We start from the raw sequence: 115,343 nt of genomic DNA, 5'->3' as shown, positions 1-115,343 counted from the left end.
TACAATTCCATCGATTGAAAAAAATTTAAGTTGGCAGAATATTTATTTTATGGTTTACTAGCTACGAATGTATAGAGAAACGGGGAAGTTACATGAAACAAAGATCAAAGTGGAGTACCGTTCTTATAATTTTGGCTATTTTTCTTGTTTCAATAAATTTACGGCCTGCTGTCACTTCAGTTGGACCAATTTTATCTACTATTAGGGAATCGTTACACGTATCAAGCACGCAGATGAGCTTATTAACGTCAATTCCTGTATTTTGTATGGGATTATTTGCACCTTTAGCTGTACCTATACAAAAAAAGTACGGGTATCGGCTGTCTATAACACTTTTGACTGCTTTAATAGGACTTGCTACTGTTACACGTATTTTCTTTTCAAGCTATAGTGCGCTTATTATTACAAGCTTTTTAGCTGGTTTTGCGATTTCTATTATTAGTCCGATTATTAATGCTTATATAAAACAAAGATTTCCGACAAGAATGGAACCGGTCATTGGGGTCTATTCATTTGCAACGGGATTTGGTGCGGCAATCAGCGCGGGATTTACAGGTATTTTTTACAAAAGCTTTAATGGTAATTGGGCTTTATCGCTTGGTATATGGGGATTGTTAGCAATTGTCGCAATGATTTGCTGGTTTGGATTTGTAAAGGATGCGCCAATGCGGAAGTCTAGTACAGAACAGACAGATTTAGCAAGAAATCCATGGAAAAATAAATTAGCTTGGACGATTTTAATCTATTTTGGGCTCCAGACTTCTTTGTTTTTTAGTTTAACAACTTGGTTAACTTCCATGGCGTTAGAACAGGGGATGGTATTATTAACAGCAGGGTCTGTTTTAACACTAATGACAGTAGTCCAATTAGTCGGTAATATTTTAATCCCATCTTTAATTAATCGTTACCCGGATCGAATAATTTGGTTGCACAGTTTAATTGTTATTGGAATTATCGGCTCAGCAATTTTCTTTATCGACTCAGTATGGGCAATATGGGCAAGCGCGATTATTTTAGGATTTGTTTTAAGCGGATTATTCCCGATAGGACTTATGTTACCGCTGGATGAAGCAAAAAATAATCGAGAAGCAAATGAGTGGAGTTCAATGGTATTATCCGGTGGATTCATGATGAGTGCGTTTGCGCCACTGATTATCGGCTTTGTATATGATTGGACAACTTCGCATTATTTCACGAGGTGGATTATCGTTATTTTGTTTATTCTTATGTCAATATCGGTTTTTATAATGCAAAAACAGAAGAATTCAGTATAATGGTAGAAGTGTCTGAATAAATCAGTCGCTTCTTTTTTTATAAATAGATAACTAGTTTACATAATATAATTATTTGTTAGGAGAATGTATGCAAAAGCTATTATTACTAGTGGTGTTGTTTTTAGCAGGTTGTGCAGATAAAGCCGAGGAAAGTAAGTGGGTGGGAGAAGCGCTGCCTAATGAGCCGATAGAAGAAATAGAAACCCTGGAAAGCAAAGTCCCAATATATACGCCAACTTCTAATGCGATAGGGTACGTAATTAAGCAAGAAAAACGCGATAAATGGCTATTGGTAAATGCAGAGCAGGTAGCCAGTCATCCTTATTCGCTTGTACATAATGATCTTTTAACTTTAGGCGAAACGTATGCCATTGATGTAGAACATAATATCGCAATTATCCACATTAGAAATAGCTATGATTATTTAGTAGAGCCTATTTCTACTTTCGAAACGAAGCGAAACGAAAAAGAAGTCATTGCAGAAAAACAACATATTGATACGTTATTAAATGAGGCTATCAATCAGAAAATCCACTGGCAGGAGCGCCTACAAAAAAATAACGAGCTGCTCGAAGATTCACTACAGCAGCCAATCGAAAATTTCACAAGCTACTATAATAAAAACATTTTCACCTATAATGAAGACAATTTGAAAGCAGCAGCCGTCAATTTAATTGAACATCTTAATCAATTTGTGAACGATCGAGATGAAGCTACATTGACTGATTTCATTCAGCCAAGTGTTTTGTTACAGGAAGTACAATATTTAGCAAAATTAATTAATGAATTTGAAATAAAGGAAGCTCGTAAAGATGGCTTTTACTACTTCGTAAATGGAATTGATGATAAGAAAAATGATATTAGATTAACATTTATTAAAGTGGGACAGCAATTTAAATTAATAGGTGCGAATTTTTTAACCGAAGAATTTTTGGGTGATGAAAAAATTCCACATATGCAAATTGATGAGGAAACAGCTTACTCATCATTACCTGGCCTACAAATGTTTTTAAACAAAAATCTTGCCGCTATAAGATTATCTGTAGACAAGATTACATGGACTTTAAAGCAGGAAAATAAAAAAGTATCTGTATCAAATGGCACTGCAAACTTCAGCTGCGAAACAGTAGATGTCGTAGATAACAATTTAATTTTAAAAAGCTGTAAAAACACAAAAAATGAAAATTATATTATTGCGTCGTTCAAAAAATAGGGATTACTACGGTAGTTCCTTTTTTATTTCACTACATATTATCCGACACTAATTAATCGAAAATTTAATTGATAAGGTCTATAAGAAATAACAGACGAAAAAGAAATTTTCAACAAAAAGTTCCCTATTTCATATAAAATAGTATTTATTATATAGTAGGGTAGAAGAAAAAAGTAATACTTTATAATTTTATTATGTAAACTAAAAATTCATATTTTGTTTAATATGACACTATATATTGAAAATAACTAATTTAAATCAGGAGGCGCTATGTTACAGGAAGCAATTAAACATTTAAATACGTATTTCGGTTATAATTCTTTTCGAACAGGACAGTCACAAATCATTGAAAATGTACTACAGAAGCAAGATACATTAGTTATTATGCCTACTGGTGGGGGGAAATCGGTCTGTTATCAAATACCTGCCCTATGTTTAGAAGGTACAACAGTCGTAATCTCACCTTTGATTTCACTAATGAAAGATCAAGTTGATATGCTTGTTTCCAGCGGAATAAAAGCAGCTTATATAAATAGTTCACTTAGCTATGATGAAGTGCAGGATGTGATGTATGCAGTACGCAACGGGGACATCAAACTTCTATATATTGCTCCTGAGCGGTTGGAAAACGAGCGTTTCTGTTCGGAGCTTGCACAAATAAAAGTGCCACTTTTAGCAATCGATGAAGCGCATTGTATTTCCCAATGGGGGCATGATTTCCGTCCAAGTTATCGGTCTATCCAACAGCTGCTGCACTTATGGAATGTAAAACCAACCGTTATTGCTTTGACTGCCACAGCAACGGAGGAAGTAAGTGCTGATATTCAAAAGCTATTATCGATTGAAAAGAGCAATACTTTCGTTACAGGCTTTGCACGAGAGAATTTAGCGTTTTCAGTCCTTCTTGGTGAAAATAAAGAAGCTTATATTAAAAAATATGTAAAGGCAAATGAAGCAGAGGCCGGCATTATTTATGCTGCTACCCGGAAAGCTGTTGAATCGGTATATGAGATGCTGTATAAAGCTGGGTTTGCAGTAGCTAAATATCATGGGGGAATGTTTGAAGAAGACCGCACTTATGAGCAAAATCGATTTTTAAATGATGAAGTTCAAATAATGGTTGCCACAAACGCATTTGGCATGGGTATTAATAAAACGAACGTTCGCTACGTCCTTCATTATAATATGCCAAGAAATATGGAAAGCTATTATCAGGAGGCGGGACGAGCGGGTCGTGATGGACTAGATAGTGAATGTATTTTACTTTACAGTTCATCGGATGAACAAACACAACGCTTTTTAATTGATCAGGCTCAAGATCGTTCGCGCATTCCTTTTGAACTTGAAAAGCTCCATGCAATGATTGATTACTGTCATACAGAGCGCTGTTTACAAAGTTATATTATCGATTACTTTGGGGACGAGGCAGAACAGGATTGTGGAAGATGTGCTAACTGTACAGATGATCGCCCTCAACAAAATGTGACGACAGATGCTCAAAAAGTTTTATCGTGCATAGTCCGTATGGGGCAAAAATTCGGAAAGCAAATGACTGCATCCGTATTAGCTGGTTCTAGAAGCAAAAAAGTATTGGAATTTAATTTTCATAAATTACCTACTTACGGTATATTACGTGGGATGAATGCAAAGGAAATTTCGAGTTTTATTGAATTTCTTATTTCAGAGAAACTAATAATTGTTCATAATGGTCAGTTTCCGACGATTTCGATATCGGACTTAGGAAAAGAAGTGTTGTTGGGCAAAGAGCAAGTATTTAGAAAAGAAGCGCGTATTGTTCAAGCAACGGTAGAGGCGAATGATCCTTTATTTGAAACTTTAAGGAAAGTTCGAAAAGAGATCGCTGACCGTGAAAAGGTACCACCATTTGTTGTGTTTTCGGATAAAACTTTAAAGGATATGTGTGTTCGACGCCCTAAAAACAGTACTCAGTTTTTAGAGGTAAGTGGGGTAGGGGAAAGTAAACTCGAAAAGTATGGCAAAAGTTTCATTGATGCAATTGTTTCACATTCTTAATAATAGTTTATTATACTTTATTAAACAAAATCACTTAATTTTAAATTACTATTTATTATATTAATTGTAACTAAAATACAATATACCCTTTAAATTGTAATGAAAATGCTATTTTAATTTAAAGAAAAGAATGCTATGATCTCGCTTAGCATTCTTTTTTTGTTATTTTGAAGTTTAAATCATTAAACTTTTAGTTAAGATATTGTAAAAAATCAGTATTCATAGTTTAATTAGAATATTCAGTCGAATATTTAGGTAAGAAGTGTGGGTGAAAAAGTGAATATATTAGGAGAGCGTATAAAAAAATTAAGAAAAGAGAAAAAATTAACACAAACAGAAGTCGTGGGAGAGCGTTTAACAAAAGGAATGCTTAGTTTAATTGAAAATGGTAAGGCACAGCCATCAATGGAGAGTCTTTGCTTTATCGCAAAGCAGCTTAATGTAGACGTAAGCTATTTACTCGATGATGGGACAATGACTACTCTTCGAAATTTATATACGGACATTGAAGAAGATGTAGAGCGAAGAAAGCTAATCCGTGATCCAGATGAACTGCAATCCTTAACAATTAAAATGATTGAAAAAATCGAACCATTTTTAACGGAAATTCAAGGAACAAACTACGAACAAATTAGATTAAGAGAAGTCTATTTCTTAATGAATCGTACTATCAATAAAGCTAAATCACTGGATGAGTACTGGAAGTTCATTGATCAATACGAGGAGATACATGCATACAGTCGTATGTTGCGTTGTTATTTCTATCTTTGTTTATCCTCAATCGAACAGCGTAATTATAGTGAAGCTTTAAGTATTTTAAAACAAGGTGAAGAAAAGATTGCACCATATGAGCTCATGATTGATCCGATGGTAAGAATCGACCTCTACTATAATTTAACTATTTCATATTCGGCGGTCGATAATGTCCGAATGTCCGAACATTATTTGCAAAAAGCTTTGGAAATGGCTAAAAAACTTCAAATATTTTATCGTATGGACCGCTTTTATCATTTGTTATTTATTCAATCGATTGCCGGTGAAGATTATGACAGAAGTAGGGAATACATAGAAAAGTTGAGACTTTTATCAGAATTTGCGGAAGACCCTACAATATCCATCCTCTATTTATATAGTAAATTACACTACTTAAATAATGTTGAGAAAAATTACAGGCAAATTACCCCTGAAATTCAGCAATACAAAGTGAAACTTCATAATTATTTATTCCTATTTAAAAATCCAATATTCATCGGGGAAGAAATGTATGCAGAGTTTAAGTTGAAAAACTATACAAATGTTATTCAAATAGGCGAGTCTTTAAATATACCGAGCTATCTTCACCATCCAATCGATTTGGCTAAATATTATCGGTTCTTTGCGGTACGTGCTTTAGCTTATTATTATGAAAATGACGAAGTGGCTGCTAAACGTGATATTATATTTGCCAAAAATGGGGTGGAGGATTTCCCTTCAACTATCTATAAAAAATTCATTTATGAAGCCTTTAATGAAATTTTCATGTAATAAGTGATCCGGGGTAAAATGCTTAAATAAAAAGCCGTTCAAATTTACGATGCGTAATGTTTGAACGGCTGTATATGTCTTTATTTTTATAAAGTAGGGTTAGTTAATTTTTATCCCAGTGGTTATTTAAAAACTCGTCACGCCCTGATTTTGCACGGTCTTCCTTATAATGTGCTTCTTCTTTTTTATAATAATCCTGGTGATGTTCTTCTGCTGGCCAGAATGCAGTGGCTTGTCTGATTTCAGTCACGATAGGCTTTTTAAATCGGCCACTTTCAGCTAATTTCTGCTTTGACAGCAAAGCTGCTTCGTGTTGAGCGCTATTATGTGTAAAAATTATAGTTTTGTACGACTCACCGCGATCATGGAACTGGCCTCCCGCATCAGTCGGGTCTATTTGCATCCAGTAAATTTCCAACAGTTTCTCATAGCTGAATATTTCCGGGTTAAATAGGATCTCCACTGCTTCAACATGTCCGGAATTACCCTTTTTTACATCTTCATATGTTGGATTTTCTACATGGCCGCCTGTATAGCCACTTGTCACTTTTTCGATGCCATCCCAACTGTCGAATGGTTTAACCATACACCAAAAACATCCACCTGCAAATGTTGCCTTTTCCATTATGTAACACTCCTTTTGCTGACGACTATTTTATATATCGTGCAGAATATAGAACTAATATCATAAGTAGTTAATTGTTGTATTCTATCATGTATATGTATGTCATTCAATGATTACAATTGATATTAATCAGTAAGCTTTCGGCTATAAATGGTATAATCATGATAATTTGAAACTAAATATAATTATAAATCGTCTAAACTTCACGTAATTAGAAAGGAAGTTGTATTAATGGAAGATCAGGCGCGTCAAACCCGTTATAAAAAGAAAAAAATCCGAAAGGGCAGGGTCATATTTTTAATTCTCTTTTTAGTCATTATTGGCTCTGTTGGTTATAGTTATGTTCAATTTCAAAGTGGCCGTGATTTAGCATCGGACAACAAAATTCCAGTCGAGGGCTTTGAACCAGATGATAACCACCCGACTATTGAAAATTACCTAGTATTAGGGGTTGATACACGCGGGGAAGAAAAATCACGTACCGATACAATGATGTTACTTTCCTGGAACCGTGATACTAATGATATGAAGCTCGTTTCCTTCATGCGTGATATTTATGCAGACATTCCAGGCTATCAATCATATAAACTGAATACTGCCTATTACTTAGATGGCGTTTCATTATTGCAAAAAACATTAAATAATATGTTCGATATCCCAATTCATCATTATGCGATGATTGATTTTAGAAGCTTTGAAACATTAATTGATATTTTGGCGCCGAATGGAATCGAAATGGATGTTGAAAAGGACATGGGCGGTTTAATCTATGTGGAACTGAAAAAAGGTGTCCACAATCTAAACGGAAAAGAATTACTTGGCTATGCCCGTTTCCGCGCTGATGCAGAAGGTGATTTTGGACGAGTTGCACGACAGCAAAAAGTAATTGAAGCATTAAAAGATGAATTATTATCACCGAAAAATGTAGCAAACATGCCTAAATTCGTTGGTGCCATGCAAGGCTATATTACAACTGATTTAACTAGTAAGGATCAATTAGCTACCGTTTTAAAAGCGGTTGCAGGCGGTAAGGTAAATATTGAGAAATTAACGATTCCTGCTGAAGGAACATACAAATTTGCTAAGTATCGTCACGCAGGTGAAGTAATCGAAATCGATAAAGAAAAAAATAAACAAATATTGCATGATTTTTTAAATTTAAGCGAGTAAGCATTAGATGTAATTTTCTAATTCATGCTAAAATGGACATATAGGAAATTTTGTCGATATATTGGGGTGGTCTTTTGGAGAAAAAAGTAGAAGATAAAAGTAATAATCAATTACCGCAAGAAAAATCTAATTTTTTCTCATCGATCTTTATTCGTTTTCTAGGCGGAAAAAATTTATTGTTCTTATTAGTGGTTATCTTATTAATCGGTTGTACAGTATTCATCTACGATAAAATTGCGTTTGTTTTTGAACCATTGCATGTACTATTCGAAGTGATCATTTTACCGGGTGTGTTAGGGGTAATTTTATTCTACCTATTACGTCCTCCGTTAAAACTGTTAGTGAGATGGAAAGTACCTCGCGGGTTGGCCATCTTGATTTTGTACATTGTAGCAATTGCATTAATCACTTTGCTTGTTGTTCTTGTATTCCCGTTTTTGCGGGACCAGTTTACAAACTTAGTACAAGAATTCCCTGTCGTGCTTATGTCACTTGCCAATGATTTATTAGCCTTTTTAAATAACTCCCAGTTCAATGAGTATTTTGAGAAAATCAATTTTGATTACAATCAAATATTAACTGATTTTACCGGCAGTTTTATTGAAACAGTGAAAGATACATTGACAAGTGTTGCGTCAGGCGTAGCGTCAGGAATTACGGGACTTGTATCTACAATAACAGGAATCGTTTTATCACTCGTCATCGTTCCTTTTATTACGTTTTATCTATTATATGAAGGGGAAAAAATGCCTCGTTTTATTTTACGTCTTTTTCCACCTCGTATGCGCCTACGTATGGGGGAAGTCCTACATGATATGGACAAACAAATCAGCTCCTATATTCAAGGGCAAATTTTAGTGTCATTTTGTATTGGCGTCATGATGACAATCGGGTTTTTAATCATTAAGATGCCTTATGCATTACTATTAGGTTTCTTAGCCATGATAACAAGTGTAGTCCCTTACTTAGGTCCAGCAATTGCCGCAACACCAGCAGCGATTATTGCCATTGTAAATTCACCATGGTTGTTATTGAAGTTAATTATCGTCTGGACAATAGTACAATTAATCGAAGGGAAGTTTATATCTCCTCAAATTATGGGTAAATCATTAAGTATTCATCCGATTACGATTATTTTTGTATTATTAACATCCGGTTCTCTATTTGGTGTAGCTGGTGTCGTGTTAGGTCTTCCTGGCTATGCGCTAATTAAAGTCCTTATTACACATACGTATCGAATATTTAAAGAGCGCTATAATCGCTTTCAAACAGACGAAACGAATTTGTATGAAGATTTAAAATAAAGAACTTGGGGGTGGCCTGAAATATTCAGGGCACTTCCTTTTCAAATCATTCGGTTGATTTCTTATTTTATGGGGGAATTCACATGTTAAGTAAATGGTTAACAACAGTAGAAGAAAACGGCGTAAGAGTAGAAACCGTTATTGAAAAAACAGAGCTTGTAGAAGGTGACGTACTAAATGGTTCTGTTTACATTACGCCTCTTACAGAAGATGAAGAAGATAAAATTGACTACATTTCATTAAAGGTATTATGTGAGCAGGCGAATGGGGAATTAACTGTTATTGGTAAACATTCCTTTGAAGTGGTCGGCAGTATACGATCAAAAGATGCGGAAATTATGCCTTTTGAAATCATGCCGGATGAGCGTTGGGTATGTGGAGTAGATGAGCGACTTATTTTCCAGACGACTGTAATATTTTTAGATGGAACAGAAGTCGAAGAAGTTGGTTATATTTCTTATGATACTGAGTAAGTATATAGAGGCCGGTACAAAACCCACCTCAAAATAAAACAGCCGTTCAAATTTTACGATAAGTAAAGTTTGAACGGCTTTATATTTGTGTCTACTTCGTAGCCGTTGTTCTTCGTTACGGCGGACGCTTTCCTGGGGGCACGGCTCGAGCCTGTAGTCTCTCCCACGTGCTTGTCCCCTGGGAGTCGCCGCCTTCACTACGAACAACTAAGTTTCCTTCTATATCATTTAAATCTCTACATAATTTTTGTCCCAGCTATACTCGAATCGTTTTTAACTTTTCAACTGCTTTTTCAAGTAATTCGACTGGTTGTACTAATGCTAAACGCATGTAGCCTTCACCTGCTGAACCAAAAACCGTGCCTGGAACCATAACGACACCCGTTTGCTCAATTGCTTTAAAGGCAAAGTCAATGCAATTAATATCGTAAGGATATTTTGCCCAAACGAACATTCCGCCATTACTAGGCGCAACATCCCAGCCAATTGATGTCAAACCTTCCATCAATGTTTTATGGCGCTCTGAAAAGGTCTTTCTTAATTTGTCTGTAATTTCCTCAGAGTTGTCTAACGCTAATGCTGCTACTTGTTGAATCGGTTCAAAAATACCAAAATCTAAATTGGATTTTAACTGTTTCATTATTCCAACTAATTGAGCATTCCCTACAATGTAGGCTACACGTGTACCAGCCAGGCTAAAGCTTTTTGATAGTGAATTGATTTCCAGCCCAACTTCTTTTGCTCCCGGTGTTGCAAGGAAGCTAATCGGGGCATCACCTTTAAAGTAAAACTCTGAATAGGCCGCATCATGTAATACAATAATATTATATTGCTTCGCGAAATCGACCACTTCTTTAAAATATTCCAGAGATGGCATTGCAGGTACTGGATTACCTGGTAAATTCAATATAAGTAATTTTGCTTTTTGCAGTACTTCTTCAGGAACAGCTTTTAAATCGGGTAAGTAATCGTACTCCTTTGTTAAAGGCATGTAGTAGGGCGTTGCACCCGCTAAATGGATTCCGGCATCATAGGCAACATATGCTGGATTTGTTGTTAATACGACGTCTCCTGGATCACAAAAAGCAACAGGCAAGTGTACTAATCCTTCTTGAGAGCCGATTGTTTGGACTACTTCAGTTTCTGCATTTAATTCAACACCGTTTACTCGTTTATAGTAGTTACATACTGCTTCATTAAATGTTTGAATACCCGTTAATGTATAACCATATGAAGAAGAAAGTGCCGAAAGTTCAGACATCTTTTGTCGTAAATTTTCAGCTGGAGGGATATCTGGACTGCCTAAGCTCAGATCAATTAATTCCATCCCATTTTGCTGTTGGCTTTTTGCATGTTTTTTTAAATCCCCAAAAATTGCCGGTGCAAACAAAGACATTTTTTTTGACGGTTGGATATTCAATATGTAACACTCCTTAAAACTTTCAAATGTAAGCACCATTTTATCATATCCTTCACGTATAATGGGGAGGAAATCAGAAAATAGAGTTATCTTCAAACACAAAAGCATTAAATTGAAATAGAGTAGCGATTTTTTACTGTAGAGATAGTAGAAAGGGAGAGAATGATGAACATTTATTCTTTAAGCGGGCCTAGTGGTACTGGTAAAAGTACCAGTGCTTTACAGTTTGCTCACGAACAAAATATTCAGGCTATTATTGATGATGGGCTATTTATTGTAAATGGAGAAAAGGTAGCCGGAACGTCAGCAAAGTTTGAGAAAAATACATTAAAGGCTGTGCGCCGCGCAATTTTTGATGATGATGTACATAAAGAGGAGATTTTAAAAGCTATTCAAGACTATGAAGTAAAATCTATCTTAATAATTGGCACATCGGATAAAATGACTAAAAAAATAGCTACACGTTTAGAGCTTGGCGAAATTAATCATTATTATTATGTACAGGACATTCGAACAGAAAAGGAAATCCGTATCGCTAAATACGTAAGGGAAGTACAAGGAAAGCATGTTATGCCAGTACCTTACAGACAAGTGGAGCAGAATTTCTTTAAACGTCTAGTTCAGCGAGGGAAAGAGATTTTCTCTTCTACTCAAGTGAAGCTAGGGGAAACGACGATTGTTCAGCCTGATTTTCATCAAAATAGTGTGTATATAGCACGTTCCGTTTATTTAGATGTTTTGGAGCATGTTCTCGAGCAACAGAGTCAAATCACAAAATTTGAAGTACTAAGTCTACAAATTGAAGGGATTCCGCAGATAAATATTAATATTTATTTAAAATCACCTGTCCAATATCATGTTCCGACCTATCTATACGAAGTTCAAAAGGATATTGCTGGTGTATTCTCCCATCAATTCGGCATAGAACCCGAGAAAATTAATTTACAGTTAAGAGGAATTAAATAACCGTTAAAAAGGGCTGACATGAATGCGTCAGCTCTTTTTTTTAAAATATTGACATATAAATCTTAAAAATTAATTGTATTTTCTGATAAATAAATATATTCTAAATATTAAGAAGTATTGGTTGGACCAAATGACTGTTGGTATAACCAAAAATTATAAAGGGGATGCACTATGAACTATATTGAACACTTACAAAATTTATTATCACCTGAACAAGTAACAACAAATGATGTTTTACGTGAACAACATGGACGAGATGAATCTTACCATGAACCTCACTTACCGGATGTAGTCGTATTTCCAAAATCAGCGGAAGAAGTTAGTGCAATTTTAGCCTTCGCAAATGAGCAACTTATACCGGTTGTACCATTTGGTTTAGGTACGAGTCTTGAAGGACATGTCATTCCAACAAAAGGTGGGATCTCACTTGATTTGTCACTTATGAATGCGGTGCTGGAAGTACGGTCAGAAGATTTTCTTGTAAAGGTCCAACCGGGTGTTACTCGCAGTCAATTAAATAAGGAACTGAAAAAATACGGCATGTTCTTTTCTGTAGATCCAGGGGCGGATGCAACATTAGGTGGTATGGCTGCGACAAATGCGAGCGGAACAACTTCAGTACGCTATGGCATTATGCGTGATCAAGTCCGTGATTTAGAAGTCGTTTTAGCTAACGGCGATATTATCCATACAGGCGGGTTAGCTGCCAAGTCATCATCAGGCTATCATCTAAACGGACTTATGATTGGTTCAGAAGGTACACTTGGTGTCATTACAGAGTTAACATTACGTGTTTACGGTATTCCGGAAAAAATAGTGGCAGGACGTGCGACATTTAATACTGTCCAAGAAGCGGTCAATTCCGTTGTTGCATTAAAGCAGGCAGGTATTCCGATGGCACGCATTGAGCTCGTTGATAAAACGAGTATTGAACAGGTGAATCATGCATCAGGTGCTAGCTTTTTAGAAATGCCTACGCTATTTTTAGAATTCCACGGAAATGAATCTGGTTTACAATCTGACGTTGTCTTTGCAACAGAGCTACTCAATGATAATGGCTGTACAGGTCTGTCTTTTGAACAGGATGAACGGGCGCGTAATCAGCTATGGGAGCTACGTCATAATTTGGCGTATACATACATCCATTCAGCGCCAGGAAAACGCTTAATGTCTACCGATGTAGTAGTTCCGATCAATTCATTGCCGGAAGCAATCGAAAATTCGCGCCAAAAAATTGAGAGCATGAATATTAACGCTGGAATTGTCGGACATGTCGGTGACGGGAACTACCATATTTTGCTTATGGTTGATATGAATGACCCTCAGGATATTTTAAAGGCAAAAGAGCTTAATGAGCATGTAGTGGAATTCGCCTTATCACTGGGTGGTACTTGTACAGGTGAACATGGTGTCGGTAGTGGGAAAGCAAAATACCAGCGACTTGAACATGGGCTGGCATACGACTGGATGAAACAGATTAAACAAGTGTTTGATCCAAACAACATTATGAATCCAGGGAAAATATTCATTGATTAGGGGAATTGAAAGATGAAAAAATTCGTTTGCGTAGTGGGGCTTGTATTGAGTTTTGCACTTTTATCGGCTTGCACAAGTTCAAATGAAAGAGAGCAGTATGTATTATACGCAGGACATTCACTGGCAGCAGATCATCCATTCGAGTTGGCGATGCAAGAATTGAAGCAGCGGATTGAAGAGCGTACAGACGGTAGAGTCATTATTGAAACGTTCCCTTTAAGTCAGCTCGGGGCAGAGCGTGAGCTGATTGAAGGAGCTATGCTCGGTTCAGTAGACATGGTTGTCTCAACATCAGGACCGATTATGAATTTCGTTTCAGATTTTGCTGTACTTGACCTGCCGTTTTTATTTAACGACAGAGAATCAGCCGTGAACATTTTGGAAGGTGAAATCGGACAAGAGTTGTTTGATCAATTACGCGACATTGGGATTGTCGGGTTATCTTGGGGAGAAAATGGATTCAGGCATGTCACAAACAGTTTGAAGCCAGTTGAAACACCTGATGATTTAAAAGGGTTATCGATGCGTGTACAGGAAAATAAAGTATTTATCTCTGCCTTTAAGGAGCTTGGTGTGACACCTTCCCCGATGGCTTGGACAGAAGCTTTGACCGCGCTGCAGTCCGGTGTAGTGGATGGGCAGGAAAACCCAATTTTAGTGATTGATAGCTACAAATTATATGATGCCAATCAAAAGCATATGACGCTTACTGGACATGCCTATTCGTCGGCAGTGTTTATGATGAGTGAACATGCCTATAACCGTTTACCGGAAGATCTACGCCAAATTGTAATGGAAGAAGGTCAGAAAATCGGAGCATATGAGCGGCAACTCGTAATTGATATGGAACAAAAGGCACTTGCCAGACTTCAAGAACAAGGAATGGAAGTTGTAGATACAATTGAAGTGGATGCTTTCCGCGAGAAAATTATGTCTGTATATGACAGTGCTAAAAACCAACAGCTATTACAGCGTATATTAAATGAGCAGTAGGATAGGAGAAAGACAATGGTGAAATTAGTAGAAGGGGTAAATAAAGTAGTACATGGTATTTTAATTGCCTTGATGGTTGTACTTGTTATTTCGGTATTTTGTCAAATTACGTTCCGCTTTTTTGACTATTCTATTGCCTGGACAGAAGAACTATCACGGTATTCTATGATTTGGATGACATTTTTAGGTGCGGCCTATGCAGTAGCAGCCCGTGCGCATATTGGCATGGAATTATTAGTTGACCGTATGGAAGGCCTTATCAAGAAAGTTTTTATCGTACTAAGCGCAGCAGTATGTCTTGTGTTTTTTGTTCTCATGGTCGTTAAGGGCTTGGAACTGTCAATGCGTGTGATGGATCAGCCTTCAGCTGTATTGCAAATACCGATGGGAATCGTCTATTCAGTCATTCCTATTAGTGGGCTAATTCTAGTGATGAATTTGTTCTATATCACGACAAAACAACTGAAAGGAGAGCTATCTTAATGGCAGATATTATTCTTTTCATTGTATTGCTCGTATTAATTTTCATCAATGTTCCAATTGCCATTGCGCTAGCGATGGCAGCAACAACGTTTTTCGTTATTCAAAGTGAAATGCCCATTGTAGCAATTTTCCAACGTATGTTTAACTCGATAGACTCCTTTCCATTACTGGCAGTTCCTTTTTTCCTGCTTGCTGGAAAGTTAATGGAGTCTGGCGGGATTTCCCGTAGATTAATTCATTTAGCAGAAGTAATGCTCGGCCGTGTACGCGGTGGATTGGCATTAGTATCAATTATTTCATGTGCCTTTTTCGCAGCATTATCTGGCTCAGCTGCGGCGACAACAGCGGCGGTTGGTGCTATTATGATTCCGGCTATGGTGAAAAAAGGCTATGATAAAAACTTCTCGACTGCCATTCAGGCTGCAGGAGGTACAATCGGAGTGATTATCCCTCCAAGTGTCCCACTTGTATTATTCGGTGTCACAGCAAGTGTTTCGATTAGTGATCTTTTTTTAGCAGGTATTATTCCCGGTATATTTGTAACGTTTGCCTTACTTTTACTTGTTTATATCGTTTCAATATTTCAAGGGTATGGTGGCGGAGAGAAATATAATTTCAAAGAATTTTTCTTAGCTTTAAAGGATTCTTTTTTAGCTCTAATGATGCCTGTTATTATTTTAGGCGGTATTTACAGTGGGTTTTTTACCGCTACAGAAGCGGCTTTAGTTGCGGTAGTATACGGATTAATCGTTGGTGTATTTATTTACCGTGAAATTACTTTAAAAGATTTGTATCACATATTTTCATCAGCAACTGTCATGAGTGCCTCCATACTATTTATCATTGCTGGCGCATCAGTATTCGCCTATTACTTAACGCGCGAACGCATTCCGATGCAAATTACAGAAGCTTTATTAAGTGTGACGGACAACTGGATTTTTGCATTGCTTATCATTAATTTCATCTTACTGATTGTCGGAACATTTATGGAAACAGCGGCCGCTATTTTAATTTTAACACCAATATTAGCGCCTGTTGCGACTGCACTTGGAATTGACCTTGTTCATTTTGGAATTATAATGATCGTAAATTTAGCAATTGGATACATAACACCACCAGTTGGGTTAAACTTATTCGTAGCCAATAAAATAGCTGGAACGAAACTTGAAGGTGTAATGCGTGCGATTATACCATTTCTACTTGTCATGATCATTTGTGTATTACTCATCTCATTCGTTCCAGCAATTAGTTTATTTTTAGTGAAATAGTGAAGGTGTGAATCCGGTGACTTCAACAAACAAACAAAAGGTTTATGAAATCATATTCCAAAAAATACAACAGGAAATTGCTGACGGTCATTTAAAGGTTGGGGATAAATTGCCTCCTGAACGGGACCTCGCCACGCTCTATAGCGTAAGTCGCACCTCGATACGAGAGGCACTACGGTTATTAGAAGTCAGTGATGTAGTGGAAATCCGACAAGGTGATGGGACATTTATTAAAAATATTTCCCTTCATCAAGTACAAGACCAATTATCAAATGTACTATTAAAAACAGATAAAGTCGTTTTATACGAGATGCTTGAATTAAGGCTGATTCTGGAATCTCAATGTGCGGCACTTGCTGCATTACGTGCTGACGGACATGATCTTGAAAAAATTGCCCAATCAGTTGAAGCGATGAAGACAGCAGATGATCATGAAGAAGCTGGGATACAGGCAGACTTGGATTTCCATATGGCAATTGCAAAATCGACACATAATAGCGTACTTGAACAGCTAATTGCGTCATTGGAACCGCATATGCAAAATACGATTGAAGCAACGCGCAAACATCGATTATCATCAAAAGCAAATATTACGCGTACATTTGATGAGCATAAAGCAATCTATTTGGCCATTAGCCGAGGTGAAAGCGAAAAAGCGAAAACACTTATGGAAGACCATATTCGGACAATTCGTGAAGAAATCTCAGAATTATCATTTTAAAAATTTCATGACTAAATAATGAAGAACGCCGCAAATTTTAAAATCTAATTTGCGGCGTTTTACTATTTTATTTACGTTGTTGTCTAGTAAAAGCAGGTTGACGTTTTTCAACAAAGGCGCGTACACCTTCAGGGAAATCAACTTGAGAAACGAACGGTGAAGACCCTTCCCATAGAGCTGGTGATGAATCGATACACTCTTTCACAGAACGCTTTACAGCAAGAAGTGAATCGGGTGACATTCCGGCCACTAATTTTCCCATGCGAATGGCAAAGCGATTCAAATCCTTTTCGGCCACTAAATAATTCAACATGCCAGCTTTATATGCCTCGTCTGCTTTATACATACGGCCAGTAAATACGAAATCCTTCGTTGCAGAAGGTCCGACTAAATCAACTAAACGCTTAGCAAATTTATTGTTTAATGTAATACCAAGCTTTCCAACGGGAATCCCCATCTTCGCTTTATCCGAACCAATGCGGATGTCACATGCAAGTGCAAGCTCTAACCCAGCACCCATTGCCGGTCCATTAATAACACCGATAACAGGCAGTGGCAAATTTTCAATTGTAGAAATTGTTTTTTCCATATGTACAAAAGCTTCTTCCGCTTTTTCCAAGGAAATTGAATTGAATTCTTTAATATCAGAACCCGCAGTAAAATTCTCTCCAGAACCGCGTAATAGCAACACTTTATTTTTCGGATTTTCCAAAGTCTTTAGTGCAATGTTTGCTAATTGATCCCACATATTAGCAGTTAACGCATTTTTGAGCTGTGGTCGGTGAATTGTAATAATGGCAATTCCAGCTGTCTCCTGATAAATAATTTTTGCTTCTTCTGCTTCAAGCCTTGTCGTACGCACTTGCATAAATATCCCCCTTAAATCTTTTATACCAATTATTATAGACGATTATTAAATCATTAACATTTAATTAAGAATTTTCAAGAAAAACAATGATATGTTAAGCAAATCTATACTCTTATCATGTTAAATCTATTTAATAGAATGGTACAATATGGGTGAAGGGAGCGATGTTTATGTATGACACATATGTGAAAGCTTTCGAAACCTATTTAATGTCACTCAACAAATCGTTTTATACGAAAAAACAATATACGTTGGATGCGAAGCAGTTTGCTGAAATGACTCAGCATACCGAACACATAAATGAAGCATTGAAACTTTATTCAAAGGAAATTCAGGAAACCTATCAAAAGGTGAATACAATAAACCGGAAATTCGCGGCAATTCGTCAATTTTTAACTTTTTTACAATTAAGAGGTGTTATAACTGCGTATAATGAAGAATCGATTCAACCTTTAGCAAAGCTAGATACAGAGCTTGACGTTTTAAAAGAAAAGCAGTTTAAACGGGCACTATCCTATTGGCCCTATCAATATGACATCGCACAAAACGCTGAACATGAATGGCTGGCATTAAGAAATGCGGCAATTGTTTTCACGGTAGCTGAGCTTGGCATCAAACCAGCAGAATTAGTCCGTATGGAATGGAAGCATATTCATAAACAATCGAAAGAGGTCATTGTCCTTGCTTCCAAAAGTTTCAGGTCATTGCCTATTTCTTCAAGACTGCTGGAATTACTGGATGACTATAAAAAATTGACCGAACAATTTATGCCCCTCACTGAATATTCACCATATGTCTGGCTTGGAGTAGGAAACAAGATGGGGGAGCCATTGACAGTAAAAACGATTGAAAGAATTTTTAAATCGATGTCTCAGCAAATGGACTATAAAGTAACAGCGACAAATTTAAGATATTACGCCATCCAAAAGGAATTAGACCATCAACACGATACAGAATCGTTATTTGGACAATTTGGTTATGCGAGAAAAGGGGTTTTAGTCGAACGTGAGCAACGTTTCCCCAAAAAGAATTGAAACTTATGCTACAATAGCAAATAGAGAAAAAGAGAGAAAATGATAATAGGGGGAAAGGCGTTGGCTATTTCGATGATGGAAGCTTATACAATTGAACTATTAAAAGCACATCCATACACATATGAACAAGTGAGACAGTATCTTGAAAATAATCAAGTACACATTTTAACTAACGATTACAATATGGACTTGGAACCAATCGTGACGTTGTTAAAAGAAGACTCAAATGTTCTGGAACAGGCATTTGAAGGGAATTATCAAGTGAAGTTTATGACGATTAATGGATTGAAAAATTTGCTGCGTATGCGTTTTGAAATTACAGAGGATCAGTATGAGCTGTTAGAAGCAGGGAATGGCTTGGCGCAAATAAATGTTTCAGCAGAGACGGAACAGAAAATCCGTGAAATGTTATCATCAAACTGGAAAGTAGAGCGTATCGGTGAAACGATTACGCTGTTCGTATAAATAAATGGAATGGTTTACTATTATCTTATTTATCGGGGCGTTCCTGCTTTTTATCAAACTATTTAAAGGCGTACTGAAACTAGCTTTGTTTTTAATTATAGCCTTTTTCTTGTATCGTTTTTTTATGATGTAGCAATAAAAAGATGGGATAGAGTAGCGTCTTTATGACTGTTACTTTATCCCATCTTTTAATTTACCGCTGTCGTTTTCTTTGTAGTTTTCCGTAGATGCTCGTTGTAAAGTTGAACAGCTGATTGATGATTAGAGCTGCCATTGTGAATAACCCCAGCATAGCTAGTATTAATGCTATCCATTCAAATAATGTGAAGCCTACTATATCAGACAGTTGGATAGGCTCTCCTAACATTTCAATGACTAAGTTCATGCCATATATACCGGAAATCATACTGAAAATTGTTAAAATAAAAATTAACTTGTTTAATCTATCAGCTGATCGATCTTCCTGAATACGATAAAGTTCCTCCAGCGTTTCCTTTGTTTCATGGTACAGCCCGTCTATACGAAACACTTTCCGGAAATAATTCGATATTTCCTTTCCTTCCGTACGTACCGATACTTCGGTAAAATAATACCGGGAAGCAAACTTTGTTATTTGTTCTATTAGTTCCTCCACAATATCTTTATCCTTCGAAAATTTCAATTCACTATGCTCAAATATTAACTTCAATAGCATGAGCTTATAAAAATAATGAATAAGCAAAGTATAATAGGAAATCGAATGGAAACTGCCGAGATATTTCTTCATACTTTCATTATCGACATTTGTTAATTGGATGTGGCCTTGAAGTGTTGTGATTGTATAAAATCTTGGTGCCCAGCGTTGGTAAGTATGCTCATCAATAAAACGCTTTATATATTCCTCATTCGTACTAGATATATACGGATCTCCATTACTATCACGCCCATTCAGCTGACCGGCACGGTATAGTAGAAATTCATCGATTTTTGTATCTTCGTCAAATTGAAAAAATGCGCTTACATACATACGTTCATCTTCAAAAAATGGTATTTTGCTAATATTTTTATGAATTGCCGAATAATCAACAAAAAACTTTTCTAAAAAAGGGGCAATCTTCTTAAATATCAATTCCTCCGTGTTTTCAAACGTAAAATCTTCATAATGAATCGTAGCGCCCATTTCTTCATCAATTTTCGGCTGTAGTACGCGAAAATAGTGTCCAAATGATATCGCTGCATTAATATCTATTTCCTCTTCCAATTCTATTCTTAAAGCTGCAATTCCAATGCCGAATGGACAGAGGTTAATGTCAGCACTCAACAAAGTAAAAGGAATTTCATCAAATTGTGTGACCATCACGCCTTGCTCCTGAATCTTTTTCGAGTAGCGGTTAAAGTGGAGATGAGAAACGTCATCATTTAATAACTTTTCTTCTACGAACGGGTAATAAAATTGCTTTAATAATTGGTGAGAAATTTCGACATCTGTTCCATAAAGATCATTTTCATAATCCATTTTAAAATGATAAAAATGATGTTGCTTCAATAATTGCTCAAATTTTTCAAAATGATATTGACGATAGTTAAATGGATAATAAAAGACGTAATGGGTTTTTTGCGTATTCATCGTTTCACCTCCTAGACTTTATATTCCCAATATCTAAAAAATACTAACCAAAAACCTAGTTTTCAAAAACGCTCTCAGACGATTTGAGATGGACAACTATCCACAACGATATATTTCACTTCGTCTGAGAGCGAAATTACAAACTAGGAACATTTGTTCTGTTTTTGGGCGTAAATCCGGCAAAATAGATGTATTTATCCAATAATGTTCCCAAATACATATTTGGGAACATTATTTGTGCTATAATTATAGCGAAGAGAGGATGAATACGGGAAATGGCAATACCTAAATTTTTGCGAGATTTTTTAATTTACTTAACGACCATTACGGGCAAGTCCCCAAGAACCCGTAAAGAATATGAATATGAACTAGTTTTATTTATGCGCTTTTTAAAAGCAATTGAACACGATATACAATTGGATTTAATACATACGATCGATATTTCAGATGTAACGATAGAAATGATGAAGGAAGTTTCTTTGGAAGATTTATATTTATTTATGGAGTATTGTGAAGTTCAGCGTGGAAATTCTTCTGCAGCCCGCGCTCGTAAAGTTGCGACATTAAAAACCTTTTTCAAATATTTAAAAGGAAAGCGCCGGCTTATTGATGAAAATCCTGCCGAACAACTAGAAACACCTAAAATAGGTAAAAGATCGCCGGTTTATTTAAATTATAATGAAGCAAAGGATTTTATCGGGGCGGTTCATGCGCAGTCGTATAGTGCACGCGATGAATGTATGATGGTATTTTTCTTGAATCTGGGGTTACGGGTTTCAGAGTTATGTTCTCTAAATTTAGATTCGATTCATGACCGTAAGCTAACCGTGATTGGTAAAGGGAACAAAGAGCGCCATGTATACTTAAATGATGCCTGCATGAAAGCGCTCGAAAAATATTTACTCGAACGCAATACATATAAAGGTGATGGGAAAGAGCCGTTATTCGTTTCACAAAAGGGAACTCGGTTTGCCAGACAATCCATTGCCCGGATCGTTAAAGCCATTAATGCAAACAGCGATTCACCAAAAGACCGCTTAACACCACATAAGCTACGGCATACTTCTGCCACAATGATGTATAAAGCAGGTGCAGATATACGAAGCCTTCAGCACATATTGGGACACTCCAGTGTTGCAACAACTCAAATTTATACCCATATAGAAGATGAGCAAATACAAGAAGTACTAAAAAACAATCCTTTCAATAATTTATAAATAATTATATTATGTAAACTAAACTACAAAATCATTTTTGTAGTTTTTTATTTGCTTAAATTCAGAAAATTCGTTGACATTCACAACAGAACTGTTATATAGTTAATTCATAAAATAATAGCTGTTATAGTACAAAGGAGGATAAATTATGATTTATTATGAACAAGGTTATTCCGTATATGTAGAAAAGTGTGAACAGTTTGGGCTTGAGCCAGTAAATTTCCGTTATTTTGTAAATCAGCTTTCACCACAGCAATTACTTGCGTATAACAATTACGCAATTCAACAGGAGATGAGATAATATCATACAACCAGCATTGAACCAACTTTACCTTCCATTTGTAAAGCATTCACTCATCACCACAGATGAGAAAATCAACATACAACAATTTCATAGCTCCCAATAAATCAGTCTATACATATATAGATTGGTTTATTTTTTGTATTATTATTTCAATATAAATATATTTATCTATTAAATGAAATAGATTTTCATTACTATAGTATCAACAAAAATCTTTTAATGAGATTGTTTTTAGACTATGTAATTATGATAAAATTGTGAATTATGCGTAATTAACTATTTTTAAAATGTCTACGTTTACATAAAAAGTTAGCTAAATATAGTATTTAGATTTATAATTTTATCAATAGAAAATATAGTTATTCTAACGAACAGAATGGAGAGGTTTCTATGCATGGAGCATCGGACTCTAAAGCACTAACTTCGATTGATTTTACATATGAACAACTTGTTGATTTAAAAGCTGCATTGGATAAGACAGCAATTGTAGCTGTAACGGATCAGCGGGGTATTATACAGAAGGTTAACGATCAGTTTTGCGAGATTTCCAAATATTCTCGAGAGGAATTAATTGGAGAAGATCATCGTATTTTAAATTCAGGTTTCCATGCAAAATCTTTTTTCAAAGAAATGTGGCGAACAATAGGAAATGGTGATACTTGGCAAGGCGAGGTATGTAATCGTGCAAAAGATGGATCATTATATTGGGTAAAAACTACGATTGTTCCTTTTTTGGGGGAGAACGGAAAACCTGAACGATATATTTCCATTCGTACAGACATTACCGCACAAAAAAATATTAAAAAGATTGCCCATATTGCCTATCATGATGATTTAACAGGATTACCTAATCGTCGCAGTCTATCTAAACGAATCGAACATGAAATTTCAACTAGTCTGCGTCATAATAAAGAATTTGCTGTATGTTTTTTTGATGTTAATCGTTTTAAAAACATAAATGATAGTTTAGGACACAAAATCGGGGATATGTTTTTAAAAGAATTAGCAAGACGTTTAACAGAAATCGATATCCAGTCCAATTCATTTTATCGAATGAACGGCGATGAGTTTGTATATATATTAGAAGACGTTACATTAGTGCATGAAATGGCAGCTAAAATATTGGATGTATTTAAAGACAGTTTCGTCTTAGAGGATTACGAATTTTATGCAAGCGTAAGTTTAGGCATCAGTATTTATCCTGAACATGGGGAAAGTGCTGCAAAATTACTCAAAACTGCAGACATTGCGATGTATGCGGCAAAAGCTAAAAAGGGAAACAGTTATATCGTCTATAAAAAAGAAATGCCCAATACGAATGATCAGTTTTTAGTATTGGAAACAAAATTGCATAAAGCATTGAGAGAAAATAAATTTGCTCTGCAGTATGATCCCATCTACCATTTACATAAAAATAATATTATCGGAGCCGAAGTGATGGTCCAATGGATTGATGAAGAAATTGGCGTGATGAATCAGGAAGAAATCTTACCTTTTGCTTCACAATGCGGATTAATCACACAAATCGATCATTGGGTATTGCGAAATGCAATTATGCAACTTGCTGAATTTAAGCCGTTTGTAGATGACAACTTTAAAATTGCCATCAATCTGTCAATTGAGACAATAAAAGAATCGAATTTCATTAATGATTTAACAACGATGCTGGAACAGTTAAGTCTTGCACCGCATCATTTAGAAATTGAAATATCTGAGCTCGGAATGCTCGATAAAGATATCCATCTCATTGATAAAATTAACAAACTGCATGATAAAGGGATTACCATTTCAATAGATGATTTCGGTACAGGTTATTCGTCTTTAAACTATTTAAGAGAAATTCCCATTAATACATTAAAAATCGATCACTCATTCACTCACGAATTAAATTTAGTACCGGCAAATGCGAAAATGGTAGCTGCCATTATTTCATTAGCAAATGCCCTGGAATTAGAAGTGGTAGCTAATAATATTGAAAATGGGGAAGATTTGGCGATTTTAAAGGAGCTCAACTGTCAATATGGGCAAGGTCTTTATTTTAATCAGCCTTTAACCCTCAAGGACTTTTCAAAACAAATTCAAAATGTATAGCAATAATACGGGGTTGGGACAAAAAGAAAACTATCTATTTTTTCAAAGAAAAAATAGATAGTTTTCTGCTTCTGTGAGAATTGATTTCCGTTACGGGGACGCTTTCCGGGGGCACGGCCTGAGCCTGTAGTCTCAGGCGTCGGTGCTCCTGCGGTTACTCGTCGCAAAATAAATTTTGCTGTTCCCCCAGGAGTCGCCCCTTCACTCCAATCAATTCATATAATATCAATTTCTTATTAAAAGTATTTCCCTATTACATAGAAATTTCTACTTACGTCGAAGCCTCTAATTATATATTTCACACCAAATACGTTATTCTAATAGTCAATTAAATAGTTTTCAATCCGCAAAAATTCCTCTTCATCGATACAATCCATATATTTGTACAATAAATCAATATCAACTTTAATATCATCTTTATGCGTTAAATAAAACTGCTCGGTTAAATGACAAATAATTAAAGGGACCGCTTTTTGATGGTTAAAACGGTGTAAATACGTTGATAAGAATTCGACATTAACTGCGATATCTGTATTAAGTCCGAGAGCGTCAAAATCAACATATTGTATATGGGCAGTTAAAAACTGCTCATTTAAATGTACATTATATTGGCAAATATATGACCAATCCAGCTCATTTTTATATTTGTTTAACCAATGGAGTTCGGCAATAGCCATAAATAATTGCTTTTGCTGTGGATTATAGGCCATTAACTTCTTATCCATTTCCGCGTTTGTTAAACGTTTATCCCCGTAGGAATTATACTGCTGGCTCACTAGCGAAGGAATACCTTTTACTAGATGTTCACTGCCAGACCACTTATACGGTCCACGGTCATATTCGAAATACTGTAAATCCATATCTGGAATCTCATCAGCCTCCGGAAGATAAACGACATCATAGGAGCTGTAAAAAGCATTACTTTCAATAAAATCATCTAATTGATCGACAAAATCAGGATGAATGCGCTTTTTATTTTCCATTAAAGTTGTAATTAAATATCGTTTAAATGACATCGTAAGCCTTGCAAGTACTGGTTTATTATATTGAAGTGCTTCCAAATCCACTTCCGGTAAATAATCAATTACAAATTGCTCGGATAACAACGCATTACTATAGCAAACATACGAAAACGGTAAGTATTGCAAGTAAGCTGTCAGTTTTGAAGGATGCTTTTGCACCGCTAATCGGCACCATTCTAAATAGGATTCCACAAACGTCCGGTTATAAGGCAGCTCTTCATAAAGTGTTTCATCATGCGATTCGATTTTTTTAATTACTGCAATATCGTTAAAATCCGCGACTGAAAAATCAGACGGAAAATTAATAGACTCGAAAGCATCTTTAACATGTAAGAGCTTTTTAGGCTTTGTGGATACAAAGCTGTAAGTTCCGATTGCTCCGCGCTCTTCCAATAATAAATAGGCAAGTTCCTGGCGCTCTTCACGAGTTAAATTACTGTCTTTCGGGAATTTCACCGCTGCAAAATATTGTGCTTTTGCTAAATCATAAAAAAACTTATAGTCGCCTTCTTTTGTATATAGTTCTTCGGATTGATTTTGCTGCCAGTAGAGGAGGGCCCCATTAATTGGATTTCGGTTTGAAAACGTAATATTAGCAATAGAAAATATATTTTGTGCCAATGCATCATCATATAGTACTTTCATAAATTCTATTTTCTTAATTTTAATCATTATAAGACACCTCCGTTCCTACATTATATACTTGAAACATAAAAAAATTGAAAGAAAAAGTGTTATAAAGAGGTTTAATTATTATTGGAGGTGGTATATTACTAGTAAGTAAAGTTGCGATCATTAAGAAGAGTAAATAATTAACCACTAGTTTAGAGTTAGATAATTATGATTTCTATTAACTTCGTTGTATGCGTTTTTTAGTAATATTTAAAGAAGTGTTACAGGCAATTAATGGACCAAATGCTTTAACGAAGATTCTCGAAAGATGCCAACCAAATTAGGCGAGCGAAATGCATACACGAATTGAGATATACCATTGAAAATTTCAGCTCACACGTAGTATTTAATGTTAAACTATCGTAAGAAAACCTTCAAACTAAATATGCATTACCGATCGCAACTTTACGTTTTACACTCCTTATCCCATAAGGAGTGTTTTATTTTGTTGGACATCGGATATAATGATAATATCTATATTTTGATAGGAGAATGACAATGTGGAAGCTACATAACGGTAAGCTCATTCAAACAACAGATGAAACAAGAGTACGCTACAAAACACGTATAAGCGCGGAAATTTTAAATAACTTAAAGCAATTGGCCGAAAGATACGATACCCACATTGGATATTTACTCGAAAATGGCTATAGCAATTTAATAGAAGCGGGAACTGTTGTATTCAATAAACAGAACCGTCCGAAAGACCGGACTGAATTTCGAACGACATGTGATAAAGAATTGCTTGAGAGCCTAAAAAACTTTGCCAAAGATCATGAACTCAATTTAAATGATGTCATAGAGGCAAGCGTTGCTTATATCAACTTCGAGGACGTAAAGCATTCACATTGGAGATACCGCGTCGAAATTTAATCCTGTAATACAAGAACAAAACCAGTGTCAATCTTATTTGACACTGGTTTTTTGTTTAAAATAGGAGGATAAAACACTCACGCCTCTATATTTATTGAAAATATTGAAAAATTTTACAATTTATTTTATAATTATTTCATACCATTGTTGTGATTGTGTGACCTTTAGCTCTCACAGTCTTATAGACTATGGAAAATCAGTAAAATTTTATAGGGGGAAGACCATGTTAAAAAAATATTCACCAAGATTAATTTTTGCATTGATGGCGATTACTTGTATAATTATTTCACCACTTTTTGCTATCTTTGTACCGATGACAGTTCCAGACTTATTTTTAACAGATCGCTCAAACTTTTATATATATTCATTTAAAACGAATGTAATGGTTATTTTGGCTGGTTTTGCGATTTTAGCTACAGGCTTTGCTATTCTTAGCTGGAAGCGTCAAACAATCACATACATTATAAGTTTTGGAGTTTTGATTTTAGGATTTGTTACATTATATAGTTCAACAGAAACATATACAGCTATTAACGAAAATGTTGTGTATAAAAAACAATTAATCGGTTCGCAGAAAATGGAATGGGATGTAATCGATAAAGTTGCACTAGAATACGTACCGGGAGCGATTGGCAACTATAAGTTTACCGATAAATCGGGTAACGAGCTGATCGTTAAAGAAGATAAAGAAATGGCATCGATTTTCATTTATCAAATGGCCAACAAGAAAAATGTCCCTTATGATGAGTATGAGAAGAAATAGAAGAACATTGGCTTGTGGAGTAGTTCAGAAAGCCAGCATAAAATTAGCTAATTAAATAAGTAAAAAAAGTTTAGCCTTTGTTGATGCTAAACTTTTTTACTTTTAAATTGATTATCTATACTCAATACAACCATAGTCATTATTGAGGAGAATGATTGTTTACACTACTAATTCTAAGGGAGGATGGCGTATTTGAATAAATTTATTTTGCAAGTGGAGGGGTTTGCTGTTTTTACTTTAAGCGTTTATTTTTACTTCCATCTGCAATTTAGTTGGGGCATTTTTCTAATTTTATTGTTAGCTCCAGACATTTCAGCACTTGGTTACATAAAAAACGTTCAGGTTGGTTCCATACTGTATAATTTATTTCATACATACTCGATCCCATTAATATTAACGATCTGCGGATTGTTACTACATAGCGATCGTATTATAATGATTTGCCTAATTTGGATAGCCCATATCGGAATGGATAGAATGTTTGGTCTTGGATTAAAATATCCAACTAAATTTCAAGATACTCATCTTAATCGTATTTGAGGAGGTTTTTAAATGAAGACAGTTTATGTTAACTGGGGTGGAAATAAAGTGAAGCTTACATGGATTCCTGGAATGGAAATAAATCAATCTATTAAAGTAACAAGTGTACATTCCATTTGTATAAAGGATGACAATATCTTATTAGTAGATATTAAACACAGAGGTTTTAATTTTCCAGGGGGGCACTTGGAAGCGGGAGAAAAAATAGAAGAAGCTATTTTGCGAGAAACGTATGAAGAAGGGTATGTGAACGGAAAAATTCAATACATAGGTTCAATTGAAGTGAGTCATGAAGAAAATCCATCATTTAATCCAAATGGAAAATACCCTATGATCGGTTATCAAGCTTTTTATAGAATGGACGTAAATGAATGTTTCCCATTTTTCCGTGAACACGAATCAAATACGCGCATATGGGTTAAACCAACTGAGGTGCCTTTTGTTATTAATGACCATGAACTTACAAAACTAATTTTAGAGGATGCGATAACATTACTTTGATTCATAATTAGTGATGGGAAACAAGTAAAAGGAGAGATTTCACCTATGCAATATTGTGGAAGTCATAAATTAAAAAAACTAAGAGTGCAGGCAGATATTAGTGCTGATCCATTATGGTGTGACCGATGTCTTACAAATTTAGATATAGATGATTTTTCATTATCAAAAGGATTAAAGCAGGATCTGCAGGAATGGATCTATGACTATGGTAAATGGATTGACTGGGAAAACGACGGTATTGTGCCAAGTGGCGTTATGCTGGAGCAACAGCATAATGATCGTGGTACTGAACTAACGAAAAAAGTGAAGCAGGCGCTAGAAGGACAATATGAAGTAGTGTTTTTTCCATCTACATTTGCGAAAACATTAGTAGGAGAACTTTAAGTGTTAAAAAAGAGTGAATGGCTTTTTGAACATAAAAGGGGGATACATTTGAAAAAATTCAGAGGAAAACGCCGCTACTTTCGTAATATGTGGTCGAAAATAGATAGGTATGATTTAGACCTTGAAGAAGACATGTGGTTCGCCTATACGCATCACCATTTAGATTTTTATGGGTATGGGAAAGATAGTGGGAAACAAAGAAGGGAGCATATTAAAGGGCATTTAGCGCTGTTGGACCGTGTGCTTGAACAGTTGGAATCGTTTCAGAAACCTTATCAAGCATGGATTACGTTAAACGATACATACCCAGAATATGACGCTGTATATATACATTCACCAAATCCCTATGATCCCTTTCCATATCAACCTGAACATCTGCACTTAACAACCGACCTTCCCAATGCTTATCGAGATTTAATTGACCTAACGAAATATAATGTGGCTTTTAGTAAAATGAACGAGCAAGTATGTTATGTACTCCAAGTAAAAGAGAAAGGTCTAGCTGTTATGTTAAACAAGAACGAGCGTACATAGCAGCCATAATTGGGAGGAGGGTATGAAAAAAATAATTTTATTGAATGTCCTATTTTGCATATTAGTTATTTTTATTAGTAACTATTATTTTAATTCAAAATCCAAAGAAGCAGTCGCATACTTCTATGCAGAAAATAATATTGAAACTAATTACGATATAAATAAAGAAAATTTGGAACCAAAAGAAATCAACTATCGCTTTGGAATGGGGCTTTTTGAAATAGAAATTATTGATGTAGCAACCGAAACGCTATATTTCTTTGAAGTAGATATAACGGACGATTTCACTTTATATTATATAAAAGACCTTACTGATCTTTACAATAGAAATTTGAACGATTAGGAGAAATTATAGAATGAATACGGAAATATATCTTGTAAGACACGCCCATTCAGTTTTTGATATAGAAAACGAAGAATTTAGAGGCTTATCTGATAAAGGTAGAAAAGATGCTGAAAAAGTAAAAGAAATATTAAGTTCGGAATCCATTGATCATATCGTATCCAGCTCATATGTAAGAGCAATTCAAACTGTAGAAAGTTTATCGAAATTGATTAATAAAGAAATTGAAAAGGATTACCGTTTTAGAGAAGGTTGTTTAGCTGCTGCCGACTACATATTTGAGGATCCAGTCGAAGCGTTTAAATATTCAATGGAAAATCCAGATTTCTCTTATCCGGGCGGGGAATCATGCAATGAGGTGAAGGAGCGCGGACTTGCAGCTCTAAATGAACTGTTACATAAATATAAAGGGAAAAAGATTGTCATAGGAATTCATGGAAATATAATGACGAATATTATGCATCACTTCGATCGTACTTATGATTTTAATTTTTGGAAGTCTACAACAAAGCCTGACATTTATAAGCTCTCTATTAGTGAAAGCAATCAATTACTAAATACTGTTAGGTTATGGGAAGAAAGCTAAATATTATAAATCCTGATAAGCTGAAAATTAAACTGCACTTACACTTGTTTAAATCTAACAAATGTAAGTGCAATTTTTTTTGTGGACCCTATAGTTCTTTTTTTATTTTATGAGCATAAATCGTTTATTTTTTGCAATGAGCAGAGTAATAATAAGTACAATAGCAACTGAAATCGCTAATAATTGTAGTCCTAAGATATAATCTAATGATTCACTTGCTAAGAAAAAGTTATATTGTTTTGAAACGATCCTTCCAACTTGAATATAAGATGTTGGAACGTTTTCAATATCCCAAAAATAACCGACATTACGACTCAAATAAAACCTTTCACCAAAAATTAAAAGGGTACCGACAGCTAAATTCACCATTTCATGACGGAATAACACGCTGCACAGTATTACAACCGCTATAACAACGAGGAACCACATCAAAATAAGTGCAAGTGATTGTGCTAAAAATGTACCAAGTGTCATCATGTCAAAACTGCCTACTTGTTGCCATTCCGATATGTTTGTAAAGACGGGGGAAGGTAGCTGAAAATGACCAAAGCCTGAGCGCATACCGATTACAACAAAGCCTACAAGTAACGGGAGAAACAATGCCAGACTTCCAATATAAGCAACGAACATTTTCGAAAGCAGCTTTTTCCAGTCGGTTAAAGGAAAGCCCTTTAAAACGGAAGGATGAAGGCGGTCTTTTAACACAACATCGATTGCCAATAGTAAGGCACAAGTAATTAATATAATTGACAATGGGCCGTTTAATAAGCGCTCAACCGTCTGTAATGCGGTGCGTTGTTCAAACTGGTTAATGGATAACTCATAATCTGCTTTGGCGAAAGCCCCGTAACGTGCATATTGCTCTAGCGAATTATAAAAGCCTCGATCAAATGCCAATTCTCGTTGTGACATATAGTAGCGTGAGTTGTACGTGATATGCTCATTATAATAGGTCATATAATTTGTTAAGAAGTACCATTCACTCGTTACCTCGGCATATTTTTTCAAATCGCCTGTATCCAGTGTGTCTAATCTAGCTTTGTCTAATGGATTGACTTCACTGAACGTATGGTAGGCCATTATTGTCATAGGATGAATATCTTCAAAACCTCGTTTCTCGATGTCAACAATAAACTCTTGTCGTGTTAAATAACGTGCTTCGATTTCTTCACGATCTACCTTTTCTATCGGATCGTAGGCAGGAGCTACTTTATACGCGTAAAAAAACGCAGCAAATGTTAAAAGTATGTAGATGAATATGTTTTTCTTATTCATAAAAAATTGCTTAAATTCTATTTTTAAATATTCTCGCATAATGTTCCCCCTAAGATGCTAAACCAACTACCCCTAAAAAATTTATTTAAACGGTATGTAGTAGGTAAGGCAAAGTCTCTTCTTGTTGTGTTAAATAGATACGCATCTCACTTTCTATTTATTTTTTATAAGTTCGTTATAAATAATAGAATAATTAAAATTTCTAAATTTTACAATTATATGGTATATAAGTATTGTATTGAAGGGCAAAAGACGTCATTTTTAAAAGCCCATATTTATAACGGGGTGTTTCGATTCTTTGATAAGATAACAAGTAGCGCGGTATGGTATTAATTTACTTCTGCCTATATTAATCTTCCAAATTATAACATATAATTACATACTAAAGTTCTGAAATGTCGACGAAGGATACAAAACAGTTAATAGGAGCATTCTTTCTGAGGTTAAGCCCATGATTGATGCGAAAGGAGCATTACCTATTTGAACAAAAGTAAAATATTATGGGGTATTTCAATTGTACAGTTTTTGGCGATGCAAATATGGTTCAATTTCTCAGCCGTTATGCCTGTAATTGAAGATGAATGGGGACTAACTTCTTCACAATCAGGGATTATTATTGCCTTTTTTCATATTGGTTATGTCGGAGCAATTATATTTTATAGTCTATTGATAGATAAATATAACCCTAAGTACTTTATTGTAATTGGAGCATTAATAGCTGGCCTTTCAGGAATTGCTTTTGCCGTTGTGGCTGAAGGATTTTGGTTGACCTTGTTATTAAGAATGATTTCCGGGATTGGTATAGCAGGTATCTATGTGCCGGGAATGAGGATTTTAACTGATTTATTTCCTGTAAATAAAAGAGGCGAGGCAGTAGGAATATATGTAGGCTCATTAGTGGTAGGTTCCGGATTTTCATTGCTCGTTTCCGGATTTTTAATCGAATTCATTGGCTGGCAAGGTGTCATATTCATTACATCCTGTTTAAGTATTATCGGTTCATTGCTAATGATTTATATAAAGATTCCTGATTTAAAAAGCGGGGAGAATTCACTTAAATTTCAGTGGAATGTTATAAAAAAAGTGTTAAAAAAGAAAAATCTTCTCGTCAATGCAGGCTATGCAGGCCATTCATGGGAGTTATATGCCATGTGGGCATGGATCGGTCCATTTCTAGTTTATTACTATGGGGTTCAAGGATTAGAACAAACAGAAGCGATTCGGTATGGAAATATTACAGGTGCACTCGTAATCATGGTTGGAGGAATTGCAACATATGTAGGTGGAAAGCTATCTGATCAGTTCGGTCATATTAAGGTGGCAAACTTCTTTTTAATTATTAGTATTTCCTGTTCATTAATGATTGGCTGGTTAGATTTTGTTCCTATGATCCTCATGTTCATATTACTTTTGATTTATGGTTTTTCAATTGTCGCAGATTCACCAATTTATAATGTAGCGATAACAAACGTCTCTGATCCAGATGTCATAGGATTAGCTTTAGGAGTCCAGTCAGTTATTGGGTTCACAGTGACCATTTTTTCACCAATGATATTCGGCTTTTTATTACAATCATTTAGCTGGGGAATAGCTTTTACAGTCATTGGCATTGTAACAATTATTTCGCCTATATGTATGCTAGTTTTGAAAGGGCAGAAAGACTAATCTTGATTTTCTGCGCATTTCCTAAATAAGTGAGAAACGTCTCAAAAGGTTAAAGTGCTATTATCCGGATAAGATTGTTCGTTTGTCAAAAGTATAAAATACTCACAGAAAATTCGCTTCAATAAATGGTTAAATTTCATTAGCAAATGGAACAAAAGTTGATTTCTTTGATGTATATATGTTTAGTAATACTGCAAGATGTGAAAAGGTAAAGGAATTAACATTATATAGAGTAGCTGGACAAGTTGAATCGTGAATGCGAAAAGGGGAGGAAAAACAATGACGAAGGTTTCGTGGTCAAGATTAATGTTCTTTACAATGCTGATCTTTGTATTGGCTTTGGCAGCATGTGGCAATGCTGATACTTCAGACGAAGAATCAACTGATGACTCGGATGCTGCAACAGAAGAAAGCACTGATGAAAGTACAGATACAAATACAAGTGCAGAATCTAAACCAAAAGTTACTAAGTTTGAACCAGCATTTCCAGAACAAACAAGAGCACCTAAAGTAGTGACTGAAACAGAACTTGATGTGGAAGTTGTTGTTGAAGGTCTTGGCGTTTCTTGGGGGATGGTTGAGTTTGATACAAACCGCTTACTTGTTACACAAAGAGAATCAGCAGAACTTCTTATTATAAACCTTGAAGATGGCTCTGTTTCAGATCCGATCGAAGGTACACCCGAAGTAAATAACGAAGGTCAAGGTGGTTTACTTGATGTAACCATTGCACCTGATTTCGACGAATCAAGATTAGTATTTATGACGTTTTCTCAAAATATTGAAGGTGGAACTGTCACTGCTGTCGGTAAAGGCGTTTTATCAGAAGATGAAGCCTCACTTGAAGACTTTGAAGTAATCTTCCAAGCAGTACCAGCATATGATGGGGCCTTACACTATGGTGGACGTATTATCTTTGATGTTGAAGGCAACCTATTTTTAACAACTGGGGAACGTTCAGATGATCCAATTCGTGAACGTGCACAAGACTTAGATGCTTACTTAGGTAAAGTAATTCACATTACACAAGATGGAGAAGCAGTAGACACGAATCCATTTATCGAAAATGAAAATGCACTAGATGGTATTTACAGCTACGGTCACCGTAATATTCAAGGTGTCGACTTCCACCCTGAAACAGGAGACTTATGGATTGTTGAATTCGGTCCACAAGCTGGGGATGAACTGAATATTATTAAACCAGGTTCTAACTATGGATGGCCAATTGTTTCTTATGGTATCGAGTACACTGGTGATTTAGTAAATGATGGTATTTCAGAACACGAGGAGCAAGGCTTTGTTGAACCAGTATATTACTGGGATCCCACAAGTGCACCAAGTGGTATGTCATTCTATGATAACGACGCAATTCCTGAATGGCAGAACAACTTGTTCATCGGTGGTTTAGCGCCGAACTATATTGTACGTGTCATTATTGAAAATGGTCTTGTCGTTGGAGAAGAACGTCTATTAACTGAAGAAGCCCAACGTTTCCGTGATATACTTGTAACTGAGGATGGCGCGCTTATTGCAAGCACTGATGGCGGTCTGATTTATAAGATTTCTGCAGCAGGTGAAGGTAACTAAGTTTAAGGCGATGACGCTGAATAATTTATTATTCTCTAAAAGCACCCAACCTTATGTCAATGTCATTAACTTAAGGCGCTTGACAATATTAAAGAAGCAGGCGTTCATGGGTTTCCATGAACGCCTGTTTCTTTTTTGCTGCCTGTGCAGATTGGAGATATAAAAGTGAGAGTAAGAATGAACCGGATTGTACGGAAGAATTAGTGAAATGGCATTTTTGTAGATTTGAATTGGCCATTTTCTTGAATAAGAGAAATGGTTAATTATGTTAGAATATAAGTAAAGCCGACTTAATAGGGGGAGAATACATATGGAAAATAAAATGATCTATGGAATGAAAATGAATATTCATCAAAGGGATCCACACACTATTCAAGTTTATATCTTAGATGTAAAGGATGGAGAACATCCACATCATGTGACAACTATAGAACATTCTTCAAAGCACCCTAGCAAAACAAAACCGAATGGTGAACCTTATGCACGTGTACATGACAATCTTTTTAACGTCTTAAAATCCCAACTTGTAAAAGAAGGCAAATGGATCGACTAATAAAATTTTAAAAAGTGTAAAATAAGTAATTTTTGATTTTTGCATTTACCACTATTCAGTAATCGGCCGCAATTCTTGAAGATGAATTGTTAACATTTCAAACACAGCTATGGTAAAACATGGTTGTGTTTTTAAATATAATTAAATTCTAAGATTCCTCTAGACTTGACTTCAAATGTCTTTTTCGTTTTTTACTTAATTTGTTTTACTTTCATCGACCTCTACTGGCAATACAACTGTATCTCCATTTGAATGCTGGTTCTGTCTATCCGAAGAAACCGTGATTGCGTCGTTTACAGTGCCGATTTCTTTTACTGCTTCTTCATCAGCGTACTCTGCGGAATCATCAATACTTCTTACATGAATTTTTTTGGTTAAATCTCGATTCGTTATTAGTAATAAACTGACCTTTTCCATTTAGAATTAAGCTGTTACATTCAAAGTGGAATAAGCAATACATCAAATATTTAAAAAGGTTTTGATAGGTTTTGAAATTCAAAACGAATGATAGAGTGAACGGATCTTTCGCGAAAAACGTTTTGAAATGAGGTGTCATATGGACGAGAAAATAATTTCATTAATTAAATCCAAACAAGAAAAAGGCATTAAATTGTTACTTGAACAATACGGGGGACTCATTAAAGCTATTGCGCTCAAATATCTGGCTAGTAGACCTCAAGAATTAGAGGAAACAATGGCAGATATAACGATTGCTATTTGGTATCATATCGAGGACTTTGATTCGAAGAAAAACACATTCAAAAATTGGGTAGCAGCCATTGCGAAATTTAAAGCAATCGATGCTTTACGAAAATTAGAGCGACAAGTTCCCACAGCGGAGCTACAAGATAATTTACCATTGCTAGAGTCTAAACAAATTGACTGGCAAATAGTGCTGAATAGTTTACCTATTGAAGAACGTCAAATTTTTGAAAGCTACTATTTTAAAGGGAAATCAACGACAGAAATAGCAGAGCAATTTAAAACGAAACCATCCTGGGTCCACAATAAATTATCACGAACAAGAAAGAAACTAAAAGATCAATTATTAAAAGGGCGGGTGTAAAGATGAGCATTTATAAAGAGTTAAATGAAGTCGATATTAATTTAAGTGAATTTGACGTGTCACCGCTTACCAATTATGAGAAAAAGCGTGTACAAAAACTCGTGAAAAAGAAATTAAAATTAGTGAAGTCCCATAAAGGGATGGGCGTTGCAGCAGCTACTCTGGCAATTGGCTTATTAGCTATGAATCATCAAACGATTGCCAATATGCCGTTCATAGCAGCATTACTAGAAGATTGGCAAGGAACTGAACAAGTGGATTGGTTACCTTACAAAACAGTGATTGGTGAAAACCGTACGACAGAAATGGGCGATTTAACATTAAATGAAGTGCTTGTTAATTACGATAAAATAATGATTAGTGCAACGTTTGATAAAAATGAAGAGACCGTTTTCTCTTATCGACATCAATTAATGCCTACTGTCCTCATTAATGGTGAAAAAGTTGAAACGAAAGGTACATCAGCACAATCGATTGCACAAAACAGTGCAATGTATGCAATTTATAGTGAGATTACATTAGCTGAGCCAGTAGCGGATGCCAATTTTGATGTACAAATTACGTATGACAAAATGCATACAGCAGAGACAAAAACGCTGGAAGGGGAAACACTTGAACAACCGTGGGTATTTGACATAAAGGCTTCTCAGCTTACTGTCCAAAATGAAACAACGGTGCATGATTTACATCAAACGATACAATTACAAAATGACGAGCAATTTGTAATTGATCGGATCGTAACAACGCCGATTTCTACAACCATTTATTATAGTGGTTTTTCATCTGATCGCTCACCGAATATTAATCTTTTTGATGCGGAGGGGAACCGTTATCACTGGAATTCTGCATACGGAAATGATGATGGTACGGGAGAAATTAATTATACAGGTGCATCCTTTGTAGAGAGTGAGCTTTTCATCCAAGTTTTCTCTACTTCCACAGAAGATGATGCAATCAGTGGAAAAGTAAAGATTTTAAATTAATTTTTGATTTATCAGTTCCAGGCATCCATACAAATTTAGACGTAAAGAGGCACTGAGCTTATTCACTTAGTGCCTCTTCGCTTTATATGAAACTAAATTTCACAGTAAAATGAATGAGTGATAGGAATATTTGTAAAAATAATTATAAAAAAAGTCACCAAATGATATTTTCAAGTGTGTAGTAAGTGAAGAAAGGAGTTGATAAGCTTTGCAACAGGTTATTTCTACGACTGATATAGAGATAAATATAGATCGAATTATAGATACATACGGAAATATGTTATTTCGGATATGCCTAGTTATTTTATGCAACGAATCCGATGCTGAAGATGCTGTGCAAGATACATTTATAAAATATTTATCGAAGGTGCCTACTTTTAACGATTCCGAACACGAAAAAGCTTGGTTCATTACGGTAGCAACGAATCGCTGTAAAAATATGCGACGATACAATATTATTCGTAGACACCTAGATATAAATGACTTGCAGCTTTATTGTAAAAATGAAGAAAATTACGGTTTACTTGAAGCTCTTATGAAACTGCCTCACAAGCAAAAGGTCGTATTATTACTCCACTATGTAGAAGGCTATAAGGTAGAGGAAATAGCGAAAATACTTACCATTACAGTAGCAGCAGTTAAAAAGCGATTACAGCGAGGTAGAGAGCTTCTTCGCCAAAGTTATCGAGAGGAGGAACAATATTGGATGAACGTAAAATAAAAGATGCTGTTATCTCAATTGAAATGTCTAAGGTAATAGAAAATCGGTTGAAAAAGAAGTGCTATGACCAAAAACGAGAAAAGTCACTTCACATCAATTTTAAAAAGTGGGGTTCAGTCGCAAGTGTGTTCGGCATTCTTTTACTATTTCTGTTCAACTTGCCGTTTACTAATTATTACGGTAATTCTCAATTAGTCAATTTTACGATTACGGCTTATGCGGCGGAAAGCACAGGTCATCAACTTTTGAAAGAAAAAACGACATTCGATTTAGGCGTGTTAGATCGTTTAGATGCTATAACTTATATAATTGGGGACGGAGATAAGTTAATTTTTACCGATGTTTCACTTCAAGTTTCCGGAGATAATATCGACGTTATTTCATATGAAATTAATAATGGAACTTTTATAGAGGATGTCATCTTGTCTAAGGAAGAAGTAGCCAACAAGGATCAGCTAGTACTAGAAAAAATTAACTATATACTGAATGAACCTAATTCAGAGATATACAAAGCTATAAAAGACATTGGTAATACCTTTACCGTTAAATATAGCGAGCAGCAGCAATATAAATACTCACTCGCGATTCCTTCTCACAATTCGATAGAAGAGGACGTATTAATTAGTGTAACTGTAACTTATACAGACGGCACTTCTGAAGAACAGGATATTGTTGTAAATCAAGAATCGGATTCTATTTCATTAATACTTAATCAATAATAAATGAGAATTCAATCCCTTTCCGTCCAAATACCGTTGTTTTTTATACATCAATAATTAAAAATAACGTTCCCAAATAAAAGTTTGGGAATACACCAAAAGCCATGAAATGTTGTTAAATCAACGTTTCGTGGTTATTCTAACGAACATTAGATATACAGCTTTTTATGCACAATTAATAAAAGTCTGTGATAGCAAAGGTTGTTGAATGCCTAAAATAAGATTACACATAACCTTAAATGAATAAAATCATGCATGGCTTTTTCACACATTGGGTTGTAGAGGATATTAGAGACTTCATGCGGTTAGCATACAATACAAAAATATTACGGTATTTGAAAAGATTTACAGAAAAATGAATGCTTATATTACTCACCTCAATTTAAGGCGCTACAGAAAGTGGCGGGGGATTGCTGTGTATTCAAACAGTTGTTAGAGCATGTAGAGTTAAAGGATTATCAGTCTGAATATATTAAGCGAATTCGCAAAATGTATGATAGCATTAAATTTGATAAGACTACACCCACATCCATGCTAGAGCATATCCGTTATGATTTTGGTTATGAGCGTACCTTAAAGAAAATGAGTGAGGAATACGGTTTTAATTATGAAAATTTAATAGATATCTTGAATGTACTTGGTTTAATTGCTAACCATACGCCGACAATGATCGAATTTGTGGGTGGTATGAAGCAGCTTGAAAATTTAGCACGCTCGTCTAATAAAAATCAATTGAATGCAATTACACTAACAACATTTCACAGTTCAAAAGGTTTGGAATTTGACCGTGTATACATGATTGACTTGCTTGATGGAATATTACCTAGTGAAGTGGAAGAAGTAACCGAGGAAGAAACGCGACTTTTTTATGTCGGTATCACGCGTGCTATCCGCCATTTGGAATTAATATCTTATAATAAGCGCTTTAAAACAAGTGTGGTGCCATCGAAGTTTATGAATGCGTTGAAACAAATCGTCTCACCACAGGAATTGCCAAAGAAAGTGTCGAAAAGTCCAAGGATAGCACCGAAAAGTCTGAAAAAAGTACAGAAGCAATTCTTTAATGAGCGCACCATTACAAACAAGTCAGCGTTAATCGTTGGCTCAAAAGTTAAGCATGTGATTTTTGGTGAAGGGGAAATTTTAGCTGTTACAGGTAGCACGATTGAATTGTCATTTGCTACGGGGATTAAAAAGTTTTCTACGGATACATGTATACAGCAAGGATATATAGAAACGATGAAAGTTTAAACGAAGCGTATTCGAAATCATTTCGAATATGCTTTTATATTGGGTTCCTATATGGAAAAGGCAAGGTGAATGGTATACTATTCGCGCTACCGTCCATGCCAGAGTGCAGTATCATTCGTAATGCTCAGACGGTTAGTCAGGCACGAATAGCATTTATTTTTGCGAACTAACCATATAATCTAAACCTTTTCACCTTCTATATACATTCACTATTTTATCAGGCACCGATGGAATTTATTATGGAAATCGGGTAAAGTGGAATGGATAATTTGTTTTTACAGGAATTAAACACCAGGAGGAGCTGGGGATATAAATGAAGGTCTTAATTATTGAGGACGACCGAAACATTCAACAGTTTTTGTTGGCTGCATTAAAACGGTTAAATCCAACGATACATATATCTCTAACTGATAATGCAACAAAGGCATTGATAATTGCACAAGAGCAGTATATTGATTTTTTTATTATCGATATTCAATTAGTAGATTACAAGGGGACAGATCTCGCAAAACAAATCCGTACAATGCCTCAATATCAGTTTACGCCCATTGTATTTGAAACCGGGATTGTGACGGAAGAACTGTATGCCTATCGGGAGCTAAAGTGCTTTTATTACTTAGTAAAGCCATATACAGAAGTCGAATTTTGCAAAGTTATTGAGGACGTGTTTTCCTTTTTATCGTATACAGCTACGGATGAAAAAACATTAAAAATTGAGCAAAAGGGATTTCTGTTTGAATATTTCTTAAAGGATATTTATTATATCGAATCATTTGGGAAGAAAATGTGTATTCATCTACAACGAGATGGAAAGCTGGATGAGGTGATGATTTCAAGCTATTCACTGAAAAGAATGTTAGAGCTTGTGGATGAACGTTTTGTTCAAGTACATAAAAGTTATATCGTTAATAGGGATAAAGTGGAAATGGTTGATAAGGCAAAGCAACTTTTAAAGCTACGAGGATTTGAAGCAATAATTCCAATTGGGTTTAAATTTCAGGATGTGTTGAAATAAGGGTGATTAAATGACAGCAATGTTAGATATTATAACGCTCTGGTTGCTTACGTGCTTGTTTTTCCGAGAGCAGCTAAAGTGGCGTATAGGTCATGTGATTTGGATTGGCTTATTAGTTGGCTTAATTTATATGAGCAATCGGGATATTTCGATGAACACAGATGTACTAGAACGCGTAAGCATTTTGCCATTTGATTATATAGAAACGTTAATTATATTTTGTATTTTAACGCTTTTGGCCAATAGCTATTTATTTAAACGGGAGCATGTAACGATATTATTAATGACGCTACTGAGCTTAATTGTCTGGCTTATCGTGAGGATGCAGGCAGTATTGATTGCGGAGCTACTAACTTTACAAGGTGTATGGAACCATATTTTGGGTCTAGTGATAGCACTGCTCCTTGTATTAGTTTTCACACGTTATATCGGCTATGTTTCTTTTGAAAAAATGACGTTACTTCAGCAATTTGTGTTGTATAGTGTATTTTTCGGCAGCATGGCGACATATGGCTTTTATATGGTGGGTATATCAACTATTATAGAGCGTATTTTGATTGGATGTTCTATATTATTATGTGTGTTTTTTACGTTGTTTATTTATACGCAAAAGCGCCAGCAGGCAATGCTTGCACGTCTACAAGCAACGGAGGAATATGTGCCGGTTATCGATGAACTCGTTATGGAGGTACGTTCTCGCCAGCATGAATTTTCTAATAAAATGCTTGCCATTACAAGTATTTTAGAAACTGCTGATTCGATACAGGAGGCAAAGGATAAAATTATCCAGTTTACAGACACTGTAAAGATGCAACCACATCAACAACAGTTATTAACGATAGGGCAAAAAATTGTCGCTGGCTTTTTATATGCTAAGCTTCGTCGTGCCGAGCAAATGGGCATTAAGGTTGAAATCGATTTCGCGCTCCCTCCTTATAAAATGCCTTGTGAAGAATCGGATTTAGTTGAGATTTTAGGGATTTTACTTGATAACGCCTTTGAAGCATGTAAGAGCGGGGAAACGGTCGTGCTAGTTTGTAAGCTGGAAGGGGAGCATGTACGCATCGAGGTCAGCAATCCATCTCCAGTTATGTCGAACGACCAAATGATGAAAATGTTTGAATTAGGTTATTCATCAAAGAGTGGGAAACGCGGGTTTGGTCTTCATAATTTCAAGCAAATTGCAAAGCAGTATAACGCAAAAATTATTTTGAGAAATGAAATGAATAAGCTGACGATTGGTCTTCTATTTACGGAATGAAATATGGTTTTACGGGAATGAAAAAGTTTACGTTCCTGTAAAACCTTTCTTTATGCTGAAGTGGTTGTTTTTAGTTATTTCGTTTTTTATAGTGGGTTGTGAGGAGATGGTGAAATGCAAAATTTATTAAAAAATGAGTGGTATAAAATCAAGCTTCCTTTTAGTATTACGTTCCTATTTTCGATATTAATAGTTTGTATCACTACACTAATAACTTATAAGACTTATCAAGTGGAACAGCAGTTAGAAGTGTATGAATTAGGGTTCCAGTATTTTGGATTGTTTTATGCTCTTGTAGCAGTAGTACCTACAGCGTGGCTTATGTATTTTGAGCGAAAAACGCATTTCATTAAATACACGCTGCCACGAGTGAAACAGCGTACGTATATTTTGTTAAAGGTACTCGTGAGCATGACAACCGGCTTTATTATTGTATTTGGCATATCGATTACGAGTTTAATCGTTGCGCTTTATGTTGTGCCACCCGTCCCACCAATTATATCTAGTTTTGATTCTCTCACGGGAGAGCCTATAAGCGTAAGAGAAATGAGGATTTTTGGTGAAATGTTCGTAAAGCATCCATTTCTTTATGGTTTTATTTCTAGTATATGGAAAGGCATTATTGGCTCATTAGTAGCATTATTTGGCTTCGTTTTAAGCTTATACAGTCAGAATTTATTTGTAATTTTAACAGGTCCCTTTTTATATACGATTTTAGAAAACTATTGCTTGTCTGTTTTTGGATTAGAAGAATATAGATTAATAACTGCTTTTGAGCCTTCATCTATTTGGGTAAAAGATTTATCGTGGTTAAGCTTTGTTGTAGGACCCATTTTATTAATAATAGTCATATTTTGTTACGGATTATATATGCAATTTGTTGCAAAAAAATCTGTTTATGAGCAGTAAGTGTGACAATGAAACAACTAATAAAATTTCATTTTAGGCAGATGGTGACAAAGTTTTGGGCAGGCTTTCTTATTTTACTTAGCATTCTTTGCTTGGCGAAGCGTCAGCAGTATGAGGGCAACGGAAGTGTATTTGTACTAATGGTGTTAACAGATCATTATTTAATTATCTTTTTGATGACCCCGGTGTTTTTACATTGCATTTCTCAAATTTATAGAGAGCCACACATGGTAGAACTAATTCGCGTGCGAAAGTTTTACCGAGTGATACTAGCAAAATGGATGGCAGTCGTTATTTTTTCTGTACTCTTTGTTGTAAGTATCATTACTGTAGCGAGCTTAATGACGATTGGTTTAGATTTCCATTCGAATTGGGTTGGCACGATAAGTAATGATTTGAAAACGTATTTAATGGAAACATTTCGCTCACCAAAAGATGGAATTGTATTGACGATGAGCTTTACGATTCTTGGTTATAGCTTTGTTGGTTGTACTTTCGTGACAGCAGCGCATTATTTTTCGAGAAAAGGGACTTATGCCATCGTTGTCGCAAGCTATCTTGTTATGATTATTTCCTTTAAAATGCCCTGGATGGATATATTGAAGCAAATCTCGATGAGTCGCATTATTATTTTGCACCACAATTTCACGGGAAGTTTTACGTGGCAAGAGACCCTTTTTATTATGATTACAGGGATATTGCTACAGATTGTAATAATGAAAAAGTGGTGGTATGTCGGTGAGTTGAAAAGGGGCAGATCACTAGTACTCCGTAAAGGATTGTTTCGATATTATGGACGTATTCTTTTTGCAAAGGATCCTATGATAATCTGGCTTGCGGGGCTAATTTTACTTGTGGCAATGAAAGCATCAGATCGTGAAGAGACACTACAGTATTTTATTGTGCGATTATTTTATGGGTATAGAATCGGTGATATTCATCCATTTACTTGGCTAGAACAATTAATTTATGTGGGTATACCAGTTTACTTATTTGCAACGTTTATGCAAAGTTGGTTAGTCAAAAGAGATTGGCAATTGTATATTCGAACACGGTATAAAAGGCGTTGGATTCAGGCCATTTTACTGCTTATGGGGTTATATGCATTCAGCTATGTACTCTTGACGTTTTTGCTTATATTTGGTGCAACTGTATTGTTCGATAAAGTATTTGTTATAGATGGTGGCCAGCTTGCCTATTTACTTAGTATGAAAACCCTTGAAATTGTGTTGTTATTAGGGCTTTTATTTTTGCTATTTGTGATGACAAATAAGGTGATATTATCCTTTTTGTTTATAATGGGGCTATATGTGATAAATTATTTGCCATTTGAATGGACCAGCTACAACGTGGCAGGTATTGGACAACTAGCACGAATTGAGGAAATGAATCAGTCCATGCTTGGAATGATAGCAGTTGGTTTTAGTTATTTAGTAGTTTTAATGATTTCCATAAGTTGTACTTATAAAAGATATTTTGTAGGAAGGTGAGTTAAATGGTATTGGCAATTGAATTGGAGGACGTAACGAAGCAGTTTGCAGGACATGTCGTATTAGATCAAGTTCAGTTGAAGGTGGTACAAGGTAAATCAGTTGGAATTGTTGGTGGAAATGGTAGTGGAAAATCGTTGCTATTTAAACTAATTTGCGGATTTGAAAAACCAACAAGCGGTAAGGTCAAGATTCGCCAGCAAATTTTAGGGAAGCAGCTAGACTTCCCTGAAAATGTCGGGGTGTTTATTAATGAGCCGGGATATATCGAGCTTTATTCAGGTTTTAAAAATTTGCAGTTTTTAGCAGCGATCAATAATAAAATTTCGGCAAAGGAAATTAAGGAATCCATGGAGCTAGTCGGTCTTAATCCCAACAATAAAACGAAGGTCAAGGATTACTCACTTGGGATGAAGCAAAAACTCGGTATTGCACAAGCACTCATGGAAAATCAAGACATTTTAATTTTAGATGAGCCATTTAACGCACTTGATTATAAGACGTATCAAGATATGAAGGATATTATTCAACGGCTGAAGGAGCAAGAGAAAACAATTTTGCTAACGAGCCATCATTTTGCAGATATTGAGGAGCTTTGCGATGATATATACGTGATTGAAGAAGGGCATTTAATGCCTTTGTCAACAAGTATGAGGGCAGCATTTTTACAAAAGTAATTTGAACATATAAATGAAAGGGAGGTGAAAGAAATCTATGATGAAAATAATTCTGCCATTATTAGTTTATTCGGTTATTTGTATACTTGCAGTTTTGCTACCAGCCTCTGATGGATATAACACAATAAGTTGGAAACTTCTTGTTGGACAAATTTATGCAATCCCAGCGTTAATTATTGCTATTTTAGCCTCTTTATTTCTGAATAAAAGAATTTCACATAGACAATAGAATCTTTAAGCGATAACACTTTTTGCGTCATTAAGCATCACAAATAGAAAATTAGAAAAAAGAATTTGTGGAGCTAAATATCGAATGAAGGTATAATAGGTAATCTTTCTGATAAAAATACAGAATATAGATTAAGTAACTTTTCACAGAAGTAATCACCATTCTTGACGGGTTACTTCTGTGAAAGCATGATTGCTAAATAGATTAGTGTCATCTGTCAGAATTAGAAATTGATCATGAGAGCGATTGTAAAAGATATAACATTTCACATATTGTGTCCTAACCATTTACTTCTATATAAAAATCCCTTGCTAAGCATTAATAAATAAAACATATTTATAAAACAGTTATAAAAACTACTCAAAGGGAAGCCTATTATTAATTTTCCATTTTAGGGACACGGTCATAATATATATTATAGGAAGTTACATCTCGTTTCAAAAGTATACTTATAACAGTGAGACGAAATGCGAAATACGCCTTGAGTTAGTTGAATTTATTTTAAGTCTAAATCCAGCTAACTCAAGGCGTATTTTAATGAAATAAATATTTAATTGTATATACTTTTTTAACAATTAAATTTAACTTTCAATTTATACGCAGCATTACTTTAGAATCTAGTCAACTTAATATAAAAAATATAAAGTTATAGAACTTCGAGCTGCTGGAACAAACTTTCTTAATCATTTTCATCAAGTGGCTTGCTGATCTTTAATAACTAGCATATTTGATTCGTCGAATTCCCAATCTTCTCCGTAAGCAACTTCCCAATAGTAGCCGTCAAGATCCGTGAAATATCCACCGTAACCGCCCCAATCATTCTTTTTAGGCTCTTTATGAACGGTTGCGCCTGATAATTTTGCTTTATTAATAATTTCATCTACTTCATCAATTGATTTTGCATTATAAGCGAGTGTAATTCCTGTAAAACCACTTGAAATAGCTGGCGGATTCTCTTTATTAATATCTTTTGCAAGCTCCTCTAATGGATACAAGGCAATTTTTGTTCCTTCATTTTTGAAGAAAATAATGAAAGGGTTCGATTCTGTTCCTCTAATCGATGTATGAAATCCTAGACTTTTAAAAAAATTATGAGACTTTACAATATCTTTTGTTCCGAGTGTTATAAGATTTAATCTATTCATAGTTATCCCCCGTTTTTGATACATTTAATATTGTATTTCAACATTTTTTCTAAAAATCCTGTCTTCATTCGACAATAGCTATTTATTTTTGATTTGTATCAGCAAGCTACGGGAAACATCAATACTAATACTTTTGTCAAAAACAGTTATTTGCTTATCCAATTGTTTTTCTAAAGCTGGGATATATGCCTTTATAAAGGATAATGGCAAGACTAATTTTGCTGATTCCTTAAATTGAACCGGTTTGCGATTCGTAGTCATTTGCAGCTGGATACCTTTATTTAACTCCAATGACACTGTTAGTTGCCTAATTGGCTCGTTGATGTACAATTCGATTCCATCCGCGCTCTTGAATGCGATTAGATCCTCCGTATTACTGTTAAACATTGCAAGATAACTATCACCAAGAGACATCATGGAAATGTTCGTATACCGCGCATCGTCAAATTCAGCTATTTGAAGACTTTCAGTTACATCCACAGCCGTTTCGATTGCAATCATTTCCTGACTTCCATTCGCATACGTCATAACAAGCTCATTGCTTGTTTTATGTATCGCATGTATCGGGTCCGTACTACATTTCGTTAATTCAGCCGTTTTAGCATCATATGTATAAAGTGTAGCCCCGTCAGAATAATTCACCAAATACACAAGCTCGTTCGCATTTGTACAATATTGAACACGAATATCAGTAAGCTTTCTCGTTTGCAAAGTTAGCGGATCCATCGCTGTCAAATAAGCCGTCTTAGGATGCGGATAAATAAGCAGATCACTAGCAATACACACATCATATAGATGATGTATCGCGTTAAACCGTTCGCTTGTACATGGTGGATACAGATCCAAGTCCCATTGATGATTTTTCGCAATTTGTTCATCAGTCAACAAAAAATAACGATATCGAATTTCATGATGTTCCAACACATGGCCAATATCATCCCATGTAACATCTATGTGATACCATTGTCCGTCAATCTCGACTATATTCCACGCATGACCGGCATCTCCTTCCCCGTCAGCCTTCCCTATTACATAATGACAAGGAATCTTAAGTACTTCCATCATCTTTTCAAATAGCAGCGCATACGCCATACAAACACCGCGCTTTTCTGCCATAAACGTAGCAACCGAAAATGGAGAACCTTTTGTATGAAGTTCATAGCTATAAGTTCTAACAATATAATCATGTATCGCGATCACTTTTTGAAGTGCAGACATGTTAGGTGTAATAATATCCTGCAGCACCGATTCAATTTCTTCAAGCATCTGTTTTTCATCTTTCCGATTCATTCGGTAACTTAGTGTAAAATCCACCTTCACACGATTTTTGGACAAACTGCGATAACGATAACTACGATTAGCACAATGCTGTGTATAATATGCCTTATACAAATGACTTTGTTCAAATGCATCATCCAGTATTTCATGCAATGGCTTTGGTAGATGTCCATTAATAATAAGAGAAAACTGTTTATCTAACCGTTCCATATGCATCGTTAACACTGCAAGTAGCTCGTCATACGTAATTGTCGTTGTTTTAATGGATCCTCCTTTTTGTATAAATGCGTCATAACTTATAAAATAACTTTTCAATTTTTATTCCTCATTCAATTTCATTTTCTATTACATAAATTTCAACAGACTTACCTTCCATCGTAATTACCTTCTCAAGCTTCATTCCATTTTTAAGGGCAATTTGCTTTGAGCCTATATTCCCTACCTGAATTGCCGATACATACCGTTCCAAATACATTTCTTCATTTGCATACTGCTTTAATGCCCGTGCAGCTTCGAAACCATACCCTTCCTGCCAATAGTCTGGTGCTATCCAGTAACCGAGCTCCATCTCGAAAGCATCATCTATAATTTGTGCAACTAAACCAGCATGTCCTATGAACTTCCCTGTTTCTTTATGCATCAGTTTATGTAATCCATAATCACCAAAGTTTTTATATTGTTCCAGCATGCGTTCAATTAAATGCTTAGCATAGGTTTGATCCTTTACGTTGCCGTCTCCGATATACTTCATTACCCGTTCGTCCATTACAAGTGCTGTTACTAAATCTAAATCATCTAAAGTATATTGTTCAAATCGTAAACGTTCCGTCGTAATAGTTAACATACTTCTCCACCTTTATATTAAATTTTTGCTCGTCATTTAAAAAAACACGGGTTATTATAAATAAAATATCAAATTATTATCATTTTAACTACACGTTCTCCAAAAAATAACATTATTTTTTACATCTACTGTTCTTATCATAACATCCCTATGAAAAGAAAATTTTCTTATTTTTATTAATATCAAAATTTTATCATTTTATAGTTGTTATAGTACAAACTAAGTGTTCATTATTTCAATTAGCATCATCTATTATATTAGAGTAATGAAATACAATATCTTGCTTCATGTATATATTTTTCTTATTAAATTTTATTTTTTGTAAATTATGAAATCAAAATAATATTCCCATTACATATCAACTGATAAAACCACAAGAATTTTCTCCAAAAAACTTATTAATTCTACTTCATACTAGGTCAGATGATTTTAATTATTCAGAAAAAATGTTATTGCATTATAAAGAATTCCCTCTTACAATGATTACTATTAACGGTTTCAGAAAGTAATATTCCGTTTAAAACAGAATAATAATTCATAAGGGGGAATTACGTTGGGCAATTCAGGGGAGAAATACTCAGCGAAACACGATGCAATCAACTATGATGCAATCGATCGTATGGAAACATTTAATCAATTTGTAAAGAAGAAAAACACATTTTTATTCGGTATAACTATAACATTTTTGACATTTTATATTCTTTTACCGGTTTTGGCGTTTACACCTGTGTTACAACAGAAAGCGATTGGTAGTATCACATGGGTTTGGGTTTATTCACTTGCCTTATTTATAATGACAATCGTGCTTTGTACACTTTACGTAAAAATGGCAGCAAAGTTTGATAAAACTGCAGCTGCTGTTTTACAGGAATATAAAAAGGCAGGTGCGCAACAATGAATTTAGTGTCAGCAAGTTTCTTTCTAGGGATTGTCGGTTTAACATTAATAGTTACATATATTGCAGCAAAAAGAACTTCATCTGCAAGTGACTTCTACACAGCTGGTGGTGGATTAAAAGGTTGGCAAAACGGATTTGCCATTGCTGGGGACTATTTATCGGCAGCTGCGTTTTTAGGGGTATCCGGTGCCATTGCATTAACGGGCTTTGATGGCTTCTTCTTCTCTGTCGGTTATGTAGTAGCAAATTTAGTTCTTCTATATATAATTGCAGAACCGATGCGTAATTTAGGTCGCTACACTTTAGCGGATATGCTGACAGCACGTTTCAATGAAAAGCGAATTCGTGGGGTTGCTGCGACAGGAACTATTATTATCGTAATTTTATATATGATTGCACAATTAGTAGGTGCAGGTGCATTAATTAAACTGTTATTCGGTATTGAGTATTGGTTAGCCGTTCTTATTGTTGGAGTTATGATGACTACATACGTATTATTCGGTGGAATGACAGCGACTAGTTGGGTTCAGATTATTAAAGCAGGTCTATTATTATTCGGTACAACATTGTTGGCATTTTTAGTATTTGCCAAGTTTGATTTTAATTTAGTGAAAATGTTCGATACAGTAAGTACTAATTACGGGGATCAGTATTTAGTGCCAGGCGTTAAATATACTTCGACAATTGATTCAGTATCGATGATGCTTGCATTAGTGTTGGGTACATCCGGTTTACCGCATATTTTAATGCGATTCTTCACGGTTAAGGATGCTAAAACGGCACGTCAATCAATCTCTTGGACTACTTGGATAACAGCTATTTTCTTCTCGTTAACGATTTTCCTAGGCTTTGGTGCGATGCATTTCGTAGGATTTGATGCCATTATTGCGGAAAACTCTGCAGGTAATACAGCTGCACCACTATTAGCTGAGTTTTTAGGCGGCAATATTTTATTATCATTTATTTGTGCCGTTGCCTTTGCAACAATTTTAGCAGTCGTATCTGGACTAGTATTAACAGGTGCTTCTGCCATTTCACATGATATTTATGGTGAAATCTTAAATGATGGTAAATTAACAGAGAAACAGCAAGTACTAGCTGCCCGAATCGGTTCTATTTCAATTGCAGTAATTTCTATTCTATTAGCATTATTTGCACAAAGCTTAAACGTATCGTTCTTAGTGTCATTTGCTTTCTGTATTGGTGCTTCTGCAAACTTACCGGTTATTCTTTACACAATCTACTGGAAAAAGTTCAATGCCAATGGTGCGGTTGCTGCAATGGTAACAGGTCTGGTTTCATGTTTAGTATTAGGTGCGCTTGGACCGAACATTTGGAGCCCGACAGGTAATGCTATCTTTGTAGGGGAACCACTTGTAAACTTGGCAGTACCAGCAATTATCACTATCCCACTTAGCTTCTTTGCAGGTTATTTAGGCTCTATATTAACGGCAAATAAAGTTGAACAGGCAGAAGCAGAACGAATTTATAAAGAAATTCGCGTAAAAGCACATACAGGCGTTTCTGTGCAGGATGTTTCACATTAACTTTTATTAAGTTACAAATAAATATAAAAAACTGTCCCGAAATTTTTACGTTTCTAGGACAGTTTTTTTACTTTTTATACCATTTAACTTATGAATATAACTTTCTGAATAAACAGAAAATCGTTTTTTGAAAAGTAAATTGTTTTTCGAATATTACTATTTCTTATAAAAACATATAATATTTTCTTATCATAAATTTCAATGAAATAGCAAAACCCCCTTTTCAATATTCTTCGCAAAACGTTGATTTATCTAGCTTTCTATACATTAAACGAATTTCAAATAACAAGAAAATGATTTGTTATGTATCTTTTTTTCTCTATTAAACTTATTTTTTCAAAAAGTTTTTTTACATAATTTCTTTAAAAAGTATTGCAATTTTGTTACAGCTAAAATAGAATGAAAATGTAAATTCCTAATAGAGAATTTTACGTACACGAAGCAGTAATATTAATCACAAACGGGGGTATGTTTATGGGGAATAATCAAAAGCCAATAATTGATTATGAAAGAATCGCATCACAGCAATCATTTAAGCAGCTTGCGAAGAAAAAGAATTTATTTCTATGGACAATGACGGCAATCTTCTTAGCACTTTATATGTTATTACCAATCTTGACGTCATTCACTGAAATTCTACATCAAAAAGCAATCGGCAACATTACATGGGTTTGGATTTATTCAGCTGGTCTATTCATCATGACATGGAGCTTCGCACACTTCTATGTAGCACGTGCAAACAAGTTTGATAAAGAAGCGAAATCAATCATTGCAGAATATGAAGGAGGTCGCTAATTATGAATGGAATGAGTTTTACAGCGGTCTTCTTCTTCGTAGCAATCGTAGGTTTAACTTTAGTTATTACATGGTGGGCATCAAAACGTACTTCAAGTGCATCAGACTTCTATACAGCTGGTGGCGGTTTAACTGGTTGGCAAAATGGACTCGCAATCGCGGGTGACTATTTATCGGCTGCATCATTCCTAGGTATCGCCGGTTCGATTGCTTTATTCGGTTTCGATGGATTCTTCTTCTCTATCGGATACTTAGTAGCTTACTTAGTAGTTTTATATATCGTAGCTGAGCCATTACGTAACTTAGGTCGATTCACTTTGGCAGATATGATTACTGCACGTTTCGACAAAGCAAAAGTTCGTGGAACAGCAGCTTTATCTACTATTACAATCGTATTATTCTACATGATCGCACAGCTTGTTGGTGCTGGTGCCCTTATTCAATTACTATTAGGTATTGAATACTGGATGGCTGTACTTTTAGTTGGTGTCATGATGACGACATACGTATTATTCGGTGGTATGACTGCCACTTCTTGGGTACAAATTATTAAAGCAGTACTATTAATGTTAGGTACTATTATTATCTCATTCCTAGTATTAGCAAAATTCGACTTCTCTATTGCAAAAATGTTCACTGAAATGACAACTGTAACAGAGCATGGTGAAGCATACTTAAATCCAGGTTTACGTTACACAAATGGTATTGATACAATTTCAATGCTAATCGCGTTAGTACTTGGTACAGCGGGTCTTCCGCACATTCTTATGCGTTTCTTCACTGTAAAAGATGCGCAAACAGCTCGTTCTTCTGTAATTTGGGCTACTTGGATCGTTGGTTTATTCTATGTATTAACTATTTTCTTAGGTTTCGGTGCTGCTGCATTCGTAGGTAAAGAGACAATTGTAGCTGCCAACCCGGCAGGTAACATGGCTGCCCCACTATTAGCACAAGCTCTTGGTGGCGACATCCTCTTCTCATTCGTATGTGCCGTGGCATTCGCAACAATTTTAGCGGTAGTAGCAGGTCTGGTACTTTCCGGAGCATCTGCCCTATCTCATGACATCTATGGTCAAATCGTTAAAAAGGGTAAAATCTCTGAAAAAGAAGCTGTTAAAGCAGCGCGTATCGGTTCAATCATAATCTCTGTAGTATCAATCCTTTTAGCGCTTGGTGCTCAAACATTAAACGTAGCATTCTTAGTATCGTTAGCATTCTGTATCGCGGCATCGGCAAACTTACCGGTAATCATTTACACAATTTACTGGAAACGCTTTAATACAACAGGTGCTGTTTCAGCGATGCTAACAGGTCTAATTTCAGCATTAGTTTTAGTAGCGGTATCTCCAAACGTTTGGAATCCAGAAGTAGGTAAAGCAATCTTCGTAGGTGATCCGTTAATTATGTTAACGAACCCAGCGATCATTTCCGTACCTCTTGGCTTCTTAGGCGGATTTATTGGTACATTAATGTCGAAAGAAGTAGACGCTGTGAAATACCGTGAAGTTGAAGTTAAAGCACAAACGGGTATTTCTGTACAAGATATTTCTCACTAAAAAGATCCTTCCTACTTTGTTGAGTTGAGGGAAAACGATCAGCCTCTAACTTTGTTAGGGGCTGATTTTTTATATACATTTCTATTGTGAGCTCTCCCCTATTTTATAATGAGGAGTGAAGACGATGACGATTGGACAACATATCCGGGTACTGTTTTGTGTCGTTATTATGGGCTGTATAGTAGGGTTTGTGCTTAATGGCGAAGAAACAGCTACTTCATCCCCTTATATTGATTTTGTAAAAGCACAGCAATGGCCTTTTAACGAAGAATTGTTGATTGCTGATGTATTTGATGGGCATTATGAAATAACGTATTGGGAGTACTTTACTGCACGCACAGGGCAGCACGTTGTACAGTTGACAGGAACGAATGAAGAACAACAAGATATTTATCAGTTTGTTGTGGAAGAAGATTATTCGGACTTTACAATTGGTGCTGTAAAGCAAAATAATATTTTGTTAACACCTGAAAGGAAATGGACTTATATAAAAAAATTAGTAACTAAAAAAGCGTCAAATGCCGGAGAAATTCTTGCCGGTTTTTGACGCTTTTTCTATTATTTTATCAATTAAATACCAGAAAATTATTTAGTCCATGTTACAATAGAAAAGCAGCATCCAGCTGACTCCTTTTGTAAAGGAGGTGTACTACTGTGTCTTATCCATCACGCAAAGAAAAGGCTAAGGCTGCTTCGGAAAAGAAGCGTAATGAAAAACTCGCCATTTTTCGTTATGTGACAGACTTATTTCGTCTTGTCGATACTATTTATCGTTTTTTCCGAATGATGCTGTAAAAAAGTATTTTCACCACTTAGACTAGCCACCTAAGTGGTGTTTTTTATTTATGGAAATGAAAAAAGCGACTGGGGGCCACCCAATCGCTTTGTACTACTGTAGATCCATCACGCATGAATCTTACTAACTTCATTGTATGAAAGTCTGGCTTACATGTCAATGAATTACTTTTATCATATGTGAAAGATTCCTGAATTATACGCTACTGTTATGCCATTTTATTGACAAAAGCTCGGGAAATAGCTCCGTCTCCATCAGTATCTATACGAAGCGAACCATTTGAATAGCGGTCAGCTCTCGTTAAGTTTGTTACTTGAATTGTTTCCACTATACCTTTTTCTGTTTCAATTGTAAAAGTATCTTTAAAGCCTACAACTAAAATAGTATAAATACGGTGTGGGTTTGCTTTTAGCTCTTTAAGTATTACAACACCGCGCTTTGCACGGTTGCCTAACTCAAGCTCATTTAATAGCATTCGTTTTACGGCACCGCGTTGCGTCACGATAATTAACTCATGATCTTGCTTAGGATTTAAAATAGCGACAGCAGCTAAGTACTCACCATCTTTTACAACAATCCCTTTAACACCCGCAGTTTTTACACCTGTTACAGGCAAGTCTTCCATTGGGAAACGAATGGTATAGCTAGTATTTGTGGATAATAGAACCTCTTCCTCCTCGGTAACAAGACGCGCAAAGATCATTTCGTCGTCACCTTTAAGGTTCATCGTTTTAATCGGTCTTGAATAACGTGTTACAACGTAATCCGTAAGGGCTGAACGTTTAATTTGCCCGTCTCTCGTAGCTGTAAACACATAAACATTCGGCTGCTCGAATGTCTCTATTCCAATTACCTCGATAATTTCTTCATTGGAGTCAATTGGTACAATACTTGAAATATGCTGACCTAGATCTTTCCAACGAATATCAGGCAATTCATGCACCGGTTGGTAAATATAGTGCCCTTTACTCGTAAACAGCAATAGATGATGCTGTGTATTTAAATTCGCTTCGTATATTAAGTAATCGGAATCCTTCATCGCGAAATCCTTCCCATTGGAAGCACTATGCGAACGAAGACTTGTCCGTTTAACATAACCATCTTTGGTAACAGTTACGACAACTTCCTCACTTGGCACCAATACATCGCGAGTCACTTTAATCTCTTCGATTTCTGCTTCGATCGTTGATAGGCGCGGTGATGGGAAACGCTTCTTAATATCGTTTAGTTCCGTCTTAATGACCCGAATTAATTTTTTTTCATCGCCCAAAATTGCTGATAATTTTACGATAAGGGCACTTAATTCTTCTTGCTCAGTTTGTAATTGTGTAATATCTGTATTTGTTAGACGGTAAAGTTGAAGGCTTACGATGGCTTCTGCTTGTTCTTCAGAAAAATCGAATTTAGCGATAATATTATTTTTTGCATCACGCTTATCTTTTGACGCACGGATTGTTTCTATCACTTCGTCTAAAATCGATAATGCTTTCATAAGTCCTTCGACAATATGTAATCGATCTTCTGCACGCGTAAGATCATATTGTGATCGGCGACGTACAATTTCCTTTTGGTGATCGATATAGGCATCCAGCATAAGGGGCAATGTCATCATCATCGGACGGCGATTATGAATAGCAATCATATTAAAGTTATAAGACACTTGTAAATCCGTTGATTTTAATAAAAAGTTTAAAATACCTTGTGCCTGTACATCTTTTTTTAATTCCACGACGATGCGCATTCCATCACGGTCAGATTCATCACGAATTTCCGAAATACCATCTAAACGACGGTCATTCACACGCAATTCATCCATTTTACGAATCATATTTGCTTTATTCACTTCGTATGGAATTTCCGAAATAATAATTTGCTCTTTATTCCCTTTTAACTGCTCGATTTCTGTGCGGGAACGAACTATAATTTTCCCTTTTCCTGTTTCATATGCCTTTTTGATGCCATCGACACCTTGTATAATGCCACCTGTCGGGAAATCAGGTCCTTTAATAACTGTCATCAGTTCATCGACTGTACAGTTTTGATTGTCTAAACGCATTAACACAGCATCAAGGGCTTCTTGTAAGTTATGTGGAGGGATGTCTGTCGCATAACCGGCAGATATCCCGGTAGCGCCATTTACCAACAGATTCGGAAAGCGTGATGGTAAAACAGTTGGTTCCATATCCTGATCATCAAAGTTTGGTACGAATTCAACCGTATTTTTATTGATATCACGCAATAGCTCTGCAGCAATGGCCGATAGACGTGCTTCTGTATAACGCATCGCAGCCGGCGGGTCTCCGTCGACCGACCCGTTGTTACCGTGCATTTCAATTAACATGTGACGGCTTTTCCAATCTTGACTCATTCGGACCATCGCATCATACACAGAAGTATCTCCGTGCGGATGGTAGTTACCGATTACATTTCCGACCGTTTTTGCCGATTTACGGAATGGTTTGTCAAAAGTATTACCTTCATGGAACATCGCATATAATATACGGCGTTGTACTGGTTTTAAACCATCGCGTGTGTCCGGCAATGCACGGTCTTGAATAATATATTTTGAATAGCGACCAAAACGGTCACCCATTACTTCTTCTAATGGTAAGTCCTGAAATTTTTCAACAAAACTCATTTGTCTTTTGCCTCCTCATGCTGGATGAATTCATTTTCTAAAATGCTTGCATCCTCTTCCATGCCGAAGTTGACGTTTGATTCAATCCATTTACGACGGGGTTCTACTTTATCACCCATTAATGTAGTAATACGACGTTCCGCACGTGCACCATCTTCAATTTTTACACGAATTAATGTACGTGTTTCCGGATTCATCGTTGTATCCCAAAGCTGGTCAGCATTCATCTCACCTAATCCTTTATAGCGTTGGATAACGTAGCCTTTACCAATTTTCTGCGTAGCGGCACTAAGCTCCTGCTCTGTCCAGGCATATACAAGTTCCTGCTTCTTCCCGGAACCTTTCGACACTTTATACAATGGTGGTAATGCTATGTAGACTTTACCAGCTTCGATTAAAGGACGCATATAGCGATAGAAAAATGTAAGTAAAAGTACTTGAATATGTGCGCCATCTGTATCGGCATCCGTCATAATGACTACTTTATCGTAGCAGGCATCTTCCACATTGAAATCCGCGCCGACACCCGCACCAATTGTATGGATAATCGTAGCGATTTCCTCGTTTTTCATAATGTCCTGCAGCTTAGCCTTTTCGGTATTGATAACTTTACCACGTAAAGGCAAAATAGCTTGGAATGTACGATCCCGACCTTGTTTCGCAGAACCGCCGGCAGAATCACCCTCTACTAAATACAGCTCGTTTCTTGCTGCATTTTTCGATTGTGCAGGTGTTAACTTACCTGATAGCAATGTACTCGACTTTTTCTTTTTCCCGTTTCTTGCGTCATCACGTGCTTTACGGGCTGCTTCACGAACTTGGTGTGCACGAATCGCCTTTCGAACTAAAGATGCCGAAAGCTCTGCATTTTCCTCCAGTACATACAATAACTTTTCAGAAACCACTGTATCAACGACATAACGCGCCTCGGATGTACCGAGTTTGCCTTTCGTCTGACCTTCAAACTGGAGCAAATTCTCTGGAATACGTACTGAAACAATCGCAGTTAAACCTTCGCGAATGTCAACGCCCTCCAAGTTTTTATCTTTTTCTTTTAATAGACCAATTTTTCTTGCATATTCATTAAACACCCGTGTTAAAGCAGACTTCGCACCTGTTTCATGTGTTCCACCATCTCGAGTACGAACATTGTTTACGAATGAAAGAATCGTTTCGGAATAGCCGTCATTAAATTGCAGGGCAAATTCCACTTCAATTTCCTGAAGTATACCTTCCACATATTTAACAGGATGCAGAACATCTTTTTCTTCATTTAAGTAAGCAACAAATGCTTCAATACCATTTTCATAGAAGAACACTTCATGTTGTCCTTCAACACGCTCATCGATCAATTCTATTTTTAAACCTTTTAATAAAAATGCTGATTCTCGCAGGCGCTCTGCCAGCGTGTCGTAATTATACTTTGTAGCTGAGAAAATCGATGAATCAGGCAGGAAGTGCACTAATGTACCTGTTTCCTTTGTATTTCCAATCATATCAAGTGATGTTGCCGGTTTACCGCCCTGTTCGAAGCGTTGACGATAGATTTGCCCGTCACGGTAAATTGTCACTTCTAAAAATGTGGACAACGCATTTACGACTGATGAACCTACACCATGTAAACCACCACTCGTTTTATAGCCGCCTTGTCCAAATTTACCACCTGCATGGAGTACTGTAAAAATAATTTCCGGAGTTGGCTTACCCATTTTATGCATACCTGTAGGCATACCACGACCATGGTCTCGTACGCTAATACTATTATCTTCATGAATCTTCACGATGATATGATTACCAAATCCAGCAAGCGCTTCATCCACTGCGTTATCTACAATTTCATACACTAAGTGGTGAAGACCTCGACTATCTGTAGAACCAATATACATCCCTGGTCTTTTACGTACGGCTTCTAAACCTTCTAATACTTGAATGGCATCTTCATTATAAGACATGCCTGATTGATTTTTAACCAAATGCAATCCCCTCCAAAAAATACAAACAAACGTTCTATTTACTACCTAATCGTACTTTCAAATATGCATGATGTCAATGTTTGAGCGTACTTTTTTAGGCTTTGCAAAGACTAATTGTATCATCAAAAACCGACGTTTAAAAGCCTATCCTTTAATAGTTGATGTACAAATGTAACTTTTTTCCTGTTTACTTCATAAAATTGCGAAAAAATAATACCTCTTTCCTTCTATTAAAAAACATTGTAGAATATTCATAACATACTATTAGTACCAACTAATAATTCTGATATTTGAAAGGAGCACAACTTCTTGATCAACGCTTTAATAATTATTTGTGCTTATTTAATCGGTTCCATCCCATCTGCATTATGGATAGGGAAAATTTTTTATAAAACAGATATCCGTAAGCAAGGCAGCGGAAATTTAGGCACTACGAATACATTTAGAGTTCTAGGTAAAAAACCTGGAATTGCTGTCCTACTAATTGATATTTTTAAAGGAACAGCAGCCGTTTTGTTGCCACTGTTAGCTGTTTTCAGTGATAGCACTGTTCATCCGCTTATTCTTGGTATCGTTGCAGCTGCGGGGCATATGTTCCCGATATTCGCTAGCTTCCGCGGCGGTAAGGCCGTAGCTACAAGTGCAGGTATCATTTTAGGCTATAATTTGCCATTATTCATTGTTTTACTTATTGTATTTATTATTTCATTAAAGACAACAAAAATGGTGAGCTTAACGTCAATGATTGCTTCTACAGTGGCGATCATCTATGTAACGATTAATTGGATTGTTACAGGTGAATATGCCCTCTTTATTTTAGTAGCAATTTTAGCTTCCTTTATCTTTTATCGTCACCGAGAGAATATTATACGCATTAAAAACGGAACTGAACCAAAAATTAAAGGTTTTTAACATCCAGGCTGAAGGGTTATACTTTCAGCCTTTTTTGGTTCATTTAAGCAGGCGCGGGCTTTGTAAGTTTTTTTCATTTCCTGCATAATGACTATAGAGGTGAATTGTATGGAAATTAAATTAACAGAAAAAGCAGTCGAATGGTTTAAAGAAGAAATGGAAATAGAACATGGGGACTATATTCGCTTTTACGCACGCTATGGCGGCTCATCTCCCTTTCATGAAGGCTTTTCGTTAGGAATGACACGTGAGGAGCCACATGAAATAGGGATAGAAACTGTTATAGAGAATGTACACTTCTTTATTGAAAAGTCAGATGAATGGTTTTTTAATCACCACAATCTAATTGTAGACGTCGACGAGTCAATGGACGAGTTACGCTATTCCTATGAAAAATAGCCTTAAAAAGTAATAATATTTTAAATATATTGTAAATCCGTTTTTCACCCTTGTAATCGCTATAATGTGTAAAGATGATATTGACTACAAGAAGAGGGATTACAATTGAACGTGAAACAAGGATTTTATTGGCGCTGCCTATTTTTTATCGCAGGTATTATCGTTTTATCATTAGGTGTTGCCTTAACGATTAAAGGACAAACAATTGGAGTAGGTTCATGGGACGTGCTCCATATAGGACTTTATAAAAATCTCGGATTAACAATCGGGACTTGGTCCATCATTATCGGGTTACTTATTTTAGCGATTGACTCGATGTTATCTAAAAGATTACCGAAAATAGGTACTTATTTAGATATGTTTTTAACAGGTATTTTTATTGATATCTTTTTGTATGTGCTACCTCATGCTCACAACCTTTTGGAACAAACTTTATCGTTTGTCGTGGGAATTGTATTACTAGGTATCGGTTGTGGCATGTATATGGTAGCTAACCTCGGTGTCGGACCACGCGATACATTAATGCTATTATTAGTCCGTCGTTTAGGCTGGAGCGTGAACCGTGCACGTACGACAATGGAAGTATCAGTTGCTGTTATTGGCTTCCTATTAGGCGGTCCTGTTGGCGTAGGAACAGTAATTATGGCATTCGGCTTAGGGCCCGTTGTTCAGTGGGCTTTAAAATGGAATGAAAAACTGTTTTACCGTGCAGCAGGTGTAGAAAGCGCCGTAATTTAAATTGTGATGAAAGCGAACTTATTAAGTTTGCTTTCTTTTTTTATAAACAATTGTGACAATATTCAAAAAATACTTTCAGAATTTGAATAAATCAAGCATAGTAGTAATTGGAGGTGTTTTTTATGATAAAAATCGAAAATGTCCATCTTTACCGCAATGAAAAAGTAATTTTGAATAATTTAGACTGGCATGTACAAAAAGGACAGCATTGGGCCATTTTAGGCTTGAACGGTTCAGGAAAAACAACCTTGTTAAAAGTAATCAACGGCTATATTTGGCCGAACAATGGTAAAGTGCAAGTACTAGGTGAAACTTTCGGCAATACATATATCCCTACTCTCCGAACACGCATCGGCTGGGTAAGCAATGCAATGATTGACAGCTTCAACTGGCAGGATAATGCCATTGAAATTGTGCTTAGCGGAAAATTCGGTGCGCTCCGTCTATTTAATGACGTGTCCGATACAGAAATTGAGCAGGCACTATCCTTTATGAGACAGTTTCACTGCGATCATTTGGCGAATAAATCTTTTGAGCATTTATCGCAAGGTGAACGACAACGTGTACAAATTGCACGTGCTTTAATGGCAGAACCAGAAATATTAATATTGGATGAACCATGCGGCGGACTCGATCTTATAGAGCGGGAAAACTTACTGCAAAAGATTGAGCAAATAGCACAAGGCAATCACTGCCCTACACTTATTTATGTAACGCACCATGTAGAAGAAATTTTGCCTTGTTTCAGCCATGTACTGTTAATGAAAGATGGTGAAAGCGTAGCTGCAGATACTCGCGAAGTTATATTGAATGAACAATTGCTAAGTGATTTTTTTGGCCGTGAAGTAAGTTTGCAAATACAACAAGAACGTGCATGGATTGCAGTGAAATAGAAGTGAGCGGCTGAGCTATAACCCAAAAATTGATTTCCATTCCGGGACGCTTTCCGCGGGCACGGCCTGAGCCTGTAGTCTCAGGCGTCCGTGCTCCTGCGGTTACTCGTCGCAAAAAATTTTGCTTTTCCCGCTGGAGTCTCCCTCCATTCCAATCAATTTTTTATTTCTTTCCTAGCCATTTTTTTAAATATGATATTCGATATTTTCCTCAACAAAGTGCCATTCATAAGGTGTTTCTTGGTATACGTAATAGTTTAACCAGTTGTAGAACAATAGATGTGAATGGGCACGCCATACATTTTTTGGAGCATTTTGCGGGTCATTATTTGGGAAGTAATTAATTGGAACTTCCGTATTTTCTGGATCCTTTTCAACATCTCGGAAATATTCGTCCGATAGAGTCGTCGCATCATACTCTAAATGGCCTGTAATCATGATGTGCTTATTGTTTTTTGATTGAACGATAAATACCCCCGCATCGTCCGAATAGCTGAGCAGACGCAAATCTGGGTGCGCACGGACTTCGTCAATCGAGACAGATGTATGACGTGAATGAGGCGCAACATATTCATCACTGAAGCCTCGTACTAAATCGACCGTTAAATCGGTAATCACATGTGAATAGACGCCGGAGCATTTTTTAGGCAGCTCAAATTTCCCGATACCGAAATGATGATACAGTGCAGCTTGTGCTCCCCAACATATATACATAATTGATGTAACATTTTGATCGGCCCAATCCATTACATCGGTAATTTCCTTCCAGTATCCAACATCTTCAAATTGCATTTTCTCTACCGGTGCACCTGTGATAATCAAACCATCATATCGGCGGTGTTTAATTTCATCGAATGTTTGATAGAACGTATCTAAATGTGATTTGGAAACATTTTTTGATTCATATGTAGCGGTATTTAAAAATGTCACATCTACCTGTAGTGGTGTATTTCCGAGTAAACGCAATAATTGGAGCTCGGTTTTTTCTTTTTCCGGCATTAAATTGAACACTAAAATATTCAAAGGTCGAATTTGCTGAGTTTTCGCCCGGTCTTCCTCCATAACGAAAATTTTCTCTTTTCTCAGTAGCTCACCGGCCGGTAAATGTTTCGGAATATTAATCGGCATTACACTGTCCCCCTCTAATCTTTCTAAATAATCTTAGTTTCATAACGAAAGCTATTTCAAGCTTCTTTCCTTTCAAGTAAATCATAATAGCCGCAGGGGTTTGATTATTGGAGCAAGTACCTTCATACTTGCTGAAAAAACAAAAAACCCCTCATTCCAGCACAACAGAAATGAGAGGTTAATATACCCGTTCTTATCTGCCAAGGACTTTGCCTTGCTGGAAGTAGCACCTTTCTAGTTATACTAGAGGTTGCTGAAGCATCTACGGGCCAAGTTCCCTCCGCTTCTCTTGATAAGACTATTAAATTGACACTAGTGTAACACGGTAGCGTAAGTTTTGCAATAATTCAAAAAAATATATAAAACAAATACTGTCATGACCACACTTATACCTCAATAATTTAATTATATTTAATTAGGAGTACTTTTATATAAATTATTTAACTTCTTATTAAATCTAAATAATTTCCATAATAAATCATACTTCTGGAAAAAAGAAACGTATTGTATTTTAACGATAAAAAAACAACCCTCTTTTGAAGGTTGCTCAACTTCCGATATTGTAGTTGATCATCATTTCTTTTAATATATAAAACACTTTTACTAGCTCTCTAATTGCAGCATTTGCATTATTTCTATCTCTTATATTCCCACCACTATAATAATCTAACATATAATCCGCAACTAATTGACTTTGTATTATAAAGTCGAAAGCCATGCTAGTAAATATCATAAATAAAACTGCAAATACAAAATATGCAGTTGTGTGGGTTCCATTAATAATATAGTTATAAGCATCTCTATCAACAAAAGTGGGCTTATCTTCTAGGGGATAAGGAACAGGGAACAAGCACAACACACTTTACTCTTAATAGCTATATGGGCAGGTCTCCTGACATTGCTTCATCCTACTCGTTCTATCTGTTTTAAATAGTTAGTAATAAACTTTCTTCAGCATTCTTTCTGTCCGTTTCCCTCATATATGAAATAAGGTGAATCAACCTTTAATTGTTTACTGATAAATCTCTTATAGTTCTCTTCAAGAACTTTTTCAAAACTGTTCACTATGCGACTAATATCTTCAAGTTTGCCTGTTTCTTCAAATATCTTTTTCACTTTATAATCCAATCTTCTTGAATAGTTGGTTAGATACTCTCTGGCTACAGCCATCAACTGTTCTTCTAAATCCCAGCCTTCGTTAAAGTCATTTATAAGTCCTTCACGAAGGACTCTTTCAAGTCCTTCAATAAATTCTTTATAACTACCAACCTTACCTATGCTTTCTAGAATTTCTTTTTCATCGTAGTTTCGTATAGGGTCTCCCCAATGCATAATTTCTAAGTCAAATTCTAAGTTTCGTACAATTTGAGACAATAACACTCTCATCTCTTCAACTAGTTTTTTATCCCAAGAATACTTAATACCTATGATCTTAAAAGCTTGGTCATAGGAAACTTCCATCAATTTACATCTCGTAGAACACCAGAAAGATCTAAAGCCATCATGCAACTCTCTTAATACCTTTTCTCTTAGTTCATAGTTATCCATTGTCATTATCTTCCCCCAAAATCCCCGCTAGTATATCAAAAACGCCTTTCAACTTTAGCCCTCCTTATTATCGAGTCAGCAAAATTTACCAAACGATAATAGCATACCTCAAACACAAAAAAAACAATAAAAAGTGTGCTACGTCATTAAATAAACTTTGCTGTAATGAAGTTAGATGTATAATTAATGACTCAATAAATCAATTTTTGATTGCTCTCAAGTGCATACAGATAGCACAACCGCGCTATTTCATGAAAAGCTGATGCAAGTAAAATTTTCTATCCGCTTTAAAAGTTTCAAATGCGAATTTTAACAACAAAAATACACTTCTCATTATCTAAATTCAGATAATAAGAAGTGTATTATTATAATAAATAAATTGTAAAATACTCCGCTTCTTATCAAGTGACTCAAACTCTTGATCTTACTGGGTTTTCAAAATATATATTTACTCAGGCTTCAAATGCTCTTTCTCATAATTGAATAAAATCGTTTCAAGCCTCTCATCCCATACACCTGTTAATGTATTATATACACGCATAAAATGCCGATTTTCCTTTTGATTCAAAAGTGAAAAACATAGAACTGGAATATCATTAATTTGAATCGATTCGGTCGATATAACTTTTGTAATAAAAGTTGGGGCTTCCTGTTCGGACAAGGGTTGTTCGCTTAACTGCCGCTGAATAAATTCAATCAGCATCGATTCTTCAATCGCTTCAATTTCCTCGTTTTCAATCGCCGGAAATGGTTCAGGAAACTCCTCTAAATCAGCGAACTCCTCTAAATCACCTTCCAGCAGCTGTTCATGAATCGGACTATATTGCACAAAATGACTTGTTTGCTCAAGCTCCTCTTCAAAAATACCCGATTCAAGCTGTGCCATTCCTTTTGCCGTAAGTGTGAACACTTCATTTTCTTTTTCAATCATGCCCATTCGTAACATTTTATTAGTTAAATCATGGATAAATAACGGTTCAACTAATAAAATTTCCGCTAAAAGCTCGACATTTTTCAGCTTCGCCTTCTGGAATGAAATGAGCATCATCTTCATTAAAATATCCATCGCATTCCGCATAACAGGATGATAATGCACTTCCAACGTGTGGATGGGAATGGCGTATTGCATCTGCTTTTGAATTTCGATGTTCGGATTTTCGTTGAGTTCTTTTTGTAATTGTCCGGTTATGCTGTTTAAATCCACTGTATACACCTTTCCTTACATTGCAAAATAGCCGCTTTGCTCTTTTACTGTATTTAATACATGGGAATACATATCGCGTGTTTTCACATGTTTTGGACGTTTTGTAAACATATCGGTACTGCCAATCATAATAAGCAGTTCACGTGCGCGGGATAATGCAACATTTAAACGGCGATAATCTTTGGCAAACCCAATTTCTCCGCGCTCATGATCATGATTACGCACCATACTGACGATAATAACGTCCATCTCCATACCCTGGAACTTATCGACCGAGCCTGTACGAATGTGCAGGTGCGGTAAGCTAAGTTCCTGTTCTATGAGACGGTTTATACGTCTTACTTGCTCCGCGTAAAACGAAATGACTCCGACAGATTTTAGAGCATCTTGCGGGATTAACCCTTCCGCTTTTGCTTTTGCAGTCGCTTCATTCATTTCCATTAATTGTTGTTTAATCTGATCAAGCTCCGCTACATTGAATAAGCTGGAACCTTCTTTTACACGCTGTTCAAAATACGGCTTTTCATTCGGAATATCCAGCCACATTAAATGGTTGTCGCGCGTAATTTTAGAAGTTTGCAGGAAGTGATCGCGTACAGCATCCGAATCTTCCAAACCACATTGCAGACTTTCCTGTTCATTTTCATAAAACGGCGTGATAGTTGACATAATATTTTTATGCATACGATATTGCAGAGCAAGCATCGTTTTATTTTGGTTAGGTAAGTTATTGTAAAGGCGTTCGAATAACGATTCTTCCAGTAATTTTTCTAGTTCTCGTTTTTCCTCAAACGTCGTACTTTCTTTTACTACTTGCTCCAACGTTTCTTCAAATGTTGCATCCCCGACAAGTGGCGGCAATTGGTGATGATCTCCTACTAAAATGATTTTTGCACCTTTTAACATCGGTAATAGTAGTTCAGGTGGTGTCGCCTTTGATACTTCGTCAATTATGACAACATCAAACGTTGGATAGTTGTCCATAAACTCTTTATTTGCCGACGCTACACATGTCGTGCCAATGACATTTGCATGCTTCACATATAATTTTCTGATTTCATCTAAATCGTGCGCATTCGCATTTTCCAGTAAACCGTACCACTCGTTTTGAAGCTCGGCTGTCACGGGTAGTAAATCGATTTTCACTTGTAATGTTGCAATTTGCGCAGTGAAATGCTCAATTTTTTCGTTTACAGCTACAATAGCTTGTTCTGGATTTAGCTTCGTTAATTGTTCAAGCTCTGTACGGCGTTTTTCGAGTTGCACGCCTTCACTGTTGATTTCTTTAAAGCGTGCCGCCATGTTTTCAACAGTCGTAGTGCCAAGTGCAATTTGTTCATCCAGTACTGCAAGTTCTTCTGCTTTTTTACTGTGCTGAAGCTTTAATCTTTCCCGATTTTGACGCTGCGTCTCGAATTTCATTTGCTCCAGCTCATTTGTAGCCAACAATTCTTCTAGTTCTTCCGTCGTATGGCTAACGACAATTGAAGGGTCCACATTTCCTTTTACTGAATCGATTTGAGTTTGGATCGCAGCAGCTTCACCCTGCAATTTTTGAAGAACCTGTGCCTTTTCGTCATTTTGCTCCTTGAACTGAAGCGTGATTTCTTCTTTTAGCTTTTCAAAAATAAGCACCGTTTCACGAATTGAATCCATATACTTATTGTTCAACTGATCAATATATTGCATACGCAAATGGATGCCCTGGATTGAGCGTATACCGTTTTGTGCATTCACTTTCTTATCGCGAAATGCCTTGCTTAGTTTCGTTAAAAATTCCTGTACCTCTTCAAGTGAATAATGATGATTCATTTCCAGTTGATCTGGTGTCACATGAATGCCAAGTGCTGTTTCACTGTAATTCAGCGCTTTTTCAAGTCGTTCTTTTACATCCTTTATAGGCTTGTATTGCTCCATTTGAGGCTGGATACGCTCTAGAGCAGTAAGTAATCGATCCATTGCATAGTTTCGGCGAATATTATATTCAGTCATGAATGCTTCAATTTCATACACTTTTTTCAAAGAGGCAATTTTGTCGACGATCTTTCCATATTCCGAAGTTTCATTCGCACGTTGGATTTTTAGTTGAATGGCTTCATACTGCTGCTCATAACGATGAAGAACGGACTTGTATTTACTTTGTGCAATTTGCTTTTCATAGTCCATTTTCGCTTCACTCAGCTTTTCCTGCTGTTCTGTAAGCTGTTCAACAGTCATTCCATCTGCTAATTGCTGTTCGAAGTTTGCGACTGTTTCAGCTGTTGTACTTTGCACGGTTTGTAGTTTTTCGAGTTTACGTTCATTTTCTTCAAGTTCTTTCTTGCATAACGTCAGCTCTTTTTTTAAAGCACTGATTTTTTCCGCCAATACATGCAGCTCTGCTTTCGCCGCTTCTTTTTGCTCGATTTGCTTTTCAAGTTCTAGCTTTTGTTCATTTAGTTCATGAATTTCCTTTTGTGCGTAGGCAATTTCTTCGTTTAAAAGCTGTTCTTTTTTTGTATGCAATGAAATTTCATGACCAATCGCGTTAAACGTTTGCTCCTGCCAATACGCCGCTACATTTTCTTCAATAAACTTTTTGCCTTCTTCTTCAATACTTTCTGTACGGCCATAACGCAAAATTCGGATATCCTTATTCGACAATAGCCGACTTAATGCATTGTCCACAGCTAAGTTTGATTGGGATGCAACAAGCGTTTTTAAACCGGCTTTGGCGTTTTGGTAGCAAATTTCTGAAATTACCGTCGTTTTACCGGTACCGGGTGGACCTTGAATAACGTATAAATCTTCTGCACTCATTGCCCCTTCAACTGCTTGCTGCTGGTACGTATTTAACTGATTATGAAAATCGATTGATAACGGCTGTTTCCGCTCTGCAATCGTTGGTTTGTCTTCAAATAAAATCGTTTCCAAATTGGCATTGGCCGCTAATCCTTCTTTTAACCGCTCAAACCCTTTTAATAAACGCTTTAGCTGTGATTTTGTCGCAGCATTGGAAAATTCAACGTCCTCTGATTGAAAATGTAGTTCATTTCTGCGAGCCAAATTACTGTAATAAGGCTTTAGTGCAATTTCAACAGTATTTTCATTTCGACGAATTTTTGCGACGTCTCCAATTTCCTGGACATAACCACGTAGTCGGGCACTTAAGCCTTCCAGCTGTTTCCATTGTTTATTATCCAGATTGGAAATGCGCAATGTCATATGGGTAAAATCCGCATCATATGTAACGGCTGAAAAACGGGCATGTATATCTTCAATATCTGCATTTTTATTTAAAACTTTTAAATAGCCTTCCCAGCTACTAATTCTTTTATTTACGTAGTCAAAGCGTTCTTGTGCTATTGGCAACTCGGCAATTGCCTGTAAAAATGGCGCTTGGTATGTATGCCCACTAATTCGTGAAGCGACAAAATGAATTTTCATTGTTGCGCGGCGATTTGTTACGACCGGTGTACCTTTACCACGTGAACGGAAGCTTTTTGCAACGAGGCCATTTTTCGGATCGAAAACACAATCCATAATGACAACACGATCATCAAATTTACTTTTCAGCTTTAAATTTTTCTCATTATCGAAATAAATCGTAATATGTGTTTGTTCATCTTCCACAGAAACTTTTTCAATTGCGACGTAAAAATATTGTTGTAAATTAAAAAAGGCGTGTTCATCAGGAACATGCTCCTTCATTGCTTCACGTGCAGTATTTGTAAGTAAAATATGGCAGCGGGTTTGCACATTCGTGATTGTTTTTGATGCCATGAACACACCTCCCTTATCTTTTAATCATAACCTTCATTATATCAATATTTTACGGACACGTGCAAAAATATTATATAGCTGTATTTCGCCTTTAAAGCATTTTTTTAGTAAAAGCTATTGTATAAAGGATGTCATGTGACCATTTGCTTAACTATTCTCACCAGTTATATTTTTATTTTAAATTTCATATTTATGAAAGGTTTAACTGTATACTTAACGAATTTTATGCCAAGAGGGGTGAATCATGATGTACGAATACAAATTTATTCAAATTGAGTTAAAACAAGGTTTAATGAAGGCAACGGCAAAAGAAGATTATCGCGAAATTATAAAAGAAGAGGCAAAAAATGGCTGGAGACTCGTTCAAATTTTTGCACCGAGTGTTGTCGGTTATGGATCTGCAGAGAACTTTGAGTTGATTTTTGAAAAAGAAATTAAATAAAAACTGTTTGTAACGTCAACTAAATCAAAAAATGTATACCCCTGTTCTAAATTTAATGCCTAGCCGGTACTTTATTTCTAGAACAGGGGTTTTTCTATTTTAACTTTTCCTCCACTAAATCTGTCAGTCTTTCTTCCGCATAGAAAAATCCGAATTGAGATTTACCTTGTTCGATTTGTTTGCGGTGTTCTGCTAGCTTTTTCGATGCCAAAGCTTCATTTCCGGAAAGTTTCGCAATCATCCACTCACTACGCTTATAGCTAATCGGCTCAATTGGCGCCATCATCTTATGTAATTCACGCATTTCCTCTAATGCTGCTGTATGTCCCAGCATTACTAAATCCAGTTGCTTTATATGTGTTATGAATTGCATTGTCATTTTATTTTTCTTTGTCACTGGGATTGATTTATATTCAGTTATGGCTTTTGAAGCGGTTTCGTAATCATGCTTCAATAAATCATAGTAAAACAGCAAATAGCTAGTGCTAATATTTTCTTCACTTGGTTGTACTGTTCTTGCTTGCTCCACTAAATTACTTGACCATGATGTCGGGTGAACCGGTGTCATCATTTCTTTCATCAGTATAAGCGAGCTAACGAACTGATTCTGATCTTTATCCGATAATAGTTCAAGTATTACACGTCCATCTGATTTCATTCCTCCGTTAAACGGAATAGCTGTCACTAGAAAAATAACTATATTCAACATCCCGAAAAATAATATAATTTGCAGATCAAAAATATAACTCAAAATAAGAGAACCGCTACCTACTATTAGCGAAATAATGGGTCCCCCTGCTGCAAACCAAAGATGTTGACGACGTATAATTTGTAAGTCATCTGTTTTTGGCAAACAACTTGCGACGCCACCGAAAAATGCCCAGCTTTTATTAGCGCTAATCTTATTACGTTCAATCGTAATAGGTCCGGCCGTTAAAAAGTTAAACTGATACCCTGCTGCCACCGCAAACAAGGCATGCCCTAGTTCATGGATAAAAAATGTCGCAATAGCGAGCACGCTAAATAACCAAATCGTTTGAAATGTATCCGCAAAAGCTGTTAATTGAAAACCGAGCGCCACGAGCGAAAATAAAATGGTCACTCCTAATGGACTTTTAATAAATTGCATACCTACTACCCCCAAAGTCTGTAATTAATCTGTCGTTTCTTACCTGTAATTATATCCAAATATAGTAAAATAGTATATCATCCTCATATAATGAGGTTGTCAGACTGTAGAAAAATTCTTAAAAAGCGTTTGTAAAAGAAGAATTACATTAACATTGAAACCGTTGATTTCCATTCCGGGACCGATGCTTTCCCCGGGCACGGCTCCAGCTAACTAAATTGTGCCTACACCGGCAGGCACAATTTAGTGGATCTTCCGCGCGCGCTTTTCCCGGTGGAGTCACGGTCCCTCCATTCCAATCAACTTAGTAATCCCTTTAAATAAAGTGCGATAGGATAGATATCTACATGACTAGTAATCAAATCAATGAACCTGAACAACTTGAAATAGGAAGAATGAACAACTTGTTTCTGCTAAGCACCTAGTTAAATTTATAATAAAAAGACAAAAGGTCTCTGGAAACCTTTTGTCGACAATCTGCCATCCTCATAAAATGAGGTTTGCTTTTTTAGTAAAATTCCCCTTGATTTGTGGACTACGGCAAGAAGCGCTAAAGCCATGTGATACTTGTCTTTATCACTGCCTTCTTGTCTTTTAAGAGGCCTACCAATTTCAAAGCTTTGCCCCTCGTTATAGAGTGAAGTAAATAATCCCCAATCAAGCCGCTTGCGCTATCGAGAGGCGGCAGAGAACGGAAATGCTCTATTTATGTTAAAGCAGAGTGACGCGGAGCGAAGGGTGAGACGCCAAAAATACTTGAATTAAAACGTAAAGGAGCTTAGCTGTTTGTACAGCTAAGCTCCTTTTGAGTTCATATAAAATTAATTATTAGCCCTTAATTCTTGCCACTTCTGCATATTTTGCATCCCAAGCTGGGTCTACTTTTTTTAATGCTACCGGGCGGAAATTTTCCTTTTTCACTAAAATATGCTGAGACTTCGCCGTTACTGCAACAGTCCCGTCTTCATGTAAAATTTCATAGCCATATGTAGTGCGCAGCTTCGTATGCTCCTCAATCCAAGTCCGTACTGTCGCAGTTTGACCATAGCGCATCGCTGCCTTGTACTGAATCGAAAAATCCATCACTGGCGATAAGTAGCCATCTTCTTCAAGCTTTGCATAATTAAAACCTAAATCCTTTAAAATTTGCGTACGCCCTATTTCGCACCATACAAGGTAATTCGCATGATACACGACACCCATCTGATCGGTTTCGGCATAGCGTACTTCTACTGTTGTTTCTGAAATAAACATTCAATTCACCTCTAGAAGGTATTATAGCGTTAATAATGGCGATGTGTAACGAAAAATAATTTAAATTCTAATTCATTTATGTTCGAATGCCCCGAATCAGTTCCCCATCGTTGAATAGGATAACGGAGAAGGAGGTGATTTTTCATGGGATACCAAGGTGGATACCAAGGTAATACTAACAACTACGGAAACTACGGTGGTGGTTACGGTGGTGGCAACGGAGGCGGCTACGGCGGCGGTACTGGTTCAACATTCGCTTTAATCGTTGTTTTATTCATTCTTTTAATTATTGTCGGCGCTACTTTCATCTACTAAAATCTTTGTGCCTAAAATCATCTGTTGCTAACGGTTAAAAGGGTCACCTCCCCCGAGTGACCCTTTTAGTATTTGTTGTCCGTACAAAATTACATCCAACGATCCAAAACATTTATCCTAAACCATTAATTTGATCAAGCGCTGATTTGAACGCTTGCTTTTCACCGATTTCCCTAAATTCTCTAAATGGATTACCGAGTGTACGCATCCGTTCCATTACATGGATAGTCGTAAACTTTTTTGGCTTCAACTGTTCGTTAACCTCATCCCAATATAAGGGCGCGGCTACCAATCCATTGGCATTGCCACGCGTAGAATAGGGCGCTATGATTGTCTTGCCCTCCCTGTGCTGGACATAATCCAAATATAATCTATTTCCCCTATTTTTTTTAAGCCGCTCAACTGTAAACCATTGGGGATACTGCTGCTCTAAAAATTTACATATAAATTCGGTGAAAATCCCGGTTTCTTCATATGAAAAAGTATTAAAGGGTAAGGGAATATAAATTTGCATACCCTTTCCACCCGAAGTTTTGATAAATGATTGAAGATTAAAATGATCCAGTATGACTTTAAGCTTTAATGCTGCATTCACTGCCAAATGGAATTCTTCGACGGATGGCGGATCCAAGTCAAAGACAATCTCGGTCGGTTTATCCGTATGAATTGTCTGAAATGGAATATGGAATTCTATTGCTAACTGGTTTCCTAACCATAAAAGCGTTTCGATATTATTGCAAATCACATAATTTGTCTCATCCGCGATATGCGTTGTAACATAGTCCGGTATATTTTCCAGATAGTTCTTTTGATAAAAACTTTCCCCCGGTAAGCCATGAGGATAACGAATAACAGTTAACAGACGGTCCTTTAAAAAAGGCATCATAGAAGGTGCTGCCTCTTGAAGGTATAGTAAAAAATCATCCTTAATAATTGCATTTACAGGGAAAACGGGCTTTTCCGGATGTGTTACAACTACATTTTCAGGTATTGGATTTAACTGACGTTGCATACCTTTCCAGTTGCATTCGTCCGGATTTACATGATGCAAGAACGCATGAAATCTCGGTTCCCTTAATTTAGTGCCATCAAAATCAATACACGCAATTGAAACACATATCGAGGCAGGGATTTCCGAAATTTCATTTCCTAGTAAAGTGCCATATGTGTTAAAAAAAGTCGTTAGTGTTTTGTATTCCTCTTCTTTTAAACCGTGTTTAAATGAGACAATTTCCAGTAATGAACCCTCTTTAAAAATTGCGCCGGCAAAAAAACCATTGGATTTATCGAATTTCGTTAAAATAACATCTACATATTTCCAGTTTTTTATTTTTATCCAGCTAGCTGTTCTTGCTCCTTCCATCCACTTACTTGTTTTTTTCTTGGCAATAACCCCTTCCCCGTTATGTGTTTTCACATTCTGCCAAACTAAAGCGCTATTTTCAAAAGTATCTATAGCCTGCAGTCGCCTAGCATTCATGTAATTTATTGTAGTAGGGAGATTGATCGTATCGAACAGCTTATTCAGCATTTGCTTTCTAGTAGTCAACTGGCTATTAATTTTTGACTTTCCCTCATAGATCAGTAAATCAAAAGCAATATAATGACAAGGAAAAGTATCCGCATGGGACTCGATCGTTTCGGCAGTATTCATTCTTCCCCGCTTTTGTACTACTGAAAATTCACTCTGGAAATTATTTGTTAGATAAACTAATTCCCCGTCGAGCATTACGGGTAAATAGGGTGCTATCTCGTCATAAATACGCTCACAGTACTTAATAATTTCCGGGAATTTATCATTAAGTATATTGCCGTTTCTCGATTTTAAAATAGGAAAATGCATTCCTTTATCCCAGGAAAGAATGCAGCGGTATCCATCATACTTTGGTTCATATAACCAATCACCAACTGGTATTTCATTTGAATCAGTTAATAACATTGGTTTCAAATTTCCAACCAACTTTCGTTTTTCTACTATCTTTCGTTTTTTTTACTAAGACAATACATAAAAATTAATCTTTAGTTCCATAGTAAGGAAAAATGAGGTGAAAAATGCATGCATACTGTCTGGAAAGGAAGTATTAGCTTTGGATTAGTCAATATTCCAGTGAAACTTCATGCGGCTACTGAAAATAAGGATATTAAACTAAGGCAACTTCATAAAGAATGCCATACACCGATTAGCTATAAAAAAGTATGTGAAGGCTGCGAAAAGGAAGTTACTGAAGAAGATATCGTAAAGGCTTACGAGTATTCGAAAAATAAATATGTTGTACTGGATGCTGAGGAACTAGAAAATTTACGTAAAGAAAATGAGGATAAATCAGTCGAGATTATTGATTTTGTGAAGTTAGAAGAAATTGATCCCATTTATTTTGAAAAAACGTATTTCCTGTCACCCGATGCAACAGGGTCAAAAGCTTATGCATTACTTAGAAGGACATTAGAAGAATCCGGTAAGATCGGTGTTGCAAAAATTATCATACGATCCAAAGAACAATTAGCGGTGGTCCGGGTTTACAAGGATGCTTTAGTTATGGAGACCATCCATTTTCCTGATGAGGTAAGAAGTGTCGGTGATGTACCCAATATACCGGATGTGGATACCGTTGTTCAAAAGGAGCTCGATACGGCGCTCATGTTAGTTGAACAATTAACTACCGAGTTTGATCCCTCAAAATATACAGATGAATACCGCACAGCATTAATGCAATTAATTGAAGATAAAAAGGCTGGAAGTACCGTATCAGTAAATGAAAAGCGACCACTGCCTGATAATGTTACGGATCTCATGTCGGCGCTTCAAGCTTCACTTGATAAAACGAAGAAACCCGCACCAAGAAAGCGTACAACCCGAACGAAGAAAAATGCCTAAAAATAAAAGAGCAAACGCACATTAATTACGTGTTTGCTCTTTCTAATGTCTTATGAAAAGCTAACAATTACAATAAATTTTCAATAGCCTTTTCAATATCCATAAATGAACTATCCGGCTCAAAGCGTTGAATGACACGTCCATTACGGTCTACGAGAAATTTCGTGAAATTCCATCGAATGTTGCGGCCGATTAAATAGTCAGGATAATTTGTCTGAATCATATCATACAAGTGTTTTTGCTGCATCGTATCACGGACAAACTCCGGGCAATCGACCTCATGCTTTAAATAATTAAATAAAGGATGAGTTTCCTTACCATTGACATTTATTTTATCAAATACTTGATAAGTAACTCCGAACTGCGTTTTACATTGCAATGCAGATGTTGCACCATCTTCAGGGTTTTGCTCGCCGAATTGGTTGCATGGAAATGAAAGAACGTTAAAACCTTTATTGCCGTATCGTTCATATAATTTTTGTAAATCTTCATACTGATATGTAAAACCGCAATTACTAGCTGTATTGACAATTAGCATCACTTGATTCCGATATGTTTCCATTGATAAAATCTCACCGTTTGTTTTTCTTACCAAATAATTATAAATACTCATTTAGATCCCCCTAATTTAAGTTTCTGTAAATATTTTATACTACTTTTATATAGTACAAAACATCTATTGAAAAGTAAAAAATTAAGAGAGATTATCAGAAATATATTTTTTTTTTTAAGAAGTTAAGAAATCCACTCTTAAATTTTGATATTATATTATTATATTTCCAATTAGGAGGATACTATGATTAAACTAGCTACGATTGAACATGCAACTGTGACAGCACAACTTGCGTTACAACTTTGGCCAGATAATGATTTAGAGGAATTCATTCAAAACATGGAAGAAGCGATTGGGAATCCTAACAGTGCTATCTTTTTGGCATTTAGTGAGGAGGAAGCAATCGGATTTGCTCAGTGTCAGCTTCGACACGATTATGTAGAAGGAACAGATTCAAGTCCAGTTGGTTATTTGGAAGGTTTATATGTCGTTGAACATTACCGTGAGCATGGATTAGCAAAAGATCTCGTTCAAGCATGCGAACAATGGGCAAAGGCTAAAGGGTGCACGGAATTTGCGAGCGATTGTGAACTATCGAATACAGCCAGCCTACACGTACATCTTAAATTAGGCTTTACTGAAGCAAACCGTATAATATGCTTTACGAAAAAGCTTTAAATAAATATGTTTAATTATTTAAGGAGATTGATTATGAAGAAAATTTTATTATGTATAAGCTTCTTATGCATTATGTTTACAGTAGTAGGTTGTAGTGAACAGGAAGAAGCGGTAACAGGTGAATTTCTTTTAGGGAATTTTGGATTCGAGCTTCTATCAAATGAAACTTATCATCTCGTTGTTCCATTTGAATGGACAGGAGAATCACCAGTAACAATAGATTCAATTGAGTTAATAAAAAAGGATAATAATCCTATTACATACGAGGAAGATGGGATAAAGTATGAATTTTTCGGTGCTGATCCATTAAAAAAACCAGGGATTTATGGAAATAGAGATATTGGGGATAAAAAAAATATTAATAACTTTGAAATTGATGGTAAAGGAAAAATCATACTTAAAATTTTAGCGGACAATGTAAAGGAAGATAGTGACCGTAGATTAAAAATAAAATTTAAAAGTAATGGAGAAGAAAACGAGAAAATTGTAGAGTGGAAGACTCTTGAACAATTTTCTACAGACAATAATTAAAGGTATTCCCTTGTTACTTCCCCTACCGTTATTCTCTTGATACATATCATTTTTTATAGCCTTTGAATAAACTCGAGTAAAATCGGGTTTATTTTTTCTGCTTTACGCATCGGGAAATCATGACCTGCTTTTGAAATAGTCGCTGCATTACAATGCTCATTTTCCCCTAGCAATTTAAGTGAATCTTTTATGTCTTTGCTTTCACGCTCACCACAAATCGCTAGCATTGGTACTGAAACTGTATAAAAGTGAGGTAGATTGATCATATTTAACGTTTCAGTGAAAAACGCTTTGTAATTCTCTTCGGTTATTTTTTGGGCATATTCCACCATATCATTCGCCTGCTCCTTCGAATAATTCCAATACTTCCCCTGCATTTTTACAATCCAATTAGAGCGCAGCAGCCTCACAGTTATAGGGGCAAATTTACAATACATTTGGATTGTCTTTTCATTCGGGCATATATTCGCACTAAAAAATACAGCAAATGAAAACAGCTCCGGATTGTCACTTACTAATTTTACCGCAAGCTGTGCGCCAATAGAATGACCAATAATGCCAACATTCGGCTTATTAAGTGACCGTATCAATTCTACAATTTCCTGCGATAATTTTTCGGGTTCGTAAAGTATTTCAACGGACTTTCCTGCGCCATATAAATGAGGTAAAACGATATGATACTCTTTCAATAAACTATATTGCTGTGTAAATGTATGTACTGCCATTGCCCCATGTAAAAGTATGATGATCGGACGATTAGGATCGCCGTATTGTTCGTAATAAATCAAATTTACACCCCCCAGCTATTTTTATCATACCAAAAATTGGCTTATCAAGTTTAGATAAGCCAATTCTGTAAAGAGCTATTATTTTGATAATGCGATTTTAATATGGGCTAAATGGTGCTCTTCATGCCATGCCAGTTTCGCTACCTTAGTCGCTACAGAAATTTCACCATTTGTTTCGTGTGTGAATACACGTCCTAATTGCTCTTCTGTTAAATGATGCGCTAAAGCAACAATACGCTCATTAATCCCCTCCAGCATTTTTAGAGAGCTTTCAACAGGAAGCGCGGTATCCGGCTGAACTGCCCACTTTTCTTCATCAAAAGCCGGTACGGTAGGATTATCATCTGTTAAAGCAAGTTTTAAACGTTGATACATATTCAGCTGTGAGTCTGCAATATGATGCACAAGCTGGCGGACTGTCCAGGCGCCTTCACGGTATGTTTTGTTTAATTCTTCGGTGCTTAATCCAGCAACCGTTTCATTTAAACGAGTTGAATACGTTTCTATTTGTTTTGCCCACTCCTGAATATGATCTAATGTCACATTTTCAGGAACTGCTAATTTACCAATTGGAAATTGTACATCCATTTTTGAAGCACCACCTTTTTTCTGTACAATCACTGTTAATTATTAATTTTAGTATCCTCGATTAACATCGTTCCATGCTCTTTCAAATTCGTATGGAAAGAAAATGCCTTTTCTAGAATATGTGGTGTTTGACCGCCGACTTTTTCTTTCGCCTCTTCAAAGTAGGCACGTAATTGCGCGCGATATTTAGGATGCGCAATTTCAATTAGCTTTTCGGCTCTCTTTACTGGTGGGAGTCCGCGAAGATCCGCGTATCCTTGCTCCGTAACAATTACATCTACATCATGCTCTGTATGATCAATATGCGATACGAATGGAACGATTGTTGAAATGGCACCATTTTTCGCTAAAGAAGACGTTACAAAAATTGTAATACGAGCATTACGTGCAAAGTCACCCGATCCACCAATACCGTTCATAATTTTTGTACCATTTACGTGCGTTGAATTAACATTTCCATAAATGTCTACCTCAAGGGCAGTATTAAATGAAATAACACCTAAACGACGAATAACTTCCGGATTGTTTGAGATTTCTTGTGGTCTAAACATAATCTTGTCTTTATATTTCTCTAAATCCTCTGCAAGTTGATCAACGCGTTTTTTCGATAGTGAGAATGCAGTACCCGCTGCGAATTTAACGATTCCCGCATCAATTAGATCGAATACGCCATCTTGCAGAACTTCAGAAAACACTTCTATATCCTTAAATTGTGATTTTTGCATGCCATTTAAAACCGCATTTGCAACCGATCCAACTCCCGATTGTAATGGAGCTAATGACTCTGGTAATTTGCCCGATTCCACTTCACTAGCAAAGAAATCCAATAAGTGGTCTGCAATTTGCTGTGTTTCTTCATTTGGCTCAAATAACGGTGAAGGCACATCAGGCTGTTCCGATAACACGATCCCTTTTACCTTGGCTGGATCTACTTTAATCCCGATGTCACCAATACGGTCTGCCACACCGTATACAGGAATTTCTTTACGTTCACCTTGTGCCTTCTGAACATAAATATCATGAAGTCCTTCATAAGCTTTTGGTGCCGTCGTATTAATTTCGATGATAACGTTTTCAGCTTTTTCAACAAAAATAGGCGAATTCCCTACCGAACCAGTTGGAATAATTAGCCCATCTTCTGTAATAGCAGCAGCTTCGATAATTGCATAATCGATTTTCCCTAACGATCCTTTTCTCACTTCTTCTGCTGTATGAGATAAATGCTGATCAATATAGAATATTTCTCCTGCATTGATTTTCCCGCGCATAACGGCATTCCCCTGATAAGGAACACGTAAGTTAATAATATCCGCCTCTGCCATCGATTGATCTGCAGTTGGACCTAAAGATGCGCCAGTATATAAATTCACTTTGAAATTTTCTTTCTCACCACGTTTAGATAGTGCAAGTGGAAATTCTTTTGGCTCCCCGAAAAGTGTAAAACCACTCATTCCAAGGTTCATACCGTCCTCAATCCAAGAAGCGGCCTCTTCTGCCGAAACAACTTTACTTAAAAACGCTTCATTTCTGATGAATTGACTTAAATCTTTTTCCATTAACAATCACCCCAAAATAGTTTTTTAATTCGTTGTTACGATGAATCTTTATGAAATTCATATTGCCAATTAAAAAATCCAAGACACTATATTTTTTAATTGCCTTATTTATATTGTAATGAGAGCATTCCCGTTCGTCTATTACATCATACCTATCATAATGATAGAAATAATCTATTATCCTAGTAAAAGGATTAATATAAAAAAACGGATTAAGGAATTGTTGAATCCCTTTAATCCGATCGTTTAACGATATAAAGACTACTTTAATTACTCTTGCACATTATATCGAAATCATAATATATATTTATGAATAATTTATTATGTGCTATTTTTTATTTTCAGTACTTACAAAGGCTAAAAATTATGCGATTTCAAGCTACGAAATGAACTCGGACTTTAATGCTTTGCATGATCAATTGCCTGGTGAAGCAGATTAATTATATGATCATCGTCGCTTGAATAATACAATGTTGTTCCTTCCCGGCGAAACTTTACTAAGCGCAGATTTTTCAAAAAACGCAATTGATGGGAAACAGCGGATTGATTTAAATCCAACTTTTCCGCGATTTCATTTACCGAATGTTCCTCACAGCATAACATGTTTAAAATACGAATCCGCGTAGGGTCACTTAATGCTTTAAATGTTTGCGATACGACAAATAATGTTTCGTCATCCAGTTCGTGTTGGATTCTCTTTTCTATCGACATATTATTAACACTCATTTCTTATTAAATTAAAGGTATTAATGATGATGGTGGTGGTGTGCATTCGTATCCTGCTTGACTGTGCAATAAATGGAACTGTCATGTTTATGTGTATTAGTTTCAACTTGTATTGTTACATGGTGAATATTTTGATGAAGTAAGTCGTGTTCTATTTTATCGAGCAGCTGCTCACTTTCTTTTATCGTTAAGTTTTCATTTACTACTACATGGCACGACATCGCATTTAACCCACTAGTAATTGTCCATATATGCAAATCATGAATCGCTTTAATTTCGTTGTGCTGTTCAATCGTATGAATGATGTCCTCCACATTTATATCTGAAGGTGTTCCTTCCATTAAAATATGCAGAGATGCTTTCGTTAAATGATAACCACTTCGAATAACAAGTGCCGCAACAAATATGCTGGCTAAAGGATCTGCCCAACCCCATCCAAAAAACAAAATAAGTAAAGCTGCCACAATGGCACCGATTGAGCCAATCATGTCGCTTATTACATGTAAATAGGCTCCTCGCATATTTAAATTTTCTTTCGTATCTGCACCGCGTAGCATAATCCATGCGACTAATATATTTACCGCTAACCCGATACTACTAATGATGAGCATCCCTATTGATGCGACTTCCGGTGGATTCATGAATCTTTGAATTGCTTCATAGAAAATAAACAATGCAATAACGATTAAAGTTAATCCATTTAAAGTAGCGGCCAATATTTCAATACGTTTATAGCCGAATGTTTTACTGCCATTAGCGACCCTTTCAGCCAAAATGATGGCCAACAATGCAATGCCCAGCGATACCGCATCGCTTAACATATGACCTGCATCTGAAAGAAGAGCAAGGCTATTTGTCAAGAAACCGCCAATCGCTTCGACAATCATAAAGCTTGTAATGATTAAAAAGGAAATGAACAATACTTTCTTGTTAGTGCTATGAGAATGATGATGATGGTGATCGTGACCCCCCATTTAAAACCCCTCCACATTTCAATTTATATATATGAACATATACTCATATATAACTTATTATTTATTGGCAGAATTGTCAATTACATTCGCCTAAAAGTTCATAAGCCCCCTTACTTCTGAAAAACAGTAGTGAGGCGGCTTATATTTTAGGTATTTATCATTTTTTATGTTCATTTGCCGAAATATAAAGTTTCCGATAATCAATTCGTCCATGGCTATCAAACACCACGTGATCAAAGTTAGAATTTTCCCGAACATAATAGTAATGCTTACGGTGTTTTAGAAATTTCAGATGATATGACGTTTGCAGAAATTGCTCAAGTTCCTCAAATTGAAGCAATGGATTATGTGACGTTTTCGCTTCTTCAAATAGATTGAATGCCTTTTTACAATCCTGTGCATTCATTGTAGAAATTAAGTCTTTCCCGTATGTAGTGTAATAATTATAAAAGGATAGATTTAGATTTCTTAAAATAGCCATACCTCCAACAAATAAGTCCATCTTTTTAAATCGTTCAGTTGTTGGCTGTTGAAAATTAATACATTGAAGTTCCGCTTCAATATTATGCTCTGCTAAAATCTCCTGAAGCTTTTCTGCTTGTGGAAGGTGGTTCACTCCTTCACGAATTTGTTGATACCCAATAATAATCGGCTCTTTCAAGTCGGGGTTTATTAACTGTGGGATTTCTACTTGTACTTTATTTGATGTAGTCAGCCAGCCGTACGCAGGTTGCTCGTAATACGGATTTAATACAAATTGCTCTGGTAAAATATTATGCCATATATAGGCTCTTGCCTCTACACTTGAGAAGGCTTCACGGTTACTGTTAAAAAATAAATATGTTGCCCCTTCCTCCTGCTGTTCAATGACACGATAAGGTTCGTCCTCGATCGGCATATGAGAAATTGGACTTGCGACATCGCTTTCCGATATAAACAGCTCCACTCGGTCAATCCAAGGTCGTTCTTTAAAATAAGATTGAAATGCCTCCAGAATAATTTTGTCATTTGAAAGTTGCTTCAGTTGAAAAGGTCCACAGCCGATTTCCGGATTGAGGGATTTGGTTAACATGACTAATCTCGGACTTGCAAAAAAGGTTGGCAGTAAGGAAAATGGCTTTTTCAGTTGTACAAGAAGTTCGTATTTACTAAGGACATCCATTTGTTCGATTTCATAAATTTCTTTGTAACGCTCACTGATATAGGCAATCGAAGCTGCGACCTCCTCTGCCGTTAGTATTGTACCGTCATGAAACTTGACTCCTTTCTTTAATACGAAAGACCATGTGCGATAATCCTGTGTATCATAGGCAAATACTAAATTATTAAAAATATTGCCATTTTCATCAATCCCAAAAAGTGTTTCATGAATTTGCTCCATCATATGGGAATCATGCCTTGAAATTGATTTTAAAGGATCTAGAAAAAGTTCAACTTCATACATTTGCTGAACAAATATATGCGCATCTTCAATAGACTGTAGACCTAATTTTGAATTTAACCACGCCTGAATAGTTGAATTTTGCGTCATGTCATAGCGTTTTATTATTTCCAATGCGACTTCATAATTCCCTATTTCCCAGAGTTGAGATATCCATTCTAGTAGAATGGTATCTGAATTTCTCAGCATCGTAATAAACGGCTTCTTTCCACGTCCACGCGCGGTCTCCCACTGGATTTTCTGGTTTTCCTCAAGCTGATGTACTATCGTTTTTGCATAGCGTGTAGAACAATTTAAAAGCTCGGCTATTTCCGCAATAGACGTTTCCATACGTTGATCTTTCCTAAAAAATTTGCTTAACGTAAACTCGTATTCCATAATTCCTCCTTAAAAGGTGAACAAGTCTATTTTTTCAATCACTTTTTGTTCCTGTTATTTTATTCTAAACTTCTTTAAGTGGAGGTGCTATATGAATTTACTTAAAAATCCAAATTTTCAAAAGTTGTATGTAATCTCACTATTAGTAAATATTTCAATGACGACGTTTTCCTTTATATTACCGCTTATCTTGTATGAATATACAAAGTCAGCCATTGCTATGAGTACAATGCGCTTAATGGATTTCCTACCCAATGTGCTATTAGGAATGTTTATTGGTGTACTCGTAGACCGAATGAATCGTCGCCTAACAATGCTTTGGGGAAATGTCATCCGTACGCTATTTGCATTCACTTTAACTGTAGTGCTAACGACAACCGAGTTTTCACTTTGGTCTGTCTATGTACTTGGTTTCGTTATTTCATCGCTCGGCTATATGATCGGCAGCGCAACAAATGCGATTATGCCGCAGTTGTTTGAGCGTTCGCAAATGACAGAAATTCAAACAAGATTGTCGTTACAAAGTACCTTAATTTCAATTATCGGACCTGGACTATTAGGTATGCTTCTGCTTTGGAGTTCGAATGCTTTATTTTTATGGCTATTTGTAGGTTGTAATCTGCTCATTGTTTTCGTAACAGCGCTACTACAGAAGGTGCCGAATCCAGAGCGGTCTTCTCAATCACTTTGGCAGGATTTAAAAGAAGGTTATGATGAGCTGATCAGAAATAAATCGCTGTTTATACAAACTTGGACAATTTTCTTTTCGAACTTTGCGTCAAGCCTCATTATCGGTGTGCTGACGTTTTATGCACTCGATACGCTACATTTTTCTAAAGAGGAACTTGGCTTCATGCTTACACTATCAGCTTTTGGTGGCATATTGGGAGCAAAAATAATTAGACCACTTCGTAATAAATATCGAAGAGGACAAATTTATACATATTCAATGGCAGTGGAAGTTTTTATTTTAATTGCTTTTATGTTTGCACAAACTTGGTGGCTATTAGGGATTTTATTAGCCTTACGTACAGCAATTTCTACGATGACAAATATTGTCTACCTTGCCCTACGTCAAGAAACAACGCCCAATCATCTATTAGGTCGTGTTGCTGGTACAACCTCAATGATTATGAAACTCGCTTTACCTTTTGGTTTACTAGTTGGGGGCTATTGGGCAGATCACTTTGCCATTCCACCGATATTTCTTATAAGCGCAATTATTATTTCTATTAATGTTTTTATTCTATTTAAAACAAAATTTACAAAAACGGTATAAGATTAGGATAAGCATGCATGACACAGCATGCCATAAAATACGCTCAAATCAATGTCAGTATTGTCTTTTAATAACAGTGTATAAAGCACGCATAAACAATGTACCAATAGAAAAAGCAGGAACGTTGATTTAACAACATTCCTGCCGTTTTTGCTTCTTGCCAAACTTTCATTCGGGAACGTTATCTAGATTTCTTTTGTATACTTATAAATATTTGTTGAACTAAAGCTCCGTTACTTTAAGTATATTTTTTCATAAACTCTTTATTCCTTAATAAAGAAAACTGCCCTACTTATCCCAGAAACGCTCATGTTAATGCAAAATGGAATAACTTAAATTATTTGATGTTTCTAAAGGTATTTTTAGTTAAAATACCTTCTTACCTTTATGGTATTTAAAATAGTCGTACCAGCTAAAACAAGAAGCCATATGTAAAGTAATTTTGCATTTATATCAAATTTATCAACTAGATATAGAGAAACTGGTACTAAAAGGAAAATTATTCCCATTAATATTGATTGCTTTCCTTGTTGCCTTTTATATCCTTCCTTATCAATCACATTTTCAACCTTTCCTGTAAAACTCCACATCATGAGGTTTTCTGCTTTATTATTTAAGTACGCATATCCTAATAAGAAAAATAAAACAGAGAAGATTAATAATATAAAACTAAAAAATCCAAGCAAAATGAAAACTCCTTTCGTAAATGTTTCAAAAAACCTATATCTCTACTCTAATAATAGTAACATTAATTGTACAACTAACCTGCTCCATTAGTTAAAGATAAATTGTATCCAAAGCGATGTTTGAGGATGTTTATTCACTTATTTTATTTTTACTTAATTCTTCTCGTATTGTTTTTAATTCATTTGTTTGTTTTACTAAGTTCGCATTTACATGTCTTATCAAATCATATATTCCAAGTAATATTACCAAGATTAAAATTATAAATAGTAAATCCATTAAGATTGCCCCTTTCATTAACTTCCTATATTTAGATAACTAGTTTAACATCTTTAAATAATAGAATTTTTAAAATCCATAAAAGTAATTTTATTATTGCGGATTCTGATTTTATATTACCTCTCGAATCTTCATCTTCATAAACACGAAAACCATAAACTGAACACAAAAAGAGGCATCCTAATAAAAGGATACCTCTTTTGTATGGTTACATCATTAAAATTAAAGTTTTACGATGTTTGTAGCTTGTGGGCCACGTTGACCTTCTTCGATACCGAACTCAACTTTTTGACCTTCGTCTAAAGATTTGAATCCGTCGCCTTGGATTGCTGAGAAGTGAGCGAATACGTCGTTTCCGCCTTCAACTTCGATAAATCCAAAACCTTTTTCTGCGTTAAACCATTTTACTGTACCTTGTGTCATTTAAATGACCTCCATTATTCGTATTAATAAGATGACAATTTCCTTAAAAAGAAAAAAATTCACATATTACAAAAAGTACCAAACAAAATCCAAATACTTTTTGTAATAGGTGAATTTATTGTTGTCTTGTATAACTCTTATTAAACATAGTATATACCATAAAAATGAATCTGTCTAGTACATAGCCTACTACCTACTTTATTGCGCCATTTAATTAAACCTGCCCTATGTGATTCATTTAAGAAAGAATGTATTACTCTGACATCATGCAGCAGAAAATACATCACCTTTTAATACTAACTAAGGATCGAAGGTGATGTATTATTCTCTTCTAATTTAGTACGTCCATGATTTTTCTTCAATATCCCGTGTCTTCATATCCCTCAATTCATACTTCCCTTTAGCTAGTTCATCTTCCCCCAGCACAATAACCTTTGATACATTTTCACGATTGGCCTTTTCCATTGCCTTGCGCACCTTTTTGCCACTTAGCTCCACTTCGACCCGATTACCTTCTTTGCGTAAGCTTGTCGCAAGTTGAAGAGCCTGTTTTTCAGTGCCGATCGGAATAATATAAATATCGATCTCTGTAGGCTTTTCTTCAATTTTACCAGCTAATTCAAACGCTGTATAAATAACATCAAGGCCGAATGAAATACCAACCGTTGCAAATTCCTCATCTGTGCCTATTAATCCACCAATCGCATTATCATAGCGTCCACCACTGCCAATACTTGATTTAATTACACCGTCTGCTAAGAAAATTTCATAAATAGTTCCTGTATAAATTTCCAGACCTCGTGCTAAAAACGGATTGAAAAGACAGGTTTCGGCAATATTAAGCGCGTTTAAATAATCCATCAATTCACGTACTTCAGCTACACCTTGTTTTATGAAGTTATTTTCTTCTTGGAATGTTTCAAAATACGACAGTGTTGGTGCTGCGTCTAAAAAGGCTTCTATATTTTTTAGCGCTTTTTGACCTACCCCCAACTCCAATAATTCCTTCGCTAATGTCATACGGTCGATTTTTTCCATCTTGTCTAAAACTAAAATAACCCGATTCATTTTTTGTTCATCCACTTCAAGCACTTGTAGTAACCCGTACAAAAGCTTGCGGTTATTATATTGAATTAAGATGTTTACGTCTAATTTCTCAAAAGCATTGACTGCCATCATCATTAGCTCAGCTTCCGCAGCTTGTGACTTTACACCGACGATATCGACATCACATTGTGTAAACTCACGGAATCGTCCAGCTTTAATCGGACCATCACGAAACACCTTCCCGATTTCATAACGTTTAAATGGCATCGCAAGCCCTGGATTCATCGCGACTACTTTTGCGAATGGAATGGTTAAATCATAACGAAGTGCCAAATCACGTTCGCCACGATCTGTTAAGGTGTACATTTCCTGCAAAATTTCTGCCCCACCCCCATATTTAGAAGCCATTAAATCGGTATAATTAATCATCGGTGTTTCTAATGGTTTACAGCCGTATAAAATAAATGTATCCTCCAACGTTCGGCGAATTTTACGTCGTACTACCTCTTGCTCCGGTAAAAAATCCTGTGTACCCCTTACATTTTGATAATCCATTTTCTTCATTGCTGTGTTCCCCCTTTATTTTTGGCAATAAAAAAAATCGTCTATATAAAGCTCCTAAAACGGCTTTATGTAACGATTCCACGAAAAATAGTCTTCCTATTCGATATTAATAAATTAATAAAGATAGCAAGACTACTTTGTATGATGATGTGTTGTAGAAAATATGGATGCCTTTAATTTCAGCATAAACATTCCTCCTTAATAAGTTGCTCATTACTATACAGGAACAAATTTCAATTGGCAATAATTAATACTTTTTATGGAAATTTTACAGTTAATAACTATAATTTTAGGAGACGAAATTGAAAATAAGATTTTCTAATGAAGTCCGTTCTGCTGCGCTCCGGGAAAAGACGATGAAGCAAGTGTTATTGAGGTTCCCGTCCGTTGTAATCCGTTCCGAGGCAGGCTTTCCAGGCTTGCCTCCCAAGCTTTTTTAAATTGAATTGCGTAACGAGATAAATAGAGGAATGAATTTCCGTTATTTCAAAAATAACATAAAAAATAGTGAAAATAAGGGAATGGATTTCCGTTATTGACCTAAAAAGCATGAAATTTCATGATTTTATTGAAAATAACGGTAAAGTGTTCCCTTATTTATCCTAAAGTGACTTAGATCATTCAAATAACGGTAAAAGCTTCCCTTATTTTAGGAGGGCAGTTGATCAGACCAAATAGTATAAGGGTACGAATTTATATTTCGTACCCTCTTGTTCACCACATTTCATTTGAAATATTTACACTTGCATTCTTTGATTGATTCCGCCTATTTGTAAAAATCGATTATAAACAACTCTTGCTAACATCGGGTCTGCAACACCATGGATAATGGCACGACCATCCTCAAAGAAAACGATACGGTATGTCTCAAAATGACACGATAGTAAATATGGATTTACTATTAGCTTTGTCACTTGCTTACTTATGTTTTCTGCAATATGTTCTAACGAATACTTATATGATTGGCCAGGTCTTAGCTGAACCGCATCCCGCCCGCAAAGCACCCCTACCTTCATTTGTTGCTCTAATTGGAGAAAAGGGTAAATTGGTTGTTCTCCGCAAGTAAGACAATGTGAATTTTTAAGCTTCGATACATGTACCTTTGCGTGCTCTTCCTTCCAAAGGTCGACCGATTGAACAATTGGTTGCATTGGGATTCCTAAAAGCCATTTCATTATGTGTGTTACTTGATACGCAGCCGTAACTTGAACAATTGGGCTAATGACACCCACTGTATCACAGGTCATCGTGTCCATCGGTAAATGCTGCAGTAAACAATGTAAGCACGGGGTTTCTCCTGGGACGATAGGCAATGTGAGACCATAGCTCCCGACACAGGCACCAAATATATACGGAATCCCTTTCTTATTTGCCGCATCATTAATGATTAAGCTTGTTTCAAAATTATCCGTTGCATCGACAACAATCATATGCCCTTGCATTAACGTTTCTATATTTAGTCCGTGCACATCTTCCACAATACCTTCAATAATAATTTCACTGTTTATTTGTTCCAGTCTTTGTTTAGCTGCGATAGCCTTTGGTAATTTGCGATGGACATCTGTCTCGACGTAGAGCTGTTGGCGTTGCAAATTGCTCCATTCAACATAGTCTCTATCAACAATCGTCAAATGCCCAATTCCTGCCCTCGCCAGCATTTCAGAACTCGCTGAGCCAAGTGCACCTGCCCCAATAATTAAGACTTTTGCCTGCTGGATACGTTGTTGCGTATTTTCTCCTAAAAATAAGGATTGTCTTGCATAACGATTGTTCAAGGCATCACCATTCCTGCTGTCGGGCTGCTTGGAGTTGCATACTCTTTTTCTTCTATTCTGCCTGCCTCAAAGCCTAATCTGCCAGCATCTATCGCGAGCTTCATTGCCTCAGCCATTTTTACAGGATCCTTTGCACCAGCTACAGCTGTATTCAGTAATACCGCATCTGCCCCTAGCTCCATCGCATATGCAGCATCTTTAGGCGAGCCAATCCCTGCATCTACAATAACCGGAATTGTTGACTGTTCTATAATAAACTTTAAATTCATTGGATTAATAATCCCTTTGCCTGAGCCAATTGGTGAAGCACCTGGCATAATCGCATGAACACCCAAACTTTCAAGGCGTTTAGCTAGAACGACGTCATCCGATGTATACGGTAAAACGATAAATCCTTCTTCTAACAGCATTTCTGACGCCTTTAAAGTTTCAAGGGGATCCGGCAGCAATGTATGCCAGTCTCCAATGACTTCGACTTTAATCATGTCACATAATCCGGATGCCTTAGCAAGTTTAGCAATACGTACCGCTTCCTCTGCAGTTTTTGCCCCTGCTGTATTAGGCAATAGCGTATATTTCGTCAAATCGAGCTGCTCCAAAAAGTTAGGCTGCTCTTCTGAAAAAATATTCATTCTTCTTACGGCAAACGTTAAAATTTCTGCCTGGGATATTTCTACTGCCTTTTTCTGCACCTCAAACGACGGATATTTCCCTGTCCCTAACAGCAGTCTGGATTGAAACGTGCGATCTGCGATTTTTAACATATTTCATCCTCCTCCAACAAAATGAACAATCTCTACTACATCACCTTGTGATAAGCTCGTCGTTTCATAGTTTTCTTTCATGACAATTTCATGATTAACCTCTACGACAACAATGCGATTTTCTAAGCCATAATGTTTCAGTAATTGCTGAACATTTTCAAAGTGCTCTATTTGCTTTCTCCCATTCACTGTAATAGACATCGCTTACTCATCTCCTGTTAGGTCGATTAATTTGAAAAGACACGACCCATTCTTTTTTCACAGTCCTATTTAATATAAAGCTCGCAATCATCTCACCTGTTGCTGGTGCTAATAAAATCCCGTTTCTGTAATGTCCTGTTGCAAATAATATCGCTTCATCATGTGGATGAAAGCCTATAAATGGTTTTTGATCGAATGTTTGTGGACGCAATCCTGACCAGGCAGCATTCATCTTCATCTGACCAATTCCAGGAAAGAGTTCCTTCGCTTTTTGAATTAATGTTTCCATGCCATCCAGACTTACGTGTTCTGACCAATCATTTTCCTCCATAGTAGCGCCAATAACTAGCTCCCCATTATTTCTAGGAACGATATAGTATTTATCATGAAAAATAGTGTGTTTTAAAAAAGTACTTCTCCCTTCCACAGCAATACATTCCCCTTTGACCGGTGTTATTTGCTGCTCTACACCTAGCAGCTGAAAAAAGGGATTACTCCAAACACCCGCAGCAATAACAACCCGTTTTGCTTTGAACATTCCTAGTGTTGTATCTATTTGAAAAGAATCCAACTGCTTTTGAATCTTTAACACCTTTGTATGTTCAAAAATGGATGCACCGTAAACTTGTGCCCCTTTAAAAAAGGCCTGACATACACGATACGGCAATACACTAACATCCTCTTCAATATAGGCAGCTCCTATTATATGCGGGGAAACATCGGGTTCTAGATTTCTTACTTCATTTGCCTCAAGCCATTTCACAGTGGGCAGTGTGAGTATTGCCCCTAATTCTTTCTTGTCATGTTCAGAAAAGGCCAGCTTTAAAATCCCTCCCTTTTTGCAGCCAATGTCAATGCCACTTAGCCCGTATAGTTCATCCTTTAACTCCGTATAGAGCGCCTGACTGTATCTCGCAAAAGTGAAGAAGTCCTTTCCATCGCCTTCATATTCCGAATGCGCTCCAAGCATACCCGCCGCTGCACTTGTCGCTTTTAGTCCAATTTGACTTTCCTCAAGCACGGCCACCTCGACTTGATTCTTTGCTAAATAATAAGCAATTGCACTTCCAATAATTCCTCCGCCAATTACGACTACGTCATAGCTTGTTTGCATCTTTAATGGCCTCCCTGTATTGGTTCGCTGCTGCAAACGGATGCGTTGCCGAAAAAATCCCGGACATAACCGCAATTCCATCTGCCTTAACATCTAGGAGTGCCTGGACTCGATCCACATGAATTCCACCAATCGCGAAGACGGGAATTTTTAAGTTCTTTTTCATTTCATTAATAGGAGAAAGACCGTTTGGAACCTTTCCTTTTTTGCTGTTTGTTTCAAAGCAATGTCCATAAAGAACATAATCAGCCCCTTGCCGCTCTGCCTCTATTGCGCCCGCACAATCATGAACCGATCTACCTACTCGAAGTTGTGGATATTGATGTTTAACCTGTTGTACCGATAAGCCTCTCTCCGGTAAATGAATTATTTGAATACCGTTGCTCACCGCAATATCCAAATGACCATTTACGATAATTTTGTCTTTCGGGACAGCTCCCTCTTCCAAATATTCAAGTAGAGTTATCACTTCTTTTATTGTTTTTGTCTTTTCACGTATTTGTATATAATCCACGCTTTGCTGTATCTGAATAATTTTTTGCGCTAATGCTAAAATCGGCTGACAATCATCTGTTACTGCCATTAACTTCATACAACAATGACCTTATAAAATCGTAGCATGCTCATTCATGTACACTTCCTGTTGCCAATCCTGACAAGTCCAGGACATTTCCCAAAACTGCCACTCATAATAGCAACTGCGCTTGAAATGGGCTGTCAATTCACGTTCATTATTTCCTGGCATCTGTGCAAATCGATTCATCATTTCCTTTTGTTTTTCAATTGTTTCCTCCATCTCAGTGGAGGCATATAGATCAATCCACTGCTGATACAACTTAACACCCGGTGTTGCTTTTCGTAATGCGCCTCCGATTTCCTGATATAACCACGGACAAGGTAGTATCGCAGCGTATGCGTCGGCAATCGACCCTGTATAAAATGCTTGATACATATGACTAACATAATTGTACGCTGCAGGTGCTGGTTGGAAATTTCTGATTTCTTCAGGTGTAACATGCAACTCTTTGAAAGTCGAACGGTGTAGTTCTAACTCTGCTTCCCGTATAAAGTTCGCGGTTTCCAGGAAATAAGCTACATCTTCATCTTCATTAGCTTTTGCCGCCAGCATTGCAAGTAGTTTCATATAATGCTTTAAATAATAGGCGTCCTGCAGCATATAAAATTTAAACTTTTCCAGCTCCAATGTTCCATCAGCAATACCTTGTACAAATGGATGCTTCAAACTGGCCTCCCAATAATATTCCGTTTGCTTTCTTACTTCTCCACAAAAATCCATCCTATTTCCTCCTTAGAGGCGTAAGCAAAAAAGGCACCTCTACAAAAAGTAGAGATGCCTAAAAAAGTGCATACGTACGCACTTATTGCTCCCTACGCCAGTATTAACTGTCAGGTTCTAAGGGTCAGGTTTTAACCTTCTCAACACAAATGTGTCCCCCCGCAATTAAAAAATTTGCAAAAGAAAAGCTCTCCAAAAAGATGGAGAGCGCCACGTACGATTATTAGCTTGTACATTTTGCTCCCTACGCCCGTGTTAACGGATCAGGTTCTAAGGGTCAGGTTTTACCTTCTCAACACTTACGTGTCCCCCTGCAAATTCATTTAATTACTACTAGTCTACTGATAATTCTGAATAAATGCAACGGTAATTTAAATTTTTTCCTACTGCCTACCATTTTCTCGCTTCATTCGCTACGTATAGTGCGACAGTTTTATTTTGCTTCCAAACATTGTTCCAGCGTTTTAGTGGCACCGAGGCTTCACCGGCATATGGTGCAATTTCAACCGTCATCGCAGGTCGGTCTTTAACTTTTGTGAAGTAGTCCTCAGAAGCTGCGATTGGTTCGTTTTTTGTTGTTACGGGCATCATTTTATAGCCTGTAATTGAGGAAACTCCCTTTACTAGCTTTTTCGTGCGTTCAAAATGGCTCTTCGCTCGACTCCAATATATAATTTGACCGGAAGAATGATAGGATACATAGGCTAAATGATTGCCGCGATCAATCAGTCTTTTCATTGCAAGTGCTTCAGGCTCTGTATTCGGCGCTTTACCTTTATATTCTTTAAACGAAGGCTTTGTCATTTTTATTAATTGCCAGTTCACATTGAATTGACGATTTAAATCGACACCATTTATATTTGCTTTCCAACGATTAAAATTTGAGCTCCCATTCATCGCTCTTAACTTGGCCATAGGTGTTTTCACTTTTCCACCTTGTGAAAGTGTTACACCATCTGGGTTAACCATTGGTACAAATACAATACTTACTTCACTTAATATCGTTTTCACATCATATTTTTCTATCTTAGTGCCATTCAAGTAAGCCTTTAAATATGTATCAATCATTTCCATCAGCACATTGGTCGTCATATGTTCCCGACCATGGAAAGCTGCATCGAATAAAACTTCCTTTTTACCAGTTCCAAGCTTTATGGAATAGAGAGAACGCCCCTCAACAGATTGTCCGATTTCCTGTAAATTCGTAAGTGAAGGATACATTAGTGATATTAGCTTTAACTTTGAGGCTACTTCATCGAATGTTAAAACTTTCGAACCGTCGACTAATTGATCATAGTGGACATCGGTTAAAGTAAGAAAAGCGGTTTTAGACGAATTTTTTACGATACCTTGCTTATCATGTATCCCGGTTAATAAAAGCTTCTCCCCTTTTGCTACTTTTTTTATAACAGTCCCATTTTTATCCTTCAGTTCTATATTCTTTTTTGCGATTACTTGTACCGGATATTTTCCAAGGTCAACCTTTTCTGTAGCAGCATTTGTAGTCATTGGATGAATAATGGCTGCAGCAAAAAATATTAAACTAAAAAGCAATATTTTTCTCATAAAATTCCTCCCACTTAGGTGTATAAAACTTAACTTCTATACCCTTTACTGTACAATAAAAAACGGCCTATAAGAATATTATTCCTACAGGCCGCCCATATTAATTGTCTTTTACATCTTTACGATTTTTCTTCAGCATTCTTGATAATACTTCATATACAATCGGAACGATGATTAAAGTTAATACTGTTGATGATAATAAACCACCAATTACTGTTACAGCCAAGTCCTGAGAAATCAGACCGCCGCCAGCTCCACCGAATGCCATTGGTAACATTGCTCCAATTGTTGCAATCGCGGTCATTAAAATTGGTCGTAAACGTGTTGCCCCGGCTTCCAATATTGCTTCACGCATATTCATACCTTCATGTTCCATACGGATAATACGGTCTACAAGTACGATTGCGTTCGTGACAACGATACCGATTAACATCAGTAGTCCCATCATAACTGATACAGAAATCGTTTGACCTGTCGCGAATAATCCAATCCAAGAACCGATTACAGTAAATGGTAATGAGAATAAAATCGCAAATGGTGCCAAACCTTCACCAAATGTAACAACTAAGATGAAGTATACAATTGCAATCGCTGCAATCATCGCTACACCTAACTGAGTGAATGTTTCAGTCATATCAGCTGCAACACCACCTACACCAGTCGTAACACCTTTAGGTAGCTCTAAATCAGCAATTTTTTCATCCGCTGCGGATGTTGCTTTTGAAATATCTTTGTCAGTAATTGTTGCAGATACTGTCGCAAAGTATTCACCTTTTTGACGAGATAAAGAATTTAAAGTCGTACCTTCTTCCAGCTCTACAATGTCTCCGATAGTCATCGATTGACCTGTTGCAGTTTGAATTGGTGTTTCCAATAATTCATCAATGTCAGCAGCTGCAGATCTAGCTTCACGCTGTACAACAACATTAATGTCACTGCCATCACTTTCAACAGTTGTTAACACTTCTTTTGCTGTATTTGTTTGTAATGCCATTAAAATTTGTGCAGTAGTTAAACCGTATTGTAATACGTTTTGTTGATCTACTTTAATCACATTTTCTACATAAGGCTCAGAAGCATTTGATTCAACTTCATCTAATCCGTCGATATCAACTAATACATCTTCCACTTGAGCTACAGCTTCGTTTAACTTATCTAAATCTTCACTGTATAATGTATAACTTACTTCATTCGATGACATACCCATCGCGAAGTTTTGTGTTTTCCATTCACCTGTTTGACCAACGTTGAAGATATAGTCCTCAACTTCTTTTTTCGCTCCTGCGAAATCGTCCATATCAGGGTCGAAAATCGCGTAGATTAAACCGCCACCAGCACCTCCGCCAGTCATCATTGAAGCTGCGTCTGTTGAAGTTTCAGTATTCACCGATAATTGTAAAATATCGATGTCATCACGCTTGATTAATTCTTGCTCAACTTCTTCAATGTTCGCTAATGTATCTTCCATTAACTCACCAGTTTTTGGTGTGTATGTTAAATACATTACCTTCTCTTCTTGAGAACCCATGAAGCTGAAACCGATTAAAGGTGTTAATGCTAATGAACCTACTAACATTACGATTGCAATGATAGATGTAATCCACTTATGATTTAAACATTTTTCTAAGAAACCTCGGTAAGTTAATGCTAATTTACCAACCTCTTTATGTTGACTTTCTGATTTTTCACCGTAAATTTTCTTACGGAATAATGTGTGAGAAAGTGCTGGTACAATTGTAACCGCAACGATTAATGAAGCGATTAATGCAAATGACATTGTAAGAGCGAATGGTACGAATAATTCTCCAACCATACCACCTACAAATACTAATGGCGCGAATACCGCAATTGTTACTAATGTTGAAGACATAATTGGCTTAAACATTTCAATCGTTGCTTCACGAATTAATGCACGGCCTTGTAATTTTTCTTCTTTTAAGTGCATACGACGGTATATGTTTTCTACTACTACAATCGAGTCATCAATTACACGACCAATTGCAACGGTAATGGCACCTAACGTCATAATATTTAATGTAATATCCATCCAGTGCAATAGCATTAATGCCATAAATACTGAAACTGGAATCGAAATTATCGAAATGATTGTTGATTTAAAGTCACGTAGGAATAATAGGATAATTAAAATCGCAATTAATCCCCCGAATACTGCCTTTTCAACCATTGTGAAAACAGAGTCTTCAATCGGCTTACCTTGGTCTAAAGAAATATCGATTTGAAGACCGGAAATTAACTCTTGCTCTTCTTCAATTAAATCTTTCACTGCATTTACAACTGTTACTGTATTTGCATCCTGACCTTTAATAACTTGAATGGCAATAGCATCTGAACCATTTGTACGAGAAACCGATTGAACTTTACCAACCTTTTCAATCTCAGCAATATCGCCTAGCTTCACAAATGGCACTGGATTTGTTTCAGATGGTGTAACAGGGATTAACATTTCTTTTAAATCTTCCACTGTTTTGAACTTACCATCAACTGCAACAGCCTGCTCGCCTTCTTCAAATTTATATAAACCTAAAGAAACTGCTAAGTCGCTTGCTTGAACCATTTGCTTAACAGAATCTTCTGTTAGGCCTAATTCATTCATTTTTGCTTCATCATATGTGAAGGATACCTCTTCCAAATGCTGACCAGTAACCGTAGCTGATGCTACACCGTCAATTTTGTTTAACTTTGGAAGGATAATTTGTTCTACCGTAGAAGTTAATTCGACAATATCCTCATCTGAACTACTTACTGATAACGCAATAACCGGCATCATATTCATACTGATTGCCATAATAGAAGGCTCTTGAGCACCTTCTGGAAGTGCAATATCATCTAAAGCAGCTTCTAATTGACGTTTCTTTTCATCCATATCTACGCCATATTCATATTCCACTTGAACTTGTGAAACATTTGAACTCGATGTAGAGTAAACAGCCTTTACATCTTCTAAACTTTCAACAGCCTTTTCATAAGGAATTGAAAGATCATCCATTACTTGCTCTGGTGTAGCACCAGGATAAACACCCATAACGATTAAGAACGGGATCGATATGTCTGGAATCGATTCCATTTTCATTCGTGTAGATGAATAAATACCTGAGAACACGATTATGATTGTTAGTAACCATACGGCAAGCTTATTTTTCAATACGAAATTTACTAAGCCTTTCACGGTTCCACCTTACCTTTCTTGACTATATGTAACCACCATTCTATAATAATGACTAGCCGGTCACGTGTCAATTGAAAGGGGCTCAAAATTATTATGACAAGAAAACAATTAATAATGGATTCTGCCCTACAGCTTTTTGCAGAAAAAGGGATAGAAGCTACATCAGTTCAACAAATCACTGATCACTGTGGCATTTCTAAAGGTGCCTTCTATCTTTCATTTAAATCTAAAGATGAACTTATTTATGCAATAATTGAACATTTTATGAACAATATAATAAGAGAAGTTGACCAAGCAGTCAGTGAAGGGTCTACACCTTCAGAAAAACTCCATAATTATTTTGTTCATACCTTTAAAGTAATGTCACAATATACTGGTTTTGCGGAAATTTTAATGAAGGAAAAGGTTTCTGCGATTAATGAAACATTGATTGAACGAATCCAATTTTATGTTGACTTAGCGAAGAAAAGCTTGGAAAAATTATTATTCGAAGTATTTGGAGATCAAATTGAAGGTAAACAGTATGATTTAGTGCTCGTTGTTAATGGGATGGTACAGGCGTATTTACAAAATTTCTTCGAATCGTGTAAACCGTTCGATGTTATAAAACTTGCTGATTCACTGGTAGAAAAAACGACGCTATTGGCTACGAAAAGTGAAGTCTTTTTTTTACAGGATTCATCTCAGCTGTACAGTCGAATGAAGGTCTATTCAATAGAGCATATTATTGAGGAACTAGATCAATTACAGCAACAAACAAATGATAATCTGGAACAGGAATCCATCCAATTGCTGAAAGAAGAGCTAACTATGGAAAATCCCCGTCCTGCTATCGTCATTGGTCTTGTTTCTAATTTAGAAAAAAATGAGAATTTTAATTGGGTTACATTATATTTAAAAAATCATTTCATTTAAAAGAAGGTACGAAAAACGCTTCACAATTAAAAGCTGTTCAAATTTTACGATGAGTAAAGTTTGAACAGCTTTATTTTGCTTTCTGCCTCATAGCCACCTACATGTCCCCTAGGAGTCGGCCTTCTATATAAAATATAAGATATAATCAGGCCATTCTATCTTTTTTAATTTTCTTCATTCAAGAAATTTAATATTTCGCGGGCTACGGTTTTCGAATCTTCCAACATGCCGAGATGCCCTGTATTAGTTTTTACTTTTTTAACATGAGGGTTTGATGTCACAATTGGTGTAACAGCTTTGTCCTGTTCTCCTTCAATGACTAATATTGGAGTAGATGTTGTATCCATTAAATCCTTTTGACTTGGACGTGATTTCATTGCGCCAAGTGCAGCAACGAGCCCTTGCGCATTTGCTTCGTGTGCCACTTCCTTTGCAAATAGCACATCTTCTGCATCTGCATCCGGAGCTAAGAAGTTATGGATAATCCCATCTACAAACGGTCCGACTCCATGTAATGATATTTCTTCCTGTTGTTTCGCTCGTTTTTCAATCGCTTCTGGGGTATCCGGTGCATCAGATGAATACAATAAAACAGCCTTTTCAATATTCGTATATTGCTTTTCGATGGCTGCAAGCGTAATATATCCGCCCATTGAATGGCCAATCCAATATGACTTTTCAACTTTTTCTAATGTTAAGATATCGATAATATCTTCTGCATACTGGTATACCGTGTAATCCCCTTCAGGAGCCTCACTCTTTCCATGTCCGGGTAAATCAATTGCAATGACATCGAAGCACTTTGTTAAAGGTTCAATAATTTTATCAAAGATTGCTGTGCCACCTAAAAAGCCGTGAACTAGCACGACCACTTCTCCTGATCCTTTTCGAGTATAATTTAACATTAATATCAGTCCTCCCCTTGTTTCTTCTCTTATCTTTTTCCGTATTTACGTAAACATAAACAAAGAGCTGTATTAAAGTTTCAAGGACTTTAAATACAGCTCTCTACTTATTTATATAAAGGACTTTTTTCGTCTAAATGTAGGTTTTACTTCGGCAAAGAGAATGGCGATAAAAATAAGCACACATCCTACAAGCATACGCCCCGTTAAAATTTCATGTAAAATCAGTACAGAGAACATCGTACCGAACAATGATTCAGTAGATAAAATAATCGCTGATTTTGTAGGATTCGCATATTGCATCCCAATATTTTGACAAACATACGCAACACCTGTACAAAAAACGGCTAAATAAATAATGATTCCAATACCTTCAGAATTATAGCTGGTAGGTACTTCGCCTAATATTAATACAGCAATTACACTTAACACGGTTGCAGTATAAAACTGAACGATTGTTAAAGCTAATGCATCCTCTGTCTTTACAAAAACATTCGTATAAAAAATATCAAATGCAAACCCTACCGCACAAAGTATCGATAAGAAATCCCCAACATTAATAGTCAATGAATCCTGCAGCGATAAAAATCCAATCCCGACAACTGCAATTCCGGCAGCAATAAATTCAAAACGATCGATGCGTCTTTTGTAGATGACATAGGCGATAATAGGCACGATAATAACATTAATCGCCGTTAAAAAAGCATTTTTGGATGGAGTCGTATATTCCAATCCCATAGTCTGTAACGCAAAAGCAGTAAATAAAATAGCTCCCAACACTGCGCCCTTCCACAAGACGGCTTTCGTTATTAACCGAATTTTTTTATAGAAAATCATACTTAATAAAATAGAAGCTAACAAAAAACGTCCCGCCATTAATTGAAATACGGTCCAATGCTCCAAACCTTTCGCCATTCCAACGAATCCGCTTCCCCACATCACTGCGGTAATAAGCATTAACAGTTCGCCTTTATACTTTTGCATAATTATTCCTTCTCTCTCTTTATACACAATTAGATATACAATAATCAATATTGCATAAAAAAGAAAGTGAAAATTCCAAAATATATGGAAATATTGAATAAATTTCATATTTATTGCTTGACTAGAGCATTAGTAATTGGTTTTTTATTAACAAAAAAGAGAAAAGATCATGTATTATAAATATTTTGTTCGAAGTGATACTATAATATCGTTACAATTTAGTGTCGGATAATATGTAATGTAATGATTAATATTTATATGATTTATACAATAAAAAATGGGTATTATCTATATAGATAGCTATTTATGTGAATTTCATGTAAAATAAGCCTTTATAATACTTTAGGGACGTGAACAAATTGATTAAAATTGAAATGCCAAAACCTGATTTAGTAATTCGTCAGCGTGAGCAAGTTTTAAAACAAGGAGACGTGGAAATTACACCTTACTTCGGCTTTATTGATTTCCACAAAATTACGCGTGATAAAGGCGGAATTTTCTTCTTCTATAATGAGAAAAATGAACTTTTATTCGTTGGGAAAGCACGTAAAATTCGTCAACGCATTAAAAAGCACTTTGAAGACAACGTATCACCAATGAAAAACCATCGTGATGAAATCCATAAAATTGAAGTATATGAAATTGAAGATCCAATGGAACGTGAAATTTACGAAACATACGCGATCAACCAATTCCAAGCTAAATACAATATCGATAAAGTATTCTTCGAGCGTCAATAATCTCAAAAAAAAGCCTTGCCATTTCTATAATGGCAAGGTTTTTTTATCGTGGTATTTTATAATCCAGCATTTCATTGATTTTCGATAGATCTTCCATAATGCCTTTTTTCTGATTGGCAATGCCTTCGTACCATTTGTTTAAAATGTCCTGCATGCCTTGCTCAATCTCTTTTCCATCAGACACTAATTGAACCATCACATCGATAACCTTTGTTCGCTCTTCATAAAATTTAACTCGAGCCGGGAAATCTTTTCCTATATTTTGCTTGAAAATATAGCCTAGTTTAATAATCCCATTATTCATCAATTGTTCCGAATAAAGTGTAGAACCAACAACCGCTAGACGTTCATTAAAATCCGGGTTTTCCTTTATATAATTTTGCATCATTAAGCTCACTTCATCTGCAAAGGACTTCAACTTATTTCGTTGACCATCCAATAAACTTTTCGCTTCTTCAAAAACGTTTAACATAGCCTCTGTATGATCGAGCATATTTTTCACTTTATTTAAAGGCTCTTCACTCGCACCATTTAATCGAACTTGAATGGTACGGTATACATACTGGCGCTGCAAATAGGCCGATAGCAAAATAATCCCATTATAATTTATGCTTGCTTCGTAATGTTGTTCAGTAATCATAGTTTTATTTATCCCCCAACCCTTAACGATATACTCATACAATACCATAGATTTTACGAGTTGAAAGTAAAAAATTCAAACTATTTCACTTTTTCAGTTCAAGGATAGCATTATGCTAGACTCTCTTCCATACAGTTACGATGTTGCGTTTTGAATTAATCCGTTAAATTCGCTCCAATTTAATAGACGAGTACATTCCATTTCTTGATTATATGACTGATTTTTAACAATAACTTTCGTATTTGTTCCTGTTAGCGTATTCAGAACAGCCGGCTTATCATCAACATAAACATCAAGCTGTAATTTTTTTATAATATCAATTTTCTCATGATCTTTCATACCACAAAAAAAGCGCTCATCTACAACAGGAAATCCTTGTGCCTTTACCCACTCACGCGTTTGTTCACAATAGCCTTTCGGACGTGATGTAATATAGTAAATTTCATGCCCTTCTTCTGCTAAGGCTTGTAAAACCTCTTTCGCCCCTTCATAGCTTGGACAATCTGTAAAATAAATATCTCCCATCGAATCATTCCACATTTTACTGCCTTCTTCACTCGTCATTCCAAATGCTTCATGAATTTCAACTGTCAAAATCTTATCGAACAGGTCCTCACCAATCGATTTGTTTAACTTCTTACTATATAAATGAAATGCATGTCGACGTAAATCAATTAGTGTATCATCAATATCAAAACCAAATTTCATTTTTCTCACCTAACTTAATATGACAAAAGCATCTTGAAACTTTTGTTCTTTTTCGATTTGTAATGCTTGAATTGCTGCAATTTGCTTCTGACGTTCAGTGGCACAGCTATAATCAAATGGATTCTTTTGAAGAACCCATTGCGCTAATATATGAGCATCCATTAGTGAACTATTTAAACCAAACGCTCCAGTTGGTGTCATTGTATGGACTGCATCCCCGATTAATATCACACCGTTTTTTTCCCATTGTTCTGATGTTGTACTAAACACATCAAGCAGTACAAAGTCACGCCAAGTCTGGATATGCTCATTGACCATATCAGTTAACTGTGGAAATGCTTTTATCAACTTTTCAATAAAAGGGGTAAATGGCTGTTTCCTTAATGATGGATAGCTTCCCTTTTCTATATTCCACCCGATCTGCACAAAGCCGTTTGTTTGGGTAAAAAGCGATATTTGCATGCCATCTACGAGCGCCATCTTAATTGACGGGGTCCAGTCTTCCGGTGCCGGTATTCTTGCCCATAGTAAATCATAGCCATGATTATGAATCGTCGCGTCTAAATTTGCCAATTTGCGAATCGTGGAATGGCGTCCATCTGCCCCAATAATAAGCTGTGCGTCTATTTGAATGATTTGATCGTCCTGAAGCGCCTTAACACCTATATAATGACCATGTTCATCCTGTATAAGCTCTTTAACTGTCGTATTTAATAGATAGTCAAAACTAGTATATTTTTGAGCTTGTTCGACAATCGCCTGTAAAAGGTGTGCTTGCGGTACATGAATGCCTAAATGTCCAATCACTGGATCAGGGTAAACTGTATTGAATTTTTGCCCATCCAACCAATATTCCAATCTTTCCATTCGAAGTAACCCAAGCTCTTCAATCCGTTCGAATAATCCATATTGCTTTAAAACTTGCTCGCCTTCTTCATTTAAGTGCTCTCCTCGAAACGCTTTTGCAAAGCCATTTGTGCGTTCCAGTAAGAGTACGGAAAGATTATGCTTAGCTAAAATGTTTGCAAGTAACGTACCACCTGGCCCACCACCTACAATGCAAACATCCACTTTTCTATTCATGCGGCTTCACCTTTTTAGGATAAGCGATAATGCGTAAATCTTCCCCAATTCGTATCACTTCATCAAACTCAACGAGTGAAGCAAAATCAATGGTCTCCACATCGTCTCCTGTAAATGGTGTTATCGAATGTTTGCCTCCTAACACTTTCGGGGCGATATAGACAATATATTGGTCGATGAAATTATTCCGTAAAAACGAAGCATTTACCGTGCCCCCACCTTCAACTAATAAGTGGGTAATCCCCTGTTTATATAATGCTTGCAGCGTTTCATCCAGATTAAGACCTGATGCATTTACTGCTACTCGGATTATTTCTACACCTAGCTTTTCATATTCTTTAATGGCATTTTCGTTTGCATCGTGTGACGTCACGATAATCGTACGTGCTTCGGTCGTATTGACTATATGAGCATTCAAAGGTGTTCTCAATGTACGGTCCAACACGACACGTATCGGGTTACGACCTGGACGATCGGCAAGCCGTGTTGTCAGTTTCGGGTTATCATTAATCACAGTTTGGATCCCTACGAGTATCCCATCCACTTCATGTCGCAGTTCATGAACATCAGCACGTGCCTCTTCATTTGTAATCCACTGGGAATGTCCATTATATGTAGCAATTTTGCCGTCCAACGTCATTGCAAACTTTGCTACAACAAACGGCCGATCTGTCAGCATATTATGGATAAAGCGTTTATTTAGCTTTTGTGCTTCCTCTTGCAAAATACCTACTTCTACTTCGACCCCTGCGTCACGTAAAAGTTGAATTCCGCGTCCTGCTACTTCAGGATTCGGATCTTCAGTAGCAACAACGACACGGGCAACTCCACTTTCTTTTACTAGATTCGCGCAAGGTGGTGTTTTACCATAGTGGGAACAAGGCTCTAACGTCACATATATAGTAGCTCCCTTTGCATGATCACCTGCCATTTTCACTGCATGAACTTCAGCATGTGGCTCTCCTGCTTTCCGATGAAGCCCTGTACCTACAATGACACCATCTTTCACAATGACAGCTCCGACTAGCGGATTCGGATTCGTATTCCCCTTTGCACTTGCCGCTAATTGGAGTGCCAGTTGCATATAGTCCTGATCTGTTTTCATATCATTCATTCCCCTTAAACAGTTAGCTTTTCAACTAAACCCATGTGTCCAGACTTTTGTACTTTCGTTTGTAAATACTGTTCATTCGTTTCGGTTAGACCGCCCCATAAAGGTATATGCCCTGCCACTAGAAGCCCACTTTTTTTCAAGGCGTCCAGCTTTTTCGGGTTATTCGTAATCAGTGTCACTGCTTTTGCACGGAGTACTTGCAATACACGGATGGCATCGTCATAAGAACGAGTGTCATCTTCAAAGCCTAGTGCATGATTTGCCTCTACTGTATCAAATGCTTCCTCTTGCAATAAATAAGCAAGTGATTTTGAAAACAAGCCAATGCCGCGCCCTTCATGATCTGCCAAATATAATATTGCTCCACAGCCATGATCGACTATCATTTTCATAGATTCATGCAATTGGTAGCCGCAATCACAGCGTTGTGACCCGAAAATATCACCTGTATGACAAATACTGTGCATGCGAATTAAAGCATTCTCATCATGTGTAAAATCGCCATATACTAATACCGATGATTGCTGCCCGAAAGCTAAATTCATCGAAGGTATCGACTGTACTACCTGCTCTTTCGTTAAATCTTTTCCGACAGTAGTCCACGAATACCATTGGAAAGTCGCTTCAAAATCACCTTGTTTTATTGGTAGCTTTACCGGTCCAACAAGTGCAATATTTTGCAGATCGTCTCGACGGATAAGCTGAATTTTATCTTTTAAAATTGCCATTATATTTTCCATATATGATCACCTTGTTTTCTTTAAGTTACTTTACGTAACCTAGTTTATAATAATAAGTTAATAACGTCAAATAAACCGAAGCAATCTATCATATGATTGCTTCGGCTTTTTTGAAAGGGCTCTTAAAAATGATAATCCTCTATTTTCTTTACTTTATTTGCAATTAAACTTACAACTACAAATGTAAATAAAGATGCAAAAATAGGAATTGTCACCGAATGCATGCCGTATATATTTTCTGCAAAGCTATAAATAACAATATACAGCACTATACCAACAATCATCGAGCTAATTGCTCCATATTTATTCGCCTTTTTCCAATAGAGACCAAACACCACGCTCCACAGGAATGCTGATTCCAATCCGCCAAACGCAAATAAATTCAGCATAATTAATAGTTCAGGCGGTTTTACGGCAAAAATAACGACTGTAATTCCAATAATTGTCGTTACCCAGAAGCTACGATTTTTTATTTGTGTTTCACTAGCTTTTGGATTGATATAATTTAAATAAATATCTTTTACAACGGTAGAGCTTACTAATATTAACAATGCATTAACCGTCGACATAATTGCCGCCATTGGAGCAGCGAGTACAATACCTGCTAAAACAGGCGGCAGGACTTCAAGCGTTAATAAAGGCATCACCTTATCGCCAACTTCAATACCCGGCATTACAGGACGCGCAAATACACCAATTAAATGCATGCCGAACATGATTGTGCCAATTCCGATAGTACCGATTAAAATAGCACGGTGTAAGCTTTTTGAATCTTTATAGCTCATTGCTCGCACCGCGATTTGCGGTAAACCGATTACACCTAACCCGATTAATATCCAGAACGTTGAAACATATAAAGGTGTTAAATTACCAGCTGCACCAAATGGTGAAACTAAATTCGGATTTTCCGCAACTAGCCCTTGCATAATATTTTCTACACCGCCACCGGCAATTACCGTAGCGATTAATAAAATAACTGTCCCGATAATCATAATCGTTCCCTGCAATGCATCGGTTAATGCTACGGCACGGAAACCTCCGATAATTACATATGCCAATACAGCGACCGCAAAAATCAGTAATGCGTTCGTATAGGAAAGTCCAGTTAATGATTCAATTAACCGTGCCCCACCGACCCATTGTGCTGTCATTGAAGCAAATAGGAAAATAATAATACTAATGGCCGATAAAATAACAATCGTATGGCTGTCATAGCGTTTCTTTAAAAAGTCGATTAATGTAATTGCCTCAATACGACGCGATACGATCGCAAATTTCTTACCAAGAACCATCAATACAAAATAGCCGGCAGGAAGCTGTGCCATTGCAAGTAATACCCAGCCTAGACCCGTATTATAAGCAACACCTGGCCCGCCGATAAAGCTTGATGCACTTCCGTATGTAGCCATCATAGTCATTGCTAGAAGGAAGCCACCCATTTCACGACCGCCTAAAAAATATTCCTGCATAAAAGAGGTCGACGTTCGAACTTGTTTATTTGCCCAAATTCCAATTCCGAATATAACGATTAGAAATATGAAAAGTGGTACAATTACTTGCCAATGAATCATTGATGCTTGTCCTCCTCTTCAAGTGAAATATCTTTGAAGAAAAGCTTCATCGCAAGCCAAACACAAATAATCATAAAAACTGTTCCGACAATACAGCTATAGAAAAACCAGGCCGGGAACCCTAAAATATATTTATATTGAAGCGGATCGTCTGAACCGAGTCCATAAGCAAAACCATACCAAATCGCAAAGTTTATAATGACAAGTACAACTCCGATTAATGCTTCTTTATGTGCGATTTTAAAACGCTTATCCTGCACAGTAAACATCCTTTCTTTAAATATCAATTTACGATGGCAACTTTTAGAGATGCCTACTTCATTCTTTTTGTTAAAAGAAGTTGAATAATCCTCTCTATCATACGTGGCAAAGCGTTAGAAGAAAAGACTTTCTAAATAGAAAAGCCCAAATTCCTCGAAATTCGCAAACAATATTATTAATTTAATAAAAAAAACGGCGTCTAACTATAAATAGACGTCGTTTTTATCTTCCAATTAAAGTAATTCTTTTCGTAAGTCTGCTGGAGATTTAGGTGATAGTAAGCCAAACGGAATATCGAATACCGTTTTAGCTCCCTTATCTCCTTTAGCATGCAGTTTGTAGGCTGCACGTGCATAGGCAACTAAAACACTCGATGTAAACATAGGATTCGATTCCAAATTTAATGAGAACTCCAGAATTTGTTTATCACCCTCACCTGATTGACCAGAACGGATTACGAAACCTCCATGTGGCATACCTTGATGATTTTCATCAAATTCAGTTTCCGTAATGAAATTTACAGTCGTATCATAATCTGCAAAATAATTCGGCATTTCTTTAATTTCTGTTTCAATGACGTTTGCATCTGCGCCATCTTCCAATACAACATAGCATTCACGAGCATGCTTTTCTCTCGTTGTCAGTTCCGGATTTTCACCATTACGGACACGATTCACCGCGTCTTTAATAGGTAAAGTATATTGGACTGCTTTTTTCACGCCATTAATGCGGCGTACAGCATCTGAGTGACCTTGACTTAACCCATCACCCCAAAATGTATATGTATGACCGACCGGCAACACTGCTTCACCTAGCAAACGATTTAATGAAAATAAACCAGGATCCCATCCAACTGAAATAATCGACACAGTATTATTCTTTAGTGCGACTGCATCCACTGCATCAAAAAAGGCCGGTATATTGGCATGTGTATCATAGCTGTCAATTGTATTAAACCATTGGGCAAAGTGAGGGACTTGCTCTGGTAAATCTTTCGCAGAACCCCCACATAAAATCATGACATCAATTTGCTCTTTGTATTTCGGTGCATCTTCCACTAAATATACAGGTACATTAGCTGATTTTATTGAAACAGTGCTAGGGTCTCGGCGGGTGAATATAGCTACCAATTCCATGTCAGAATTCTGACTGATCGCTGCTTCTACCCCACGTCCTAAATTACCGTAACCTACAATACCAATACGAATGTTACTCATCATTTCTTCCTCCTAAACTATTTGGTGCTTTTTTTAACTTACATAGTTATGTAAATTCAGAATATTCTATTCATCATACAATTTCATTTTTACGAATACAATATCTTTCGATTATTTTACAAGCAAATGTTATCTTTCGAGTAAAGCATGCTCTATTTACATAAAAGAGTTTTCATTTTCTATTTCATTCATTTTTTGATATACTACTAAAGTAAATAAAAAGAAAATATGGGGGAAAGACATGAAAAAATTATCAGCTATACTGTTAGCGTTTGCACTAGTATTTTCAAGTGTAGGTTCTACAATTTTATTCGCTAACGATGCACAAACTGTTGAAGCAAAATCCTATAAATCAGGAAAAAAAGGCTTTAGCAATAACAACAATAACAACTCAAATATTCAAAAGAATAATAATGATGCTACAAACCCTGCTGCAAAACAAAACAACGGTACAACAACTAAAAAAGATAATACAAACACAGCTTCAAACAAAGGCGGCTTAATGAAAGGCTTAATGCTTGGTGGTTTAGCTGGTTTATTATTCGGTAGTTTATTTGCCGGTATGGGAATGTTAGGTAACATTTTAGGCTTACTTATAAACGTTGCAGCAATTGCAGCAATCGTATTCTTCCTAGTTAAAATTTATCAAATTATTAAACGCAAAAAAGATAACGAGGTAACAGATACTTGGAAAAGCTAACATTACTTGAACAAGATTTAATTAATGCCGTATGTTTATTCCATGCAAAATTCAAAAATGTAACACCTGATGAAGTTGAAGTGGAGCTTATGTACGATGATGTAGCAGGCTATTCAGCAGAAGCATTCTATAATGGTCAGTTGGATGTATATAACTCAGTAAATTTCATTATGGCACTTCGTCTATACATCGACGAGCAACTTGGCCGTGACTCAATGTCTGCACGTATTTCACTCGACATTGATGATGAAGAAGGCATGATCGCAAATGTTGAATTTTAATTAGATATATTATTAGTGTTGAAACATAACGTTTCAGCACTTTTTTATTGGATTTTTTCCGAATAAATAGAAAGCCCCGAAACTTGTTCGCGACAAATTTCGGGGCTTTCATATTTAAATAATGGCTAATTTAAACAGTCGGTTGCACTTCTACTTCCGGTGTATACTTTGTCGTAAGTGTTTTGTAGCTTACGATAAATGCGATGAATGCCAACACCGATGCCCCTACTAAATAGATGGCAAGTATTGCGGCATTAGAAGATAATAATGAAACATCTCCTAATGAAATAACCGATTTGAAGCCTGAGATCGAATACGTAAATGGTAAGAATGAACTTACTGCCTGTAAGTTTTCCGGCAGCATCGGAATCGGTAAATTCGAACCTGTAATCGATAATTGTGCTACGACTAACACAAGTGCGATAAAGCGTCCGATATGACCAGCAACCGATACTAGGAAGAAGATAATTGACATAAATACAATACTTACAAAAATAGCGAATAAAATAAATAGCATGACATTAGCTACTGATAATTGTAATACCACTAACGTAAATAGTGTTACAAGCACCGCCTGGATTGTAGCGAACATCGCTAATTGCATCCATTTACTAACGTACCAACTTACCGCTGATTTTGGTAGTACAGCCGGCTTTTTGAAATCAACGAACAGTGATAATACAAGCATACCTACAAATAATGCTAACGATAAAATATACGGTGCTGTTGAATCACGGTAATATTCATATGGATTCACCTTTTCGCCAGCTAGTGCAACTGGTGAAGAGAACATCGCGATATTTTCATCGGTAATTCGTAAAGATGCTACTTGATCACGTCCACCTTCTAAACCAGTAGCTAAATCATTAGATCCTGCTTGAAGGCGGTTAACACCATCATTTAATGAAGTAACACCTTCAGTCATTGTTTGCCAACCTAATGCTACTGTTTCATTACCAGTACTGATTTGAGTTAAGCCGTTTTTCAGGTTGGATACACCTGTGCCCAACTGATTCCAAGAGCTTGTTAGCGTTTGGTTACCATTGGCTACTTGTGAAGCACCACTAGCTAATTGAGTGGCACCTGATACTACCGCCTTTTGTCCGTTTACTAACTGACTTACTCCTGCAACAGTTTGACCTTGACCTGTAACAAGCGCATCAATGCCGCCTACAATTGTTTTTTGACCAACAATTGCATTTTCCAATCCTGTTGTTAAGCTTGGCATCGATTGTGCAATTTGTTGAGCACCATTATTTAAAGCGCTTGCACTTTGAACAGCAACCGGATAAATTGTCGCTAATTCTGTTAAGCCTTCGCTTAAAGCCAACAAATTCGCACGATATGTTTCCATACCAGGTGCTTGTGCCAATCCTTGCAGAAGTTGTGCACCTTGACCTAATTGCTCAATATCCGCTTGTTTTGACTGTAATACTGTAGCTAATTGAGCTAAGCCATTAGCTAACCCCGGATTAGCTGCAGTTCCATCACCTACTGCAATTCCTGCATATAACTGATTTGCACCCGTTGAAAGCTGTTGTAATCCATTTAATAACTCTTCAGAACCTGGCTGCAATTGTTGCAAGCCATTATATACCTGATTCGTTGCTCCTTGAATTGAATTTAATCCAGCTAAAACTTGTTCGGAACCATTCTTTAGTTGACCAGCCCCGCTTGCTACTTCTTTTGCGCCACTAGCTAAACGGTTAATGTTACTTGTCCCGCCAGTAATCGCTGATAAAAGTTGACCTGCCCCATCATCCGCTGTTTTTGCACCAGCAGCTAGTTGATTAATATCGGCTGATTTATCAGTTAATGATGATAGCAATGTGTTTGTGCCCTCAGCTAGCTGTTCCGTACCAGTTAAAATTTGCTTCGACCCATCTGCTCCAGTTGCAAATCCTGTCTCGATATCTGTAAATCTAGCAAATACTGTTCTGGCATATGTTGCTGTAATTTTGTCCCCTAATTGTTCGCGAAGCCTTTCCACCGCACTATTCGTTACTTGGGCACCCATGAAGTTTAACCCTTCATTTTGGATGTATCGCAGCTCTGGTACTTGCGGATTTGCATCAAGGACTGTTGTTACCTTTTGTGAAAAGTCCTCTGGCACTTCCACTACTAAATAAAATTCCTGCTTTTCGAGCCCATCCATTGCCTCTTTTTCAGAAACGAAATGCCACCCCAATGACTTACTTTCCTTTAATGTTTCCATTAAATCATTGCCGACATTGATTGGTTGACCACTTGATACACCGCCTGCATCTTTATTGACGAAGGCGACCGGCAAATTATCCAAATTGTCATACGGTCCCCATGTAGCAGAAAGTAATACAGCTACGTAGACAATTGGAATTAACATAATGCCAATCAATGTAAAAAGTAATCCTTTACGATTTTTGAGCGAACTTAGCTCTTTTCCGAACAACTGAAATGACCCCATAAAATCCCCCCTTTTTGAACTATTACTGATATACGAATGAATTATTACTCATTACGTATATACATTAATATATTCTAAGTTTTTACATATTTCTACTGTAAAATGTAAATATTTTCTCTATAGTACGTGAATTTTGTTCATATTAATATTCAAAAAATAGGACAAAGTAATTGCTATATAGTAATCTATCGTAGTTCATTCGTCTATTTTTCAGAATTTTCTATTTTATAAATTATTTAACTATAAAATTAATAGCTCATTTATCATAATAATATTGCTGAAAATAAAATAAAAAAAATCACTAAATTGGTCGCCCAAATTAGTGATTTTTCCGATTTCAATATTATTTTGCTTCTACTGTCGCAACATCTACTATACGACCTTCTGTTGTATACTTGATTTCTTTCATTGATAAAAGTTGTTCTTTTAAGTTTTCCCAATCCGATAAGCCTAAGTCAGTTACACGGCCATCTTCATATGCCTTCTTGAACATATCAAATCCATCGCCGCCTTTAGCAGTAAAGGCATTTGTTGCAACTGTGTAAGTTTCGTTATCCGCTACATCAACATACGTTTTTGTCGCTTCGTCATAATATTTCACTGAAACTACGCGAGAGCCAGCTTCTTTAGATGAATCGTACTCTAGCTTAGCACCTGAAATGTGTAGGAACCCGCCACTTTCTTTTGGAGCATCTTTAACAGCATGTTCAAATGCAGCTTTTATCTCAGCACCTGTAACATCCATCAATGCTAGCGTATTACCAAATGGTAACACTGTAATAACTTGGCCAGTTGTAATATTACCTGCTGGAATTGCAGAACGAATACCACCACCGTTTTGCATTGCCATTATAACTTTTTTATCCGTATATTGTTTCGCTTTTGTAAGCATACCGTCTGTAATAATGTTTCCTAAAACTGTTTCGCTATTACGTACACCTGTTTTAATAGTTTCAGAAGTACGTGGACTTACTAACTCTTCCGTTAATGTAACCCCAATTTCAGCTGAAGAAATAGCATCCACTTTTTCTTTAAATGGTGCTAACATTTTTAAACCTTCTGCATCATCAGCAAGTTTACCGATTTCAACTAATTGTCCTTCATGCTTAACAATAACACCATTTTCGTCGAATTCAACATTCAATGTACCAAGGAAACTAGCATACTCTTTCGCTTGCACAATTAATGTTACATCTTTTTTCTCGCCTACTGTATTCGTATCCACAACGAATGGCTCTTTAAGCTCTGTATGTGAGTGACCACCTACGATAATATCAATTCCAGGTACTGATTTTGCTAGAATTTGATCATTATCATATGCAGGATTATCATCAAATCCGATATGTGTTAAGGCAATAATTTTGTCTACACCTTTATCTTCAAATGCTTTTACTGCTTTTTTCGCTTCTTCAATATAATTTTCAAACGCAATACTTCCTGGTGAAGCGATATCTTCCGTTTCAGCAGTCGTTAAACCGAAAATACCTACTTTTTCACCGTTCACTTCTTTAATCATACCCGCATAGATTTTGCCGTTCTCCGGCTCACTTGACACTAAATCCGAGAATAACCCAGTAAATAATGCATCCTTAGAAAAATCAACATTTGCCGTCACTACCGGGAACTGCGCTGCTTTAATGAAGTCCACCAATGCTTTATGTCCCTCTGGTGAAGAACCTAAATCAAATTCATGGTTTCCTAATGTAATTGCATCAAATTTCAGTGCATTTAATAACGGTAAATCTGCTTGTCCCTCAAACTCATTAAAGTAAAGTGTACCGCTGAAAATATCACCAGCATGCAGAAGTAATGAATCCGGCGTTGTTGTACGATACTCTTTGACCGCTGTCATTAATTTTGGAAGCATTTCTACACGTGCATGTGTGTCGTTTACATGCATAATCGATAATTTGTAGTTATCATTTTCTGGTTCTGGAGTTGGTTCTGGCTGTGGAGCTGGTGTTGCACCTGCTAACATCGTAGCTAATACACTAGAAAGTTCTCCACGCGTAAGTTGTTTTGTTGGATTGAACACTACTTTTGCTTCTGTTAATAACGCTGTTGCATCAACCGGATAAACGGCAGAAACATTTGTTAAAATTTTTGCAAATTGATTATGTGTAATTTTATCTGCTGTACGGAATGTACCGTCCTCATAACCATTTACAAAGCCTGTTGCCACTAATGCAGCAATTTGGTTGTAATATTGATTTGAAGTTTCGATATCTTTGAAATTAGGATTCTTTACATTTGTAGTATCAAGTTTTAAAGCGCCTGCAATCATCTTAGCTGCTTGCCCACGTGTTACAGTTGTATCTGGTTTAAATGTACCATCGCCAAATCCTTTTACAACGCCTGCAGCTGTTAATGC

110 protein-coding genes and 3 riboswitches (1 of these 113 only partly in view) are annotated in these 115,343 nt (G+C 36.4%); of the genes, 60 read left to right on the top strand and 50 right to left on the bottom strand.

Translation table 11 applies throughout. The features are described from left to right. Positions 1–92: 92 nt before the first annotated feature. From MKY13_RS08980 to MKY13_RS08965, 4 genes are all read left to right on the top strand, one after another. Positions 93–1,274, top strand: a complete 1,182-nt coding sequence (locus MKY13_RS08980; protein WP_339216625.1) for an MFS transporter — start codon at positions 93–95, stop codon at positions 1,272–1,274. A gap of 88 nt (positions 1,275–1,362) precedes the next feature. Next, positions 1,363–2,487 (top strand): hypothetical protein, encoded by a 1,125-nt coding sequence (locus MKY13_RS08975; protein ID WP_339216623.1) that lies wholly within the window; start codon positions 1,363–1,365, stop codon positions 2,485–2,487. A 270-nt stretch (positions 2,488–2,757) separates the two neighbouring features. After that, positions 2,758–4,521, top strand: a complete 1,764-nt coding sequence (recQ, locus tag MKY13_RS08970) for a DNA helicase RecQ (RefSeq protein WP_191698983.1) — start codon at positions 2,758–2,760, stop codon at positions 4,519–4,521. 276 nt (positions 4,522–4,797) lie between these two features. Further along, entirely contained in the window at positions 4,798–6,045 is a 1,248-nt protein-coding gene (locus MKY13_RS08965) for a helix-turn-helix transcriptional regulator (protein WP_191698984.1), read from the top strand. A 103-nt stretch (positions 6,046–6,148) separates the two neighbouring features. Here the strand turns inward: MKY13_RS08965 and msrA are convergent, their stop codons facing one another. Further along, positions 6,149–6,670 carry a peptide-methionine (S)-S-oxide reductase MsrA gene (gene msrA, locus MKY13_RS08960; RefSeq protein ID WP_191698985.1) on the bottom strand — a complete coding sequence of 174 codons (522 nt, stop codon included), beginning with the start codon at positions 6,668–6,670 and terminating at the stop codon, positions 6,149–6,151. A gap of 231 nt (positions 6,671–6,901) precedes the next feature. Between msrA and MKY13_RS08955 the strand changes: the two genes are divergently transcribed. The 3 genes from MKY13_RS08955 (at position 6,902) to MKY13_RS08945 (ending at position 9,617) form a co-directional block, all read left to right on the top strand. Further along, positions 6,902–7,840 carry an LCP family protein gene (locus MKY13_RS08955; RefSeq protein ID WP_191698986.1) on the top strand — a complete coding sequence of 313 codons (939 nt, stop codon included), beginning with the start codon at positions 6,902–6,904 and terminating at the stop codon, positions 7,838–7,840. Between the two features lie 74 nt (positions 7,841–7,914). Next, positions 7,915–9,144, top strand: coding sequence for an AI-2E family transporter (locus tag MKY13_RS08950; protein ID WP_191698987.1), 1,230 nt, complete (start codon positions 7,915–7,917; stop codon positions 9,142–9,144). A gap of 83 nt (positions 9,145–9,227) precedes the next feature. Further along, the gene (locus MKY13_RS08945; protein ID WP_191698988.1) at positions 9,228–9,617 is read left to right on the top strand and encodes a cysteine synthase; all 390 of its coding nucleotides are present in this window, start codon (positions 9,228–9,230) and stop codon (positions 9,615–9,617) included. A 256-nt stretch (positions 9,618–9,873) separates the two neighbouring features. Here MKY13_RS08945 and MKY13_RS08940 read toward each other — a convergent pair whose 3' ends face one another. Next, positions 9,874–11,037, bottom strand: coding sequence for an aminotransferase class I/II-fold pyridoxal phosphate-dependent enzyme (locus tag MKY13_RS08940; RefSeq protein WP_339216619.1), 1,164 nt, complete (start codon positions 11,035–11,037; stop codon positions 9,874–9,876). 162 nt (positions 11,038–11,199) lie between these two features. Between MKY13_RS08940 and MKY13_RS08935 the strand changes: the two genes are divergently transcribed. The 6 genes from MKY13_RS08935 to MKY13_RS08910 all read left to right on the top strand — a co-directional run bounded on the left by MKY13_RS08935 (position 11,200) and on the right by MKY13_RS08910 (position 17,004). Next, a complete protein-coding gene (locus MKY13_RS08935; protein ID WP_339216617.1) occupies positions 11,200–12,003 on the top strand; it encodes an ATP-binding protein in 804 nt (267 codons plus the stop codon). Between the two features lie 171 nt (positions 12,004–12,174). Next, entirely contained in the window at positions 12,175–13,539 is a 1,365-nt protein-coding gene (locus MKY13_RS08930) for an FAD-linked oxidase C-terminal domain-containing protein (RefSeq protein WP_191698991.1), read from the top strand. Positions 13,540–13,551: 12 nt separating this feature from the next. Continuing rightward, positions 13,552–14,532: a TRAP transporter substrate-binding protein gene (locus MKY13_RS08925; RefSeq protein ID WP_191698992.1), complete on the top strand. Its 981-nt coding sequence runs from the start codon at positions 13,552–13,554 to the stop codon at positions 14,530–14,532. Between the two features lie 15 nt (positions 14,533–14,547). Then, on the top strand, positions 14,548–15,015 hold the full coding sequence (locus tag MKY13_RS08920) for a TRAP transporter small permease (protein WP_191698993.1): 468 nt from the start codon (positions 14,548–14,550) through the stop codon (positions 15,013–15,015). Continuing rightward, positions 15,015–16,283: a TRAP transporter large permease gene (locus MKY13_RS08915; RefSeq protein ID WP_339216611.1), complete on the top strand. Its 1,269-nt coding sequence runs from the start codon at positions 15,015–15,017 to the stop codon at positions 16,281–16,283. Before MKY13_RS08920 ends, MKY13_RS08915 begins: the two co-directional genes overlap by 1 nt. Positions 16,284–16,299: 16 nt before the next feature. Beyond that, complete coding sequence (locus tag MKY13_RS08910) at positions 16,300–17,004, top strand: FadR/GntR family transcriptional regulator (protein WP_191698995.1); 705 nt, start codon at positions 16,300–16,302, stop codon at positions 17,002–17,004. 67 nt (positions 17,005–17,071) lie between these two features. On the opposite strand, the gene MKY13_RS08905 is transcribed toward MKY13_RS08910, so the two are convergent. Next, on the bottom strand, positions 17,072–17,872 hold the full coding sequence (locus MKY13_RS08905) for an enoyl-CoA hydratase/isomerase family protein (RefSeq protein ID WP_191698996.1): 801 nt from the start codon (positions 17,870–17,872) through the stop codon (positions 17,072–17,074). Between the two features lie 170 nt (positions 17,873–18,042). On the opposite strand from MKY13_RS08905, the gene MKY13_RS08900 reads away from it, so the two are divergent. Both MKY13_RS08900 and MKY13_RS08895 read left to right on the top strand, forming a co-directional pair. Next, positions 18,043–18,906: a tyrosine-type recombinase/integrase gene (locus tag MKY13_RS08900; protein ID WP_339216608.1), complete on the top strand. Its 864-nt coding sequence runs from the start codon at positions 18,043–18,045 to the stop codon at positions 18,904–18,906. A 60-nt stretch (positions 18,907–18,966) separates the two neighbouring features. Further along, entirely contained in the window at positions 18,967–19,371 is a 405-nt protein-coding gene (locus MKY13_RS08895) for a hypothetical protein (RefSeq protein WP_339216606.1), read from the top strand. 193 nt (positions 19,372–19,564) lie between these two features. Here the strand turns inward: MKY13_RS08895 and MKY13_RS08890 are convergent, their stop codons facing one another. After that, positions 19,565–20,977: a sugar phosphate isomerase gene (locus tag MKY13_RS08890; RefSeq protein WP_339216604.1), complete on the bottom strand. Its 1,413-nt coding sequence runs from the start codon at positions 20,975–20,977 to the stop codon at positions 19,565–19,567. 275 nt (positions 20,978–21,252) lie between these two features. Between MKY13_RS08890 and MKY13_RS08885 the strand changes: the two genes are divergently transcribed. The 3 genes from MKY13_RS08885 (at position 21,253) to MKY13_RS08875 (ending at position 24,589) form a co-directional block, all read left to right on the top strand. Then, a complete protein-coding gene (locus MKY13_RS08885) occupies positions 21,253–22,194 on the top strand; it encodes a tyrosine recombinase XerC (RefSeq protein ID WP_339216602.1) in 942 nt (313 codons plus the stop codon). A gap of 148 nt (positions 22,195–22,342) precedes the next feature. Beyond that, entirely contained in the window at positions 22,343–22,495 is a 153-nt protein-coding gene (locus MKY13_RS08880) for a transcriptional regulator (RefSeq protein WP_339216600.1), read from the top strand. A gap of 393 nt (positions 22,496–22,888) precedes the next feature. Beyond that, positions 22,889–24,589, top strand: a complete 1,701-nt coding sequence (locus MKY13_RS08875) for an EAL domain-containing protein (protein WP_339216598.1) — start codon at positions 22,889–22,891, stop codon at positions 24,587–24,589. 317 nt (positions 24,590–24,906) lie between these two features. On the opposite strand, the gene MKY13_RS08870 is transcribed toward MKY13_RS08875, so the two are convergent. Further along, positions 24,907–26,283, bottom strand: coding sequence for a nucleoside-diphosphate sugar epimerase (locus MKY13_RS08870; protein WP_339216596.1), 1,377 nt, complete (start codon positions 26,281–26,283; stop codon positions 24,907–24,909). 498 nt (positions 26,284–26,781) lie between these two features. On the opposite strand from MKY13_RS08870, the gene MKY13_RS08865 reads away from it, so the two are divergent. From MKY13_RS08865 to MKY13_RS08830, 8 genes are all read left to right on the top strand, one after another. Continuing rightward, on the top strand, positions 26,782–27,156 hold the full coding sequence (locus MKY13_RS08865; RefSeq protein ID WP_339216594.1) for an rRNA methyltransferase: 375 nt from the start codon (positions 26,782–26,784) through the stop codon (positions 27,154–27,156). A 223-nt stretch (positions 27,157–27,379) separates the two neighbouring features. After that, positions 27,380–27,919 (top strand): ATP-dependent exonuclease, encoded by a 540-nt coding sequence (locus tag MKY13_RS08860; RefSeq protein WP_339216592.1) that lies wholly within the window; start codon positions 27,380–27,382, stop codon positions 27,917–27,919. A 183-nt stretch (positions 27,920–28,102) separates the two neighbouring features. Beyond that, the gene (locus MKY13_RS08855) at positions 28,103–28,459 is read left to right on the top strand and encodes a DUF4260 domain-containing protein (protein ID WP_339216590.1); all 357 of its coding nucleotides are present in this window, start codon (positions 28,103–28,105) and stop codon (positions 28,457–28,459) included. 12 nt (positions 28,460–28,471) lie between these two features. Beyond that, positions 28,472–28,960 (top strand): NUDIX domain-containing protein, encoded by a 489-nt coding sequence (locus tag MKY13_RS08850; RefSeq protein WP_339216588.1) that lies wholly within the window; start codon positions 28,472–28,474, stop codon positions 28,958–28,960. Positions 28,961–29,005: 45 nt separating this feature from the next. Beyond that, positions 29,006–29,344, top strand: coding sequence for a hypothetical protein (locus MKY13_RS08845; protein ID WP_339216586.1), 339 nt, complete (start codon positions 29,006–29,008; stop codon positions 29,342–29,344). 48 nt (positions 29,345–29,392) lie between these two features. Next, positions 29,393–29,878, top strand: coding sequence for a hypothetical protein (locus MKY13_RS08840; RefSeq protein WP_339216585.1), 486 nt, complete (start codon positions 29,393–29,395; stop codon positions 29,876–29,878). A 22-nt stretch (positions 29,879–29,900) separates the two neighbouring features. Beyond that, positions 29,901–30,221: a histidine kinase gene (locus MKY13_RS08835; RefSeq protein WP_339216584.1), complete on the top strand. Its 321-nt coding sequence runs from the start codon at positions 29,901–29,903 to the stop codon at positions 30,219–30,221. Between the two features lie 13 nt (positions 30,222–30,234). Next, entirely contained in the window at positions 30,235–30,807 is a 573-nt protein-coding gene (locus tag MKY13_RS08830) for a histidine phosphatase family protein (RefSeq protein ID WP_339216583.1), read from the top strand. Between the two features lie 102 nt (positions 30,808–30,909). On the opposite strand, the gene MKY13_RS08825 is transcribed toward MKY13_RS08830, so the two are convergent. Beyond that, positions 30,910–32,121 carry an ABC transporter permease gene (locus tag MKY13_RS08825; RefSeq protein ID WP_339216580.1) on the bottom strand — a complete coding sequence of 404 codons (1,212 nt, stop codon included), beginning with the start codon at positions 32,119–32,121 and terminating at the stop codon, positions 30,910–30,912. Positions 32,122–32,562: 441 nt separating this feature from the next. On the opposite strand from MKY13_RS08825, the gene MKY13_RS08820 reads away from it, so the two are divergent. The 3 genes from MKY13_RS08820 (at position 32,563) to MKY13_RS08810 (ending at position 35,887) form a co-directional block, all read left to right on the top strand. Next, a complete protein-coding gene (locus MKY13_RS08820; protein WP_339216578.1) occupies positions 32,563–33,747 on the top strand; it encodes an MFS transporter in 1,185 nt (394 codons plus the stop codon). Positions 33,748–34,026: 279 nt separating this feature from the next. Further along, positions 34,027–35,334 carry a PQQ-dependent sugar dehydrogenase gene (locus tag MKY13_RS08815; protein ID WP_339216576.1) on the top strand — a complete coding sequence of 436 codons (1,308 nt, stop codon included), beginning with the start codon at positions 34,027–34,029 and terminating at the stop codon, positions 35,332–35,334. A 310-nt stretch (positions 35,335–35,644) separates the two neighbouring features. After that, positions 35,645–35,887, top strand: a complete 243-nt coding sequence (locus MKY13_RS08810; protein WP_339216574.1) for a hypothetical protein — start codon at positions 35,645–35,647, stop codon at positions 35,885–35,887. A gap of 195 nt (positions 35,888–36,082) precedes the next feature. Here MKY13_RS08810 and MKY13_RS08805 read toward each other — a convergent pair whose 3' ends face one another. Then, positions 36,083–36,304 carry a hypothetical protein gene (locus MKY13_RS08805; protein WP_339216572.1) on the bottom strand — a complete coding sequence of 74 codons (222 nt, stop codon included), beginning with the start codon at positions 36,302–36,304 and terminating at the stop codon, positions 36,083–36,085. Positions 36,305–36,443: 139 nt separating this feature from the next. Between MKY13_RS08805 and MKY13_RS08800 the strand changes: the two genes are divergently transcribed. The 11 genes from MKY13_RS08800 (at position 36,444) to MKY13_RS08750 (ending at position 46,208) form a co-directional block, all read left to right on the top strand. Next, on the top strand, positions 36,444–36,953 hold the full coding sequence (locus MKY13_RS08800; RefSeq protein ID WP_339216570.1) for a sigma-70 family RNA polymerase sigma factor: 510 nt from the start codon (positions 36,444–36,446) through the stop codon (positions 36,951–36,953). 2 nt (positions 36,954–36,955) lie between these two features. Beyond that, positions 36,956–37,936 carry a hypothetical protein gene (locus tag MKY13_RS08795; RefSeq protein ID WP_339216568.1) on the top strand — a complete coding sequence of 327 codons (981 nt, stop codon included), beginning with the start codon at positions 36,956–36,958 and terminating at the stop codon, positions 37,934–37,936. Between the two features lie 208 nt (positions 37,937–38,144). Next, the gene (locus MKY13_RS08790) at positions 38,145–38,657 is read left to right on the top strand and encodes an RNA polymerase sigma factor (RefSeq protein WP_339216566.1); all 513 of its coding nucleotides are present in this window, start codon (positions 38,145–38,147) and stop codon (positions 38,655–38,657) included. Then, positions 38,639–39,376 (top strand): hypothetical protein, encoded by a 738-nt coding sequence (locus tag MKY13_RS08785; RefSeq protein ID WP_339216565.1) that lies wholly within the window; start codon positions 38,639–38,641, stop codon positions 39,374–39,376. Before MKY13_RS08790 ends, MKY13_RS08785 begins: the two co-directional genes overlap by 19 nt. A gap of 429 nt (positions 39,377–39,805) precedes the next feature. Beyond that, positions 39,806–40,627 carry a 3'-5' exonuclease gene (locus tag MKY13_RS08780; protein ID WP_339216564.1) on the top strand — a complete coding sequence of 274 codons (822 nt, stop codon included), beginning with the start codon at positions 39,806–39,808 and terminating at the stop codon, positions 40,625–40,627. 313 nt (positions 40,628–40,940) lie between these two features. Further along, positions 40,941–41,642, top strand: coding sequence for a LytTR family DNA-binding domain-containing protein (locus MKY13_RS08775; protein WP_339216562.1), 702 nt, complete (start codon positions 40,941–40,943; stop codon positions 41,640–41,642). Between the two features lie 10 nt (positions 41,643–41,652). After that, complete coding sequence (locus MKY13_RS08770) at positions 41,653–42,903, top strand: GHKL domain-containing protein (protein WP_339216560.1); 1,251 nt, start codon at positions 41,653–41,655, stop codon at positions 42,901–42,903. 114 nt (positions 42,904–43,017) lie between these two features. Continuing rightward, on the top strand, positions 43,018–43,812 hold the full coding sequence (locus MKY13_RS08765) for a hypothetical protein (RefSeq protein ID WP_339216558.1): 795 nt from the start codon (positions 43,018–43,020) through the stop codon (positions 43,810–43,812). 8 nt (positions 43,813–43,820) lie between these two features. Then, a complete protein-coding gene (locus MKY13_RS08760; RefSeq protein WP_339216556.1) occupies positions 43,821–45,302 on the top strand; it encodes a hypothetical protein in 1,482 nt (493 codons plus the stop codon). A 5-nt stretch (positions 45,303–45,307) separates the two neighbouring features. Continuing rightward, positions 45,308–45,979 carry an ATP-binding cassette domain-containing protein gene (locus tag MKY13_RS08755; RefSeq protein ID WP_339216554.1) on the top strand — a complete coding sequence of 224 codons (672 nt, stop codon included), beginning with the start codon at positions 45,308–45,310 and terminating at the stop codon, positions 45,977–45,979. Positions 45,980–46,019: 40 nt separating this feature from the next. After that, on the top strand, positions 46,020–46,208 hold the full coding sequence (locus MKY13_RS08750; RefSeq protein ID WP_339216890.1) for a DUF4017 family protein: 189 nt from the start codon (positions 46,020–46,022) through the stop codon (positions 46,206–46,208). 692 nt (positions 46,209–46,900) lie between these two features. Here MKY13_RS08750 and MKY13_RS08745 read toward each other — a convergent pair. From MKY13_RS08745 to MKY13_RS08735, 3 genes are all read right to left on the bottom strand, one after another. Continuing rightward, entirely contained in the window at positions 46,901–47,353 is a 453-nt protein-coding gene (locus MKY13_RS08745) for a VOC family protein (RefSeq protein WP_339216552.1), read from the bottom strand. Between the two features lie 78 nt (positions 47,354–47,431). Continuing rightward, complete coding sequence (locus tag MKY13_RS08740) at positions 47,432–48,946, bottom strand: transglutaminase domain-containing protein (RefSeq protein WP_339216549.1); 1,515 nt, start codon at positions 48,944–48,946, stop codon at positions 47,432–47,434. A gap of 10 nt (positions 48,947–48,956) precedes the next feature. Then, positions 48,957–49,475 carry a GNAT family N-acetyltransferase gene (locus MKY13_RS08735; RefSeq protein ID WP_339216547.1) on the bottom strand — a complete coding sequence of 173 codons (519 nt, stop codon included), beginning with the start codon at positions 49,473–49,475 and terminating at the stop codon, positions 48,957–48,959. Between the two features lie 619 nt (positions 49,476–50,094). On the opposite strand from MKY13_RS08735, the gene MKY13_RS08730 reads away from it, so the two are divergent. The 6 genes from MKY13_RS08730 to MKY13_RS08705 all read left to right on the top strand — a co-directional run bounded on the left by MKY13_RS08730 (position 50,095) and on the right by MKY13_RS08705 (position 55,066). Beyond that, complete coding sequence (locus MKY13_RS08730; protein WP_191699420.1) at positions 50,095–50,373, top strand: DUF485 domain-containing protein; 279 nt, start codon at positions 50,095–50,097, stop codon at positions 50,371–50,373. Continuing rightward, a complete protein-coding gene (locus tag MKY13_RS08725; protein ID WP_191699017.1) occupies positions 50,370–51,920 on the top strand; it encodes a cation acetate symporter in 1,551 nt (516 codons plus the stop codon). Before MKY13_RS08730 ends, MKY13_RS08725 begins: the two co-directional genes overlap by 4 nt. A 474-nt stretch (positions 51,921–52,394) precedes the next feature. Next, positions 52,395–52,715: a DUF485 domain-containing protein gene (locus tag MKY13_RS08720; RefSeq protein ID WP_191699018.1), complete on the top strand. Its 321-nt coding sequence runs from the start codon at positions 52,395–52,397 to the stop codon at positions 52,713–52,715. Between the two features lie 11 nt (positions 52,716–52,726). After that, complete coding sequence (locus MKY13_RS08715) at positions 52,727–54,271, top strand: sodium/solute symporter (protein WP_191699421.1); 1,545 nt, start codon at positions 52,727–52,729, stop codon at positions 54,269–54,271. A 124-nt stretch (positions 54,272–54,395) separates the two neighbouring features. Beyond that, positions 54,396–54,818 (top strand): hypothetical protein, encoded by a 423-nt coding sequence (locus MKY13_RS08710; RefSeq protein ID WP_191699019.1) that lies wholly within the window; start codon positions 54,396–54,398, stop codon positions 54,816–54,818. A gap of 107 nt (positions 54,819–54,925) precedes the next feature. Continuing rightward, complete coding sequence (locus MKY13_RS08705) at positions 54,926–55,066, top strand: hypothetical protein (RefSeq protein ID WP_191699020.1); 141 nt, start codon at positions 54,926–54,928, stop codon at positions 55,064–55,066. Between the two features lie 209 nt (positions 55,067–55,275). On the opposite strand, the gene parC is transcribed toward MKY13_RS08705, so the two are convergent. Both parC and parE read right to left on the bottom strand, forming a co-directional pair. Next, positions 55,276–57,705, bottom strand: a complete 2,430-nt coding sequence (parC, locus tag MKY13_RS08700; RefSeq protein ID WP_191699021.1) for a DNA topoisomerase IV subunit A — start codon at positions 57,703–57,705, stop codon at positions 55,276–55,278. Next, a complete protein-coding gene (parE, locus tag MKY13_RS08695; protein ID WP_191699022.1) occupies positions 57,702–59,678 on the bottom strand; it encodes a DNA topoisomerase IV subunit B in 1,977 nt (658 codons plus the stop codon). Before parE ends, parC begins: the two co-directional genes overlap by 4 nt. 309 nt (positions 59,679–59,987) lie before the next feature. Here parE and plsY point away from each other — a divergent pair, with 309 nt between their 5' ends. The 4 genes from plsY to MKY13_RS08675 all read left to right on the top strand — a co-directional run bounded on the left by plsY (position 59,988) and on the right by MKY13_RS08675 (position 62,620). Further along, positions 59,988–60,590 carry a glycerol-3-phosphate 1-O-acyltransferase PlsY gene (gene plsY, locus MKY13_RS08690; RefSeq protein ID WP_191699023.1) on the top strand — a complete coding sequence of 201 codons (603 nt, stop codon included), beginning with the start codon at positions 59,988–59,990 and terminating at the stop codon, positions 60,588–60,590. A 108-nt stretch (positions 60,591–60,698) separates the two neighbouring features. Next, positions 60,699–60,989, top strand: coding sequence for a HesB/YadR/YfhF family protein (locus tag MKY13_RS08685; RefSeq protein ID WP_191699024.1), 291 nt, complete (start codon positions 60,699–60,701; stop codon positions 60,987–60,989). Positions 60,990–61,100: 111 nt separating this feature from the next. After that, positions 61,101–61,727 (top strand): YitT family protein, encoded by a 627-nt coding sequence (locus MKY13_RS08680; protein WP_191699422.1) that lies wholly within the window; start codon positions 61,101–61,103, stop codon positions 61,725–61,727. A 122-nt stretch (positions 61,728–61,849) separates the two neighbouring features. Beyond that, positions 61,850–62,620 (top strand): ABC transporter ATP-binding protein, encoded by a 771-nt coding sequence (locus tag MKY13_RS08675; protein WP_339216541.1) that lies wholly within the window; start codon positions 61,850–61,852, stop codon positions 62,618–62,620. Between the two features lie 186 nt (positions 62,621–62,806). Here MKY13_RS08675 and metA read toward each other — a convergent pair whose 3' ends face one another. The 5 genes from metA to MKY13_RS08650 all read right to left on the bottom strand — a co-directional run bounded on the left by metA (position 62,807) and on the right by MKY13_RS08650 (position 70,262). After that, positions 62,807–63,748 (bottom strand): homoserine O-succinyltransferase, encoded by a 942-nt coding sequence (gene metA / locus MKY13_RS08670; RefSeq protein WP_191699026.1) that lies wholly within the window; start codon positions 63,746–63,748, stop codon positions 62,807–62,809. Positions 63,749–63,938: 190 nt separating this feature from the next. Next, positions 63,939–64,047, bottom strand: a riboswitch (SAM riboswitch). 248 nt (positions 64,048–64,295) lie between these two features. Further along, a complete protein-coding gene (locus MKY13_RS08665; RefSeq protein ID WP_339216539.1) occupies positions 64,296–64,598 on the bottom strand; it encodes a hypothetical protein in 303 nt (100 codons plus the stop codon). Positions 64,599–64,699: 101 nt separating this feature from the next. Next, positions 64,700–65,302, bottom strand: a complete 603-nt coding sequence (locus MKY13_RS08660) for a hypothetical protein (protein WP_339216537.1) — start codon at positions 65,300–65,302, stop codon at positions 64,700–64,702. A 442-nt stretch (positions 65,303–65,744) separates the two neighbouring features. Then, positions 65,745–66,509 (bottom strand): nucleoside-diphosphate sugar epimerase, encoded by a 765-nt coding sequence (locus MKY13_RS08655; RefSeq protein ID WP_339216535.1) that lies wholly within the window; start codon positions 66,507–66,509, stop codon positions 65,745–65,747. A 6-nt stretch (positions 66,510–66,515) separates the two neighbouring features. After that, complete coding sequence (locus tag MKY13_RS08650; protein WP_339216533.1) at positions 66,516–70,262, bottom strand: AAA domain-containing protein; 3,747 nt, start codon at positions 70,260–70,262, stop codon at positions 66,516–66,518. A 247-nt stretch (positions 70,263–70,509) separates the two neighbouring features. Between MKY13_RS08650 and MKY13_RS08645 the strand changes: the two genes are divergently transcribed. After that, entirely contained in the window at positions 70,510–70,704 is a 195-nt protein-coding gene (locus tag MKY13_RS08645) for a DUF4177 domain-containing protein (RefSeq protein WP_191699028.1), read from the top strand. 94 nt (positions 70,705–70,798) lie between these two features. Here MKY13_RS08645 and MKY13_RS08640 read toward each other — a convergent pair whose 3' ends face one another. Both MKY13_RS08640 and MKY13_RS08635 read right to left on the bottom strand, forming a co-directional pair. Beyond that, positions 70,799–71,833, bottom strand: coding sequence for a site-2 protease family protein (locus tag MKY13_RS08640; RefSeq protein ID WP_339216531.1), 1,035 nt, complete (start codon positions 71,831–71,833; stop codon positions 70,799–70,801). 828 nt (positions 71,834–72,661) lie between these two features. After that, the gene (locus MKY13_RS08635; protein WP_191699030.1) at positions 72,662–73,087 is read right to left on the bottom strand and encodes a thioesterase family protein; all 426 of its coding nucleotides are present in this window, start codon (positions 73,085–73,087) and stop codon (positions 72,662–72,664) included. A 144-nt stretch (positions 73,088–73,231) separates the two neighbouring features. On the opposite strand from MKY13_RS08635, the gene MKY13_RS08630 reads away from it, so the two are divergent. Further along, positions 73,232–73,402, top strand: a complete 171-nt coding sequence (locus tag MKY13_RS08630) for a YjcZ family sporulation protein (protein ID WP_339216529.1) — start codon at positions 73,232–73,234, stop codon at positions 73,400–73,402. 112 nt (positions 73,403–73,514) lie between these two features. Here the strand turns inward: MKY13_RS08630 and MKY13_RS08625 are convergent, their stop codons facing one another. Further along, positions 73,515–75,350, bottom strand: coding sequence for a DNA ligase D (locus tag MKY13_RS08625; RefSeq protein ID WP_339216527.1), 1,836 nt, complete (start codon positions 75,348–75,350; stop codon positions 73,515–73,517). 108 nt (positions 75,351–75,458) lie between these two features. On the opposite strand from MKY13_RS08625, the gene MKY13_RS08620 reads away from it, so the two are divergent. Continuing rightward, a complete protein-coding gene (locus MKY13_RS08620; protein ID WP_339216525.1) occupies positions 75,459–76,277 on the top strand; it encodes a Ku protein in 819 nt (272 codons plus the stop codon). A 67-nt stretch (positions 76,278–76,344) separates the two neighbouring features. On the opposite strand, the gene MKY13_RS08615 is transcribed toward MKY13_RS08620, so the two are convergent. Continuing rightward, positions 76,345–76,890, bottom strand: a complete 546-nt coding sequence (locus MKY13_RS08615; RefSeq protein WP_339216523.1) for a glutathione peroxidase — start codon at positions 76,888–76,890, stop codon at positions 76,345–76,347. A gap of 183 nt (positions 76,891–77,073) precedes the next feature. Between MKY13_RS08615 and aac(6') the strand changes: the two genes are divergently transcribed. Both aac(6') and MKY13_RS08605 read left to right on the top strand, forming a co-directional pair. Continuing rightward, the gene (gene aac(6'), locus MKY13_RS08610; protein WP_339216521.1) at positions 77,074–77,508 is read left to right on the top strand and encodes an aminoglycoside 6'-N-acetyltransferase; all 435 of its coding nucleotides are present in this window, start codon (positions 77,074–77,076) and stop codon (positions 77,506–77,508) included. A 33-nt stretch (positions 77,509–77,541) separates the two neighbouring features. Next, positions 77,542–78,039 (top strand): hypothetical protein, encoded by a 498-nt coding sequence (locus tag MKY13_RS08605; RefSeq protein ID WP_339216519.1) that lies wholly within the window; start codon positions 77,542–77,544, stop codon positions 78,037–78,039. Positions 78,040–78,092: 53 nt separating this feature from the next. Here the strand turns inward: MKY13_RS08605 and MKY13_RS08600 are convergent, their stop codons facing one another. From MKY13_RS08600 to MKY13_RS08575, 6 genes are all read right to left on the bottom strand, one after another. Continuing rightward, positions 78,093–78,827, bottom strand: coding sequence for an alpha/beta hydrolase (locus tag MKY13_RS08600; RefSeq protein ID WP_339216517.1), 735 nt, complete (start codon positions 78,825–78,827; stop codon positions 78,093–78,095). Positions 78,828–78,905: 78 nt separating this feature from the next. Then, a complete protein-coding gene (locus MKY13_RS08595; protein ID WP_339216515.1) occupies positions 78,906–79,415 on the bottom strand; it encodes a YfiT family bacillithiol transferase in 510 nt (169 codons plus the stop codon). Positions 79,416–79,450: 35 nt separating this feature from the next. Then, positions 79,451–80,971, bottom strand: coding sequence for a succinate CoA transferase (locus MKY13_RS08590; RefSeq protein ID WP_339216513.1), 1,521 nt, complete (start codon positions 80,969–80,971; stop codon positions 79,451–79,453). Between the two features lie 399 nt (positions 80,972–81,370). Continuing rightward, the gene (locus MKY13_RS08585) at positions 81,371–81,682 is read right to left on the bottom strand and encodes a metalloregulator ArsR/SmtB family transcription factor (RefSeq protein ID WP_339216511.1); all 312 of its coding nucleotides are present in this window, start codon (positions 81,680–81,682) and stop codon (positions 81,371–81,373) included. Between the two features lie 35 nt (positions 81,683–81,717). Then, positions 81,718–82,671, bottom strand: coding sequence for a cation diffusion facilitator family transporter (locus MKY13_RS08580; RefSeq protein WP_339216509.1), 954 nt, complete (start codon positions 82,669–82,671; stop codon positions 81,718–81,720). A gap of 157 nt (positions 82,672–82,828) precedes the next feature. Further along, positions 82,829–84,490 (bottom strand): ABC transporter substrate-binding protein, encoded by a 1,662-nt coding sequence (locus MKY13_RS08575; protein WP_339216507.1) that lies wholly within the window; start codon positions 84,488–84,490, stop codon positions 82,829–82,831. 91 nt (positions 84,491–84,581) lie between these two features. Here MKY13_RS08575 and MKY13_RS08570 point away from each other — a divergent pair, with 91 nt between their 5' ends. Then, positions 84,582–85,769, top strand: a complete 1,188-nt coding sequence (locus MKY13_RS08570; RefSeq protein WP_191699042.1) for an MFS transporter — start codon at positions 84,582–84,584, stop codon at positions 85,767–85,769. A gap of 362 nt (positions 85,770–86,131) precedes the next feature. Here MKY13_RS08570 and MKY13_RS08565 read toward each other — a convergent pair whose 3' ends face one another. From MKY13_RS08565 to MKY13_RS08515, 11 genes are all read right to left on the bottom strand, one after another. Beyond that, a complete protein-coding gene (locus MKY13_RS08565) occupies positions 86,132–86,455 on the bottom strand; it encodes a DUF3784 domain-containing protein (protein ID WP_191699043.1) in 324 nt (107 codons plus the stop codon). Positions 86,456–86,954: 499 nt separating this feature from the next. Further along, on the bottom strand, positions 86,955–87,155 hold the full coding sequence (locus MKY13_RS08560) for a cold-shock protein (protein WP_191699045.1): 201 nt from the start codon (positions 87,153–87,155) through the stop codon (positions 86,955–86,957). 336 nt (positions 87,156–87,491) lie between these two features. Next, on the bottom strand, positions 87,492–88,766 hold the full coding sequence (locus MKY13_RS08555; protein WP_339216503.1) for a histidine--tRNA ligase: 1,275 nt from the start codon (positions 88,764–88,766) through the stop codon (positions 87,492–87,494). A gap of 737 nt (positions 88,767–89,503) precedes the next feature. After that, positions 89,504–90,541, bottom strand: coding sequence for a ThiF family adenylyltransferase (locus MKY13_RS08550; protein ID WP_339216501.1), 1,038 nt, complete (start codon positions 90,539–90,541; stop codon positions 89,504–89,506). Further along, positions 90,538–91,305: a thiazole synthase gene (locus tag MKY13_RS08545; RefSeq protein WP_339216499.1), complete on the bottom strand. Its 768-nt coding sequence runs from the start codon at positions 91,303–91,305 to the stop codon at positions 90,538–90,540. The genes MKY13_RS08550 and MKY13_RS08545 overlap by 4 nt, the downstream gene beginning before the upstream one ends. Before the next feature lie 3 nt (positions 91,306–91,308). After that, positions 91,309–91,506: a sulfur carrier protein ThiS gene (thiS, locus tag MKY13_RS08540; protein ID WP_191699049.1), complete on the bottom strand. Its 198-nt coding sequence runs from the start codon at positions 91,504–91,506 to the stop codon at positions 91,309–91,311. 7 nt (positions 91,507–91,513) lie between these two features. Next, entirely contained in the window at positions 91,514–92,620 is a 1,107-nt protein-coding gene (gene thiO, locus MKY13_RS08535) for a glycine oxidase ThiO (RefSeq protein WP_339216496.1), read from the bottom strand. After that, positions 92,604–93,212, bottom strand: a complete 609-nt coding sequence (locus MKY13_RS08530) for a thiamine phosphate synthase (RefSeq protein WP_339216494.1) — start codon at positions 93,210–93,212, stop codon at positions 92,604–92,606. The genes thiO and MKY13_RS08530 overlap by 17 nt, the downstream gene beginning before the upstream one ends. Positions 93,213–93,224: 12 nt before the next feature. After that, entirely contained in the window at positions 93,225–93,917 is a 693-nt protein-coding gene (tenA, locus tag MKY13_RS08525; RefSeq protein WP_339216492.1) for a thiaminase II, read from the bottom strand. Positions 93,918–93,989: 72 nt separating this feature from the next. Continuing rightward, a riboswitch (TPP riboswitch) is annotated at positions 93,990–94,088 on the bottom strand. A 53-nt stretch (positions 94,089–94,141) separates the two neighbouring features. Continuing rightward, positions 94,142–94,240, bottom strand: a riboswitch (TPP riboswitch). 67 nt (positions 94,241–94,307) lie between these two features. Next, a complete protein-coding gene (locus tag MKY13_RS08520) occupies positions 94,308–95,483 on the bottom strand; it encodes a M14 family zinc carboxypeptidase (RefSeq protein ID WP_339216490.1) in 1,176 nt (391 codons plus the stop codon). 100 nt (positions 95,484–95,583) lie between these two features. Then, positions 95,584–98,670, bottom strand: coding sequence for an efflux RND transporter permease subunit (locus tag MKY13_RS08515; protein WP_339216488.1), 3,087 nt, complete (start codon positions 98,668–98,670; stop codon positions 95,584–95,586). Positions 98,671–98,763: 93 nt separating this feature from the next. Here MKY13_RS08515 and MKY13_RS08510 point away from each other — a divergent pair, with 93 nt between their 5' ends. Continuing rightward, complete coding sequence (locus tag MKY13_RS08510) at positions 98,764–99,585, top strand: TetR/AcrR family transcriptional regulator (RefSeq protein ID WP_339216487.1); 822 nt, start codon at positions 98,764–98,766, stop codon at positions 99,583–99,585. A gap of 164 nt (positions 99,586–99,749) precedes the next feature. On the opposite strand, the gene MKY13_RS08505 is transcribed toward MKY13_RS08510, so the two are convergent. Both MKY13_RS08505 and MKY13_RS08500 read right to left on the bottom strand, forming a co-directional pair. Further along, the gene (locus MKY13_RS08505; RefSeq protein ID WP_339216485.1) at positions 99,750–100,490 is read right to left on the bottom strand and encodes an alpha/beta hydrolase; all 741 of its coding nucleotides are present in this window, start codon (positions 100,488–100,490) and stop codon (positions 99,750–99,752) included. A gap of 111 nt (positions 100,491–100,601) precedes the next feature. Beyond that, the gene (locus MKY13_RS08500; protein WP_339216483.1) at positions 100,602–101,474 is read right to left on the bottom strand and encodes a DMT family transporter; all 873 of its coding nucleotides are present in this window, start codon (positions 101,472–101,474) and stop codon (positions 100,602–100,604) included. Positions 101,475–101,833: 359 nt separating this feature from the next. Between MKY13_RS08500 and MKY13_RS08495 the strand changes: the two genes are divergently transcribed. Beyond that, positions 101,834–102,214 (top strand): nucleotide excision repair endonuclease, encoded by a 381-nt coding sequence (locus MKY13_RS08495; protein ID WP_191699061.1) that lies wholly within the window; start codon positions 101,834–101,836, stop codon positions 102,212–102,214. A gap of 43 nt (positions 102,215–102,257) precedes the next feature. Here MKY13_RS08495 and MKY13_RS08490 read toward each other — a convergent pair whose 3' ends face one another. The 8 genes from MKY13_RS08490 to MKY13_RS08455 all read right to left on the bottom strand — a co-directional run bounded on the left by MKY13_RS08490 (position 102,258) and on the right by MKY13_RS08455 (position 109,548). Next, positions 102,258–102,854, bottom strand: a complete 597-nt coding sequence (locus MKY13_RS08490; protein ID WP_191699062.1) for a transcriptional regulator — start codon at positions 102,852–102,854, stop codon at positions 102,258–102,260. A 135-nt stretch (positions 102,855–102,989) separates the two neighbouring features. Then, entirely contained in the window at positions 102,990–103,562 is a 573-nt protein-coding gene (locus tag MKY13_RS08485) for an HAD family acid phosphatase (protein WP_339216481.1), read from the bottom strand. 9 nt (positions 103,563–103,571) lie between these two features. Continuing rightward, positions 103,572–104,645: an FAD-dependent monooxygenase gene (locus tag MKY13_RS08480; RefSeq protein WP_339216479.1), complete on the bottom strand. Its 1,074-nt coding sequence runs from the start codon at positions 104,643–104,645 to the stop codon at positions 103,572–103,574. Then, positions 104,638–105,750, bottom strand: a complete 1,113-nt coding sequence (gene ribD / locus MKY13_RS08475) for a bifunctional diaminohydroxyphosphoribosylaminopyrimidine deaminase/5-amino-6-(5-phosphoribosylamino)uracil reductase RibD (protein ID WP_339216477.1) — start codon at positions 105,748–105,750, stop codon at positions 104,638–104,640. The genes MKY13_RS08480 and ribD overlap by 8 nt, the downstream gene beginning before the upstream one ends. Before the next feature lie 14 nt (positions 105,751–105,764). Next, complete coding sequence (locus MKY13_RS08470; RefSeq protein WP_191699066.1) at positions 105,765–106,499, bottom strand: GTP cyclohydrolase II; 735 nt, start codon at positions 106,497–106,499, stop codon at positions 105,765–105,767. 122 nt (positions 106,500–106,621) lie between these two features. Further along, positions 106,622–108,067: a sodium/pantothenate symporter gene (gene panF, locus MKY13_RS08465; protein ID WP_191699425.1), complete on the bottom strand. Its 1,446-nt coding sequence runs from the start codon at positions 108,065–108,067 to the stop codon at positions 106,622–106,624. Further along, positions 108,067–108,339 (bottom strand): YhdT family protein, encoded by a 273-nt coding sequence (locus MKY13_RS08460; protein WP_339216886.1) that lies wholly within the window; start codon positions 108,337–108,339, stop codon positions 108,067–108,069. Before MKY13_RS08460 ends, panF begins: the two co-directional genes overlap by 1 nt. A 225-nt stretch (positions 108,340–108,564) precedes the next feature. Further along, positions 108,565–109,548, bottom strand: a complete 984-nt coding sequence (locus MKY13_RS08455) for a diaminopimelate dehydrogenase (protein WP_339216475.1) — start codon at positions 109,546–109,548, stop codon at positions 108,565–108,567. A gap of 241 nt (positions 109,549–109,789) precedes the next feature. Here MKY13_RS08455 and MKY13_RS08450 point away from each other — a divergent pair, with 241 nt between their 5' ends. Together MKY13_RS08450 and MKY13_RS08445 are read left to right on the top strand one after the other, a co-directional pair. Continuing rightward, entirely contained in the window at positions 109,790–110,248 is a 459-nt protein-coding gene (locus MKY13_RS08450; protein WP_191699068.1) for a hypothetical protein, read from the top strand. Next, positions 110,236–110,529, top strand: a complete 294-nt coding sequence (locus tag MKY13_RS08445; RefSeq protein WP_191699069.1) for a YxcD family protein — start codon at positions 110,236–110,238, stop codon at positions 110,527–110,529. Before MKY13_RS08450 ends, MKY13_RS08445 begins: the two co-directional genes overlap by 13 nt. Before the next feature lie 130 nt (positions 110,530–110,659). Here MKY13_RS08445 and MKY13_RS08440 read toward each other — a convergent pair whose 3' ends face one another. Beyond that, positions 110,660–112,972 carry a YhgE/Pip domain-containing protein gene (locus tag MKY13_RS08440; protein WP_191699070.1) on the bottom strand — a complete coding sequence of 771 codons (2,313 nt, stop codon included), beginning with the start codon at positions 112,970–112,972 and terminating at the stop codon, positions 110,660–110,662. A gap of 343 nt (positions 112,973–113,315) precedes the next feature. Further along, positions 113,316–115,343, bottom strand: the 3' portion of a protein-coding gene (locus MKY13_RS08435; RefSeq protein ID WP_191699071.1) for a 5'-nucleotidase C-terminal domain-containing protein. The gene runs 138 nt beyond the window's last position; the window shows 2,028 of its 2,166 coding nt (coding positions 139–2,166); its start codon lies off the right edge, out of view — the gene reads right to left on this strand; it ends in the stop codon at positions 113,316–113,318.

The sequence above is a fragment of the Solibacillus sp. FSL W8-0372 genome (assembly GCF_037969735.1).
Taxonomy (GTDB): domain Bacteria; phylum Bacillota; class Bacilli; order Bacillales_A; family Planococcaceae; genus Solibacillus; species Solibacillus faecavium.
Note: the sequence above shows the minus strand (reverse complement) of the source record. Positions and strands in the feature narration are given on the sequence as shown.

Excerpts from the sequence above, each read along its gene's own strand:
- MKY13_RS08980 (WP_339216625.1), top strand. The coding sequence starts at position 93 with ATGAAACAAAGATCAAAGTGGAGTACCGTTCTTATAATTTTGGCTATT.
- MKY13_RS08975 (WP_339216623.1), top strand. The coding sequence starts at position 1,363 with ATGCAAAAGCTATTATTACTAGTGGTGTTGTTTTTAGCAGGTTGTGCA.
- recQ (WP_191698983.1), top strand. The coding sequence starts at position 2,758 with ATGTTACAGGAAGCAATTAAACATTTAAATACGTATTTCGGTTATAAT.
- msrA (WP_191698985.1), bottom strand. The coding sequence starts at position 6,670 with ATGGAAAAGGCAACATTTGCAGGTGGATGTTTTTGGTGTATGGTTAAA.
- MKY13_RS08955 (WP_191698986.1), top strand. The coding sequence starts at position 6,902 with ATGGAAGATCAGGCGCGTCAAACCCGTTATAAAAAGAAAAAAATCCGA.
- MKY13_RS08945 (WP_191698988.1), top strand. The coding sequence starts at position 9,228 with ATGTTAAGTAAATGGTTAACAACAGTAGAAGAAAACGGCGTAAGAGTA.
- MKY13_RS08935 (WP_339216617.1), top strand. The coding sequence starts at position 11,200 with ATGATGAACATTTATTCTTTAAGCGGGCCTAGTGGTACTGGTAAAAGT.
- MKY13_RS08930 (WP_191698991.1), top strand. The coding sequence starts at position 12,175 with ATGAACTATATTGAACACTTACAAAATTTATTATCACCTGAACAAGTA.
- MKY13_RS08925 (WP_191698992.1), top strand. The coding sequence starts at position 13,552 with ATGAAAAAATTCGTTTGCGTAGTGGGGCTTGTATTGAGTTTTGCACTT.
- MKY13_RS08920 (WP_191698993.1), top strand. The coding sequence starts at position 14,548 with ATGGTGAAATTAGTAGAAGGGGTAAATAAAGTAGTACATGGTATTTTA.
- MKY13_RS08915 (WP_339216611.1), top strand. The coding sequence starts at position 15,015 with ATGGCAGATATTATTCTTTTCATTGTATTGCTCGTATTAATTTTCATC.
- MKY13_RS08905 (WP_191698996.1), bottom strand. The coding sequence starts at position 17,872 with ATGCAAGTGCGTACGACAAGGCTTGAAGCAGAAGAAGCAAAAATTATT.
- MKY13_RS08900 (WP_339216608.1), top strand. The coding sequence starts at position 18,043 with ATGTATGACACATATGTGAAAGCTTTCGAAACCTATTTAATGTCACTC.
- MKY13_RS08890 (WP_339216604.1), bottom strand. The coding sequence starts at position 20,977 with ATGAATACGCAAAAAACCCATTACGTCTTTTATTATCCATTTAACTAT.
- MKY13_RS08885 (WP_339216602.1), top strand. The coding sequence starts at position 21,253 with ATGGCAATACCTAAATTTTTGCGAGATTTTTTAATTTACTTAACGACC.
- MKY13_RS08880 (WP_339216600.1), top strand. The coding sequence starts at position 22,343 with ATGATTTATTATGAACAAGGTTATTCCGTATATGTAGAAAAGTGTGAA.
- MKY13_RS08875 (WP_339216598.1), top strand. The coding sequence starts at position 22,889 with ATGCATGGAGCATCGGACTCTAAAGCACTAACTTCGATTGATTTTACA.
- MKY13_RS08870 (WP_339216596.1), bottom strand. The coding sequence starts at position 26,283 with ATGATTAAAATTAAGAAAATAGAATTTATGAAAGTACTATATGATGAT.
- MKY13_RS08865 (WP_339216594.1), top strand. The coding sequence starts at position 26,782 with ATGTGGAAGCTACATAACGGTAAGCTCATTCAAACAACAGATGAAACA.
- MKY13_RS08860 (WP_339216592.1), top strand. The coding sequence starts at position 27,380 with ATGTTAAAAAAATATTCACCAAGATTAATTTTTGCATTGATGGCGATT.
- MKY13_RS08855 (WP_339216590.1), top strand. The coding sequence starts at position 28,103 with ATGGCGTATTTGAATAAATTTATTTTGCAAGTGGAGGGGTTTGCTGTT.
- MKY13_RS08850 (WP_339216588.1), top strand. The coding sequence starts at position 28,472 with ATGAAGACAGTTTATGTTAACTGGGGTGGAAATAAAGTGAAGCTTACA.
- MKY13_RS08845 (WP_339216586.1), top strand. The coding sequence starts at position 29,006 with ATGCAATATTGTGGAAGTCATAAATTAAAAAAACTAAGAGTGCAGGCA.
- MKY13_RS08835 (WP_339216584.1), top strand. The coding sequence starts at position 29,901 with ATGAAAAAAATAATTTTATTGAATGTCCTATTTTGCATATTAGTTATT.
- MKY13_RS08830 (WP_339216583.1), top strand. The coding sequence starts at position 30,235 with ATGAATACGGAAATATATCTTGTAAGACACGCCCATTCAGTTTTTGAT.
- MKY13_RS08825 (WP_339216580.1), bottom strand. The coding sequence starts at position 32,121 with ATGCGAGAATATTTAAAAATAGAATTTAAGCAATTTTTTATGAATAAG.
- MKY13_RS08815 (WP_339216576.1), top strand. The coding sequence starts at position 34,027 with ATGACGAAGGTTTCGTGGTCAAGATTAATGTTCTTTACAATGCTGATC.
- MKY13_RS08810 (WP_339216574.1), top strand. The coding sequence starts at position 35,645 with ATGGAAAATAAAATGATCTATGGAATGAAAATGAATATTCATCAAAGG.
- MKY13_RS08805 (WP_339216572.1), bottom strand. The coding sequence starts at position 36,304 with ATGGAAAAGGTCAGTTTATTACTAATAACGAATCGAGATTTAACCAAA.
- MKY13_RS08800 (WP_339216570.1), top strand. The coding sequence starts at position 36,444 with ATGGACGAGAAAATAATTTCATTAATTAAATCCAAACAAGAAAAAGGC.
- MKY13_RS08795 (WP_339216568.1), top strand. The coding sequence starts at position 36,956 with ATGAGCATTTATAAAGAGTTAAATGAAGTCGATATTAATTTAAGTGAA.
- MKY13_RS08775 (WP_339216562.1), top strand. The coding sequence starts at position 40,941 with ATGAAGGTCTTAATTATTGAGGACGACCGAAACATTCAACAGTTTTTG.
- MKY13_RS08770 (WP_339216560.1), top strand. The coding sequence starts at position 41,653 with ATGACAGCAATGTTAGATATTATAACGCTCTGGTTGCTTACGTGCTTG.
- MKY13_RS08765 (WP_339216558.1), top strand. The coding sequence starts at position 43,018 with ATGCAAAATTTATTAAAAAATGAGTGGTATAAAATCAAGCTTCCTTTT.
- MKY13_RS08760 (WP_339216556.1), top strand. The coding sequence starts at position 43,821 with ATGAAACAACTAATAAAATTTCATTTTAGGCAGATGGTGACAAAGTTT.
- MKY13_RS08755 (WP_339216554.1), top strand. The coding sequence starts at position 45,308 with ATGGTATTGGCAATTGAATTGGAGGACGTAACGAAGCAGTTTGCAGGA.
- MKY13_RS08750 (WP_339216890.1), top strand. The coding sequence starts at position 46,020 with ATGAAAATAATTCTGCCATTATTAGTTTATTCGGTTATTTGTATACTT.
- MKY13_RS08745 (WP_339216552.1), bottom strand. The coding sequence starts at position 47,353 with ATGAATAGATTAAATCTTATAACACTCGGAACAAAAGATATTGTAAAG.
- MKY13_RS08735 (WP_339216547.1), bottom strand. The coding sequence starts at position 49,475 with ATGTTAACTATTACGACGGAACGTTTACGATTTGAACAATATACTTTA.
- MKY13_RS08730 (WP_191699420.1), top strand. The coding sequence starts at position 50,095 with ATGGAAACATTTAATCAATTTGTAAAGAAGAAAAACACATTTTTATTC.
- MKY13_RS08725 (WP_191699017.1), top strand. The coding sequence starts at position 50,370 with ATGAATTTAGTGTCAGCAAGTTTCTTTCTAGGGATTGTCGGTTTAACA.
- MKY13_RS08720 (WP_191699018.1), top strand. The coding sequence starts at position 52,395 with ATGGGGAATAATCAAAAGCCAATAATTGATTATGAAAGAATCGCATCA.
- MKY13_RS08715 (WP_191699421.1), top strand. The coding sequence starts at position 52,727 with ATGAGTTTTACAGCGGTCTTCTTCTTCGTAGCAATCGTAGGTTTAACT.
- MKY13_RS08710 (WP_191699019.1), top strand. The coding sequence starts at position 54,396 with ATGACGATTGGACAACATATCCGGGTACTGTTTTGTGTCGTTATTATG.
- parC (WP_191699021.1), bottom strand. The coding sequence starts at position 57,705 with ATGAGTTTTGTTGAAAAATTTCAGGACTTACCATTAGAAGAAGTAATG.
- MKY13_RS08685 (WP_191699024.1), top strand. The coding sequence starts at position 60,699 with ATGGAAATTAAATTAACAGAAAAAGCAGTCGAATGGTTTAAAGAAGAA.
- MKY13_RS08675 (WP_339216541.1), top strand. The coding sequence starts at position 61,850 with ATGATAAAAATCGAAAATGTCCATCTTTACCGCAATGAAAAAGTAATT.
- metA (WP_191699026.1), bottom strand. The coding sequence starts at position 63,748 with ATGCCGATTAATATTCCGAAACATTTACCGGCCGGTGAGCTACTGAGA.
- MKY13_RS08660 (WP_339216537.1), bottom strand. The coding sequence starts at position 65,302 with ATGACAATGGATAACTATGAACTAAGAGAAAAGGTATTAAGAGAGTTG.
- MKY13_RS08650 (WP_339216533.1), bottom strand. The coding sequence starts at position 70,262 with ATGGCATCAAAAACAATCACGAATGTGCAAACCCGCTGCCATATTTTA.
- MKY13_RS08645 (WP_191699028.1), top strand. The coding sequence starts at position 70,510 with ATGTACGAATACAAATTTATTCAAATTGAGTTAAAACAAGGTTTAATG.
- MKY13_RS08640 (WP_339216531.1), bottom strand. The coding sequence starts at position 71,833 with ATGCAATTTATTAAAAGTCCATTAGGAGTGACCATTTTATTTTCGCTC.
- MKY13_RS08635 (WP_191699030.1), bottom strand. The coding sequence starts at position 73,087 with ATGTTTATTTCAGAAACAACAGTAGAAGTACGCTATGCCGAAACCGAT.
- MKY13_RS08630 (WP_339216529.1), top strand. The coding sequence starts at position 73,232 with ATGGGATACCAAGGTGGATACCAAGGTAATACTAACAACTACGGAAAC.
- MKY13_RS08620 (WP_339216525.1), top strand. The coding sequence starts at position 75,459 with ATGCATACTGTCTGGAAAGGAAGTATTAGCTTTGGATTAGTCAATATT.
- MKY13_RS08615 (WP_339216523.1), bottom strand. The coding sequence starts at position 76,890 with ATGAGTATTTATAATTATTTGGTAAGAAAAACAAACGGTGAGATTTTA.
- MKY13_RS08605 (WP_339216519.1), top strand. The coding sequence starts at position 77,542 with ATGAAGAAAATTTTATTATGTATAAGCTTCTTATGCATTATGTTTACA.
- MKY13_RS08595 (WP_339216515.1), bottom strand. The coding sequence starts at position 79,415 with ATGGATGTACAATTTCCAATTGGTAAATTAGCAGTTCCTGAAAATGTG.
- MKY13_RS08590 (WP_339216513.1), bottom strand. The coding sequence starts at position 80,971 with ATGGAAAAAGATTTAAGTCAATTCATCAGAAATGAAGCGTTTTTAAGT.
- MKY13_RS08585 (WP_339216511.1), bottom strand. The coding sequence starts at position 81,682 with ATGTCGATAGAAAAGAGAATCCAACACGAACTGGATGACGAAACATTA.
- MKY13_RS08580 (WP_339216509.1), bottom strand. The coding sequence starts at position 82,671 with ATGGGGGGTCACGATCACCATCATCATCATTCTCATAGCACTAACAAG.
- MKY13_RS08575 (WP_339216507.1), bottom strand. The coding sequence starts at position 84,490 with ATGGAATACGAGTTTACGTTAAGCAAATTTTTTAGGAAAGATCAACGT.
- MKY13_RS08570 (WP_191699042.1), top strand. The coding sequence starts at position 84,582 with ATGAATTTACTTAAAAATCCAAATTTTCAAAAGTTGTATGTAATCTCA.
- MKY13_RS08560 (WP_191699045.1), bottom strand. The coding sequence starts at position 87,155 with ATGACACAAGGTACAGTAAAATGGTTTAACGCAGAAAAAGGTTTTGGA.
- MKY13_RS08555 (WP_339216503.1), bottom strand. The coding sequence starts at position 88,766 with ATGAAGAAAATGGATTATCAAAATGTAAGGGGTACACAGGATTTTTTA.
- MKY13_RS08545 (WP_339216499.1), bottom strand. The coding sequence starts at position 91,305 with ATGTTAAAAATCGCAGATCGCACGTTTCAATCCAGACTGCTGTTAGGG.
- thiS (WP_191699049.1), bottom strand. The coding sequence starts at position 91,506 with ATGTCTATTACAGTGAATGGGAGAAAGCAAATAGAGCACTTTGAAAAT.
- thiO (WP_339216496.1), bottom strand. The coding sequence starts at position 92,620 with ATGCAAACAAGCTATGACGTAGTCGTAATTGGCGGAGGAATTATTGGA.
- MKY13_RS08530 (WP_339216494.1), bottom strand. The coding sequence starts at position 93,212 with ATGAAGTTAATGGCAGTAACAGATGATTGTCAGCCGATTTTAGCATTA.
- tenA (WP_339216492.1), bottom strand. The coding sequence starts at position 93,917 with ATGGATTTTTGTGGAGAAGTAAGAAAGCAAACGGAATATTATTGGGAG.
- MKY13_RS08520 (WP_339216490.1), bottom strand. The coding sequence starts at position 95,483 with ATGAGAAAAATATTGCTTTTTAGTTTAATATTTTTTGCTGCAGCCATT.
- MKY13_RS08510 (WP_339216487.1), top strand. The coding sequence starts at position 98,764 with ATGACAAGAAAACAATTAATAATGGATTCTGCCCTACAGCTTTTTGCA.
- MKY13_RS08505 (WP_339216485.1), bottom strand. The coding sequence starts at position 100,490 with ATGTTAAATTATACTCGAAAAGGATCAGGAGAAGTGGTCGTGCTAGTT.
- MKY13_RS08500 (WP_339216483.1), bottom strand. The coding sequence starts at position 101,474 with ATGCAAAAGTATAAAGGCGAACTGTTAATGCTTATTACCGCAGTGATG.
- MKY13_RS08490 (WP_191699062.1), bottom strand. The coding sequence starts at position 102,854 with ATGATTACTGAACAACATTACGAAGCAAGCATAAATTATAATGGGATT.
- MKY13_RS08485 (WP_339216481.1), bottom strand. The coding sequence starts at position 103,562 with ATGAAATTTGGTTTTGATATTGATGATACACTAATTGATTTACGTCGA.
- MKY13_RS08480 (WP_339216479.1), bottom strand. The coding sequence starts at position 104,645 with ATGAATAGAAAAGTGGATGTTTGCATTGTAGGTGGTGGGCCAGGTGGT.
- ribD (WP_339216477.1), bottom strand. The coding sequence starts at position 105,750 with ATGAAAACAGATCAGGACTATATGCAACTGGCACTCCAATTAGCGGCA.
- MKY13_RS08470 (WP_191699066.1), bottom strand. The coding sequence starts at position 106,499 with ATGGAAAATATAATGGCAATTTTAAAAGATAAAATTCAGCTTATCCGT.
- MKY13_RS08460 (WP_339216886.1), bottom strand. The coding sequence starts at position 108,339 with ATGTTTACTGTGCAGGATAAGCGTTTTAAAATCGCACATAAAGAAGCA.
- MKY13_RS08455 (WP_339216475.1), bottom strand. The coding sequence starts at position 109,548 with ATGAGTAACATTCGTATTGGTATTGTAGGTTACGGTAATTTAGGACGT.
- MKY13_RS08450 (WP_191699068.1), top strand. The coding sequence starts at position 109,790 with ATGAAAAAATTATCAGCTATACTGTTAGCGTTTGCACTAGTATTTTCA.
- MKY13_RS08440 (WP_191699070.1), bottom strand. The coding sequence starts at position 112,972 with ATGGGGTCATTTCAGTTGTTCGGAAAAGAGCTAAGTTCGCTCAAAAAT.